Origin of the sequence: Vibrio sp. Vb2960 (assembly GCF_033337665.1) — a bacterium.
Taxonomy (GTDB): Bacteria; Pseudomonadota; Gammaproteobacteria; order Enterobacterales; family Vibrionaceae; genus Vibrio; species Vibrio alginolyticus.
In genome coordinates, this window is record NZ_JAWORD010000011.1 from 1 (window position 1) to 115,343 (window position 115,343).

Sequence of the window (115,343 nt, forward strand, 5' to 3'; positions counted from 1 at the left end):
TTAGCATGAGTAGTTTTACAGGCAAAGCCGAAACGGATGATAACCACCTACTGAAGTAGGTGGTTTAGGGCTGAAAACAAAAAACCCAGCACTAAGGCTGGGTTTTGGTGTTCTAGTGGTTAATGAATTAACCGATGTGCGTTGCGCCTGCCATGTACTTCTGAAGTACTGTAGGGATTGCAATGCGGCCGTCTGCTTCTTGGTTGTTTTCTAGGATAGCAACCATTGTACGACCTACAGCAAGACCAGAACCGTTTAGCGTGTGTACAAGCTCAGGTTTCTTCTCGCCTTTACGACGGAAACGCGCTTGCATACGACGAGCTTGGAAATCCCACATGTTAGAACATGAGGAGATTTCACGGTAAGTTTCTTGGGCAGGAACCCACACTTCTAGGTCGTAAGTCTTACGAGCGCCGAAGCCCATGTCACCTGTACATAGAACCACTTTACGGTAAGGAAGCTCTAGAAGTTGTAGAACTTTCTCAGCGTGACCTGTTAGCTCTTCTAGTGCGTTCATTGAATCTTCTGGCTTAGTGATTTGTACTAGTTCAACTTTGTCGAACTGGTGCATACGAATCAGACCACGAGTATCACGACCGTAAGAACCTGCTTCTGAACGGAAACATGGCGTGTGAGCTGTCATCTTAATTGGTAGATCCGCTTCGTCAGAAATCGTGTCACGAACTAGGTTCGTTACAGGTACTTCTGCAGTAGGGATTAGAGACAATTTACGTGGCTCTTCGTCGTTTACTTTTTCCGCTAGAGGCTCTGTGTGGAAAAGGTCTTTACCGAACTTAGGAAGCTGACCAGTACCGAATAGGCTGTCAGAGTTTACTAGGTAAGGTACGTACATTTCTGTGTAGCCGTGCTCTTCAGTGTGAAGATCTAGCATAAACTGAGCGATTGCACGGTGTAGACGAGCGAATTGGCCTTTCATCACGATGAAACGTGCGCCAGTGATCTTAACTGCACTTGCGAAGTCTAGACCGTCGCCCATTTCGCCTAGGTCAACGTGATCTTTCAGTTCGAAGTCGTAAGACTTTGGCTCACCCCAACGAGAGATTTCAACGTTGTCGTTTTCATCTTTGCCATCTGGCACTTCGTCTGCTGGGATGTTTGGTACAGAAAGCGTGAATTCGTCTAGTTGAGCCATTACTTGCTCAAGTTCAACTTTCTTCGCATCAAGATCGCTACCTAGCGTACCGATTTGTTTCTTGATCTCTTCTGCGCCTTCTTTGTCGCCAGCCGCCATTTTTTGGCCGATTTGCTTGGAGATGGAGTTACGCGTGGATTGTAAATTTTCTACTTCTACTTGAATGGACTTACGTTGTTCTTCAAGTTTACGAATAGTATCTACGTCTAGCTTAAAGCCACGACGCGCCAGTTTAGCAGCTGTTTCATCCAGCTCTGTACGAAGTAATTTAGAATCCAGCATTGTTAATCCTATGCTTTTTGTTGTGAAATCACGCGCACTTTCCAAGCGTACGCGTTAAAAAAATTTACTGCACAAATGTATCCAAAAACGCCTACTTTTCATAGCGCTTTTGTGGGCTATTTGCGTCTAAAGTAGCCAAGTAATCTAACTTTTCGCCGATTTTGGTCTCTAGACCACGATTTGTAGGCTGATAGTACCTACGATCGCCCATTTCAGGTGGCAAATATTGCTCACCCGCAGCGTAAGCGCCAGGCTCATCGTGAGCATAACGATAATCTGCACCGTAACCCATGTCTTTCATCAAACTGGTTGGTGCATTTCGAAGGTGATGCGGCACTTCATATTCAGGTAAGTTATGAGCGTCCGTGAGCGCTTGTTTCCACGCCACGTATACCGCATTACTTTTTGGCGCACACGCTAAGTACACGATCGCCTGTGCAATCGCACGTTCACCTTCTGCTGGACCAACGCGCGTAAAACAGTCCCACGCGGAGAGTGCCACTTGCATGGCTCTAGGGTCCGCATTGCCGACATCTTCCGATGCTATCGCAAGTAATCGACGGGCAATGTAAAGAGGATCACATCCCGCTGCAATCATACGTGCAGCCCAGTAAAGCGCCGCATCCGGGTTTGAACCACGAATGGATTTGTGGACCGCAGAGATTAAGTCGTACCAGATATCACCTTTGTTATCAAAGCGAGAGACTTTCTCCCCTGCTACTTCCGCAAGCAACTTAAGCGTGATCTCTTTTTCACCTTGCGCATTGTCTTCTGCCATGTCGTAGAGCAGCTCAAGATAATTGAGAGACATGCGAGCATCACCGTTTACCAGTTCTGCTAGGCGGTCTAATACGTTATCAGCGAAGTGTGCGGGTGTATTGCCCAAGCCACGCTCTTTGTCACTGATCGCTTGATTCAGCGCCAGTGAGATTTCATCTTTATCGAGAGACGTTAGCTTGTAGACACGTGCACGTGACAGCAATGCGTTGTTTAACTCAAACGATGGGTTTTCTGTCGTCGCACCAATAAAGGTAACCGTGCCATCTTCGATATGCGGCAAAAAAGCGTCTTGTTGAGATTTGTTGAAGCGATGCACCTCATCCACAAATAAGATGGTGCGGCGGCCCGCCATTTTGTTCTCACGTGCTTTCTCGATTGCAGCACGGATTTCTTTCACACCAGACGTTACGGCAGACACACGCTCTACTTCAGCATTGGCGTAGTTTGCAGCCACTTCCGCTAATGTCGTTTTGCCTGTGCCTGGTGGTCCCCAAAGGATCATAGAGTGAATGTGACCCGCCTCTAGCGCACGGCGCAGTGGCTTACCAGGGCCTAAAATGTGCTGCTGTCCAATATATTGCTCGATCGTTTCCGGTCTCATACGAGCAGCAAGGGGACGAAAATCTTCGTCCCCCGAGAAATCTAATGTGTAATTACTCACTACCAATTAATTCCTTTGGTCATCCACTTCCACACCTTTTGGAATTGTGAATGTGAATCTGTCTGCTTTTGGTTTACCCAGCTTCACGTTGTTAAAGGTGAACAAACCTTTTTGACCGTCTTGCTCAACCACGTTGAAGCCTTTCACGACACCTTTGGCATCAATATTAATCTGGAATTGACCTTGTGTGGAGTCTACTGCGGTAGGAATGAGAGTGAACTGGTCACCTTTTTGAGATATTTTGTAGTTATTCCAATCACTTGCTCGGTTACGCGTTAGCAAAACAAATGGCGTTTGCTCTGTTGCTTGCTCTTGCCAGTAGATACTCACTTGCTCGATGAATGGACTGTAGTACCACAATGTCTTACCGTCAGAGACCAGTAGGTTCTCATCAGGAAATGTTGTACTCCAACGGAACAGGCTTGGGCGGGCAATTTCAACCGTACCTTCTCCTTCCATAACCGTTTCGCCTTCAGGGCTGATAACCTGCTGAGAGAAATCTGCACTAAAGCCATCATTCATAGAAAGGCGTTTGTTTAATTCATCTTTAGGAGATGCTGCGTGTGCAGTAGAGAAGAGGGAAAAGCTTAAAACAAGCGCGGAGAAAAGTTTCGCTGAAAATAGTTTTTTCATTCAGATACCTATTATTAGAACCACTCACCTCAGTTGGACTGAGGTGAGTAACACAAGTTCATTAATCTTTTGGTGGCGCAGGTGCCAGTACTTCACGGTTACCGTTATGACCCGGAGCACTTACGATGCCCTGCGCTTCAAGCTGCTCTACAATACGGGCGGCACGGTTGTAACCTATCTTAAATCGGCGCTGAACACCGGAAACCGAACCTCGACGTGATTGAACCACGTGCTCAACAACTTGATCGAAGAGCGGGTCTACATCTTCATCCGCTTCCATTTGCTCACCTGGCAATAGACTTTCTGGAGTTTGATCTCCACTGATGATCTCTTCAATGTAGTTCGGTTTACCACGCGCTTTCCAGTTGTTTACAACAGCATGAACATCATCATCTGATGCAAATGCACCGTGAACACGAGTTGTATGACTTGATCCCGGCGGTAGATACAACATATCACCCATACCAAGTAGTGATTCTGCGCCGCCTTGATCTAGGATTGTACGAGAGTCCGTTTTAGTCGATACCGTAAACGCAACACGAGTTGGAATGTTCGCTTTAATTAGACCGGTAATAACGTCAACCGATGGACGCTGAGTCGCAAGAATTAAGTGAATACCTGCCGCACGCGCTTTTTGCGCCAAGCGAGCAATCAGTTCTTCAACTTTCTTACCTACCACCATCATCAGGTCAGCAAATTCGTCAACAACAACGACGATGTAAGGCAGCTTTTCTAGCAATGGCGGTTCAGTATCCATGCTGTCGCCTTCCTGCCAGAACGGGTCATGGATTGGGTGGCCCGCTTCTGCTGCCATCTTCAATTTTTCGTTGAAGCCCTTCACATTACGTACACCTAATGCCGACATCAATTTGTAACGACGTTCCATCTCGCCCACACACCAACGTAGAGCGTTTGATGCGTCTTTCATATCAGTCACAACTTCAGAAAGAAGATGAGGGATACCTTCATAAATAGAAAGCTCTAGCATTTTCGGGTCAATCATGATGAAGCGTACATCTTCTGGACCTGCTTTATACAGCATGCTCAAAATCATCACGTTCACACCCACCGACTTACCAGAACCTGTTGTACCTGCTACTAACACGTGAGGCATCTTCGCAAGATCTGCCACCACAGCTTCGCCCGCAATGTCTTGACCTAACACAACCGTTGTTGGTGACGTTGCTTGCTCAAACTGAGGGCTACTGATGACATCAGATAAATAGACCGTCTGACGACTCATATTTGGCAGTTCCAAACCGATGTAAGGCTTGCCAGGGATTACTTCCACAACACGTACCGCCATCGCAGACAATGCACGCGCTAAGTCAGTTGAAAGACCAGAAATACGACTTACTTTCACCCCCGGCGCCAAATCAAGCTCAAAACGAGTGATCACTGGACCAGGATAAATACCAACCACATCGGCTTTGATTTTGTAGTCAGCGAGTTTGCTCTCTACCAATCGAGCGACCTGCTCTAGCGCATCACGGTCGATAAAGTTTTCACGTTTTTCTGGATGATAAAGCAACTCGAGCGTTGGGAGTGGCTCTTCCGGAACTGGCAAGTTTTCTTCTTTCTGTACCAAAAATGGGTTCTGTGTTGCAGCGACTTTGGCTTGTGCATTGGAAACCATATCTTGGAATGCGGTAACGTCTTGGTCGTTGTCTTGGACCTCTTCTACTTCCACTTTTTGAGGAGCAGGTTCAAATGTTGTTGAAGGTGTTGCTGCTTGCTGATGAGGCGTTGTTGGCTGTACTTGCTGCGCAGGCTGAGACTCCACTTCATCTTCATCACCTAACACATCAAAGTCAGAGATCGTAGGCTCAATATGTTGGCTCGACTCTGTTTGCGCCGTGATGCTATCTAATACAGCAGAATCAATTGCAGGCTCTTCATGTACAGGATGCTCAATACTTGGCTGCTGTACTTGCTCTGCTTCAAATTGTTCGTACTGCGCATAATCTGGTTCAACACTGATCGGTTCTTCTGTAGCTGTATGTTGCTCTACATAGGAAGAGTAAGTGTCTGCAAATGATGGGGCTGCCTGCTCTTCAGTTCCCCAGTCATCTGCTTGTTGCGCCGCTGCTTCAAGCTCTTCTATCGTAACATTCAGTTGCTTGGTGCGTTCCAAGAGCGGATCAACGTTATCAGTGTTAACCGTATGGATAGGTTGTATTTGAGGCTCAGGTTCAGAATAAACTGGCGCAGCATTAACCGTAGCCTTGCGTTGTGGTGGCGTCGGTTCTACCATCGCCTGTTCCGCAGGCTTATCAGGTTTCGCTTGCGGCATATAAATAGGATACTCATGCGCTGGCGCCGGCTCTTTCGGTTCATCGACATCGTACGCCGTTAAATGAGGAAGCGGCTCATCATCAATTTCATGGTCTACATTGTGTTTAGGCGTAGAGACTTTGTCTTCTACAAACTCATCAAGCTGAGGTTCTAAAACTTCCTGCTCTGAACCTCTTGCCTTATTTGCAAGCGCGGCAATTAGTGCTAACGCACGATCACCAAGCCATTCCACGATGTTAAGCCATGAGATGCCAGTGAAGAGCGTAAAGCCCGCTCCCCACAAGAACAGCAATACCAATGTGGTACCGAGTACATTCAATGTAGGTAAAGCGAGACTAGACAACACATCCCCGACCACACCTCCGGATGAAAAATACCAAATGTCATCAAAATTAATATCGGCAAGACCGCAACTGGTCATAATAAGGACGACCAGACCGAGCAGCCTTGTACCCCATAGCATGAAATCAATGGGCTCATCTTCTCCTCGTTTACGGCAAATCACCCATGCAGCCGCCGCTAGCAAGAAAGGGATTGGGTAAGCGAGAGAGCCAAATGTGAAGAATAGAGTATCGGCTAGCCAAGCGCCGAAAAGGCCACCAGCATTATCGATATCCCCTCCCCATGCGGTTTGGGACCAAGAAGGATCGGCCGGACTGAAGGTAAATAGTGCAACCGCAAGCAATACCGAGCTAAGAACGCCAACGATAAAGCAGCACTCTTTTAAGCGTTGGAAGCCATTTAAGCGTGAAGACTGGGGCTCTTCACTGGTTTTGATAATGGTTTCGACTTTCTTTGCGTTCTCTTTGAACATAAATCAACTTGAATATGGAAATGAAATAGGAAATTGCAAAACATTCCGAGCGGCATCAAGCCGCTCGGTAAATTGATTTAACCATATCAAGGAGAAAAACCCAATTACTCTCTGGCGAAAGCGGAAGCATATACCGCTTTCTTTGCAAGAAATTAACGAGTTTTGATCACAAGCTGGTTAGATTGTTTCACTTCTTCCATAACAACGTATGTGCGAGTGTCATTTACGCCAGGTAGACGTAGTAACGTATCGCCCAATAGTCGGCGGTAAGCACCCATATCTGATACACGGGTTTTAAGAAGATAGTCAAAGTCACCTGAAACAAGATGACACTCTTGTATGTCGTCTAGCTTTTGAACAGCTGAGTTAAACTGCTCAAACACATCCGGCGCACCACGGTTTAGCGTAATCTCAACGAATACTAATAGTGATGCATCCAGGAACTGCGGATTCAATAATGCAGTATACCCTGTGATATAACCCTGACGCTCTAAGCGACGTACACGCTCCAAACATGGCGTTGGAGAAAGTCCCACACGTTTTGAAAGCTCAACGTTTGAAATACGACCGTCTTTCTGCAGCTCATTAAGAATGTTGCGGTCGATACGGTCTAGTTCCTTGGACGGCTTTTTATAGTTGTCTGCCATTTTTTATTCCACCTTATTACTTCCTTGCAAAAAAATATACTACAACTTTTTAATATTTGGTGCCAAATTTTACAAATCTATAACTATACTAGTTATTAATTCGACAATAACACCCTACTAACAGTTAATACAACCATTATAGAAAGAGGATACAGGATGATCATTGGCGTACCTAAGGAAATCAAGAATCACGAATATCGTGTTGGTATGATCCCAGCTAGCGTGAGAGAACTCATCTCACATGGTCACCAAGTTTTAGTTGAGACCAATGCAGGTGCCGGCATTGGTTTTTCAGACGATGATTACATCGCTGTCGGCGCATCCATTCTCCCTCATGCTGCTGACGTATTTGCGCAAGCAGACATGATTGTAAAAGTAAAAGAACCCCAAGCTGTAGAGAGAGCAATGCTCCGCGAAGGGCAAATTTTATTTACTTATTTACACCTAGCACCAGATTTTCCACAAACTGATGAGCTAATCAAGAGCAAAGCTGTCTGTATAGCCTATGAGACTGTAACAGATAATATGGGTCGTTTGCCACTGTTAGCACCAATGTCAGAAGTGGCAGGTCGGATGTCTATCCAAGCTGGTGCGCAAACGTTGGAAAAATCGCACGGCGGTCGTGGCCTGCTCCTAGGCGGCGTACCTGGTGTTGAACCTGCAAAAGTCGTTATCGTTGGTGGTGGCGTTGTTGGTGCAAACGCTGCGCGTATGGCGGTTGGCCTTCGCGCTGACGTCACTATTCTAGACCGTAACGTAGACACACTTCGTAAGCTTGACGAAGAATTCCAAGGTCGCGCAAAAGTGGTTTATTCTACTGAAGACGCTATCGAGAAGCATGTTCTAGAAGCGGACCTTGTTATCGGTGCCGTTCTAATTCCTGGCGCAGCAGCACCTAAACTGGTCACTAAAGAGCACATTGCTAAGATGAAGCCTGGTGCAGCAGTGGTTGACGTGGCAATTGACCAAGGCGGTTGTTTCGAAACTTCACACGCGACAACTCACGCAGATCCAACTTACATCGTTGATGAAGTGGTTCACTACTGTGTAGCAAATATGCCTGGCGCAGTTGCTCGCACTTCAACATTTGCACTCAACAACGCTACGCTTCCATACATCGTGAAGTTAGCAAATAAAGGCTACCGTGAAGCACTTCTAGAAGACAAAGGCTTCCTTGAAGGTCTAAACGTTATTCACGGAAAAGTAACGTGTAAAGAAGTAGCAGAAAGCTTTGACTTGGAATATGTTGAACCAACTCAAGCTATCGCTATGTTTAATTAATGACAAAATAAAACATAACTTGTCACGTTTTGTTTACAAAAGCCCACGCATAAGTGGGCTTTTTCATATAGAGCGTTTGGCTATAAAGAATAACTAAATCTTATATGCACAAATTAAAATATTTCTAGGCGTGACCGATTTAGGGCAAAACTCTGACAATCTAACACGGTAACCACGTTCTTCAAGATAAAGCACTTTATCTAATGCGAGCCAGATCTCCAACGGACGTTGAAAAACAAGTTGCACTAAGCTCATTCTCTCCATTTGCCAGAAGCGTTGTTCGCTTAACTTTTCAAAATGAGAGAAATCGATTTCTTGAGGAAGAACAATGCCTTTTTGCTCCGCTGCCCAGCGACAGAACGATTCAAAACCATCACTTAATTGCGACTTACGGATACTCGGCACAGGCTGATACTCTGCCATTCCCAAAGCTTGTCGCGTGATCAAATCAAACCCAAGACGAAACATCATTTCCTGCTGACGATGACGACGCACGCGCTCTCCTCCCGTCACCGTTTGTTGTAATGGGATACGCAGTTCTTGCTTAGACAATGAGAGAGAAGAAGCCCTGCCCGATTCCGACATCGGCTGGTATTGTTCCGACTGAATCAAGTGGTAACAACAAGGTGATATAGTCATCGCAGCAATCCCATTTTCACTGCCGTACTGCATTAGACGAACGTGAAGGTCACCGCATGCATGCAGTGCTACTGCGTGTTGCGTTGGCTTAAACACGGCTTTCGCTTTGCTATCAAACGCGTCGCCTTGAATAAACGTCATCTTCCAATGATGTTCATTGGCTGCTTGTTGTCCCGAATCGCACAGTGCTTGTTGGTATTCAAAGCTGGTTACAGGCTGATCGGTTTGCGCGGTCAGGATTCGCCCCAAGTAACCTTTACCTGAGCACCATTCTAGCCATTCTTCGCCACAGTGTTGTTGAATTGCAGCTTCACCCATCGAGCTAATTTGCTCCAACTTACGTCCCGGAATACCGTTATCTAAACCACGAGCGAGTTCCAAGCCGTTTAACGACAAAAGCTCTAAATGAGTCAGTTCTGCGAGTTCTTCAAGCTCAGGCAAAAACGGACTAAGTGCTTTTAACGCGAGTTCTGGTGCTGCTTTGTATTCTTCAATTTGAGAGGGAGTAAGAGACGCTAGCCATTGGCACAGTCGAGGATGTTGCTCCTGCCAAGGTAATGATGTGTGAATGCTGCTTTTAAAAGGCTCGAATCGCCACAAAGATTGGTTTTCGATTAAGCAGTCATTAATAAATTGAAATTGCGTTTTCATAGCTCCCCCTACAACGAGCGCATTGTAGAGGGAATCGAAACATCAATGAAGTGTTATCTCACCGGAAGCTCGATGTCTTTAAACATCTCTTCGATTTCTGCATTAGACTTCAACGAAATCGCCTGCTCAACCACTGGACGCGTTAAGTGCGGTGCAAAACGTTCCATAAAATCGAACATGTAAGAGCGTAAGAATGTACCACGGCGGAAGCCGATGCTCGTGGTGCTCGCGCCAAACAAATGGCTCGCATCTATTGCAACCAAGTCACCGTCCTGCTCTTCATCCACAGCCATGCTTGCAATCACACCCACACCAATACCCATACGAACGTAAGTTTTAATGACATCTGCATCAGTTGCAGTGAACACCACTCGCGGGGTTAAACCTTCGCGGTTGAATGCTGTATCCAGCTCTGAACGGCCAGTAAAACCGAACACGTAAGTGACTAATGGGTAAGCGGCAAGATCACTGATCGTTACTTTGTCTTTCTTCGCTAGTGGGTGGTCTTTAGGCACAACTATTGAACGATTCCAGTGATAACAAGGCAGCATGATGGCATCTTGATATAAGTGAAGCGCTTCTGTCGCAATCGCAAAATTCGCTGTGCCTTTAGCTATCGCCTCAGACATTTGTGACGGTGTACCTTGGTGCATGTGTAACGACACTTTTGGATAACGAGAAGTAAAACCTTTGATGACATCTGGCAGTGCATAACGAGCCTGCGTATGTGTCGTAGTGATATTCAGCGTCCCCATTTCTGGATGGGTGTGCTCTCCAGCCACCGCTTTGATACTTTCTACACGAGCGAGAATTTCTTGAGAGATACGTACAATTTCTTCTCCAGCTGGCGTCACTTGCGTTAAGTGCTTACCGCTACGTTCAAAAATCTGAATGCCTAACTCGTCTTCCAGCAACCGAACCTGTTTACTGATACCTGGCTGAGAGGTATATAAGCTTTCCGCCGTTGCAGATACATTCAGATTATGGTTTACAACCTCAACAATATACTTCAGCTGCTGCAGTTTCATCGTAACCCCTTACTTATTCATGAGAGAGTTTATTGGCCACTCAAGCGAGCGATATAATAATTAGTTATAACGCGTTCAAATCGAAATGAACAGCAATTTCTAACTTATACCTCAATCACATACTAATAATCTTCAAGCAAGAAACAATATGCACAAAGTTGAGCCAATAAATGACCGAAGTTCTATGATGTGACTTCTATCAGTAACTAAAACGTGGGAGAGACAAAATAATCAAACAAATAAGGTGCCGAGTAAGATAAGATTCATGTATTCTTTAACGCTAGCCGCAGAAAAGTAAAGCAGACGCAAAGATATGAATATTGGTTTAATAATCGCTTTGGTAGCCATCCTACTGGTGTTAATCCTAGGCTATAACATTATGTTGCAATATAAGGTTAAAGTTGAAACCGCAAAAAGGCAGGAATCAGCGCGATATGTAGCCTTGATAGATGGTACTGAAGAGTTGATTGGTCATGCGCACCATATCCCTTTTAGTAAAGAGCTGTTGCTGTGTCTAAACAATCGTATTCTTGACGCGCTAGAGAGCATGCATGAGCTAGACCCGAAGAACAAGCAACTTGCTCAACGTATCGAAAATATGAAGCAGCAGATTACGCAGCTAAAAGAGAATGGTCCTACTGGCGAGAGTACCACTTTCAAGATGCCGAGTAGTGATAAACAAGCTATCGTCATGCTTAAGCTGGTTAAACGACTTCGCGACACTATCCGTAACGAGCACAACAAAGGCCGATTGGATACCCAGACTTACGTCACCGAAAATGCGCGCTTGGAAACGATGCAAATTCGCATCAACATTGAAAATGTCATCAAAAGAGCAAACGACTCTATCGCTCGTGGCCAACCAGGCACCGCGCTTCAACTGCTGCGTAAAGGTATCGATGCTTTGAGCACTAAGAGCGATCCTTATTCTATTCAAGCGAAACAAAAGCTTGAAGAGATGTTGGGTGACTTAGATAAAAAGCGCCAAGATAAAAGCGATGCCGAAATGCAGCAGATTGCTGACAAAGAGCGTGACAATGACATGGAAGCACTCTTCGGCGAGAAGAAAAAGTGGTAACATTCACTTCAGGTCAAGAAAGGCTGCAATTGCAGCCTTTTTTCTATCCGCAAGACAACGGATATGCCCAATAAAAATGTGAAGTACTAAAACTAAAATGATGAATCTAGACGCCTATCAAGATCTTCTTGCTCCCATTAACCAATTTCTGCAATGCAGTACACCTGATGAATGGGTAGAGGAAGCAAAGAAACCAGAGAACCTTCAAACCATTTTGTTAGACCACCTACTGTGCGAACTAAAAGCTGGCCAATCTGCCATGTTTTTAATTCGTAAGTATGCCGTTGACCAATCCAGTTCACATGCTCTACTTGACTGGTTTAAGCCCTACGAAGATTTTGCTTACCGTAACGTAGGCTCATTGGAAACTTTAAAAGGCAAGAGCAATATTTCTAAGTCAATCATGGCTAAGTCCGACTCACCATACAGCCAAGATTTGATCGATAAGATGGTGCTTTTGATAAAAGAGGAGTTACACCACTTTTATCAAGTTTTAGAGATCATGGAAAGTCGTGGAATTGAGTATAAAAATATTCCAGCAAGTCGCTATGCTAAAGGACTGATTTCGCATATGAAGACTCATGAGCCGGAAACGCTGATCGATAAACTCATCATTGGTGCGTACATCGAAGCCCGATCTTGTGAGCGTTTTGCCAAACTAGCACCACATATGGATGACGATATCGCAAAGTTCTACATTTCTTTATTACGTTCAGAAGCACGCCATTACCAGGATTATCTTGTATTAGCGGAGCAAATCGCAGGCAAAGATATCAGCGAGCGCATCGCCTACTTTGGACGTATAGAGGCAGATTTAATTTCTACGCCAGATACAGATTTTAAGTTTCACAGTGGTATTCCAGCCTAGCGAGCATATTCTCCCAAGGTTGAGCATACTCTGAACTTATATAGACAGAGAATAAATAAGCCGGACATTTCGTCCGGCTTATTTATTGTAGCAATGAGGTTAGGAATAAAGCTGAAACACAACAACTAGAGCTGGAATGAACCCATTCGAGTTTTCAAGTTGTGCGCTAGGCTACTAATCTGCTGACAAGCCACAGCCGTTTGTGAAGCTCCCTCAGCCATCTCTGTTGAAGCACTATTAATATGCTCCACACTGCGATTCAGCTCTTCGGATACAGAATTCTGCTCACTGCACGCCGTTGCGATTTGTGTGCTCATTTGCGCTATGTTATCGACAGAATGTTCAATTTCTTTTATCTGGCTATCAGCATCATTAACTTGCTCAACACACTGAGAAATACCCTCCTGACAATCACGGCTTGAATGCCCTATTTTACTGCTGCTCTCTTGTAGCTGATTAACAATTTCCACAATTTGTGAAGTGGAGTCTTGAGTGCGTTGCGCCAGAGAACGAACCTCATCTGCCACAACAGCAAACCCACGTCCTTGTTCACCAGCCCGAGCGGCTTCAATTGCGGCGTTCAGTGCTAACAAGTTTGTTTGCTCGGCAATCCCGCGGATCACATCGACGACCACATTGATATTGTTTGAGCTCGATTCAAGCTCACGTGCCAGTTCATCTGATTCTTGGATCGTATGTGATACACGCTCAATTACTGCGATAGTTTGTTGTAACGTCGCCGTTCCTTGCTTTGCCACTTCCGCAGCCGAATAAGCAGAGGTTGCGCCAACTTCGGTATTTTGTGCCACTTCACTTACAGCAGCTTGCATTTCTGTCATCGCAGAAGCCACCGAGCTAAGTTCAATTTGTTGATTTTGCATACCAGAGGCGGTCTGAGAAGAAATAGCACTCACTTCCTCTACTGCTGCCGTTAGCTGAATCGTTGAGTCATTAATCTCAGAAACCAACGAATGTAAGTTTGTTTGCATACCGACAAGCTCTTTGAGCAGCGTTCCTAACTCGTCTTTGCTCAATTCGCTTTCGTCGATTTGATTATTCAATTGACCCTTGGCGATTTTGGAAGCGAATTCCAATGCTCGATCAACAGGCCCGCAGATGACTCGAGAAAGCAGCATGGCAGACATTACCATGACCAATGCGACGACAAGCGCACCAACAGCAGCGCTGTATTGTGTAAATGCCGCTTCACTTTGTACTTCTTCACCAATCAAACTCACCAACTCATCGTTCAACGCGAGGGTATCATCCAAGCTGCTCAACGCTTTTGAGTAGGTATCGAAACTTGATAAAATTACATCATTTGCACTTTCAGCATCGCCTTGGCTTAGCAATACGTTGTAAGTCTTCGTTTCTTTGATGTATTGATTCCAAGTTTCTTTAAAAACGCTAAAGGACTGCGTTTCACGCTTATTAAGGTCGAGCTTTTCGTATTCTGCAATACCAGCCTGCACATCAGAACGCCATTGGTCGAGGCCTTTTAACCACTCACCAATTTTGGGGTGATTTGCGTTTGGCAATAAAGAGAACTCATCTTTACGCACTTTAGTAATATCAACTTGGATACCTTTCAAAATCGCAACAGAAGGTAAACTTTTATCTGTTAACACTGAAATGTCTTTATTCAGTGTTAACAAACCTTGCACCAACATTACTGACACTAAACCAAACACGGCAAAAACGGTTAAATAACTAACCGATATTTTCTTTACGACACTTAAGTCTTTAATACGCATGCACTTTCTCCCCGCAGCCTTTCCAAACCTCTCACTTAAGTGAAAGCTTAACCTCTAAAACACACTGTTTTTTGCGCTCGATATCATTGAACGCTCTTATATACATCGGCTTGAGAGATCAAATCTTGACCAGTAATTGATAGTTTTATCACATGCTATTTTAGAGATAGGCTCGCATGCTCCGTATTGTGTCTACATCTTTTCATGAGCGCTTCTCGGCGCAGATCCAAGATCTCATCGATGAGCTTTTCTTTCGCATTTATCCCAAAATGCTGGGCATAATTTTTTACTTTTGCTATCTCATTAGGTTGCAAGCGGTACACCTCTTTCTTTAAACGCGCTTCTGCTTCACTTCTAATCAAACCTTGCTCTTGTAACAATTTAATGATGGTTTCATCGGTTGGATTTACTGCTCTAGCCATGGTGCTCCATCTATCAATTTGAGTTCTAGCCATATGGCTAGATGAATGACGCCGCACAACTTATAGAGCAAAGATGACAGCTTGATTGCAGTGAATGCAATTCGTTGACTGTTGGTATTATTTTCCACCGCTTCAACGGCCACACACTCAATACCTCCACCCTCACCATTGAATAAAGATCACATTCTGATAACAATTTTCAGCACTGGCTTAGATGTCATCCATATTTAACGTGCAAGTAACATTTATAAACAAGAATGATTGCTCTAGTTCAAATGATGGAAAAATAAGATGAAATTTTCGCAGTGGAGCCTTTTATTAAGTAGCTTGATAGCGTTACCCAGCATTGCAGATACCGACGTTTACCTAACGAATAACTCTGATCAACCGTTAACTATTCAAGTAAAACATGAAGGTAGTGATTTGCTTCAATACGGAGAAGAGTGGCAACAACATGTGCAGGTACTTGGTCCGTGGGAAACTAAATCTGTATTAAGCTTCAACCGCTGGGAGGGCGTGAAATCAAATCAAACTTACCGTTTTGAAACGGTGGTTTCTAGCCCCGAAGGTGAAAGCATAACACTCAATCAAATAATGGAAGGCCATTGGTACAATTCGACCATTGAATACGGCTTATCCGCAGCCGATGTCGAGTTATCTCTCAAAGATGATCGTAACATTCATCGTGCCAACACTAACGCTTTTGGTACGAGAGAAACCGAACTGGCATTTAAGTCAGACAGTACCGCTCGATATGATGATCTTTACTACACCATCACGCCAAGCAAGGTAGCGGAGTCTGTCGACAGCGAAGAACAAAACCTTAAGTTGATGACTTATAACATCTGGGCGTTGACGGCTATTGCATCGCACATTGGAGATCGTTACGAACTGATTCCTCAACATGTAAAAGGTTACGATGTTTTGGCGCTGCAAGAGGTGTTTGCCAGCGGCCGTGAAGCATTCTTACGTGAGTTAGCCAAGGAATATCCTTACCAAACAAAGATGTTAGATAAAGAAGGCGTTAATATTCATGATGGTGGCGTAATCATAGTTAGTCGCTACCCTATCGTGAATGAAGCGCAATATGTCTTTCCCGATTGCTCTGGTACAGACTGCTTTGCCGATAAAGGCGTAAATTATGCGGAAATAATTAAAGGAGGTCAGGCTTACCATGTGTTTGCTACCCATACCGCATCTTTCGATACAGACACCGCCCGTGAGTATCGTCAGCGCCAGTTCAAACAAATCCGCGCACTCGCCCAATCTCTTGACATTCCTTCGAGCGAAACTGTGGTATACAGCGGCGACTTTAACGTAAACAAAAGAAAGTTCCCTGGTGACTACCAACAAATGATCGCTAACTTAAGCGCCATAGAGCCTCAGTACTCTGGTTACACGGAGTCAACCTTTGATCCCCGTATCAATAACTTCGCAGGTGAAGCGTTATCAGGTGGCGAAAACGTGGAATACCTTGACTATGTTATGGTGAGTAGTGAATACGGGGTGAAATCATTCAATGACAACCGTGTAGACGTGCCGCGCACAACCGCAGAGAGTTTATGGAAACACTACAACCTTTCTGACCATTTCCCAGTAAGCGCAACAATCAAGCCATGAAGAAAATCGCTTTGATAATCATGTCCGCCATTATGGCGGGCATGATATTTTTAACTTTCAGTCACGATGTTCAAAAAGAAGAGCTCGCTTCCTCTCCTTCCCCTAAGACAAAAAATCAGAGTGTCTCCAGTACATCACCACAAACAAGCAGCATCGTGCCCGATACGGATACTTCACCACAAACAGCTAAGCTCCCTTCCACAGTTCAAATAACGACTGAGCGATTAACTCAACTCAAAGGCAGGAAACTTGTCGCCGAACTTGAGACGTTTTGGCAAGAGTGTATGTTGAACCGTAGTTGTGAAGAGCAGGTCGCCTTGTTTGAGGCGCATTTATCTTCAGCTCGATTCCAGCTTTTGGCGAACTACCCTCAGCTCAGCAGCCAATGGCAAGAGAGTGTAGGAAATTTGTTATTTGATAAGCAACAATCACTGGCGTCGCGTATTGCACAGCTGAAGAGCGAAGCAAGAAGCATCTGGGGAGAATTGGCTGATGTTGTTTTCGCGGATGAGTTCGCGCTGTACGATTTCAACTTAGAAGCCCAAAAGCTGGACACTCAAAGCCCAGATAACTTTTTGCGAACTTTCGAACAACTCACCATTGACTGGCAAGAACATGCAGATGCTATCGGGCTAACAAGCGACCAGGAAAAATATGAGCGTGCGGTCACCCTGATTCCTAATAGTATGAGCCTACCAGATCGCTTGGCGATCATCGCAGAGCTTGAACGAACTTACTTAACGAAAGAAGAAAGTAAAAACATTCATGCTCGTCAGCAGCAAATTACAGAGCAAAAAAAACAAGTCAAAGATTACCAACAAGCATTACAACAACTTGAGTCCAAGCTAAGAACGCAAAGAGCTTCTAGCCATTCAAATTTGTCAGAACCGGAATGGCAAAGCTATTACCAACAAGAAGTCGCGGATTTTCGTCGTGAATTTTTTTCTTCTTAACAATGCGCTTTGACTGACTGGGAACTTAAAAAGGCACGTTGCTAACCAGCCGTCGTGCCTTATGTTCAACTCTCTACTTTTAATTCAGAACAAATTTAAACCAAATACATCTTTCACATCAAATAGCACTTTTTCGGTTTTCTCGCGAGAACGCTCACTACCTTGTTTTAAAATATCAATCAGCTGTGCTTTATCATTCAAATACATAGCGCGCTTCTCTCGAATAGGGCGAAGCATCTCTTGTAAGTATTCTTCTAACACTTTCTTGGTCAAACCATCACCTAACCCACCTCGTCGATAATGGTCTTTTAGCTGTTCGACATAATTTTTATCAGGATGAAAAGCATCGAGGTAGATGAATACAATATTCCCTTCGACTTGGCCAGGGTCCTCAATTTTCAGATGATTGGGATCGGTATACATAGATTTCACTGCCGCGGAAATCTCCTTTTCGGAGGCCCCTAAGTTGATTGCGTTCCCCATGCTTTTAGACATCTTATTTTTACCGTCAGTACTCGGCAAACGAGGTGCATCGCTAAGTAATGGACGGCATTCTCTAAGAACCTCTTTTCCACCTAGATGGTTTATTTTTCTTACGATTTCATTAGTTTGCTCCAACATCGGCAGCTGGTCATCACCCACTGGTACTAGCGTCGCATGAAACCCCGTAATATCAGCAGCTTGAGAAATTGGATACGTTAAAAAGCCTGCGGGAATAGAGCGTTCAAAGCCTTTACTTTGAATCTCATTTTTAACCGTGGGGTTTCGCTCTAATCGTGCGATAGAAACAAGATTACTGTAATACATTGTCAACTCGGCTAACGCTGGAATTTGAGACTGCAACGTGATCGTAGTTTGAGTGGGGTTGATACCAACAGCCAAATAATCTGCAACGACATTGAGAATATTAGAGGATACCTTTGATGGGTTATGCGCGTTATCCGTCAGCCCTTGCATGTCCGCAACCAAGATCGTTTGCTCGTGCTCCGTTTGCAATTTGACTCGTTGTTGCAATGAACCAATATAGTGCCCTAGGTGTAATGGACCTGTTGCTCGATCTCCGGTAAGTATAATTTCACGCTGAGATGTATTTTTATGGCTATTCATATTTGTCTCCAAGTATTTAATAGATCGCTACTGGAGATAAAAAGATCAAACACTCTTAGCTACCATCCAGCAGCTTAAGAATGTAAGTATTCCGCGCCGCTCTATTTAGAGCGCCACCAAGAGAAGGTTGTTAATGAAGGGCGAACGTGTATTTTCATGTTTTTTAAACTAACAGCACACACCGCAGAACTCAATCTGTTTTGTACTGAATTAGAGTGAGTGTTCCAACAGCCAATTAAGAGGATTACATTGGTAAAGACATCGCAATGACCAAAACCGCACCAAATACCGAACCAGAGACAAACGCACACAGTACAGTTTTGTTGTGTTTCCTTTTCATTGATGAACTCCTATCCATAACTACGATGACCAGCCCTCACATCTAATACGCATGTGGATGCATCACGACAACGAGTTAACCAACATATCGCACGTAGGACCAGTACCGCTTTGTTAAATTGGGACCTCGTCCATAACTTGGAGTGTAAATGACTCCGGAACCTACAACAGAAGAAATTTTCATCGCGTTACTGTCCTACCCTCCGGGTTTGTGGCTTAATAGGCAACAGGAACACTTTTTTCTTTTGCTGCGGATACTTACATGGAAGCTGTTTTACATCAGTTGCAATTCTCTTTGTCGATAACCGGACCTATCTGTTTGATGTTGGTACTTGGCGTTCTTTTTAAGCGCTTTGGTCTAATCAACGATAATTTTATCGAAGTAGGCTCTAAACTGGTGTTTCAAGTTACCTTGCCTGCAATGTTATTTGTCAGCATTGTGGCTTCAGAACACGACTTTTCCGCGGCAAGTGGATTCGTCAATTTCGGCGTCATCGCTAGTATTTCGTTTTTCATTTTCACCTACCTTTCCGTCAAACTTCTGTTCAAAGCATCGCCTGACCAAGGCGTTCTCATCCAAGGTGGGTTCCGAGCAAATACAGGTATTATTGGTATCGCTTACGTTGCCAATGCGTATGGTTCTCAAGGTGTGGCGCTAGCAGCGCTCTATGTCGCGGTCACCACATTTATTTATAACGTCCAAGCGGTAATTTGCTTATCGCCCAAGGGGGCAACGTCTGCCTCGCAAGCAGCAAAGATGATGGGCCGAACACTGACTAGGAATCCGCTCATAATCTCCATTGTTCTAGGAATGGCTTTTTATTTACTCGCTATTCCAGTACCGAATGTGGTTATTGACGCAGGAGACTACTTGTCCAAAATGACATTGCCTTTGGCGCTGTTGTGTACGGGTGGCTCACTTGACTTTAGCTTGATGAGAAAAGAGAAAGGTCCATCTTGGTTTGCGAGCAGTTACAAGCTCATCGTAGCGCCAGTCATCATAACCATGGGAGCTTACTTAGTAGGATTTCGAGGAATTGAGCTAGGTATTCTTTTCTTTATGAACGCCTCTCCAGTCGCTGCTGCCAGCTATGTCATGGCGCGTTCCATGGGGGGCAATGCCACATTAGCCGCAAATATCATCGCACTCACTACGGTGCTTTCTACCGTGACCTGTACGTTGGGCATCCTATTTCTTAAGTTCTACAACTTAATATAATTGGTCTGCGATAAAATAAAGACGCTAAACGGCATTGATGTCAGTTACTGGTCGTGATTCGCAAAAGTGAGCTTTCTTACCAGACGAAAAAATTCACTCGCTTCAGATTCCGACAAACAAGAAAAAAACTCTTTCTGTAAATTCGTCATGATTTGATGAACTTGCTTTAAAGCATTTGCTCCCTCTTTTGTCATGCTTAGCATTTTAAGGCGCTGATTCGATTTACTTTTAGAAACTTGAACAAACCCTCTCTTTTCCAGATTGTCCACCATCCGCTTTGCTACACTTCGCTCAGTTCGAACCGCATCAGCTAACGCTTGCTGGCTCATAGGCTGAAATTCTTCTAAAGCGGCCAGTGCACTTGCCATTTCTAGTGTCATCAAATTTTGCCGAGAGAGCTCAGCTTGGGCACGATTGCGGTACATGCGCTGCATCACACCACAAACAAACATAGGACTTTGATCCAAAACGGAAATTGGGGAAATTTTCTGATCTTTCATCGTCGTTTTTCTTCTTTAGGCTTTCATTCGGCCGAAAAGGCTGTGCTGATACTGCACACAACACGCCGTCTTTCAGGCTCGCGTCATAGACGGTAACCACCAAGTGAAAACATAAAATAAAGAGCGCCGAAGCGCCCTTTAATCGTGTTTATTATCACTAGTATAACTCAGTTAAAACAACCAAGTCCTACTCGCTTTGCTGAGTGGGTTTAGTGCTGATCTCAGACAACTCTGCCTCCGACTCTTTTCTCGCACGTCGATCAAACAATCGCTCAACCACTACAAAGAAGATTGGGACGAAGAATATACCCAATATCGTGGCACTGATCATGCCACCAAGTACGCCGGTACCCACTGCGTTTTGACCTGCCGATCCCACACCTGAACTGATAGCAAGTGGTACCACACCCAAACCAAAAGCAAGCGATGTCATGATAATTGGGCGCAGACGAACGCGAACAGCATGTAAGGTTGCTTCGATAAGCCCAGCGCCTTTCTCATAGTAGTCCTTTGCAAACTCAACAATCAGAATGGCGTTTTTGGTTGCCAAGCCGACCGTAGTTAATAAGCTCACCTGGAAGAACACATCGTTATCCATACTGCGCGTCATTACCGCAAGCACAGCACCAAGCACACCAAGAGGAACAACTAACACCACGGCGAAAGGTACTGACCAACTTTCATACAAAGCGGCAAGAACTAAGAATACGACGAGGATAGATAGCGCATATAGCATCGGCGCTTGGTTTCCGGAAAGGCGCTCTTCATACGAAATACCATTCCAGTTCGCCGTGAAGCCTTCCGGTAGCTTTTCTACCATTGCTTCAATTTCTTCCATGGCTTCACCAGTACTTACACCAGGAGCTGCACCGCCTTGAATATTCATTGCTGGCAAACCATCAAAGCGCTGCAAAAGAGGAGAACCATAGGTCCACTCGCCACTCGCAAAAGCAGAGAAAGGCACCATCTCTCCTTTAGCGTTGCGTACGTACCATGAATCGAAGTCTTTTGGCTGCATGCGGTATTCCGCATCACTTTGCACCATCACTTTCTTCACACGACCGCGGTCAATATAATCGTTAATGTAAGCCCCGCCCCATGCAGCTGACAGGATTTGGTTTACGTCATTGATACTGACATCCAAAGCACGAAGTTTGACGTGGTCAATGTTCACTTTGTACATTGGCGCATCTGCCTGACCGTTTGGACGAACACCGACAAGTTTCGGGTTTTGTGCTGCCATGCCCAGAAGTTGCCCTTGAGCCGCAACTAATGCATCGTGCCCTTTATTCAACGAGTCTTGGAGATAGAAATCGAAACCTGTCGAGTTACCTAGCTCTTGAATCGCTGGAGGGGCGAACGCAAACACCAAAGCTTCTTTAATGGTAGAGAAGTACCCCATCGCTCGGCCCGTAATGGAAGCCGCATCAGCGCCAGGCGCTTCACGCTCAGACCAATCTTTCAGGCCGATAAATGCCATCCCCATGTTTTGGCCTTGACCTGCGAAACTAAATCCAGCAACGGAGAAGACAGATTTTACATTGTCTTTTTCGTCTACTAGGTAAAAGTCACGCATTTTCTCAAGTGTTTTTTCCGTCTGTTCTTGTGTTGAGTTAGGCGGCAAAATAGCCATTGAGAATACTGTGCCTTGGTCTTCATCTGGCAAAAATGACGTTGGAAGGTTCATAAATAACCAGCCAGCACCTGCACTCATTGCCAAAAATACAACCAACATGAGACCTGTGCGTTTTAGAAGTTTGGCAACGCCGGTTTCATAGCCTGCTGTCATCGCATCAAACTTGCGGTTAAACCAGCCAAAGAAGCCTTTCTTCTCTAGAAGCTCAGCATCGCCTTTTTTCAGCAACGTAGCACACAATGCTGGAGTCAGAATTATCGCAACCAAAACGGAAAGCGTCATAGCCGCCACAATAGTTATCGAGAACTGACGGTAAATAACCCCGGTAGAACCAGACATAAACGCCATAGGGACGAATACCGCTGAAAGCGTCAACCCCACACCAATCAGGGCACCAGTGATCTGCCCCATCGATTTTTTGGTCGCTTCTTTGGGCTCTAAACCATCTTCATGCATCACACGCTCGACGTTTTCCACCACAACGATGGCATCATCCACCAGCAAACCGATAGCCAGAACCATCGCGAACATGGTTAACGTGTTTACGCTAAATCCAGTCGCGTACAAAATAGCGAAGGTTCCGAGCAATACGACAGGCACTGCGATCGTTGGAATGATCGTCGCACGGAAGTTCTGCAAGAACAGGTACATGATTAAGAATACAAGAAGAATGGCTTCTAATAGCGTTTTAACCACTTCTTGAATCGAGGCTTTGACGAATGGCGTTGTTTCAAATGGGTAAGCAATCTGCAACCCTTCTGGGAACGTTGCACTCAGTTGTTCTAAGCGCTCTTTTACCGCATTGGCTGTCTCAAGCGCGTTTGCGCCAGTCCCTAATGAAATACCTAACCCCGATGCTGGGAAGCCATTATATTGACCTCGAATATCATAACTTTCTGCACCACGTTCAACGCGAGCTACATCTTTCAAATAAACATTCGAACCACTAGCGTCAGACTTAAGAATAATGTCTTGGAACTCTTCTACACTGCTCAAACGACTTGCAGAAGAAATCGTAGCATTCAACAACTGACCCTCCTGCGCAGGTGCCGCACCAAGTTGACCTGAAGAAACTTGCGCGTTCTGTTCACTGATTGCATTTGCTACGTCGATCGCGGTCAAGTTGAACTGCGTAAGCTTAAAAGGATCCAGCCAAACTCGCATCGCATACTGCGCACCAAACGCCTGCACTTGTCCTACGCCAGTTACACGACTTATCGGGTCTTGAATATTCGTTACAACAAAGTCGCCGATATCGTTTTCTGTAAAGTCTGGATCTTCAGAATAAACTGCGACAACCATGAGAAATGCCGTATTGGATTTATTTACGACAATACCTTGGTTTTGTACCTCCATCGGTAATGAAGTCAATGCCAATTGCAGTTTGTTCTGCACCTGTACTTGCGCGATATCAGGGTCAGCTTCGCTATCAAACGTCAGGGTAATTGTCGCATTACCAAATGCATCACTGCTCGATGATAGGTAGCGAAGGTAATCTAATCCTGTCATGTTTTGCTCGATAACCTGCGTTACCGAGTCTTCAACGGTTTTTGCTGATGCACCTGGATAGCGAGCACTGATGGTGATCGTCGTCGGTGAAATCGTTGGGTATTGCGAGACGGGTAAATTGAATAATGACATTACCCCCGCCAACATCGTTAGAATCGCGAGAACCCAAGCAAATACCGGACGATCGATAAAAAATCGTGCCATGATTACTCCTGTTCACCGTTTTGGATAGTTACCGAACTGCCTGGCCCTACCTTTTGTAAACCGGCGGTAATGACTTTATCACCCGCGTTCAAACCATCAATAATGCGCCATTGGCTATTGATCGCTTCGGCAGTCTTCACTGGTTTCGCTTCCACTTTGTTCTCGCCATTAACCGTCATCACTGTCGCTTTACCTGTCGCATCACGAGATACCGTATTTTGTGGTATTAGAATCGCATCAGGGTCGACACCAGTAATGACCGTCGCACGAACAAACATTCCAGGTAGCAACAAACCGTCTGGGTTTGGGAATTCGGCACGAAGCGTCACGCTGCCCGTACTTTCGTTCACATTGACCTCAGTAAATTTCATTGTGCCTTTGTGTTCGTAAGTGCTGCCATCTTCAAGCATCAATGTAACTTGCGCAGAGTCATCTTCTTGCATATGGCCTTGGGAGAGTGATGCTTTCAAACGCAGCAGTTGCGCGGATGATTGCACAATATCAACATTGATAGGGTCAAGCTGCTGAATGGTCGCTAATTTGGCAGCTTGGTTAGCCGTAACCAACGCACCCGCTGTCACACTCGATTTACCGATCACCCCGCTAATCGGAGCTTTGACTTGCGTATAATCTAAGTTGATTTTTGCTGTGTTGATCTTGGCTTTTGCGACTAGGACCTGCGCTTTCGCTTCTTTGTATGCCGCTTCTGCTTCATCCAAGTCTTGTTGGCTGATGGATTTTTTGGTGATCAAGGTTCTGTAACGCTTCACCGTGGCATAGGTCGACTCTGCCGCAGCTTGCGCACGGATTAATTCCGCTTCAGCGCTCAGCAAATCCGCCTGAAATGACGAATCATCAATTTGATATAGCGACTGTCCTTGTTCAACAAATCCACCTTCAACAAAATTTCGTTCCGAAATAATGCCAGTAACTTGCGGACGAACTTCTGCTTCTTTGAATGCTCGGCTACGACCCGGCAGCTCTACTGTCAATGCTTGGCGCGTTGGCTGCACTGTTAACACTTCTACTTCGGTTGCGGGCGCAGGCCCCCCACCTTGGCTCGATCCTTCTTCGCTAGGTTGACATCCAACCACAAAAAGGCTCGACGCAATCAGCAGAGATAGCGTGGTTTTACGTCTCATGAATTTTTCTCTCTTATCTACCGACAAGCCTTCAAGATTCCTTATTAAAAGCTTCTAGAATGACTTAATAATGACTAACGGATGTATATCCAGAACAAATTAATTAGGATGATAAATACCCAGTGTTGTACATACAACAAAATTTACAGTTCTATACGCTTACGAAAAACGTTTATGGTAAAGGTGTTATGAAGTTCTCAAATTTGAAGATTTTGGGTTGGAAATCACATTTTCCTGTGAGCAATTACAATGGTTAAAAAGCAGCAAAAGTGATGATAAAAGCATCATCACGCTGTACAGAGTTTGTTACTGCTGTCTAGGGTTTTTGGCCACTCTGGTATACGAACTAAAGTGAGAAAGGATTGTAAATATAGTCGATATTTCACAAGTCAGGTTCGCCACTTATCTAAAAAATAACCCGCTAAGAAGCGGGTTATTTCATCAGTGAGACTGCTGTTCTCAAGCTTATACTTTGAACTGACTGACCTGATGATCTAAACGTTGAGTTTGCTCTGACAACATGGCTAAAGAAGCTTGCGCTTGGTTTACGATTTCCACAATTGAAGTGCTACTGTCTGCAATGCCTTGTACGTTGCTATTTACTTCGTCACTTACTGTACTTTGCTGGCTCGCAGCCGTTGCAATGTGTGTATTCATCTCGTTCATACGTGAAATCGCGTTCAAGATTTCAGAAAGGGATTCACTCGCTCGGCCAGCGGACTTGATCGTTTCATCACTGCTATTTTGGCTACCGCGCATCACTTCTACAGCTTGTCCTGCACCAGATTGTAGCTTTTCAATCATGGTTTGGATTTCTCCCGTACTCTGCTGCGTACGACTGGCTAAAGAACGAACCTCGTCCGCTACCACAGCAAAGCCTCGCCCTTGCTCTCCAGCGCGAGCCGCTTCAATGGCTGCGTTAAGCGCTAATAAGTTTGTTTGCTCGGCAATACCACGAATTACATCCAGTACGGACGCAATGTTACTCACATCATGATCCAATGTGTTAATGACGTGGCTTGCGCTTTCGATTTCACTTGCGAGGCTACGAATTGAGCTAACCGTTTGATCCAAAATAACATTGGTATTGGTAAGTTCATCATTAGCTGTTTGGCTCGCAACCGCAGCTTCGTTAGCGCTATCGCTTACATTTCTGCTGGTGACTTGCATTTCATGCACTGCCGCCGCTACCGCCTCGCTATCTTTTTGCTGAGAAACGGTCGAGTTCGCGATGGTCGTGGTCAAAGAGCTAAGATTTGCCATTTCGTTACGTAAGGTATTTGAGCTTTCAATTACCTGAGCGACTGTCACTTGAATTTTGGACACAAACTGGTTAAATGCGTCTGCTAAATTGCCAATTTCGTCTTGTGTTTTTACATCGATTCGCTGACTTAGATCACCTTCACCGGACGCAATTTCTGTCATCGCATTTTTAATATCATTGATAGGCTTCACAACCGTTTGTAACAACAAAAAAGCCATCGCGATAGCAGCAAAAATAACAATCACAATGCCAGCCTCAAGAATGAGTTCTGCTCTTGTTGCAGCCGCTGATATTTCGCCCTTCAACTGGCTTTGCTTTTCTTCTATTGCATCTTTTACAACGTTAAGCTGCGCTCTAACCTCGATAAATTGGTCTTCAAAGGTATGTTTGTGCTCGTTGTAGTAACCACGCCATTGAGATTGAGGTAAACGTAGCATCGCTTCATAACTTGCTAACCATTTTTCACCCAAAGAGACAAGCGTTCGAACTTCATTACCATGTGTAGAAGGCATCACACCGGCTTGTGATAGCTCAATCATTTGTTCCATACGCGGCAGCGCTTTGTATGCGTTGTCTTTGTATTCACCGATGTGGTGATCAATATCGGTTTGAGTATCAGAAAGAGCAACACCTTGGATTGCAGATGTAGCTTGGTAAAGATCGCGGTAAGCATCCTCAATCGTTAATAAGTTCGGCACGATCTGTTCGTTGAGTGTCTCACTCAATTCAGATTGCTTCCAACTTGTCATAACGTTTAATACAGAGCTCACAATAAACAATCCAATAATCAATGACAGCGGAATCACTATCTTCTGCTTGATCGTTAAGTTCTGGAACATGAATAGACTCTCTTTATTTATGGTATACAAACTGCCGAAAATTATATCAAACAAATAGAGTATACTATTAGGTAAAATAGACTATTCAACATGAAATCTAATGACTTTTTGACAAGGGTTCTAATTTCAACAATTAGTTGATTTTATAGAAAATTTAACAAATAGATCTTTTCAAAATATGCAAATTAAAATGCTCTTTCAAAACGAAAAATATGTAACAGAAAGTGAATTAAAAGGGACCACATTTTGAAGAATAGATCGAATCAATGATTTACTGAGAACACATACAAAACACAGTTCTTGGATTGAGCACCACCGCGGAATATGCAAAGGTCCGAACATTTCTTCTAAAGCTCAAAAAAACCATTGTTTATCTGACGTATTTAAGGGTACTCCTTGATGATGTTAGTCGTGATGTTGGCAGACAGGATGCTTACAAGTTTTCGAAGTTAACCAGTAGCACAGTGAACGATTCAGATTTTCTTGAGCGCCAAGGCAATAAAAAAGTTTGCTATTTTCCTCTCAAGAGACGCATTAAAGAAAATAATGCAACCTAGTCACAAAGTCTTGCTACATCTTCAGAAAAGAATGATGTTGCTAAACAAATCTGGTGCAGCATACACATTGAAGCTAAACTCGTTTAAGGAACTTTTTCATATCAATATGAGAAAACATAGATTTCTCAAAGTTACACCGACCATTCAACGATTAAACTAATGTTAGCGTACCGGTACGTCCAAAAACTCCATGCATGAACCATTTGAAAGAGCCAAAATGTTCCAACCCAACTTCGCCTCAGTGGAGTGGCGAGTCGTTTCGCTCGCTCTCCTACTCTCTCTTCCTAACACAGCTCAATCGGATCCACTAGATAAGGAAATTAGCAACCTTCTCCAACAACGTTTTTCTATCGCGGTTTTGCTGTCCGACACTGACGCAATTGCGTTTGGTATTGGCGACTTTGATCCGAATGCATTATTTGATACCGCCAACCCAGAGTTCGGGACTGACGAGTCAATCAATGAACGTCGAAGCAAATCCGTATATGTTCTCCCTTACACGACTAACTTTGACATAGAGGGCAGCGAGGACTTACATGAGCTGTCGTTTAAGGCATTTACGATACAAACAGAGAATGATCTCAAACTATTCGGCACAAGTAAGGATCTTCTCAAGGAAAGGACATACGGTGCATCGATTGGTTATGGGTATCTATACAAAGCAAGTGAAAACGTCACCCTTAGCACCAGAACGACGACTCACCTTATGCGTTATGAAAACTCATTCTCTACCGATAATAAACTTTCCTCCATCATTGGAAGAATCCTAGACGGCCGTGCCGTTAACGTTTCAGCATGGGCGGCAATAGTTCAACCATCCATTAAAGCCAAATACACGTCTCCCACAAGTTGGGGGAAATGGCATGCCAGTTCGACATTGAATTCATTCATTGGGCACAGCTGGGGAAGCGCAAATAACAGCAATATAGGCAACCCTAAAGGTTGGTACCTATCTAATGAAATCACCGGTTACTACAATATTTATCACGGTGAGCAGGCTTTATTTACCGGGATTAAAAGAGTCGACCTTTCGCATGATTTAAGCGATGAACTGGGAAGCCCGCATTACTACGAAGCTTCTATAGGATGGCTATTTTATGCACCAAAGCCCTTTGATTGGTTGGACAATTTCGGCATAGGCGTTAACTTCAACTACGGCTCGACTCTCAGAGGTGGCAGCATTCAACTTTACTACAACAAACAATAACGCTGTCAGTACAGGAACCAGTTGGTAGCATATATAACAAGAAGAACTAGAAGACACAAAAGGAATGGCAGAGTTAGCGTCTTCGCAAACTTTTTCATGAGACTTGGGTTATCAAACACCACACCTTCCGCTTCTCTTACCCTTCGCTCTTCGTCAAAATGCCATTTAATGGCTAAGTAGGCTCCTATCCCTAATACAATAAGCTTAAAAGCTCCAGCAAAGTAAGGAAAGAAATTAGCCCAACTGTCGTTCATTATCCATCTCCATCAAATTCAATATCAGCTTTGCGGTAGCAGAATCCAAGATTCATGTAGAATGCCCCCCCCAAAGTCAGACTCTCTGGCTAGCGCCAGTCTACTGCTCGAGATAGCTGTCCACAACTCTCTTTACCATATAGGCATTTATTAATTATTTAATAAATAACAAGAAAGACACTAGTACACTTGCTGAAAAGTAAGTGTCAGTTTGGATTGAAACTCATCAGGAATCGAAAATGGTCCGCAGTCGACTTGTTGATCTAGTGAAAGCCGAATTACCTAGAGCCAAATCGTTCGCTAGTATAAAAATGTAGCCTATCGCACTTCTGGTCGAGTGCTAACGAACTTATGATGCACATGTCATTAGCAGTGCAATTTTAAGTTTATCAATTAGCTAAAGTTTCCCACCTTAACTGCCAGTAAGTTTGCTGTGTTTGAGACGATCTCGACATGACTAGTGTATAAATAGTGTGGAGGTTCAAAGTGAAGGCAAGGCAATTTTCCTTACTAAAAATATTGTTTTTGTAATTTTATTTCAGGATTATCGAAACCATCATAAGGATAATTCGAACTAATCTTAATCCATGCTCCTTCAGTTACATTTGCTTTCTTTTACTCACTTCTCGCGACTATTAGTGGCATTTTGAGACAATTTCCTACACTCCTTTCTTTCCCTTAGTTGATATAAATCATGGTTAGAAGAAAACAGAATCACCTGTATTTCTCGATACATGAATCCAAACTGCCCGACTTTTCGTAACTAAATTACAGATAGACACGATTTTTAGTATGGCACGTTTTTGAGGAACCAAGATGTTAGATACCCTCATGCTGTCGCGGATCCAGTTCGCGGCCAATATCAGCTTTCACATTCTCTTCCCGACCATCACCATTGCGTTGGCATGGATGTTGGTGTTTTTCAAGTGGCGATATAACCGCACCCAAGCCCCCGTATGGCTCGATGTTTATTACTTCTGGGTCAAGATATTCGCTCTTACTTTCGCCTTAGGTGTGGTATCCGGCATTACGATGAGTTTCCAGTTTGGTACCAACTGGCCAGGCTTTATGGAACGAGTCGGTAACGTAGCAGGACCATTGCTCGGATACGAAGTGATGACCGCCTTCTTTATGGAAGCCACCTTCCTTGGCGTGATGCTTTTTGGACGAGGACGAGTGCCGGAATGGGTTCATACTCTCGCCACCGTTCTGGTTGCTGTTGGGACAAGTATGTCCGCGTTTTGGATTCTAGTGCTTAACAGCTGGATGCACACACCAAGTGGCTATGAAGTGATTGACGGCATTGTTCATGTAACCAGTTGGAAGGAAGTTATTTTCAATCCTTCTTTACCTTACCGTCTTCTGCACACGCTATTAGCATCGGCGCTGACTGCCAGCTTCTTGATTGCGGGTATCTCAGCTTATCAAATAATGAAAAAGCCAGATCACCGCTCAGCCAAACTTGGCCTAAAAGTCGCGCTGTTCGCGGCGGCTGGGTTCATCCCGGTACAAATCTTTGTCGGTGACCTTCACGGGTTAAACACGCTTGAACATCAACCTGCAAAAATTGCAGCGATGGAAGGTGTGTGGGAGACCGAGCAAGGCGCGCCTCTTCTACTGTTTGCGATGCCAAATAAAGAAACTCGTAGCAATGATTTTGAAGTGGGCATCCCGAAGTTAGCGAGTTTGATTCTTACTCATGACTTAGACGGAGAAATCCAAGGCCTCAACGAGTTTGCGCCTGACCACCCGCCAGTCAAGCCCTTGTTCTTTGGCTTCCGCGTGATGGTTGGTGTAGGTGTCCTTATGTTGCTTGTTAGCTGGTATGGCGCGGTGAAGCTAGCACGTAAAAAAGCGCTACCTAAACCTTACCTGTACACGGTATTAGCCATGACGTTCTCTGGTTGGATAGCCACACTGGCGGGTTGGTATGTTACTGAGATTGGTCGACAACCTTGGTTGGTCAGCGGTGTATTGCGAACATCCGAAGCCGTCACCACGGTTACGAGCAGTAGCGTGATGACTTCGCTCATTATGTACTTAGCCATTTATGCTGCATTGCTGGTTGCGTACATCCATACCCTATTCTATTTGGCGCGCAAAGACGTTGCTGCCCATGAAGTCCCACTGACACAACAAGAGGCCTAATCATGCTCGACTATCTACCAGAAATTTATCTTCTGCTGCTTGGATTCTCAGTCTTTATGTATGCCGTGCTCGACGGCTACGACCTTGGTGTCGGTATCCTATTGCCAAGTGATAATGAAGCTCAGCGTGATCGAATGATAGCGTCTATCGGCCCTTTCTGGGATGCGAATGAAACGTGGTTGGTGTTGGCCGTCGGTATTTTGTTGATTGCCTTTCCTACTGCTCATAGCTTGATCTTGACGGAGCTTTATATGCCTACTGCCATAATGCTTATCGCACTGATCATGCGTGGCGTAGCGTTCGACTTCCGAGCCAAAGCCAACTCGGATCATAAACCTCATTGGGATTGGTGCTTCCGAATTGGCTCGCTAATCACCGCACTAACTCAGGGTTACATGGTGGGTCGTTACATCATGGGATTTGAACAATCAACCGAAGCATTTGGCTTTGCTTGGTTAAGCGCACTTTGTGTAGCGGCGGCGTACGTTTACATCGGTGGCGCATGGTTAGTACTAAAAACGGAAGGTGATTTGCAAATACGCTCGGCGCGTTGGTCTCGCCGTGCTGGTTGGTTAGCGGCTCTGGGTATCTTGGTAGTGAGTGTTGTAAACCCAATTGTAAATCAACAAGTTGCCTTGCGTTGGTTCAGCTTCCCAGAAATCTTGTTGCTTGCCCCAGTTCCGTTAATTGTATTGGCAACCATCTTCCTAGTTGATCGCTATTTGCGTCAGGTTCCAATGGTGAATGATCTGGGTGTGCGCTGGCCTTTCTTTGGTGTCACCGTCATTTTCGCGTTGAGCTTTCTAGGTCTTGCGTACAGCTTCTTCCCAGAAGTTGTGCCGGGGTTGATGACCGCACAACAAGCGGCCTCCTCACCTGCGACATTAATAATCGTGGGCTACGGTGTGATGATTGTTATGCCGGTGATATTGCTTTACACCTTTGTGGTATACCGGATCTTCAAAGGCAAAGCGACAGAACTTAGCTACAAGTAGGAAAGGTAATTCCTCAACAAAGCGCCGCTGCTCATGCGGCGTTTTTTTGCAGTACTCACGACTAAAGTATCTACCCAAGGCGACTGAGTGGGAACGCTGAGAGAATGTAGCGGCAGCCAGTAGTTTGTTCCTAACTAGAACGAGATAACCGTTTCTCAACTATAGCGATACAGGCACAAAAACAGAAAGAATATTTGATGTTACAAAAGGTAGACCACCACTTTAAAACGTTTTGAGTATTTTTTTGCGCTCAATGAGGTTCAAGTATACTTATGCTTTTTATGACTTGTGAACACTCAATTGCATGTTATGTTGCTGTTGAAATAGTACATGAAATAAGGACAAGAACATGAAGATAAGATGCAAAACGACGCAAAGCATTGAAAAATTTAACCCTGATGACCTCAATCCAAACACAGATCTCTTTGGTATGATTGCTGTTGTATTCGTGTTCATGGCTGTTTTGCTTAGCATCTAGTAGTACTACGTTCATTCTTGTGGCCGTATTCATACCTCATGTGATATGGGTGCTAAATTCTAGATTAAAGTGGATAGGCTAACCCGCACCAATCAGATTATGGCTGCCTCTGTATAGCTTCTTCAATTTTGGCGTTGTATAGAGGTGAGATGTGAATAGTTGGCTTGTAGATAGAATGGCGCTTACACCTTGAGCACTCTTGTGTACTTTCAATGACGCATTACTTTGGTGTAGATACGAAAAAAGGCCTGACAAATCAGACCTTTTAGAATGTGGCGGTGAGTGAGAGATTCGAACTCTCGATTGCTAGCTACCAAGTTTAAAACATTTAAAATCAACCACTTAAATATATACAACTTCCATTGTTTGTACCAGTTTTTTGTACCTTTTCCTAGACACTCTCAATCGTGATTCCAAACAGGAATACACTTGGTAAATCGACTCCTACAGTAAACATGATGTGAGTGGGCAGCTACCAACCACTACAATGATACTCAGACATACGTAACGCTGGTTATTGAATTTACAATTTAGAATTTTTTTTCATAGAGTTACAAAACTACAGAGAAATAAACAGGACAGTAAATTGCTCAGATAAGAAGTGGAATAATAATGCGTACCGGAAAGGCTATTCTGATAGAAGACTTCATCCTTACAGGAGTTTGGCGAAGCGGTATTAAGAACTATAAGAGCACACTCTGCTCTATGGTTGTGAAGTGGTTGAATCAATATGGGACGCGGAGAGAATCACCACGAGGGATTGGTTAAGCTAAGGTTCATTTACAAAAATATTGGGGAGTACTCAACACACTCCCCATGATATCGCAGCTAATTAACTACTCCAGTTCTCACAACCAGATTTAGACTTGTCGATCACTAAGTCTCCCTCAACCTTGTATGAGATGAAACCCACAAGGAATGAAAAGAACTCTGAATCAGCGGTAACGTCTGTTAGACCTACTGCACATGTATCATTTTCAATCGCTTTATCAGCAGCCTCTTTAACGCTAGGAACACCTAAAGGAACAATGATAATAGGCTTTGCATCCTCACCAGTTACACGAGGGCCTTTGACAAATTCACCGCCATTTAGGTCGACATTTTTGGTCGATGCCAGTGTGAAATCCGCAACACGCTGAGCACAACCCGTAGACAGCAGTGAACCGGCGATAGCAATAGACAATAGTACTTTTTTCATTTCCAGCCTCTGTTGTTATTAATTTTTTTGGGGGGCGGATTATTACATATCATTTGAATTATGTAAGTAACCCACTGAACTGATTGAGTAATATCTAGACGCCTTGTGTGTATATTGCTCAACATACCCATTAGGTATACCCAAACGACTACGGTCAAACCTTGATCAAACAGTACCCAATAGGGTTGAATTTGAATTGTGACCACAATAAAATTTCTAACATCTTAGAGTTAAACGGGTACACCTAATGGCACACATAGCTTATCTACGTGTTTCGACCACAAACCAAAATACAGACCGTCAACTTACAGATTCTGGTATCACCTTTGATAAGAGCTTTACAGATAAATGCAGTGGTGGCTCAACTAAACGACCAGCATTAGAAGCTCTTAAAGACTACGTTCGAGAAGGAGATACAATCCACGTTCATAGCATCGACCGCCTAGCGCGTAATTTGGTTGATTTAAAGCAGCTAATAAACGACTGGACTAACCAAGGTGTTAGCGTGAGATTCCACAAGGAAAACCTAAGCTTTAATGCTGGTGGAAGCGATCATATGTCTGAGCTCATGCTGAACATGCTAGGAGCTGTAGCTCAATTCGAGTTAGCAATGATTCAGGAAAGACGTCAGGAAGGCATTGAGAAAGCTAAAGCAGCAGGGAAATATAAAGGTAGACCAACTAACACAACTAACCACCAGCGTATCGCTGAGCTACGTTCACAAGGAATGTCTTTAAGGAAAATAGCAGCTCAAGTAGGAGTCTCTCTTTCAACAGTACAAAGAGCTCTATCAACAAACCTCAAGTAAGTAAAAATCAAAAAACCAAGCGCACATATTGTGTAAAAATAGCTGGGCAGTGCAATCGTGATGGATTCGCATTACCCCGAACCCTCCCCCCCTCCTAGGGTTCCAATCAAACCAAAAAGAGAAACATTAATAATCAGTCATAGACCTACAGGTACATAACACACTATGAATCAATTCATGGCAGATAGCAGATTTGCGTATTTAGACCCTCGAACTCTCATACTCGATCCCGCGATGCAAGCCCGTGACGTTGAACTCATAAAAGACAAACGAGTACGTTCAGCGCAAGAGATTAAGCAAGAGAGTCAAAGCAAGGAGATTCTTGAAGATCTTCGTAATGGACAGCCTATACAGCCTATAAGGCAGCCTATCACTGTTTTTGTGGTTGATGATAAGTATTACGTAGTGGATGGTTTCCACCGCACTGGAGCTTGTTTGAAGTACCTTGAAGAAAACCCCGATGCTGAATTGATGATTAACTCGTTGATCATAGAAAACCGTACTTACGCTGAGGCATTCTCAGCAGCCCAAGATGTCAATCAAGCGCATGGGGTTGGAGTTACTAAAGATGAAGTAATGCAAGCTCAGTTTCGCAAGCTAATTGTTAACCGAGAGTTTGACCTAAGCGTCTCTCAAGTATGTGAGCTTGTTGGATGTAGTCGTGGTCAGGCTGCACACATTGCTAACGGCTTAAAAGCTTGTAAAGAAGCATTAGGGACTGACATCGAGATGAACGACTTAGAGAGCTTTGTTGAAGGCCTCCAGTTTGGCTTGGAGTCACGTTATTACCTACCCCAAAGCTGCTGGGACTCTAAGGGGTTTCCGAAGATTAGACGCCTCTCAGATGCTTTTAAGGGCAAAGATAATATATCTGACAAAGATGATGAGCAGTGGGAGCAAAAGCAAATTAAAGACGTCTCAAATAGCATCAGCCGCCTCATTGAGTTCTTTGGAGAGGATATCTTCAGGGAAGGTTTAAGAAAGGTCACTAGGAGATCTCAATTAGGTATCTCGATATCTCAACGGAGTAAGTGGCTGGAACAAGCTGGGACTATCGAAGGGAGTATTCAAGATAAAAATAGTGGAAATAAAGCCCCTAACGTAACCGAAAACTACGACTTTTAGAAATAACATTGCGAGCTCGTAAGCCTTATACCACAAGGCCTACGGGCTATTTAAGACCAAAGTGTACACGTGTGAACAGTGGGGAGACTTTAGGTGTACACAACAGTGTAAATACATTAACTAAAAGCTACCAAAGACGTGGGACAGCCAACCTAGGCAAACAGTCTATTGCTTTCTTCTTAGCCTTCATATCAACCGTACCGTATGCTGCACCGATATTAGCCGGAGCGTGACCAGTGATAGCATCACTAACAGAATCAACCACTCCTAGACCACGCAAAACTGTTCTCAAAGAGTGCCTAAACGAGTGTGATGGCTGCTTGGTTATGCCTACCGTCTTGACCTGTTTACTCCACCACTTACCAATAGCACCAGACCTTTTACCGTGTTTGTTTGGCTTGTGCTCAGGGAATAGAAACTCTCCACAGGACGCCACATAATCCAAAAAGCCTAAATCAATGAGGTGCTCATGAATCGGTACTTGTCGAACAGACTTAACGTTTTTTACGTTCTGCTCTTCACCCTCACGAACATAAATAAAGTGAATATCTTCGTCTGATCGTTGTATATCTGAACTTCTGAGTTGAACCATTTCTTCAATCCGAGAACCCGTATACCTGCATAGAAGAGGCACCCAATAACAAGCCATGCCATAAGGCTTACTAGCAGTGACATCAGTGAATATATCTAGCTTAAATAACTGATTGATCTCACTAGGAGTAAAACCTTTAGCTTCCGCTACCGCAGACTTATTCTGTACTTTAGGAAGTGTTACGCCTTTGTACGGGTTGACGTCTATCAGACCAAGCTCAACAGCATAGCCAAATACAGGAGAAGTCTTTCTGAGAATAGTCTTAACGGTTGAAGGAGATATTGTCTCAAGCCCTTTTGTTTTAACAAGCTCAAGCTGCTCAGGTACTGATTTGTTTCTAATCTCTTTAGCTTTAGACTTAGGCAATTGTAACAGGGTATCTTTGTATTTTGAGATATGACCTCTCGTTACATCAGCAACATCTAGATCCCCTATTATCTCTATAAGACGCTCTATCTGAGACTCAACCTCTGCCAAGGATTGAGAAGCTTTGCCATTAATAGATGCAGACTCAAGGTAACGCTTCAATAGGCTCGAAATGGAGTTCTGAGATGGTTTCAAAGCCCTAGACGGTATCTTATCAGGCTTAGACACTGAAAGGGACTCACTAGCGATTGGAGTGGTCACTGGCTCATACCCAAAGTCTCGCTTGTGACGAGCCAAACAGAGAGACTCAACTCGACGGGCGTAATCGTAAAAAGCGTAAACCAAACGTCTATATGAAGCGCTTGTCTCACATACAACTAAACCTTCTATGTTTAGCTGTTCTTCAATGAAATCTTTCAAGCCTTCCAAAAGCTCTTGATATTCCTCTTCAGTAGCTTTTGACGCATCTAGACCACTAAACTCAAATGTGTCAGATAAGCCGAATACGTGGAGACGCTTATCGCCCTCAACGCCATACCATTCATATCGAAGATAGCAATCATAGTTACCATTACCATCAACCTCATCTTTGACACGCAGATACCAACGCTCGGCAATGATCGCGCAATCACGGACATTAAGCTCAATATCAGATGAATTAGATAGCTTTAAATTAGCGAAGTCGATTTGCTTGAGCGCATCATCAAGATGCTGAGGAAATCGCTGCTTTGCTTCAGAAAGGTTTTTCGTTTGAAGAGATTTCTTGAAGACTGTCTTACCGATTATAGGAACCAGCTTTTTTGGGACAGCCATTCTAAAGTAGTAAACACCAGTCTGAGGATGCTTATAAGGACTTGCCATGATGTTCGACATTGTACCTACTCTTTGTACCAGTAGGCAGCTTACATTAAAACACCAAACCCCTGTATTATAAGAAGTTCTTACACTACAAGGGCTTATAGAATGTGGCGGTGAGTGAGAGATTCGAACTCTCGATACGTTGCCGTATACACACTTTCCAGGCGTGCTCCTTCAGCCACTCGGACAACTCACCGAATCAAATTTTGGTTAGCATCATTGGCTAACGAGGCGCTAATTTAATGATTATGTGCCTGATGGTCAAGGCTAAACATAAAAAAAAGCGCCCTTTTCGAATCGATTGCTCACTAAGTAACTAAATTGAGCAAAACTGGGGCATTTACATGCTTTGAGAATAACCGGGAACACGGAACCAACGGCGGCACATGTCCAAGAAGTACCCATACAACACACCCATGCCACAAGAAATAACAGCGTTACTTGCCACTGCGGTCACAATTTGATCTGTAGACGCGCCAACTGCGAATAAAATACCCGCATAAACTGGAGATTGAAATAGTACATAAGCGACCAGATCAGAGATGTTCTTCATAAAGGAAGACGGCGACACCTTACTACCTTGATGCAGCACCCAATCACGAAAAACCCCATACGGCCAAGCAATGGCGATATTCACTGGAATCGATAGCGTACGCGATGCTAGAGATTGCTCAAATGTCATCCCTGAAATCAAAATCTCGACAATCATCCCTGTGATAAAGCAAAAAACAACCATAGCAAAGGTATCCGCTGCGGCGTGACGAATACAAAATGGTCCACGAGACTTCATTTACAAAACCCTTAAAATCAAACACTGCAATTAATAAAAACAATAAAACTATTAACCACTAAAAAGACACCAAGCCAGTTAATGATGCAATTAGAGCACACAAAAACCAGCTTATGGTTCTGTATTTAAAATTAAGTTGTAAATTTATAACCAACTTTTAAAGTAAAAGTAGTTTTTTTCACCAATGGCGAGTAAAAACGCCTAAAATCACGTAAAAATGGTACAAAAACACGGATTTCACTTACATAAAAAGGGGTTACGATAATTATTTCGACGTAAAGTTAGAACAAAACTCGGACCGAAAACAGTCACTCCTATAGCTTATGCTACCAAGTTGCGAAAATTCAGAGTATTACCGATATAATCACAGTAGAAGGTCTTGCTGTTTTACTCGTAAAAGTAAAACTGCAAGCCTGTTCATTGCGGGTTAGAAGAGTTTGTCACGAAGCTGGATGACGTATGAATAGTAAGAACAATTCACAGTTGCGCCATATTGATTAAATTATGGTGAGGCCAGCAAAATCGTTAATGTATCGATATCATCTTGGTCTGGGGATTGCTGACGCTTTAAGTTACTTCTTATCCGTTCGGCGACTGAAGAAACGTCGCCACTGAGTTCAAGGGGAGCCTCCGCAATGATCGCTGAAATAGCCTCAAGTGCTTCATTAAGATGTCCATTATCTAGAGCGACATAGAAGTTGAGTAACCACTTTTCAGCATTAAAGCTATCTGCTGCATTTCCATCAAAGTCCGATTGGTACTGATATAACTGTGTCGCATGAAGATACAGTGCATCATTTAATTCAGACTCCACTATTGGTTTCGCTATTATGTGATCTGCTCCTACATTAATCATACGCTCTTGTGTTTCTTTGAACACATCCGCTGTACAGCCAAAAATCAGTACCGACTTAGCAGGTGAACTCATTGCTCGAATGGCTGATATGGCCCCAACGCCATCTAGAACAGGCATATGATTATCCATCAGTATCAAATCAAATGGTTTGATCGCAACCTCATCGACTGCAAGCTGACCATTTTCGACACTTGTGCACTCAAAGCCCTTGGCTCGGAGGAAAGTTTCCATAATGATCGCATTTGTTCGGTTGTCTTCAACAATGAGTGCTTTCAACCCTTTACAGTTCAATTTATGTGTATTGATTGACTCTACTTTACCCGGCTTGCAAGGTGTAAGGGCAATTTCGACAGTAAAAGTCGTTCCAGCGTCCTCCTGACTCTCTACAACCACTTGCCCACCCATATGTTCCGCGATTTCTTTGACTATTGCTAAACCAAGCCCTGTACCACCAAACCGTCTAGTCGTTGATGACTCCGCTTGCTCAAAAGGACGAAAAATGCGTTTTTGTGCCTCTTTTGAAATACCAATTCCTGTATCTTTTACCTTTAGTATCAGCTTGGTGCCTGCCTTACTCGATTTCTCGGCTAGCTCTACCTCTACGATGCCACGATCGGTGAACTTAACAGCGTTATTGAGTAGATTGAACAATACTTGACGCAAACGGGCTTTGTCATTGTTGTACCAACGACCCGTTGGTAAATGCGAGACTACTCTAAAGCGAAGACCTTTTTCTGCACATAGCGTTTGATAAACACTCTTGATACTGCCGATAATCGACTCAATTGGGAAAGGCTTATTTTCAAACTCAACATGCCCTTGTTCAATTTTTGAGTAATCTAAAATCTCATTGAGTAATGTCATCATGTGATCACCTGAATCATAAAGTGTTCTCAGGTGCTTACGCTGCTCATCGGTAAGTGGTGTTTTTAACAGTATCTGGGCAGTTCCTAGTACACCGTTCATTGGTGTGCGAATCTCGTGGGACAATGTGGCTAAGAATGCCGTCTTAGCGTTTGTCGAAGCCTGAGCTTTTATTCTCTCCTGCTCTAAATAGATCGTCTTTTCATTGAACTTCTCGATAAGCTGTCCGATTTCGTCATCGCTATCGTAGTCAATATCTATGATCCCACCAGTTTTCGAGTCATCAATCTTAGCGGCAATGCGAACAATTGGTTCAACAATATAGCGATTCAGTAAGTAGTAACCGACCAAGACACACAAGAGCAAAAATGGAATGATCCTCCCCTCAACGCTCATCACTTGTTCAAACACTTGATCAGCGACTTTAGCTTTTGCGTTGACAACTTCCATGCGCCAATCGAACTCTCCGAAATCAAGCTCGCTGACATAAATTTCGTCCGTCAGTTGAAAGTTGTGTTCAATAATCACGTTTGAGTCAGCATCGCGAACCACTACCCCCAAAGAATGCTGGTTCGTGTGCTCTCGAATAAACTGAAAAAGTGCATCAAGTGATAGGTCTACCGTTACAACTCCAGCGAATCGACCGTTTTGGTAGTACGGAGAAGACGCGGTAATCATCTGGACCTGAGTAAAGGTATCGATGTAAACCGTAGACCAACTAACAGAACCTACCGGAGCATCGGCGGCAGCGACATACCAGGGTTCATTATCATAACCGCCAGATTCGGGGTTATTGTAGGAGTGAATTTGGTCAATACCACTATCACTGTTTTTATTGAAGAATAGACTTTTATATCTCCATTGTTCTGCTTTGAGTTCGGGTTTAGGCCATACACCACCACTAACAAGCATCTTGTCACTCAATTGAAGAATATGTGGAATTATTGTGTTGAGAGATTGAATATTTTCAGTCCCTTGGGCTAGCCCTACTAAGCTGCTCAATACACCTGTAGAACTGAGGAGGGGCTCTTTTATCTCAAGAGCCAGGAGTTGGGTACGTAACTCTAGGTTTTGCTCTAGCTTTTGTCTAACTGGTGGCTCAACAACCAAATAGGCGACAGAACCGATAGTGGCGATAAAGAAGCACAGGTAAAGTGTTAGGGCGAGAATGCTTTTTTTTCTAAGTGATGAGCGAATTTCCATAGATGTGTGAATCATTCCCTAATATCGATTTATCACTAATTGATTGGTAAGATGAGCGCAATCAACCAGCCCATTAACAAATGGTATTCTATTTTGAAACTACAAGACATCCTTTCTCTCCCAGAACTTGACGGTAAACTACTAAACCTAGCAAAAACTCAAGGCTTTGTAACAGCGATGGCTGCAGCGCCAAACGTATTAATGCCTCAAGAGTGGTTGCCATTCTTATGGGGTGGAGAAGAAACAGCGCCATTTACTGACGGTGAACAACTAGAGCAGTACATTGACGAGATTGTACAAATGTGGAACCAAACTCGTCCCGCTCTCCTAGAAGGCACTTGGCAGTGGCCTGCAGGGTGCGCGCTAGATGAGCAAGACATTGTAACAAGTCAGGCTCGCGATTTCTGTGAAGGTGTATTACAAGGCTGGCAACTTGCGCGTGATGACTGGGAAACGTTGATGCCTGAGGATAGCGAAGATAATGCCCTACTCGGTGGTGTTTTACTTTCTCTTACTATGCTTTACGACTCAGAAACAACCATTGAAACATTGGCCGAACAAGGTATGGAAGGCTTAGAGCAGTTTGAAGAGATCTTCAATGCAATGCCAGTGATGTTATGTGGTCTTACCCAGCGCGGTGTTGCATTAGCTGAAGAACAATAGACGCAACGCTGTCGACCATCAAGATTGAACGGCTGAATAGACAAAAAGCTCTCCAAATGGAGAGCTTTTTTGATCATGTTAAAATTACATGTGGAATATACCGCGCCATATCTTGAGTCACTAAGCTACTGTCTTCCCTAATCGAAATACCGGCAGCTCTATCATTGACCAACCAACTGCCAATTAACGTATGGTTTTGCCCAAACTTAGGTAGTGGATGGTATTGTTGGACGATATTAAATTTAGATTCATAAGGCCCTGACGTTTTAACAAAACGTTTTCCATCGATGACGATCTCGATGTTCGCGCCCTCTCGAGAAAATAGTGGCTTGATGACATAATCTCTCATAGTGTTCGCTTTTGAATCGTTAGCAAAATAAGCGGGCAAAAGGTTCGGGTGGTTAGGAAAGCGCTCCCACAATAACGGTAAAAGTGCTTTATTGGATAGAATCGACTTCCACATCGGTTCTAACCAGTTTACGTTCGCAGTCGCTAAGTACTTCGCATATTCCTCTTCAAACATAAACTCCCAAGGGTAAAGCTTAAACATCCAACGAATCGCTCTGTCGTCAGCATCCACAAACAGACCATCTTCCGTCACTCCAATATCTTCGACATGCACGAATGCCGTTGCTAACCCTGCCTCTCGCGCGCAATCCTCTAAATACTGGACAGTCCCTTTATCTTCTTCAGTGTACTTGCAGCAGCTAAAGTGAAGTGTTTGTCCTGGTTGGTATTTTGCTATTTCGGCAAAGCGCTCGATCAAAAAGTCTTGAAGAATATTGAATTGATCCGCGCTCTGGTGAACTCGACCTTTATTTACAACATCTTCTAGCCACACCCACTGCCAAAAGCCAGTTTCAAACAAGCTGGTTGGCGTATCCGCATTGTTTTCCAGTAATTTTGCTGGCGAGGTCCCGTTGTACGCGAAATCCAGCCGCGAATAAAGCGAAGGTTCGCTTCGTCTCCATGAAGAAGCGACCTGCTCCCACATAGATTCAGGGATCGCACATTGCGTCAGCAACCGCTCACTCCGAACGACTTCATCCACAATAGCCAGGCACATCTGATGCAGCTCTTCAGTGGGCGCTTCTATATCGCGCTCAATTTGCTCCAGCGTGAATTGATAGTAAGCACTCTCATCCCAATACGGTTGGTCATACATGGTATGGAAACCAAAACCAAACTGGCGTGCTAATTCACGCCAGTTTTCGCGCTCTTGTATTTCTCGTCGAAACATAGTGCTTTTTAACCGCCTCGACTGACCGACACCGCTTTACCAAACCCGCCTCGAGACATCGCCCTGCCAATGGTGCCGCCACCACGTTTATTAAGGCTATTAGTCGCAACTTTGGTCGGCTGGTTTCGGTAGGAGCCAAAGAATTGTCCTGCTCCATTATAGAATTTGGATTTATAACGGTACATCGGCTCTGAGTAATAGCTCTTGTTATAACCTTTCAACCCGCTTAATGAGCGACTGTAAAAAAAACCGCCAAAGTTAGGTACATAAGCTCGGGAACTGGAACTGTAGTAACAAGCATCCTCGTAGAAATCATTCTCGCATTCGAACTCGCTGCGGTAGCGAGGGGCATTTTGTTCGGCACGAGCTAAAGCTTCTTGGTATGCAGTGTCACACTGTTCACTAAACTCAGGCGAGTTAGATTTACACTCATCAGCATCAGAAAAAATGTACCCTTCTGTTTTTGACTCGTACGTAGCAAAGAAGAAAATACCACCAAAGGCAGCAAAGGGAAGAATTTTCCCAAGCTTTAAGCTTTTGTCCATGGAAGAACGTTTAACGTTAGAACTCCGCTTCATCGTTCCTCCTAGTAAGTCATGCAAGCGGCATTCAATACGCCGACCGAAACAGAAACTGCGGCTAATACAATACCGGCTGGCAGTTCATCTTTTTCGATACGCTCTGCCACTTTCGGAAGTAAAATAAAGCGTACAATTGCAAATGCGATAATTTGAGCAAGCATTGCAACAACGCCCCACACCATAAAATCGACGATATTGACCGAGTTTTTTGCCGCCCCCGAAATCGCGAGACAGTAACCAAGGAAAGCCCCACTTAGCGCAATCGCTGCTGCTGTATTTTGTTTTTCTTTAATCAGATGCCACTCATCGTATGGCGTCAACTTGACGTAGATGAACTTAAACGCCAATACAAAAATAATAGAAACAGAGAAATAGAGTAAAAAGTTTGGGAAGCCTGTTAACAGGCCGGCAATCATGTGCATTATTGTTCCTTGTTCATTTCTTTCCAGGCAAAATCTTCAATACGTTCATCTGCAATGTAAAACAGCTTGGTACTCGCGGGTACTTCAGCATCTAAATCTGGGTTGAGTTGAATACCATCGCCAATATCAAAAGCAATCAGCGTGGCATGATGGCGTCTTTTGAGAAAAACGAAGAGATTCTCAATAGTGGTGGCAGACTGACCCTCGGGATAAATAACTGAGTATTGCGTCATACCTCGTGTTGAAGCCAAAAGCTCCTGATGAAGCGCACTTGAGCCCGGGTCAACCGCCGCTTTTGCCAACATTTCTGCGCCAACAGCCGGTATGCATTCCGCTTTCGGGCAATGCTGACTTAGAAGTCGGCCTAGCGCTTCATCTTTAAAGTAAGCGACCAAATGAGCGGAAGGGTTTACAGATGCGCAGTACAGAGCGGCTGACAAGGTAATGTCGTCCGAGAGATTATCCACAATAATGCAAGCGGCTTCGGCAATATTGGCGTTTTTCATCTCTTGCGAATCGGTATAACTGGTCACTTTGATAAAACTGATTTCGCCAGGTAACGGGTTCTCTATTTCTGAACGGCTGCATAAAACAATCGGGCGCTTTCCCTCTTCTTCATGTTGTAACATGCGAATAAGGTGCATCGTTCTCGATCCATTCCAGCCCAACAATACAATATGGTTTTCCACTCTTACTCTCCGTTTTCCTAAAATACCCGCTCGCCAATAGTCCATCGCTGCTCCAGCGACACGCCCCAATAATGCGGCGAATAAGCTCAAACCGCCGGGGATTACGAATAGTACGACAACCCATTTACCCAAATCTGTTACTGGAGAATGGTCGCCATAACCCACCGTACTCGCCGTAACCATGAGGTAATAGATAAAGTTAGCGAAACTGTCTGTTAATGCGGTTTCACCAGCGAGAACCAGCAGCCACCATGAAAGGCTCACATATAAGCCACTAAAGATGAGAAGGCTTCGGTTGCTCAATTTAAAAAGGTGGGAACTAAGCCACTTTTTAACTACTAACCACACCGCCATAAATTTATGACCTCGATATTCATTGACTGCATCAATAGTAACTCATTGATAGTAAGACACAAAAAAACCAGCCATATTCGGCTGGTTTTTGAGATTTACTTTCAGTTACGCCTACTTTTTAAGCATTACCTTTCACTTGCATATTTAGCTGCTCAGCAAACTCTAGCATGCGGTTAAGCGGTATAAGGGATTTAACACGCAGTTCTTCGTTAACAAAAATCTCGTGCTCTTCACCACCTTCACTAAGCGCTTTCTCAATTGCTTTCAAACCGTTCATTGCCATCCAAGGACAGTGTGCACAGCTGCGACATGTTGCGCCTGCACCTGCGGTTGGCGCTTCGATAAGTTCTTTCTCTGGCACAAGTTGCTGCATTTTAAAGAAAATGCCTTTGTCTGTCGCAACGATCATTTGTTTGTGAGGAAGCGCTTTCGCTGCTTTGATCAGCTGACTCGTTGATCCAACGGCATCGGCAAGTTCTACGACGCTTGCTGGTGACTCAGGGTGAACCAAAATAGCCGCATCTGGATACACGCTCTTCATTTTTCGTAGCGCATCAGCAGAGAACTCATCATGAACCACACACTCACCCTGCCAAAGCAGCATATCTGCGCCAGTTTTGTTAGCGATGTACGATCCTAGGTGACGGTCTGGTCCCCAAATAATTGGCTTATCTTCAGCGTCTAAGTGTTCCACGATTTCAAGCGCAATACTCGATGTAACGACCCAGTCGGCACGGGCTTTAACCGCTGCTGAGGTGTTTGCGTAAACTACAACCGTATGATCAGGGTGAGCATCACAAAACTCGCTGAACTTATCCGCAGGACAGCCAAGGTCGAGCGAACATTCCGCTTCCAACGTTGGCATTAGAATGCGCTTTTCTGGTGTCAGAATTTTGGCCGACTCGCCCATAAAGCGAACACCACCAATAATCAATGTACTTGCAGGGTGACGATTACCAAACTTCGCCATTTCCAACGAGTCACCAACAAACCCGCCAGTGTCTTCAGCTAGGGCTTGAATCTCAGGGTCGGTATAGTAGTGCGCGATAAGTACCGCATCTTTTTCTTTGAGTAACTTTTTAATACGCTCAATGTAAGATGCTTTTTCTTCTTCGCTTAATGGAACTGGTTTCGGTGGGAATGGGTAAACAGTGTCGATTTTATCTAATATATGGCTCATTGCTCTTGCTCTACGCAACTTCCTTTAATCCGAGTATTGTAACCTCGTTAATTTTCAAAAACCAACTTGTCGCGGGGATTTCTAGCGGTCTAGCCGTATATCTTTGTTACAGGTAGCATTTCCGAGTAGCGAAATTCGGTGCAACATAAGGTCAGAGGATCTGCATCATTGCTATCGACTTAGCCGTTCTGCACCAACAGAAAATGGAAAAGAAAAAGGAAGCCGAAGCTTCCTTTTTAAAACATAACGTCTTACAGCTTAGAGCTGGCAAGTTTTGCAGATGCACTACCTGGGTATTCATCAACCACTTGTTGGTAGTACTTTTTCGCTTGAGCTGCATTGCTATTACGCTCAGCGATTTCGCCTAACTTAAGCAACGCATCGGCTCGCTTATTGGAGTCTTTATAAGACACCACAGCGGCAAAACTTTTCACTGCATCCTCATCCTGCTTTTTAGCGAAGTACAACTGACCTAACCAGTAGTGAGAATTAGCTGAATATGTAGAATCAGGATAATCTTTCTGAAACTGCTGGAACGCTGCAATTGCGCCAGTGTAGTCACGTTTCTTGAGGATGAGGTCGACTGCATTTTGGTATGCCGTTTGCTCATCAACATTTGGTGTGTACTGACCACCTGTTTTAGCCGGTTTCGCTTCTTGCGCAGGCGCGGATTTTATCTCTCCACGAACACGATCCAGCTCGACAAACAACTCCCGTTGACGTTGCAACATTTGCTTCATTTCGTAGCTATTTCGCTCTAATTGACCACGTAATTCACTGATCTCTTGTGACATTTGGTCAATTTGCTGTTGCATTTGGAGCTGAACGCGATTGCGGTTTTGTAGCAAGCGCTCTAGACGCTCTACTTCCGTTTCAGATGAACGGCTCTTAGAGACGGATGATGTGCTGTTGAGATCGGATACTGGAGCTGGTGCAGCGAACGCAAAGTTCGCTGCACTTGCCAGTAACGTAAGCGCAACAGCGCGCTTAGTGTTACTGAACATGAGGATTACCTCGAATTAGTATACTAGAACCGCGCGACGGTTCTTAGCGTAAACTTCATCTGATTGACCTAGAAGAAGTGGCTTCTCTTCACCGTAGCTAACGATTGAGATTTGGTCAGCTTGAACACCTAGTGCTTGTAGGTAGTTCGCTACTGCTTGTGCACGACGCTCACCTAGAGCGATGTTGTACTCAGGAGTACCACGCTCATCAGCGTGACCTTCGATAGTTACGTTAAGTGCTGGGTTCTTGCTTAGGTAAGAAGCGTGAGCCGCTAGCATCTCTTCGTAATCTGCTGCAATTGTTGAGTTGTCAAAAGCAAAGTAGATTGTTTGAGTTTCACGTAGCGCTTGCTCTTTTAGCTCTTGCTCTGTCAACTGACCGCTTTGATCAATTGGCGTAGCTACTGTTGTTTCCACTGCGCCATTGTTGTTTGTTGCTGCACCAGTGTTAGAAGCAGCGTCGTCGCTTGAACTACACGCTGTAACAGCCATTACAGGAAGCGCGATTAGTAGCCCTTTTAGAACCTTGTTCAGTTGCATCTTATTTTCCTTTATTAATCAAACTTATTACTACAAAAACGGTGACCATGCAGGCGCTCGAACACGCCCATTTGTTGCCGGTAATCTAGCTTTGAATCGACCATCAATTGACACCATCGATAGTACGTTTTTCTTGTTGTAAATCGAGCTATACACAACCATGCCACCGTTTGGGGCAATACTAGGAGACTCATCAAGCAAGGTCTTAGTTAAGACTTGAAGAGCACCAGTTTCCAAATCTTGTTTCGCCAAATTAAATCCTGCGTTGCTGCGGTTCACCATAACTAGGAATCGCCCATCAGGAGTAATCTGACCACCCAAATTTTGGCTGCCTTGCCAAGTCAAACGGTCAATAGAACCGCTGCCCAAATTTACTTGATAAATCTGTGGTTTACCACCCCTATCCGATGTGAAAATCAACGATTTTCCATCCGGATGCCAGAACGGTTCCGTATTATTTGATCTGCCACGCGTAATTTGCGTCAGCTTACGAGTGTTAAGGTCAAACGTATAAACATGAAGCGAGCCTGTTTTAGAAAGAACAATCGCTAAATTATTGCCATCTGGCGAAAATCTTGGCGCACCATTGTGACGTGGGTATGAAGTAATTTTCTCACGTTCACCGGTGTAGATGTTCATGATGAAGATTTCTGCTTGGCCATTTTGGAAGCTAACATATGCAAGCTTTTTACCATCGGGTGACCACGCTGGTGACATTAATGGTTGCTTAGAGCGTAAAACCAGACGCTCATTGTAGCCATCGTAATCAGCGACTCGAAGTTGGTAAGGGAAACGGTCTTTATCGTTCACTACCACATATGCGATACGAGTCATGAAAGCGCCACGGTCGCCAGTTAACTGCTCATACACCAAATCAGAGATACGGTGAGCGTACTCACGCATACGAGGCCCTTGAACAGTGGCTACTTTATTGAACAGCACATGATCTTTTGACAGGACTAATTCACCGTCACTACCAAGCGCCTTACTCTTCCCACCTGTTAACTGACCACGCACAATATCAACAAGTTGATAGTTGATAACGTAGTCACCTTGGTCGTTTTGCTTGATTGAACCAGTCAATAGCGCATCCACACCTAAATTGGTCCAAGCATCAAAATTAACTTCTGATTCACTGAACGGTGTTTGTGGCATTTTGCTCGTTGGAACTGGGCTGAATTTACCACTACGTTGTAAATCCGAGGCGATAACAGCAGAAACATCCGTTGGAAGCGCTTGTGTGCCCTCCCACTTAAACGGAACAACAGCAATTGGTCGTGCTGAATCAATACCATCGGTAATGACCAACTCTAATGCGGCATTCGCCACATTTGTCATACTGCTAAACAGTACAAACATTCCTAGTAAAAGGCGTCTAATCACGTCTTATTCCTTTTAGTCCAAAGCAACAGTTATGTTGATGTCTTTTAGTCTTTCATTGACCGCTGATTCTGAAGATTTAGGGAACGTCCCTACCTGAGCTATTGCTCGCTTCGCCGCAGCACATACTCGAGTATCGCCACTCAAAACGGTAACACCAGAGACCATCATATCAGTTCCTGTCGGAATCAATTTGATGTTTACCCTACACTCCTTTCCCAGCAAGTAGTCATCCTTAATCAGCTTTTGCTGAATATTTTGAGTATAGATGGATGACATACGAGAAAGTTCGTCGTCAATAAATTGATTGCGCGCAGCACTGTTTTTACTGACCTCATCCTCGAGACCCGCAAAAATATCATCTAACGCGGCTTCTTGAGCTTTACGCTCACGCTCGGCACGCTCAGCTGCTTCTCTCGCTTTACGCTCTCGCTCCGCTGCCTCTTTTGCCGCTTTCTCTTTTGCAATGCGCTCTTGTTCAGCTTTTTCAGCAGCTTCACGCTCACTACGTGCTTTTTCTTCCGCTTCTTTTGCTGCTTTTTCACGAGCCAAACGTTCTTGCTCAGCTTTTGCTATAGCCGCTTCTTTTGCTAAACGCTCCTGCTCAGCTTTACGCACGGCTTCTTCTTTTTCCTTGCGCTCTTTTTCTAGCTTAGCAGCTCGCTCTTTTTCTTTGCGAACACGTTCTTCTTCCTGCTTGCGCTCTTGCTCTTTTTTCTTACGTGCAGCTTCTGCTTCTCGCGCCGCTTGAGCATCTTTCGCTTGCTGCTCTTTCAACTTGCGAATTTGCTCTTCTTCAGCTTTGCGGTTTTTTTCTAGCTGCTCTGCTTCGCGTCTCAGTTTATCAAGACGCTCTTGTTCTTTTTTCGCTGCCTTTTCGCGTTGCTGGCGAATTTCTTTCGCTTGTTGCTGCACAAGTTTTGGATCGATGACAACAGCTTGAACCATTTGCCCTGTAGGCTCTGGTTTAGACATGTTGAAGTCCGTCCCCCAAAGCAGGGCTGCAACTAGAATTGCATGCAAACCAACCGATATTGCTATCGGTTTGGCGTATTGGTTGGGTTTCTTCTTGTGATCTTTCATAGATAATTGATGTCTATTCCCTGATATCGGTCATTAGACCTACCTTAGGGATACCAGCTCGACTTAGTTCATCAAGCAATAGAACAACATCGGCATATGGTGTTGCCGCGTCGCCACCTACCGCAACTGGTGAGTCCGGCTTAACCTCTCGCTCCGCTTTCACTCGCACAATAACATCTTGCAACGACAAACCTCGCTGAACTTCTTCATCATTTACGCTTAGGCCTAAATTACCCTCGCTATCAATTTCGATGATAATAAAGCTACTGTCAGTCTCGCCAGCAAGGTCTTGCATAGATTCTGCGGTCGATGTTTTCGGAAGATCAACGTCGACGCCTTGAGTCACAAATGGAGCGGTCGCCATAAAAATGATCAACAGTACGAGCATTACGTCGATATACGGAACAACGTTGATCTCCGCTGTCATTTTTCGCTTTTTAGGTTGATAACCCGCCATGCTTTATTCCTTATCCGCGCTGTCTCGGCCAGCCATCGCTTGACGATGAAGGATGCTGTGGAATTCTTCAGAAAATGTTGCGTAAGTGTGCTCTAGTTTACTCACTTTATTGCTTAGGCGGTTGTACGCCATTACTGCCGGAATAGCCGCAAATAGCCCCATCGCTGTCGCGATAAGTGCCTCGGCGATACCCGGTGCAACCATAGACAACGTAGCTTGCTTTACTTCACCCAGCGCAATAAAGGCGTGCATGATGCCCCAAACGGTACCAAATAGGCCGATATAAGGGCTTATAGAACCGACTGTTGCCAAAAACGGTAAGCTTGTTTCTAGCTCATCTACTTCACGAGAAACAGCAACGCGCATTGCGCGGCCAGTGCCTTCCATGATGTAAGCTGGTGAATTTGCGTTGCTCTTACGTAGGCGAGCAAACTCTGTAAAACCTGCGTAGAAGATTTCTTCTGTGCCTTCAATTTCGTCTTTACGCGCTTTTACTTTTTGGTAAAGCTGAGAAAGATCAGTACCCGACCAAAATTTGTCTTCAAACTGCTCTGCATTTTTTGATGCTTGAGAAAGCACTTTGCTGCGCTTGATGATCATTGCCCATGACACAATTGACATGCCAAGCAACGTCAGCATCACAAGCTTTACCAACAGACTGGCCTGAAGAAAGAGATCTAAAATGGAAATATCAGCAGTCACTATTTGTTAGCTCCGAATTTATAAAGGTTGGAATAGCTATTGGTTTCATTTTCTTATTATCGATACATGCTACCTTAACCGAGGCCTTGCACAATATCTTGCCTTGATCATTGACCAACTCTTGACAGAATTGCAGAGAAGCACGTTTTATTTCTGACACTCGGGTTACGACTGTCAGATGCTCGTCCAGCCTAGCCCCTTGGTTGAAATCGATATCCATGTGTCGGACAACAAAGCCGATATTTTGTTCCAGTAACACATGTTGAGAAATGCCTTTAGCACGTAACATCTCTGTCCGTGCGCGCTCAAAGAATTTTAGATAATTAGAATGATATACAACACCGCCCGCATCAGTGTCTTCATAGTACACGGTGATCGGCCAGTGAAAGAGATTTGATGTGCCTTGCAAGGGAGTACCAATATATTCAATTCTTTAAAGTAATTACTATAACTGAAGCGACAGCAATTGGTACCGAGCTAAGGAAATATTTTTGAAATTTGTAGAAAAAATAAAAGCTAGGCGAGATACCTAGCTTTTATTCGATGATTTAGTAACCGACTTTATTACAGCATATTTCAGCCTAAATGAAATAAAGTGCCGTTAGATAAATTAAGATAGCTAACGAGAAATAAGGACTAAACAAAACTTGCCAGTACCAGTTTCTTGGCTTGAAGCCCACCCCATACACCATGCTTGAACATACAGACCAAATCAGTGCTGGTGCGATGATTGAGTTAAAACCACCAATTGCTTGATGGTAAGCTTCAGGGTCCCACATCACCAATCCTACGTGCATAAAGCCAAGGATGAGAGATAAGACTCGTAGCAGAGTCTTATCCATTGGTGCGTGAAGTTTCGCTACCTTATCAGCGAGGTTACTCACTGTCTTTATCCATCATTTCTGAGTGCTCTAGCCAAAGAGCGTTGATGATACCGAATGCACAAGCAAGTAGTACACCTAGAATCCATGCGAAATACCACATAGTAAATGCTCCTTAGTAAAGTGAGTTTTTGTTGTCTTCAATGTACTGGTCATCAAGGCGACCAAACATCTTGTAGTAAGTCCAAGATGTGTAGCCAAGGATGATTGGCACCATAACAAACGCAACGCCTGTCATTAGGTTCAGAGTCAGCTCAGATGACGTTGCATCCCACATTGTTAAGCTGTGGCTTGGCATTAAGTCTGAAGGCATGATGAATGGGAACATCGCAAAACCTGCAGTAAAGATAACACCAGCAACACCCAAGCTTGAAGTAATGAACGAAATCGCACATTTTTCAAGACGAGATGCCAATACAGCGAGAAGCGGCATTGCAACACCTAGTACAGGAGCAGCCCATAGTAATGGGTAGTTTTCAAAATTCTTCATCCACGCACCAGCTTCACGGATAACCTCTTTGTTTAGAGGGTTAGAAGCTGCGTTAGTGTCGATACCGCCAACAATGACGTAGCCATCGATATTTTGGATCCAGAAACCAGCCGCTACAAACGCAGCAACCGTCAGTAAACCAGCCAACTGAGCAACGTTGCGCGCACGCACATGCACTTCGCCTGTTGTTTTCATTTGTAGCCAAGTAGAACCTTGCATCAAAATCATGAACAAGCTTACTAGACCACACAACAGTGCAAATGGGTTTAGTAGACCAAAGAATGAGCCATGGTATGTTGGCATCAAGAACTCACTCAATTGGAATGGTACACCTTGTAGAAGGTTGCCAAACGCTACACCAAAGATGATTGGCGGAACAAAACCACTGATTGAGATACAGATATCCCAGCTATTGCGCCATTTTGGATCTTCGATTTTAGAGCGGTAGTCTAGGCCAAGAGGACGAAGCCATAGCGCTGCTAGTGTCAAAATCATCGCTAAGTAGAAGCCTGAAAATGACGTTGCGTAAACCAAAGGCCAAGCTGCGAACAGTGCACCACCAGCAGTGATAAGCCAAACTTGGTTACCATCCCAGTGAGGAGCAATTGAGTTAATCATGACACGGCGTTGCGTGTCGTTTTTACCGATGATAGGTACAAGCGCGCCTACACCCATATCGAAGCCGTCTGTTACTGCAAAACCAACTAGTAGAACACCGATTAGTACCCACCAGATGAGTCGCAAGATTTCGTAATCAAACATCTTGTTATCTCCTTACCTTACGCTTCTACTTGGCGACTAACTTTGTCTTCAACAGAGTCAGCATTTTGCTCGAAGTGGTAGCGACCCGTTTTCAGGCTACTTGGGCCTTTACGAGCGAATTTCAACATTAGGTAGACTTCTGCAATCAGGAATACCGTGTATAGCGCCAGAATTGCGAAGAGTGAAGTCCAGATTTCACCTGCAGTTAGCGCAGAAGCTGCAACATGCACTGGTAGAATTTCACCTACAGCCCAAGGCTGACGGCCGTACTCAGCGACGAACCAACCCGCTTCAATTGCAATCCAAGGTAGTGGAATGCTAAATAGTGCAGCTTTTAGAATCCATTGTTTCTGTTCAATCTTCTGACGACACGTTTGGATAAACGCCGCACCAAAGACAAACAACATGATGAAGCCACAAGCAACCATGATACGGAATGACCAGAATAGCGGCCATACTGTTGGGATTGAGTCGTCCGCAGCAGCTTGGATTTGCTCTTCTGTTGCATCAACAACATTGTCTGTGTAGCGCTTTAGAAGTAGACCGTAACCTAGGTCACCTTTCACTTCATCAAACGCAGTCATGTTTTCTTCTGACTTGTCGCCCGCACGAAGCTTCTCTAGAAGTTCATAAGCGTACATGCCGTCACGAATACGATCGACGTGTTCATCACGTAAATCATGAAGACCTGTTACTTGCTCATCAAAAGAGCGTGTCGCGATAATACCCATTACGTAAGGGATCTTAATTGCGTAATCGGTATGCATCGTTTCCTGGTTAGGAACACCAAATAACGTAAATGCGGCAGGTGCAGGTTCAGTGTGCCACTCTGCTTCAATTGCAGCGAGTTTCACTTTTTGAACTTCACCAAGCTCGTAGCCAGATTCGTCACCAAGAACGATGGTAGATAAGATAGCTGCAATACCGAAAGAAGCAGCAATAGCAAACGAACGACGAGCAAACGCAATGTCACGACCTTTTAATAGGTAGTATGAACTGATGCCTAGAATAAACATTGCGCCACAAGTGTAACCAGAAGCAACCGTATGCACGAACTTAACCTGAGCAACTGGGTTTAGTACAACCTCAGAGAAGCTCACCATTTCCATTCGCATGGTTTCGAAGTTGAAATCTGCGCCTACTGGGTTTTGCATCCAGCCGTTTGCGATAAGAATCCAAAGAGCAGAGAAGTTAGAGCCTAGTGCAACAAGCCAGGTAACCGCTAAGTGTTGGCGTTTAGATAGACGATCCCACCCGAAGAAGAATAGACCAACAAAAGTTGACTCCAGGAAGAATGCGACAAGTGCTTCGATCGCTAGCGGTGCACCGAAGATATCACCTACATAGTGGGAGTAGTAAGACCAGTTCGTACCAAACTGGAACTCCATGGTAAGGCCTGTCGCCACACCAAGTGCAAAGTTAATACCGAATAGCTTACCCCAGAACTTGGTCATGTCCTTATAGATTTGCTTGTTCGTCATTACGTACATCGATTCCATAATGGCCAGAAGGAAGGCCATACCAAGGGTCAATGGTACGAATAGGAAGTGATACATCGCTGTCAGTGCAAACTGCAACCGCGATAGATCAACTACGTCAATCATGGTAACTCCTATGTGTCGGCTGAATGACACTCTCTACATATTGCAATCCATATTCAGGTGTTATTTACACTTGAAAAATGTTGAATTATCACAACTCATTGTTGCAAAAATGTGCTTCATTGGTTAGTTAATTGTTAAGCATCAGCTAATATAGCTGGGGCTAATATTACTTGTAAAAACAGATTGTTTCAAAAGGTTTATAGCCGTAACGCGCTTTGATATACATCAATGTTTATGCGCGGAATTTGCACAAAAATCCATCACATTGATCTAGATCAACCAGTATTGGATACGGATGTTAAGAGAGAGTAATCAGGAGAGAAATTAACCAGTTGCAAGCAAACATCGAGTTAACAATCAATGCTTTTTACTTACTAAACCAGTATGAGAAAAAATTCAAAAAATGTGAGTTTGGTCAACTTTAATGAAGCGCTGGGCAACAAAGGCCCAGCGAGGGAATCTTATTTTTCAATTCCGAAATGCAAATACGCACGATCTGTCGCGATTCTTCCACGCGGAGTGCGTTGTAAATAACCTTGCTGAATAAGATAAGGCTCAAGAACGTCTTCAATAGTGTCCTTTTCTTCACCTATCGCCGCTGCCATGTTGTCGAGCCCGACCGGACCACCACCAAATTTTTCCATAATCGCGAGTAGTAGCTTACGGTCCATGTAATCGAAGCCTTCGGCGTCCACATCAAGCATATTCAACGCCTTATCAGCAACATCGGCACAAATGTGACCATTGCCTTTTACTTCCGCATAATCACGAACACGGCGTAGCAAACGGTTAGCAATACGTGGTGTGCCACGCGCACGTCTTGCCACTTCCAATGCACCTTCAGGTTCCATTGATAAACCTAAACAATCCGCGCTTCGCTGCACGATATCTTGGAGGTCTTTTATCTTATAAAACTCAAGGCGCTGAGTAATACCAAAGCGGTCGCGCAATGGTGACGTCAAAGAGCCCGCTCGGGTCGTCGCACCAATTAACGTAAACGGTGGTAAATCGATCTTAATAGAACGAGCGGCCGGACCTTCACCGATCATAATATCCAGTTGATAATCTTCCATCGCCGGATACAGCACCTCTTCAACCATCGGGCTCAAGCGGTGAATCTCATCGATGAACAACACATCGTTTTCTTCGAGGTTGGTTAACAGCGCGGCCAAATCGCCTGCTTTCTCAAGTACAGGGCCTGAAGTAGTGCGAATGTTCACTTCCATTTCATTGGCAACGATGTTCGCAAGTGTGGTTTTACCCAAACCTGGGGGACCAAAAATCAAAAGGTGATCAAGTGCTTCGCTACGTAACTGAGCAGCTTTAATGAAGATCTCCATTTGGTCACGGACATGGTCCTGACCTTGGTAATCCGCTAATTTTTTTGGCCGAATAGCACGATCAATGACATCTTCATCACGAAAGGCAGGGTTTTCTGGCGCGATTAAACGATCGGCTTCAATCATCTTTTTACCTTGAAAAATGGTTACCTGAGAGAATAATGCCGCTCGTTTAACAGCAAGTGGCATATTTCTATATCTCGTCATCCTGTACAGCGACGAAGGAGCGTGATACAGGATCTTCTATCCGAGCGATTTATGGTCAAATTGTTTCATTAACCGCTCAGCGTGCTGCTATTAGATTCCCAGTCTCGCCAGGCTCGCTGGAATGACACAAAAAAACATCGTTAAGCGATTGGCATTAACCTTAGAGAATGAGTTATCTTGAACAAATGTTCACTGCGCAACCAGCGTTACACCATTGATTTTAGAGCTTCACGGATCATTTGCTCACTGCTCATGTCCGGTTTAGCGATCTGAGATACCACTTTCGACGCTTGAGTCGGCTTGTAACCTAGAGCTAGAAGCGCACTGATTGCTTCTTCTTCCGCGTTGTTGGATGTCGCACTAGAATCCGCAGGAGCAGCATCCGTAAATGGTGTAAATAGATCGCCAGCGCCCCACCCTTTCAAGCGGTCTTTCATTTCAACAACCAATCGCTCTGCGGTTTTCTTGCCAACGCCTGGAAGCTTAACCAGCGTAGAAACGTCTTCATGTTCCACACAAGTAACGAATTGCGTTGCTGTCATACCAGAGAGAATACCAAGACCGAGTTTAGGACCAACGCCATTGGCTTTGATCACTTCACGGAAAAGTGCTCGTTCTTTTACCGTGTTGAAACCGTATAGCAATTGCGCATCTTCACGGACAACAAAGTGAGTATAAATAATGGCTTCTTCGCCAACATTTGGCAGTTCGTAAAAACAGCTCATTGGCATCTGGACTTCATAGCCAATGCCATTAACTTCAATTAATACTTCAGGTGGTTGCTTTTCAATCAGTATGCCACGAAGACGTCCAATCACTATAAATACTCTTTGGAAATGAATTTGCGACAGGATAATAAAGAACTGGATAGACATCCAGTTAATTTTATCGATAGCGCCCTTTTCTGGCACTGGTTGCTTTGCCCGCTAAGGCAACGAGAGTCTTGTTAGTATTGGCATGACAAATCGCCACACCTAAAGCATCGGCCGCATCCGCTTGAGGCTTGGCGGGCAATTTAAGCATCTGCTGAACCATATGCTGAACTTGCGCTTTGTCCGCGCCACCAGTGCCTACGACAGCTTGCTTAATAAGACGAGCCGCATATTCAAATACCGGCAACTCCGCATTCACCGCAGCAACAATTGCACTGCCACGAGCTTGGCCAAGTTTTAGCGCTGAATCCGCGTTTTTGGCCATAAACACTTGCTCGATCGCGAAAACATCCGGTTGAAACTGGGTAATGATTTCCGTGACGCCTGCATAAATCTGTTTAAGCCGACCCGGAAGTTCTTTTTCTGAAGTACGAATGCAGCCACTACCAAGGTATTGCAAGTGGCGTCCATTTTGACGAATGACCCCATAGCCGGTAATGCGCGAACCTGGGTCAATGCCCAAAATAATTGACATGAATGTTCCTAAAAATGAGGCCTAATTCGGCCTCAGTCTTTTTATTATTACTTGCTAACTTCGGAGCAAATACCGCTCCCGACACCTTGAGTTTAATCTAGCGTAGCCGCAACGTCGTCAGAGATATCACCATTGTGATAAACCTCTTGAACGTCGTCCAGATCTTCCAAAGCGTCAATCAAACGAAGTAGTTTTGGCGCAGTATCCGCGTCCAAATCTGCTTTCGTAGATGGGATCAGCGACACCTCCGCGTTCTCTGCCTCAAAACCTGCGGCATCAAGGGCATCTTTTACGAATCCAAAGTCACCTGGGGCCGTGTAGACATCAATCGAGCCATCTTCTGCCGTTTCAATGTCATCAGCACCACTTTCTAATGCTACTTCCATTACCGCATCCTCATCTAAACCTGGGCCATATGAAATCACGCCTTTCTTGTCGAAAAGATAGTTGACGCTACCATCCGTCCCCAGATTACCGCCTGACTTTGAGAATGCATGGCGTACGCCAGATACCGTACGATTTCGGTTATCCGTCATACATTCGACCATGACCGCCGTACCACCTGGACCATAACCTTCATAGATCACGGTTTCCATGTTGTCGTCGCCTTCACCACCAGCACCTCGGCTGACCGCGCGGTTGACAGTGTCACGTGTCATGTTGTTAGACAGTGCTTTATCAATTGCTGCTCGCAAACGTGGGTTATTTTCTGGCTCACCGCCCCCCTCTTTTGCCGCAACAACGATTTCACGGATTAATTTAGTAAAGATTTTGCCGCGCTTCGCATCTTGCGCTGCTTTACGGTGACGAATATTCGCCCATTTACTATGACCAGCCATAATTCACCTTTTAATGTATTTTGACGCTTAATAACAAAACATGTTCTAAAAGCGTTGCTTGGGAAATTGCTTTGGAAGTTTCTTGGGTTTATTTAAACAAAAACTCCCGCAGTTGCGGGAGTTTTCTTCAAATGTTGTGCGCTTATTCTGCGTCTTTTTCTTTCGCTGCAGTTACTGCGATTGCTAGCTCTTCTAGCGCTGCTGGATTCGCAATACTTGGTGCGTCTGTTAGTAGACACGCCGCTGCTGTTGTTTTAGGGAACGCGATAACATCACGGATGTTCTCTGTGCCACATAGCAGCATTACTAGACGGTCTAGACCAAATGCAAGACCAGCATGTGGAGGCGTACCGAATTTCAGCGCATCAAGCAGGAAGCCGAACTTAAGCTGTTGCTCTTCAGGTGTGATGCCTAGAATATCAAATACGGCTTCTTGCATATCTGCGTTGTGGATACGAACAGAGCCGCCGCCCACTTCGTAGCCATTTAGAACCATATCGTAAGCGTTAGAATTTGCCGCAGCAGGGTTTGCTTTTAGCTCTTCTGCAGTCACACCTAGAGGCGATGTGAATGGGTGGTGCATCGCGTGTAGGTTGCCTTCGTCATCTTCTTCGAACATTGGGAAGTCAACAACCCATAGTGGAGCCCATGCAGACTCATCCGTTAACTCTAGGTCTTTACCTAGTTTCAGACGTAGCGCACCCATTGCTTCTGCAACGATACCCGCTTTATCAGCGCCAAATAGGATAATGTCACCAGATTCCGCTTGAGTACGATCTAGAATGCCGTTGATCACGTCTTCATTTAGGAATTTAGCGACTGGAGATTGGATACCTTCCATGCCCGCTGCACGGTCATTAACCTTCATCCAAGCTAGACCTTTCGCACCGTAGATGCCAACGAATTCACCGTAGCCATCAATTTGCTTACGAGTCAAAGATGCACCACCTGGAACGCGAATAACGGCAACACGGCCTTTTTCGTCGTTTGCTGGGCCAGAGAATACTTTGAACTCAACATCTTTCACTAGGTCAGCAACGTCTACTAGTTCCAGTGGGTTACGTAGGTCTGGCTTGTCCGAACCGAAACGACGAATCGCTTCGCTGAACGGCATTACTGGGAATTCACCTAGGTCAACGTTTAGTAGCTCTTGCCACATTTCACGAACCATTTTCTCAGTCGTTGCACGAACTTGGTCAGCCGTCATGAATGACGTTTCGATATCGATCTGAGTGAATTCTGGTTGACGGTCAGCACGCAAGTCTTCATCACGGAAACACTTAACGATTTGGTAGTAACGGTCAAAACCAGACATCATTAGAAGCTGTTTGAATAGCTGTGGAGACTGAGGAAGCGCGTAGAAGCTGCCTTTGTGAACACGGCTAGGTACTAGGTAGTCACGAGCGCCTTCTGGAGTCGCTTTTGTTAGGACTGGTGTTTCGATGTCTAGGAAACCGTTGTCATCTAGGAAGCGACGAACAAAGCTAGACGCTTTAGCACGTAGCTTGATGCGGTCGCTCATTTCAGGACGACGTAGATCTAGGTAACGGTACTTCAGGCGTTGCTCTTCAGAGTTCTTTTGGTTGAAATCTAGAGGCAGAACATCAGAACGGTTGATGATTTCAAGACCTTTCGCAAGGATCTCGACTTCACCTGTTGCCATGTCTTTGTTTGCTTGGCTCTCTGGGCGAACGCGCACTTCACCCGTTAGTTTGATACAGAATTCATTACGAAGTGTGTTCGCCACTTCATACGCATCCGCCATATCTGGATCAACAACTACCTGAACGATACCTTCGCGATCTCGCATATCAATAAAAATAAGACCGCCTAAATCACGACGACGGTTAACCCAGCCGCAAAGTTCTACAGTTTGTCCTGCAAGGGACTTGTTCAGGTGACCACAGTAATGGGTACGCATAATGAAATTCCCAATCTCTCAAATGTTGTTAACTACGCTCTGTCAGCCTCATTGCTAAGCAGAGTAAAGATTCTGTTATACGCTGAATGTCCACGAAAATCGACTACTCAACATACAATTACGTGTGTTTTATCATTCACTGGTGCTTTTTAGTACAACAAATGTTCAAAAGCGCACCAAAGCGAAAAAATTGGGGAGGATTATAGCGTGAAATTACCTATTTCAGCAAAACTCTCGTAAAGTATTCACACGAGTAGCAAGCAGTAAAGAATAATGGATAACTTACCTCTTCGACTTGGATTGACAATGTGGTCGCACAATCAATGGCAACAAAGTTTTTACGGCAGCGGGACAAAGCCCGCTGAACGTTTAGAAAGGTATGCGCAAGTGTTTCATACCGTGGAAGGCAACACGACATTTTATGCCACACCGACGCTCAATACAGTGCAAAACTGGAGAGCCGCAACCCACGATGATTTTCGCTTTACTTTCAAACTTCCTAAAGCCATTACTCATGAGCAAATGCTAAGAGGTTGCAGCGAACAACTGAGAGACTTCATGAAAGTCATGGAGCCTTTGCATGACCGTGTGGGCCAATGGACAATTCAATTACCAGCCGCATTTGGTCCTGAGCACCTTGATCGACTGAAAAAGTTCTGTGCGAGCTTTCCACCTAACTTCCCTCTCGGTGTTGAGGTTCGCCATATGGCATTTTTCTCCAAAGGCGAAGAAGAGCGAGCACTTAACCAATGGTTAGTAGAGAATAATATTGACCGCATTATTATGGATAGCCGCCCAGTCTTTGCCGCTAAGCCCGACAATGAGGCGATTATTGATGCACAAATGAAAAAACCACGAGTCCCTGTTCACGCCATTGCTACCGCTTCACACCCTTTGATTCGCTTTATTGGTCATCCAGAAGAACAGCAAAATTACGAGTTTTTTAAACCATGGCTCAACAAGTTGCCACAATGGATTGCCGAAGGTAAACAGCCATATGTCATGATCCATACCGCAGACAATATAATTGCGCCAGAGTTGGCTGCAAACCTGTATAAAGACATACAAAAACGTATCACGCTCCCTGAGTTAGCGCCTTTCCCAGCTGACGATGGCAACTCGCAGTTACAGATGTTCTAACGCAACACATGACAGAGGCGCGAAATTCCCATAAAATACGCGCCTTTTTTGGTGCCTGACATTTTCAGGCGGCTTGTATGCAGAGACTTAGTTATGAACCCTAAGAGCAATCCAGATACTATTTTTTCGGCTCCAATCGATAAAATTGGGGATTTCACGTTCGATGAACGCGTAGCGGAAGTATTTCCTGACATGATTCAACGATCGGTACCGGGTTACAGCAATATCATTTCTGCAATCGGTATGCTGGCAGAGCGTTTTGTAAAACCTCACTCAAACATCTATGACCTTGGCTGTTCTTTGGGTGCTGCAACATTGTCTATGCGTCGCCATATCAAACAAGAAGGTTGCCAAATCATCGCAGTGGACAACTCTCCTGCGATGGTTGAGCGTTGTAAACTTCACGTCAACGCTTACCGCAGTGACACTCCTGTGGATGTAGTAGAAGCAGACATTCGCAATATCGAAATTGAAAACGCGTCAGTGGTGGTGTTGAACTTCACTTTGCAATTCCTCTCTCCAGAAGATCGTTACTCCTTGCTCGAGAAAATTTACGCAGGCCTGCGTCCAGGCGGCATTTTGATTCTATCGGAGAAGTTCGTCTTCGAAGATGAAGTGTCGAACGAACTGTTAATTGACCTTCACCACGACTTTAAACGTGCGAATGGTTATAGCGAACTAGAAATCAGCCAAAAGCGTAGCGCGATAGAAAACGTAATGCGCCCAGATTCAAAGAAAGAACATAAAGAGCGTTTCGCTAAAATTGGCTTTTCTAGCTACGACGTTTGGTTCCAATGCTTTAACTTCGGCTCCATGTTCGCGATTAAATAGACCATGCATACCAAGCCTGAACCATACCGATTTCGGCTTTTGTTAATAATTTATACCCATCAACTCAGCGATTGACTAACTATGTTTAACTTTGCAAATTTCTACCAATTGATTGCCCAAGACACTCGTCTTCAACCTTGGCTTAATGTGCTTCCGCAACAGCTAACGGATTGGCAAAATGCAGAGCACGGTGACTTTGGTCGCTGGTTGAAAGCCCTGAACAAAATCCCAGCGGGTAGACCGGACAACATCGACATTGTTGATTCTGTCACGATTTCAAACAATGAGCCGATGCCTCAAGGGGAACTTAAAAAGCTAGAAAGCTTACTTCGTACATTCCATCCTTGGCGCAAAGGCCCATACCACGTACACGGCATCCATATTGATACTGAGTGGCGCAGTGATTGGAAATGGGACCGCGTGCTTCCGCATATTTCACCATTAAAGAATCGCAGCGTACTCGATGTAGGTTGTGGTAACGGCTACCACATGTGGCGCATGCTAGGCGAAGGTGCACGCTTAACTGTCGGTATCGATCCATCTCACCTGTTCCTGATTCAGTTCGAAGCAATTCGTAAACTAATGGGCGATGACCAACGTGCACACCTACTGCCATTGGGCATTGAACAACTACCTAAGTTAGAAGCGTTCGATACGGTATTCAGCATGGGCGTGCTTTACCATCGCCGCTCGCCTCTCGATCATTTAGTGCAACTAAAAGATCAATTGGTATCTGGAGGTGAACTCGTATTGGAAACACTCGTGATTGAAGGTGATGAGAATGCAGTACTGGTCCCGACTTCTCGTTACGCGCAAATGCGTAATGTCTATTTCTTCCCTTCAGCAAAAGCCCTAAAAGTGTGGCTAGAATTGGTCGGTTTTGAAGATGTTCGTATCGTTGATGAAAACATCACATCCGTAGATGAACAACGTACCACAGATTGGATGACGCATAACTCTCTACCTGACTACTTAGATCCGAACGACCCAAGCAAAACTGTAGAAGGCTATCCTGCCCCTCGCCGCGCGGTTCTTGTCGCTCGCAAATCATAATTCGCTGAGATTCCTGACATTGTCTTAACTCATTTTACGAGTTAAGACATTACCCTCTTTCCTCGTAATGAGCGAGTTTGTTTTTTGAATCCATTTTTCACGTCAAAATATAAGCACGCTCTAAATAAGGATGCGCTTTTATGTCCTTGATTTTTGGCTTTTCATCACTATTCCTCAAACAATAAGTAATAGAGAAACATTCTTACTTGTGAGGCTTTATCGATATAAGCTAAACTCCTAAAAAATAAACAACTTAATCCAATCCCAAGGTTTTCAATGTTATTACGATTGACCCCGATTGTTGCCATCGCCTTACTATCTGGATGCTCACTAACCAAAGGCGAACAGTACCACCAAGAAACGTTAGCGGCGATTCAAAATTCAGAAGCGAATGTCAATAATCGCATTACCAACCTAGAGCTACAGCTCAGCAACCAATCGGACTATATCGACAGCCTTGAAGAACAAGTCGATAAACTACAGGTTGAACTTCTTACATTTCGCGATGAAGCAATGGCAGAAGTAAAAAAACCGAAAGAGCCGATTATTGTCCAATCTCCCGCTCCTGTGGAACCAACCCCAACTCACGATATTGTCCTTGGCTCTATCGAAAAGGTCACTGTAGAGTCGATTAAGCAAACTTTTGATGCACGTATCGACACTGGTGCCGCGACGTCGTCTTTAAATGCCGTTGATATTGAAGAGTTCGAAAGAAATGGCAAAAAATGGGTCCGATTCCACTTAGCAGACACCAGTAAATCCGAAGAAGAGAAAAGTACTTGGATCGAAGCTCCTGTCATTCGCTACGTCAAAATCCGCCAGGTTACCAGTGAAGAGTTAGAACGCCGCGCTGTGGTAGAACTTTGGGTGCGCGTTGGAAAAATTCATGAAAAAGCGCAATTTACGTTGGCAGATCGCTCACATATGAACCATCCTATTTTACTGGGTAGAGAATTTATGCGCGACATAGCACTTGTCGATGTAAGTCGTACCTATATCCAAACGGACGAAGATAAAAAATAATAAGGTAGATTATGACGTCAAAAATACCGTTTTACCTTTCTATCATCTTATTGGTGATTGCGGGCATTGCTCTGAGTGTTTTCAGACATGAAAACTACGGCGTGCCTTGGACGCCAGGCGAAACTCGCCAGGTATGGGATGTAGAAGCTCGTATTGAGTTCAATGCTAACGGCAACGAAGTAAAAGCGTCACTTGCAGCACCTCATACACAAAGTGGTTACACACTTATCGGTGAATCTGCTTCCTCATCAGGTTATGGCGTTTCCTACATCAATGACGATTCAGGCCGTCGTGCAGAATGGTCAATTCGCCAAGCTCAAGGGCCACAAACCATATACTACAAAGCCCAGTTCTTAGTAGACCCTCAGGCTAAAGTCACTCCTTTACCGCCAACGGAAGACATTACGCCACCAACGCTATCAGCACCACAAGCAGCAGCGGCAAATGCCCTTATCGAACGTGCGATGAGTCGCTCAGCCGATAATGTGACGTTTACTCGTGAGCTTATCAAAGCGCTTAATGACCCAGATAGCCAAAACTCGTCGCTACTACTGAACGATTTCAGCCGTACTGATGCACTGCATAATATTTTGCTTACCGCAGGTATACAGAGCAAAACCGTCGGTGTTATCGAACTAGAAGATGGTCGTCGACGCCAAACAATTCAACCAATGGTTCAGGTTTGGTCAGGTAAAGATTGGGTACTGTTTTCGCCAAAATCCGAACAAAAAGCAGTGAAACCCAACTTGTTAGTGTGGGATGAATCAAACGTATCCTTACTTGACCTTGTTGGTGGTAAAAATAGCCAAGTGCATTTCTCGATGATTAAGCAAGAAATGACACCACAACAAGCTACAAACAACAAAATAGAAGCAGATGGATTACTGAATATTTCAATTCATAGCCTACCTTTGGAAGAGCAAGCGATGTTCAAAACCATCATGCTCATCCCTATTGGTGCTCTGATCGTTGTGTTCTTGCGTGTGATTATCGGCCTGAAAACATCCGGTACCTTCATGCCTGTGTTGATTGCCGTTGCTTTTGTTCAAACTCAACTATTAACGGGTATTGTCGGTTTCTTGCTAATTGTAGGTACAGGCCTGATTATTCGAAGCTATTTGTCTAGGTTGAACTTATTGCTGGTAGCAAGGATATCTGCGGTCATTATTACCGTTATTATGATCATCTCGGTGTTCACCGTTGTTGCGTTTAAAATGGGCTTAACAGAAGGCCTAACAATTACCTTCTTCCCTATGATCATCTTGTCTTGGACGATTGAACGTATGTCAATCCTATGGGAAGAAGAAGGTGCGAAGGAAGTTGCTCTGCAAGGTGGTGGTTCATTGCTGACAGCAGTATTAGTTTACCTTGCAATGACGAACTCATACATTCAACACTTAACCTTTAACTTCATTGGTCTACAGTTGATTGTTCTGGCCGGTATTCTATTACTAGGTACTTACACAGGTTACCGCCTCACTGAGCTACGACGCTTCAAACCACTAGCGGAGGACTAAACGATGTTCGAAAGTTTTACTTCGCCGTCTAAGCTTCGCCATAAAGGCATTATGGGGATGAACAAGCGTAACCACAGCTATATTGGCCGTTACAATGATCGTTCTAAATACCCACTTGTCGATGACAAGCTAAAGACCAAAATTATTGCACAGGCAGCAGGAGCAACAGTTCCTGCCCTGATCGGTGTCATTCATAACCAAGCTGAAGTTAAGACTATCCACAAAATGGTTGAGAACTGGCCTGGTTTTGTAATCAAACCTGCACAAGGTAGTGGCGGTAAAGGCATTCTGGTTGTTACGTCTCACAAAAACGGGGTATATACCAAACCCTCCGGCTCTACAATTGGTAGGGATGAGGTCGAGCGTCACATTAGTAATGCGCTTGCTGGCCTTTTCTCTCTTGGTGGTAAAAATGACGTTGCTGTGGTTGAAAACTTAATCAAGTTTGATGACTGTTTTGATGGCTTCAGTTATGAAGGCGTACCAGATGTTCGGATCATCGTATTTAAAGGTTATCCAGTTATGGCGATGATGCGCTGTTCTACAGCGGCTTCCGACGGCAAAGCAAACCTTCACCAAGGTGCCGTAGGAGTAGGCATTGACATCGCGACAGGTAAAGCCGTCAGAGCGGTGCAGTTCGATCATCCAGTGACTCATCACCCTGATACAGGTAAAGACCTTTCGACCCTTCAAGTACCGCATTGGGAGCGCTTGCTGGAGCTTGCGTCAAGTGCCTGGGAAATGACAGGTTTGGGATACATGGGTACGGATATGGTGCTGGATAAAGATGAAGGACCTATGGTTTTAGAGCTTAACGCTCGCCCTGGTCTGGCAATCCAAATCGCTAATGGTGCAGGCTTGCTTCCTCGTTTGAAACACATAGAGAGCCTTGGCACACCTGCTGAGTATCCAAAACCGATTGAACGCGTCGCTTACGCAGCAGAGCAGTTCGGTGTGAAGCCGTTGTTCTAACCCTCCGACCTAATGTTCGTTATTACTCGCCAGTAATTGTCATGATTACTGGCGTTTTTGTTCCCGCATCCAAAAACCTTGCACTTGCTCTCCTTATTAAACACATCCTTCTCATATATAAGTTGAATCAATGATCGAGCTAACAAAATCAACATAGATCGTTTCTTTTCTACTTTGCCTTTTGAGTATGATGAGAGCTCCCCTTACTCAACTTGAGAGGTTGGGAAATGCTAATAAAAGAAACAAATAATGATGAACCAGAGCTTGAAGAACAAGAGAGCTTAGACCAACACCTACAACGCTTGTCTGAGCTTTCTGTCCAAGCACTTGAAGAGCTTGCTGAAATGATCGAAGTCAGGGACGATATTCCAGAGGAATAAACGTCGCTTCCTCATTAAGTTCCGTTAATAAGCCGAGACTGCCGTCCTACAGTCTCGGCTTATCTTATGTATTTCGAAGCCTGCCTCGTAAACAGATACAAAAACGCCCGCGTTCATTGCGGGCGTTTTGTTAGATTCGCAGTTTACGATTCAAACTCTTCAATCATCTCTTGTGCTTCAGTCTTAGGCTTATCCGTTTGACCAAAACCACGCAAGCCAACCACGTGTACGTGTTCGTGATCTTTAAACACCTTACGCACCAGTTTGTAGGTCGTACCTTTCTCTGGGCTGATGTTTTCAGGCGCCGCGATAAGAAGCTGCATATCCAGACGGTCACACAATTCGAACAATGTCGCGATCGATTTCGCATCCAGACGCGCGGCTTCATCCAAGAAGAGCAGACGACAAGGCACAATGTCTTTGCTGCGTAGACGACGAGACTCTTCTTCCCAGCTTTGAACAACCATAAGAAGGATTGACTGACCGGTACCGATCGCTTCACCTGTTGATAGCGCGCCAGACTCAGCCTGTAGCCAACCATCTGTACCACGGTTCACTTCTACACTTAGCTCTAGGTAGTTACGGTAATCCAGTAGCTCTTCACCCAGAACTTGAGGTGAACGTTGACCCATATCGATGTGTGGGTTCACGCGTTGGAACAGTTTCGCCATTGCTTCAGAGAAGGTAAAGCGAGTCGATTCAAACAGGTCTTTATGCTGCTCTTGTTGTGTCGCTAGGCCGTTCAGTAGCACTTCGTGACTTTCGCGGATCTTCACGTTTAGACGTACGCCCTTCACCTGACCAAACGAGATGTTCGACAGGCCTTGGTTCAGCATACGAATACGGTTTTGCTCACGTTGAATCGTCTTCTTGATAATGCTCGCTACTGACTCAGAGCTGATCGCTAGACGGTTTTCACGTTGGGTTAGCTCTTCCGTTAGACGCGCCAGCTCGACTTCCATCTCTTCGATTGCTTCAACTGGGTCATCAGTACGGATGATATCCTGACGAATACGCTCACGAAGGTGTTGGTATACAGCAATATAGAACAGAACTTTACGCTCTGGACGTGCGTTATCTTCTGATAGACGCAGCGCATCACGCAGGTCGTCATTGTTCGCAACCGCTAGACGCAGCGCACCCAGTGATTTATCCGACATCGAACGCAGTTCATCCGCTGACATGTAAGCCAGTTCACGCTTGTGTAGACGACGCTCAACATCATTCTCACGCGCCAGACGAAGTACTGAACACCAGCCAGCTTTCGCAGCAACCACGTACGTACGCAGCTCAACGTATTCTTTCTGAACTTTCTTCAGACGTTTTGCCAAGCCTTTCATCTCTAGTTCAGTAGAGGTTATCGTGCGCTCGTATTCGCTCTTACGGCTGCGAGACGTGTGTAGACGCTCGTGCAATTCGTCACGACGACGCATTGCGCGCTCTTCTGCACCTTCGTCAGCGTTCACGCCAAACTCTTGAAGCTCTTGTTTGAACTCTTGAACCGTTTCCAGTTTCGCTTGGTGTGAACTCTTCAATGATGCCAATACTTGGTTGTATTGGTTCATTTGACCTTGCGATTGCTTCAACTCTTCACGAGAGCGAGTACGCATTTTTTCAGCTTGAACCAGTTTAGCTTTTAGCTGCTCACTCAGTTCGCTACTCTTGTTCAGTAGGTCTACTGAATCAGAGTAAGCGAAGTAGTGACGACGTTCAACGAGATCCGAGAGTGCAAAGATTTGCTTCTTAAGATCTTGTAGCCGCTCGTCTGCCGCTTTGTATTCTGCTTCTAGTGCATCGAATTGCTCTGGGTCAGCATCAAGTGCAGACACAATATTCTCTAATTGCGCGACGGCTTTTGCATGGTTGCTTAAGAAGTTCTTCGCCTCTGCAAGCTGAGCGATTTTCTCTTCTAGCTCATCAAAACGCGCTTGCAATGACTCATCTTCAACAAGCACCATGTGTGACGCTAGCTTGTCCAGAGAAGACAACGCTTGCTTGCTGGTTTGAAGCTGAGAACGTTGTTGTTGCTCTTTCGCATCTAGATCCGCCAGCACGCGAGCAATTTGGTTACGCTTATCACGAATAGTTGCCAGTGCTTGTTCTGGATCGGCGTCAAAAGCAACCTGAATGTGGTTAGACACAAATAGGTTAAACGCTTGGTACAAGCGCTGCATTTTCTGAGAATCAAACGCCGCTTTCGCGTGTTTCTCTACCACTTCTTCTCGTTCGTTACGCAGCAACTCTAGACGCTGCTCACGTGCCGCACGGCCAAACAATGGGATCTCAGGCAAGCGAGAGTAACGCATTTGGCGATCGTTCATACGAACGCAAACCGCGCCCTCTAACTCTTCTGCATCGAACGAGCTGTCATCAAAGGCATCGATGTCACCTTCAATGATGTACAAGTCTTCTGGACAGTCGTCTAGCTCTACCAGTTTCTCTTCGATGCCTGACAAGTCAGAAACAACGATAGCGTGACGAGCCGGACCGTACATCGCACTGAAGTAAGGCGCGTCATCAATCGTGATGTCATCGTAGATCTCAGACAGCAATACGCCGCCCAGTGTATCTGCCAAACCTTTCAGGCGAGGGTCATTTGAACCACCAGGAGAAGCAAGACGCTCAATCTCAGAGTCTAGCTGGCTACGGCGCTCAGCAAGCTTATCTTTAGCTAAAGACAGCTCCCTTTCTTGTTCAAGGACAACTTGCATGTGGTTCATTACCGCATGGCGATCCTCAAGCTCTTCACCGCTCTGCTCTCTCAGTTTCTCTAGCGCATCGTTCGCCGCAATCCAAGCTGGTGCTATTGCTTCAAGCTTACTGATTTCTGCCACCGCGTTTTGCTCTAGACGGCGCTGTTCACCACGCTGATCACGAACTTCTTCTTGAGCTATCTCTACTGATTCGATTTGCGTCGCATGACGTTCACGTTCTTGTTCAAACGTAACCTCATCGGTTAGTTCAACGTGATATTGCTTTTTGTATTCAGCAACCAGTTCACGTGCTTGACGCTGCTGGTTAAGGCTGCGTTCGAGATCACGGTGTTGTGCTCGCCATTGCTGTTCGTTTTGTGCGATTTGTTGTGACTCACGCGCTTTCGCAATTGCGGTTTTCGCATGTTCAGACGCGTCTTTGCGCTCAACTTGACCAACAATGCTTTGTACCAGTTTAAGCGCGGTTTCAAACTGCTCTGCCGCTGCAGAAGACATGTCCAGTTTGTGCTTAACCGATAGCAACGCATTGGTGCTTTCTGACTCTTTGTTCTTAAGCTCAGAGACAAGCGCTTGAGCCGATTCCGCCGTTAGGCTGTCATCGCCAAGTAGTTGCTTCGCTTTCTCCAGCGCTTGAACTGCTTGTTGATATTGAAGGGCGCGAGTTTGCTGAACGTCAAGAGCTTGCTGGTAATCAGCAAGTTGCGTCTTAAGGCTATCCACCTCTTCTTCTGCAACGGTAGCTTGCTCTTCAGCCATCATCACGCGTTCTTGCGCTTCTTCGACTACCATCATTTGTTCTTCAAGACGCTCGCTCAGCCCTTCAAGATCTTCTTGGTAGCGTTCGATCTTCTCTTGCTGACGCAGCGCGTTTTGCACCAGTTGCAAGTGATCAGAAGCCGCTTGGTAGTCTTGCTCTAAAGAAGATTCTGACTCGATCAGCAGTTCCAGCTCTTCTTGAACGCGGTTAAGCAGATTGTTTTGCTCAATCAAGGTCTCGCGAGAACCAAATAACTCTGAACGCAAAGACAATGTCTGTTCTAGTTTTTTACGGCGCTCGTTGGCATGGCGCATATAGTCCGCGGCCACGTAGTTGGTCGACTCTGTAATCAAGTGTTTGAACAAGTCACGATCTGCTTGCGTGGTTTTGATCGCTTCTAGCGTCATGCGGTTTTCACGCAGCGCCGATTCCATATCTTGGAACGCTTTCTTCACGCCGCCGTTTTGTGGCAGAAGGTAGTCACGTAGCGAGCGTGTAATCGCACTTGAGATACCACCGTAAAGCGATGCTTCAATCAGGCGGTAGAATTTAGAACGGTCACCAGAGTTACGCAGTTTCTTCGGAATCACACCGAATTCAAACATTTGCGCGTGGTAATCCACGATCGAAGAGAAGGCTTTAAATTGAACACCTTCAAATTCTGCGATCGATTCTTTTACTTCGTTGATTTGACGTACACGAGCTTGAGTCGCTGATACGCTTTCAATCAAGATATCCGTTGGTTTCACATGGCTTGGAAGACCTTGGATAACAAACGGTTTGATGTCTACTTTCTTATCACGACCCGCAACTTGCTGCAATTTTACTGCGAACAATAGGCGTTGGTTACGTGAGTTCACCACATCTAGCGCCGCATAACATGCGCCCGGCTGTAGCTTACCGTACAAACCTTTGTCGCGAGACGATTGGCTGCTGCCTGCTTCTGTGGTGTTACGGAAGTGCAGTAGCGTTTGGTCAGGAATCAATGCGGTGATGAACGCCGCCATTGTGGTTGATTTACCTGCACCGTTACCACCTGATAGCGTGGTGACCAGACCATCGATGTCAAACGTACGGGCAAAGAAGCCGTTCCAGTTGACCATGGTCAGCGATTGGTATTTACCGCGTTCAATCATGCTCATGCTTCACCCTCTTCTGTCGTTTCTTCTTGGGCTTGGTCGTCTTGATCTTCTTCAGACAATAGGCTGCCTTGGCTTGGCTCTTTGGTGTGCACTACTGCTTCACCATCACGGATCAGACGCAGTTGCGCTTCACGCATGTCATCGCCAATACGTACATCGGCACCAAAGCGGAATACCGCTTCACTGATGCTGAACTTACCGGTTTCACCGATGTTGATGATCATGCCTAGGCGACGCAGACGACGAAGTGACGTACGTACTTTTTCAAACAGCTTTTCTTTATCAAGGTCAGAACCGGTAGCACGGTTCGTCACTAGCTTCATCAGCTTATTTTCATCTGCTAGAGCAAGCAGTTCGTCGTACAGCTCTTGGTTAGTGAAGATGCCTTCGTGCGCAAGACGCTCTGGGCTTAGATAAAGGAAACACAGTACCTTACCCACCAGCATATCCAGTTCAGAAAGAACACTACGGCCAATCAGAGACGTTGAACGAGGACGAAGATAGAAGAAACCTTCTGGCGCTTTCACCAATTCGGTGTTGTAGCGTTGGTAGAAAGAAGAAAGCTCAAGTTCGAAATCCGACAGCAACGCGTGGTTGTCTAGATCTTCACTTGAGATATGACGCCCTGCTCGAAGCATGCTGTCTAGCGCTGGGAACAGAGGGTTAGAAATTGCTTTTGCCAGATTCTCTGACATGTATTCATTAGTATCGGTCGATGACATTCGCTTGTACCTTTGCCCCAAATTCGTTGATTGCTTTCCAGTCTGGTTGAATCGCTTGGTAATCCGATTCTGAATACCCTAGACGTACAGCTTGATCGACGATAATGCGAGCTAAATCAAAATGATGAGTATAAGGGTGCTGTGCAAGGTAATCTCGCAGTACCACACTCAAATCGATTGGTGTGCCTTGATCTTTATGCGCTTTTAGCATGTCACCAATTCGTTCAGACAACTCATCATTGACTTGTTGAAACTCTTCGTATTCTACTTCCATCGGAACTTGACCCGTGACCTCGTCATCACGCAGTACTAGGGCCTCATCACGAAGGTCAGAAAGCCTCTCCGCATCTGCATAAGTCAGATACCAAGGCGCATCGAAGTATTCTTTGACGGATTGACGCAGACGCGAGCTAAACGCACGGTTCTTATCCATATCGATTGCAGTACGAATAAACTTGTGCACGTGTCGGTCATAACCAATCCAAAGGTCGATAGCTTGCTGGCCCCAGCTTGTGATTCGGTCTAGTTTCATTTGCAGACCAAACAAGGCTTCTTCGATAAACTCCAGCTCAGGGTCACCGTAAACAATTTCTTGAATATCGAGGATCTGAGTTTGCAGTTCATCACTGGCGGCTTGCAGCGTATCTTGAAGTTCACGCAACGTGCTTGATGTTTCTGACAGAAGTGCTTCACAGTTGTTGATCGCTTCGCGCCAGTCCTTGTTAAGCAGGTCAGCAATCTGTTGTTTCACTGACTGTTGCTGCTCATCCATAACACGTTGGTTGAGGTCAATTTGATCGAAAATTTCGCCTACAGAATATTTTAAAACACCGTATACGTTTTTCTTCCAGTGACCCGGTGTGCCACCTTTTTGTGCTGCCTCAATCGCTTTCGCCATTTCATCCGCTACCATGGATAGCTGGATAGATAGACGCAGTTTTGAGAACTCACGATGACGCACGTAGTAGTCGGTTATTCCTATCGCTAATGGCGACAAGCGGTAAATGCTCGCTCCGTCAGTAATTTCACTGACAAAACGGCTCATAAGACGCTGCTTAACCATCTCGTTGATCGCATTGTTCGCACGAAAAGCGGAGGCTTCGCCGGTCTCATCAAATAGTCGAGTGACGATGGCAAATGCATCATGCAGTTCACCTTCACCCAGTTCTTCATCGAACCTTTCATTACTCAGTACGGCAATGGCTATCAAAAATGCCAATCGCTCTGTGGTCAGGTTCAACGAGAAATCGTGCTGCTTAACCCAGCCAACCAGCTCATCGATTGGTTGCTCTGCAGCATTGAGAGTCATCTCACTCATTGTTATTCCTGTTTATCGTTCTTTTTAGCCCACACATGAATGTAGCGGCCTAATGAGAGGTATGGCTCTTGTCGACAAAGTTGTTTTTCTAGCGCCAACACATCTTCAAACTCGTAATCACCCATGTATTCCATATTGCCTATGTAATCACTAAATGAGCGAATACCAGATTTGCCACAAATATTAAAACCTGAATTTTCTATCCACTGGTAGACTTCTTCAGGTTTTAAGCCTTTTTGCGGCTGTAGTTTAAATCTTTTTCGGTGAGGCATGCCGTCTAATATATGAGGAATGTTGCCACAAACTACGTTTTTATAGACTAAACCGTGGTGGTTGTAGAACATGACTGATGCGATGCCTCCCGGTTTTACTTGTTCTAGAACTGTTTCAAGTGCGGCCTTAGGATCAACCAGCCACTCCATCACAGCGTGGAACATAACCAGATCGACCTGTACATCCATATGTTCACCGATGGATTGGACAGGCGAATGAATCAGGCGATACTGCTCAAGCAAACCGTTTTTTTCAATATCCTGCTTAGCCAACTGCAGCATTTCCGAAGATAGATCACATAAAGCGATTCGATGTCCGAGCTTAGCAAGCTTTTGCGACATTTGTGCCAAACCACCACCAGCGTCCAACACTTCTAGGGGTTGCTGGTCAGCATCTAATTCACTTAGAATCTGTAGAAAATCTTCCCACACAATGATTTGGCGGATCTCCCCTTTATCGGAGCCGTAAATATTTTTTGCAAATTTGTGGGCGATATCGTCGAAATTGCGGTCTTCTGTCACTTCTGCTGAGTTATCATAACGGATTGTGCCGCTATTCTGGCACAAGGAAAGCAGGAATAAAGAGGGATACCCTCATTTTTATTATCAATTGATGTTTTTTCGGACTATTTATGTATGTTTGAGCTGAAAAAAGTAGTGTCAGCCATGCTTATGCCCCTTCCGGCATTGCTGCTGATAGGCTTGTTGGGTCTTGCTCTCATTAGTTTTACTACAAAACGTAAAACTGGCTGCTTCGTTGTTCTATTCTCTTTTGTCGGCATTTTTCTTGTTGCCTTCCAACCTGTTTCAACCAAGCTTCTTATGCCGTTAGAGCGAGAGCATAAAGCCTTTTTGCCAGTTTCTGGCACCATCGACTACGTGATGGTTTTAGGGAATGGTCATGTTATCGATGACGAAATTCCACCCACCTCGCAGTTAAGCCGTGCAGCATTAATGCGCTTAACTGAGGGCATTCGTATTTTAAGAATGTATCCAGGCGCGAAATTAATCTTATCCGGCTATGCTGGCGGATATGAAATTAGCCACGCGCGAATGATGGCGAACGTTGCCCTTGCGTTGGGAGTCGCGAAATCCGATATCATTTTATTAGAAGATGCGAAAGATACGTGGGAAGAGGCGCGTCAAGCGGCTGCATTCGTTCAACAAAGGGAGATTGTGTTAGTCACTTCTGCGAGTCACATGAGCCGTGCATTGTATGAGTTCAACGCAGCAGGCATTAAACCAATCCCAGCCCCGACCAACTTCTTAGCTATTAGCGAGATAAGTCAACCTTGGGATAAATACTCACCTAAAGCGCGTTACTTAGAACAAACAGAGCTTTATTGGCATGAGTACTTGGGCAGTATTTGGCAAAGGTTGCGTGATACTGTCGGCCAAACACCAATGGTTGAAGCAAACTAGTATTATCTTGAAGCCACAAAAAAGGAGAGCCGAAGCTCTCCTTTTTCTTTTTACGATTGAGTTATGTTCCAACTAGTCACCAGCAAACATATAGCCTTCGCCGTGTACCGTTACAAAAATCTGTGGGTTCTTAGGATCGAACTCCATTTTTGCGCGCATACGTCGAATAAGAACATCAATGGTGCGGTCATTCGGCGCATCCACTCGATGGCTGATCATGTTCAAAATACGCTCACGACTTAACACCTGGTTAGGATAAGACGATAATGCCACCAAAAGTTCATACTCTGCTTTAGTTAGTTTTACTGGCTCACCGTTGCGGCTAAGTGCGCGACGTTGAATGTCGAATGTCCACTCCCCAAAGCGCACAATGTGCTCTTCACTGGTTTCATTCGCTTTCGAGCTGCCACTGCGCGCCGCTGAAATACGCCACAGCAAGTTTTTAACGCGAACTAACAGCTCTCTCAGTTCAAAAGGTTTTGTCACATAATCGTCAGCACCCATTTCTAGGCCTACGATTTTATCAATGCTATCCGTGCGTCCTGTTACTAATATGATACCAATATCCGATTGGCTACGTAACTCACGAGTAAGCATCAGGCCGTCTTCACCAGGCAGGTTAATATCCAGCATGATCAGGTCTACATCGCCCGCTTGCAAAACTTCACGCATTTCTGCGCCACTCTCTGCTTCGCTGACTTGGTAGCCCTCATTTTGGAAATATCCCGCAAGCTTACTACGAGTTACAACATCATCTTCTACGACTAATACGTGATAGCTCATTTACACCACTTTTCTGTCTTCTTATTATCCAAGACGTATTCTATTCATAACTAGTAACATTTCTAGTCATAGATACATTAAAACGCAAGATTTAGCGTTTTTATTGATTCAAAACAAGCTTGCCCATTGCTATTAATAAACGGTCATTTTTGACCATAAAACATAACAATTATAGTTACTGCTATTCATTTTAATTGATTACACTTAGGGGATATCCCTAATTGACTTTGTGATGCATGACTTGAAGCATCATTCAGGAGCCCAAAATGCAAGAAGTGAAAGCTTTTAATGAAAAACGCGCTGAAATTTACTGGTGGTTTTCGAGCTTGTTCGCAAAAGAACTAACAGAGAAAGAATTGGAAGCCTATCACAGTGTTGAAATTCGCAGTTTTCTCGCAGGTTTAGGTGAAAATGAGTCGCTGAAACCAGCTGTTGATAGCCTAGTTGATGCATTGAATCGGTTACAAGATCGTGAAGATGCACAACTAGAGCTTGCAGCTGACTTTTGTGAACTGTTTTTGAAGACAGAAAAATACGGCGCTCTTCCTTACGCATCCATGTACATTGGTGAATCAGGTTTACTGAATGACAAGCCAGCTGAGGAAATGGAAAAGTTGATGGCTGAATTTGGCGTTCAAGTAGACGAAAACCTAAAGGAACCTGCGGATCACTTAGCCGTTGAGCTCGACTTTCTCGGGAACATGATTATCCGCTCAAACGAGCTTGAACAAGAAAAACACATGGAAGAAGCCTTCGTTAAACAAAACGACTTTATCCAGCAACAATTGATGTCTTGGTTACCTCAGTTTTCAGACAAATGTAAAAAATTCGACGAATTTGGATTTTACTCGAGTGTCGCGAAACTATTAGTTGCATTTTGTAAACTAGACAGCGCCTACCTTCTTGGTGAATAATTGCCGCCTATTTTTAGGGAGCCTGCCTATCGGGCTTCCTGTATGCCTGAAAGTGACCAATTGTAAGTAACTTGGGTATAATATTCGTTTGCCTTAACTTAGCGCAAAGACGCTTGGTTATTTAGCAGTCAAAATGTGACTTCAAATACACAAATCTCTTGCTGAAAACATTGCTAGTCAGTCCACATAGGGCTAAAATGTGAGCGCAAACGATTAAATATGATTTATATGTAAACCGCTGAAATATAGCGGTTTTTGTGTTTTCTTAACAGGTTGATGGCAATTTCTCATCAGATAGAAAAAAGATAAAATTCATCGACCGATGCTGCTACGCACCCTTTTGTCGCACTTGGATCAACCGCTGCCGAGACACTTAGCGCCAATTTTAGATTGCTAGGTGTGAAACCACTAGAGCATCAGGTACATCCAATACGACATATTTCAGTAGCTCGATACAGGACACCATTTATGGCCACGATAAAAGACGTTGCTCGCTTAGCCGGCGTTTCCACTACGACAGTTTCGCACGTTATCAATAAAACGCGTTTCGTTGCAGAAGCAACGCAAGAAAAAGTAATGAAAGCCGTTGACGAGCTGAATTACGCGCCAAGTGCCGTTGCACGCAGCCTAAAATGCAACTCAACTCGTACGATTGGCATGTTAGTAACTCAATCAACTAACCTATTTTTCTCAGAAGTGATTGATGGCGTTGAGAGCTACTGTTACCGCCAAGGCTATACTCTGATTTTATGTAACACAGGCGGGATTTACGAAAAACAACGCGATTACATTCGTATGCTGGCTGAAAAGCGCGTTGATGGCATCCTTGTGATGTGTTCTGACTTAACCGAAGAACTAAAAGAGATGCTTGACCGTCATGCGGACATTCCTAAAGTGGTCATGGATTGGGGCCCAGAGAGCTCACAAGCAGACAAGATCATGGATAACTCAGAAGAAGGTGGCTACATTGCAACCAAACATCTGATTGACAATGGTCATACGGATATCGCTTGTCTAAGCGGTCATTTTGAAAAGCTTGCTTGCCAAGAGCGCATTGCAGGTTTCCGTCGCGCAATGAGCGAAGCGAACCTAGCTGTAAATGAAGACTGGATCCTTGAAGGTAACTTTGAATGTGATACGGCCGTATTAGTTGCAGATAAAATTACCGCAATGGACAAGCGCCCGACGGCGGTATTCTGTTTTAACGACACAATGGCTCTAGGCCTAATGAGCCGCTTGCAACAAAACGGGATCAAAATTCCTGAAGATATTTCAGTGATCGGCTACGACAACATCGAGCTTGCGGAATACTTCTCTCCACCGCTAACGACTATCCACCAACCTAAACGTCGTGTTGGTAAAAATGCATTCGAAATTCTACTTGAGCGTATCAAAGATAAAGAACACGAAAAACGAATTTTCGAGATGCAACCTGAGCTTGTAATTCGAAATACTGTGAAAAAAATGAACTAAAATTCACTGTATTTAACCGTGTTAAATAAGCGCTCTACAGGGGCGCTTATTTTTTTGGAAAAATTAAGCATTCTCTAATACTTCACACCACTCTAATAACAATTGACTAACGTTAACTCCCTGTTTTATATAAATGTAATATATATTAAGAACTCCTTTTCAAAGGCCAATTTGCACCTTTCCATATGCAAAATAGAGCATTCAATCTATCATTTTTATTGAACCGAAATCACACTTTTAACGCTAAACCGTGATGTTAATTCAATATAAGAAGTATGCTCATTGTGTCACGCACAGGGCAAACCATTCGAAAGAGTGGGACGCAAAGCCTCCGGCCTGAACCATATTACGATATGGAAGGTAGCGGGGTTACCGATGGCAAGTGTGTAAGCAATGACTTTACTCTGTAATGACATTGTTTTTACGCATGTTTGCTACTCTCTCGGACCTGACTTTTGGTGGCGTAATATTAATTACACCGAGATAACAAAACATGGATAAACCGATACTCAAAGACTCTATGAAGCTATTTGAGGCACTTGGTAATATCAAGTCGCGCTCAATGTTTGGTGGCTTCGGACTATTCGCTGATGAAACAATGTTTGCACTAGTGGTAAACAATCAGCTTCATATCAGAGCAGACCAAAAAACTTCATCTGACTTCGAGAAACAAGGGCTAAAGCCTTACGTTTATAAAAAACGTGGCTTCCCAGTCGTTACAAAGTACTACGCTATTTCCAGCGATTTATGGGAATCAAGCGAACGCTTAATCGAAGTAGCGAATCAATCATTGAAAAAGGCAAAGCTTGAGAAAGAACAGCAAGCAAGTACAAAGCCTAACCGTTTGAAAGATTTGCCTAACTTACGACTGGCTACCGAGCGCATGCTAAAAAAAGCCGGCATCGAATCCGTAGAGAAGCTTGAAGAGGAAGGTGCGCTTAACGCCTATAAAGCGATAAGAGATACGCACTCTGCCACCGTCAACATTGAGTTGCTATGGGCACTAGAAGGTGCTATCAACGGCACTCATTGGAGTGTGGTACCTCAAGCTCGCCGAGATGAGTTGATGAACGGCCTCCAATAAAAGTCGGCCTAAAAACTATCTTGTAAAACCGCAGTCTAATCTGCGGTTTTTTTGTGAAATTTTTTCGGTTTTCCTACTGTCTTATTACATATATCCCAAATTGGAATCAAAATTATGAATAAGAAACTGATTTTAGGTCTCATCCTACTAGCGGCTATCGTCTTTTTAGGTATTAACTTTGGCCAGTATTTAACCTTAGAGAATGCAAAAGCCCAACAAGAAGCACTAACTACATACATCGATCAGAATTTTGTATTCTCGGCTGCGATTTACTTTTTTACCTACATTGCAATTACCGCTTTTTCTATCCCAGGAGCGGCAGTAGTCACCTTACTTGGTGCAGCCTTATTTGGTTTTTGGACAAGCTTGCTACTGGTTTCTTTCGCTAGCACTATGGGGGCAACACTGGCCTTCTTGAGCAGCCGATACTTATTGCGTGACTGGGTACAAAACAAATTCGGAAATAAACTCAACGCAATTAATCAAGGTGTCGAAAAAGACGGAGCTTTTTATCTATTTTCCTTGCGTCTAATCCCTGTATTCCCTTTCTTTCTAATCAACTTACTGATGGGCTTAACGCCGATGTCTGTAGGTCGATTTTATCTCACTAGCCAAATAGGTATGCTGCCAGGCACAGCCGTATATCTGAATGCAGGTACTCAATTAGCAACAATTGAAAGCCTATCGGGCATTGTTTCACCCGCAGTATTAGCGTCTTTTGCGCTATTGGGACTATTTCCAATCATCACTAAATGGGTTATGAATAAAGTAAGGCCGACACCAAGTCAGCAAAATTCGTAATTGGTGAAGTGGGTATTTTGATGAAAATATTTATCGCTAAAAACCCAGCAGAAGCACACATTGTATGTGAGCTGCTTAAAGTGGAACAAATTTACTGTGAAGTTCGCGGAGAAGGTATTTTCGGCTTAAAAGGAGAACTGCCGTTTGGTGATGATACCGATCCTTATGTGTGGCTTTTTGACACGGCACAAAAGATGAAAGCTGAAGAAATAGTAAAAGCATATCGAAAACAATCCGATAGGCATGAGTATCAAGATTGGCAATGCCCAAAATGTCATGAAATAAACGAAGGGCAATTTGGTGCATGTTGGCAATGTGGATATCAACTAGGAGAGCTATAGCGGCTCTCCTATTCAGTGGATGCACTCAGTTTTAAGCACATACAGCTTGCTGTTTAATAAACTCGATGGAGTGTTGATTGAAGTCTTCTGGACGCTCTACATTGCATACATGACCACAATTCGGGATTTCTCGTAGAATGCTGAGCTTATGTGCTGCAACCATTTCTTTGACAGGTTTAATAAACATGTAATCCCTGTCGCCCATTAAGTAAAGAGTCGGAATGGGTAACTCTCGATCTTTAAAATATTTCATTAACGGATTTACATCAGCGGCAAGAATAAACCAACGTTTAAATTCTTTTTGGCAAAGCTTCTTGGCTTCGCGAATAAAAAGGTGGCGAGATTCTCGTTGGCTTCTTTGAGGCATAACAATATAAGCGAACAGTTTGTAGAGCCACATGTACGGTAGGATATGCTTACAAAAATTACCTAATTTCACCAATATCTGAGAACGAGTGTTAAGCCTTGTGACAGCACCGCCGAGCACCATCGAACGTACGCGCTCTGATGACAATTCAGCAAGGTTTCGAACAATAATAGTACCAAGCGACATACCGACAAAATGAGCGGATTGGATCTTTAAATGGTCCAATACTTTCAAAATATCTTGGGTAACTTCCGTAAAGGTATAACGGCTAGCAATGAGCTCTTTAAGTAACTGATTTGACTTTCCATGGCCTCTTAAATCGATCAGCAATAAGTTAAAGTGTTGCTTGTAAGCTTTAATTTGCTTGAACCAGATAGAAGAGCTACCACCAGCACCGTGCACAAATACAACCCACTCATTACTAGTAGGGTGCAAATAGGTTTTATGAAAAAGTAGCGGCTGGGTCATATTGAGTATCAAAAAGATCGTGCTATTGAGTAAAAAGCCATCCTACCACACTCCCCTTACTCAAGATAATAAAGGCACCTCATTCGGTGCCTTTCGTTACAATTTTAAGTCAAACTAACGCTGAGTGGTAAAGCTGCAAATAAGATTCTGCGGCCTTTTGCCAACAAAAGTCTTGTTGCATCGCGTGCAACTGTACTTTATTCACTTCAGGCTCGTTTTGAGCGTAGAGCAACAGTGCCCTTAGCATCGTTAACAACAATGCCTGCGGTGTCGGTTCGAAAAAAACAAACCCCGTTGCTTCAGATGGGTTTACATCATAATCGCTAACGCTGTCCTTTAAGCCACCAACACCGCGTACTATCGGTAATGTCCCATAAGCCATACTATAGATTTGGTTTAAGCCACATGGTTCAAACTCAGAAGGCATCAAGAAGAAATCAGAACCAGCTTCAACGATATGCGCAAGTTCATTGTCATACGCTTCTACAAAGGCAAATTTGCTAGAAAACTGCGCGGCAACCTCTCGTAACTGAGCGGCAAGAACAGGGTCTCCGGTCCCAACGACAACTAGCTGAACATCGTGCTTCAAAAAGTCGGCCAAAGCAGGCAACAAGTAATGAACGCCTTTCTGCTGGGTCAACCGACAAACCATACCGAACATAGCTACATTTTTTTCGGGCAAATTTAGTCGTTGTTGTAATGCTTTTTTACAAGCTTTCTTCCCTTGCGACATACTTTGCTGGTCGGCGCAGTAATTAACCGGCAAGTAGGTATCAGTTTCCGGATTCCAAGCGCTGTAATCACAACCATTCAAGATGCCGACTAAGTCCTGCGCACGTTGCTGAAACTCCCAAGCCATGCCGTGACTGCCAAGCTCTGTTTTTAGTTCCTCTGCGTACGTAGGGCTAACCGCGTTTATCTTATCTGCATTCATTACACCAGCTTTAAGCATCGTAATATGCGTTGCACTCACCGCAGCATCGGGAACGTTTCTACAATGAAACTCTGGCAAACACTGCACATCTTCATAACTAAATACGCCTTTAAAGACCGCATTGTGAATTGAAATGACGCTTTTAGTATGAGCAAAAAACGGATCATTGCCATACCTGTGCTTGAGCAAAAATGGAACAAGACCTGTGTGCCAATCGTTCGCGTGTATGATATTAGGTTGAAAGGCGAGCTTGGGTAACATATCGAGACATGCTGCACTAAAAAACGCAAAGCGCTCGCCGTTATCAGTATACGCTTGGTTGTTCTCCGCATACATTGATGGTCGATTGAAATACGGCGGACAATCAATCAGGTAAACAGGATTTTGACCTAACATGAGCCGCAAAACTCGATACTCCGTATGCGGCCATGATGTTAATTCTGTTTCTAATACAACTTCTGCGTCTGCGAGTTTATCAATACTGCTGTACGCAGGGATGGTAATTCTTACGTCTTGCTGTAGGTTTTGAAGGGCTTCCGGTAGTGCCTTGGCAACATCTGCCAAGCCACCACTTTTAATGAGGCCTTCAACCTCAGAAGCTACAAACAGAATAGATAAGTTGTTAGTAGCCAACTCGAGCTCCTTTCGGAATAACAACAATGCCCTCCTCAGACACGTGGAAGTGTTTTTTATCTTCTTGAAGATTCACACCAATCTGAGTACCAGGAGCAATATCGGCATCCTTGTCGACAATCACACGACGTAAAACACATCCTTCGCCAATTTTTACGTCACCAAGAAGTATACATTCGCTGATATCGCAAGCAGAAGCAATATTACTGCGAAAACCAAGCACCGACTTTTCGATTCTTGAGCCTCTAACATAGCTGCCATTACACACTAAACTATCGATTATCTGCACACGACCATTATCAGAGTCGGTAAATGTCGCAGGTGGCAATGGTGGGTAGTAGGTATGCAATGGCCATTTACGGTTGTACAGCGAAAATGGTGCATCTTTTTCTAGCAGATCCATATGCGCTTGCCAGTACGCATCAATAGTTCCGACATCACGCCAGTACACCTCTTCTTTTTCGCCACTGATTTTGTTGGTACTGAAGTCATACACGAACACATCACCTCTAGGGAACATCTTTGGAATGATGTCCTTTCCAAAATCATGTGATGAAGCTTCATTATCCGCATCTTCGACCAACTCTGAGAACAGTACCTGAGCTTCAAAAACATAGTTACCCATTGAAACTAAAGCGTAATCAGGGTCACCAGGAATCGACTTCGGATTTGCTGGTTTTTCTTCAAAGCCAATCATACGGCCTTCGCTATCCACTTCGATAACCCCAAATTGCGACGCCTCTTTTAGTGGCATGCGCAATGCAGATACCGTCAGAGAAGCCTGCTTTTCTGAGTGGAAGTTCAGCATTTGTTTGATATCCATCTTATAGATATGGTCAGAGCCAAAAATACAAACTTGCTCTGGTTCCTCTAACTCCATAAAACGCAGGTTTTGATAGATCGCGTCCGCCGTCCCTTCGTACCAACGTTTACCAGTACGCATTTGAGCGGGAATAGGATCGATAAAGCGGTCTGTAATGCCGTTGATGTTCCACCCCTTTTTTAAGTGATGGAATAAAGATTGAGATTTAAATTGGGTTAGGACGTAAATGCGCATCAGATCCGCATTAACAAAATTGTTTAGAGCAAAATCGATCAATCGATAACTACCACCAAACGGTACCGAAGGTTTACTGCGAGATTCCGTTAAAGGTCTCAAACGAGAGCCTTCACCGCCAGCAAGAATCATTCCCAAAACACCAGCCATTTGTTGTTCTCCATATCGTTATAGCTTGGATTTGGTACTCGCTTGAATGAGTCATACTCGGGGAGTCAAGCGAATACATTTAGCAACCGTCTCTGAGTTTCTGTGAACTCTTACAACACGGATAAAAAAGCTACGGCACTTCCAGTATGCAACGTCCACTCTTTCCTTATTTTTTGACGCAAACAATGCACACAGTTGCACTAATTTTTGTAATAAATTATCTAAGCGGGTTCTAAATTACAATTTTTAATACGCCATTCTGTGTACCATACAGCTCTTGCGTACTCAAGACGATATCTAGATCACACATGGAAAAGCAAACGATTACATTGTGAAAACAATTTACGAACGGATTCACTACACCGCCGATTTTTTAGCCCAATGTATAACAAATATGTGAATGCAAAATGAAAGTTACAACGAATATTTTTTACATAAAAAATACATCAGTGACTACGAAATATTGATACTGGGATCTTCTCGCGTCAGCAAAACTCAGTCAAAGCAGCAAAGATCTATACGAACAACACAGTGGCCTTTACGCAAAAACAAAACGCAAAAAAGGCAGCGATATCGCTGCCTTTTTACATTACTTAGATCGTACGTTTTTATGCTTTCGCTTTTTTACGCTTATCAGTGACTTCCCACTTACCGTCAACAAAGAGCGCTGTCCAACCAGATGGTTTGCCATTCTCTTCCGAACGAACGTAGTTCTCTTTTGTTTTGCGACTAAAGCGTACAACTGCAGGACGACCATCAGGATCTTCTTGCGGTGCGGTCGCTAGGTATTTGAACTTCTCAGGTAAACGCTCTTCAAAACGTGCCAGTTCAGCAACCAAAGGAGCACGTGTCTCGCGCGATTTCGGGAAGTTGCTTGCCGCCATAAATAGACCTGAAGCACCATCACGAAGTACGAAATACGCATCTGAGTTTTCACATGGCAACTCGGGGAAATGAACAGGATCTTCTTTCGGGGGCGCGACTTCGCCATTCTTCAAGATCTTACGAGTGTTCTTGCACGTTTCGCTCGTACAATCCATGTATTTACCAAAGCGACCGTTCTTAAGCACCATATCAGAGCCACATTTGTCACATTCAACAACTGGACCATCGTAGCCTTTTACTTTGAACTCGCCGTATTCAACAAGGTAGCCTTCACAGTTCGGGTTATTACCACAAACATGCATCTTACGCTTGTCATCAATCAGGTATGCGTCCATCGCTGTTTCACAGATCGGACAACGCTTTTTAGCACGAAGAGCTGCGGTTTCAACGTCTTCTTCTAGAACGTTAATAATACCTTCTTCGTCACCCAAGTTGATGGTTGTCTTACAACGCTCTTTTGGTGGTAACGCGTAACCTGAACAGCCTAAGAACACACCTGTCGAAGCAGTACGGATGCCCATTGGACGGCTACACGTCGGACACTCGATATCCGTCATGACGATGTGGTTTAACTTCATACCGCCTTCTGACTCATCCAGCTCCGCTTTTTCAAGATCGCCAGTAAAATCAGCAAAGAAGTTGTCTAACACAGCTTTCCAGTTCACTTCACCTTCAGCGATTTGGTCCAATTTCTGTTCCATACGCGCAGTAAAGTCGTAGTTCATCAAATCGTTAAAGCTGTCATCAAGGCGGTCAGTAACAATTTCACCCATTTTTTCAGCGTAGAAACGGCGCTGATCAACTTTCACGTAGCCACGATCTTGAATCGTAGAAATGATCGATGCGTAAGTCGACGGACGACCAATACCTCGTTTCTCCAGCTCTTTAACCAGTGCTGCTTCAGTGTAGCGCGCAGGTGGCTTTGTAAAGTGCTGTTTAGGGTCAAGTGACTCTAAGCTTAGCTTATCGCCAAGTTGTACCGCAGGAAGGATTGTATCCTCGTTTTTGCCCATTGGACGCTGTACACGAGTCCAGCCGTCAAATTTAAGGATACGGCCTTTCGCTTTAAGCGTGTATTCTGCCGCTTTTACACTGATGGTTGTTGAATCGTATTCTGCTGGCGTCATTTGACACGCTACAAACTGATTCCAAATCAAAGCGTAAAGTTTGTGCGCATCAGCATCGACACCTTGCAGGTCTTCCGCCTTAACACCCACATTTGAAGGACGGATCGCTTCGTGCGCTTCCTGTGCCCCTTCTTTGCTACCGTACGTCAATGGTTTCGCTGGCAGGTACTTATCACCAAACTCAGAACCAATAAAGTCACGTACAGCGTCCACAGCCTCGGCACTTAGGTTAGTCGAGTCAGTACGCATGTAAGTGATGTAACCGGCCTCATAGAGGCGCTGAGCTAGCATCATGGTCTTTTTCACACCGTAGCCCAGACGTGTACTCGCTGCCTGTTGAAGCGTAGAGGTGATGTAAGGTGCAGAAGGCTTGCTCTTTGTAGGACGGTCTTCACGCTTACATACTTCGTAACTTGCATTCTCAAGTACAGACATCGCTGCTTTGGTTTCTGCCTCATTAACTGGCTTAAACGCAGAACCGTCTTTCTGCGCAACAAGCAGTTTAAAGTCCGCTTTGTCTTTCGTTTTCGTATTCGCATGAATGTCCCAGAATTCTTCTGGTACAAACGCGTTAATCTCACGCTCACGCTCAACTAACAATTTCACCGCAACAGACTGCACTCGACCAGCAGATAAGCCACGAGCCACTTTTTTCCAAAGTAAAGGTGAAACCATAAAACCAACGACACGGTCCATGAAGCGACGTGCTTGTTGGGCATTTACACCATCCATGTTCAGCTCGCCAGGTGTCTGGAAAGCTTGTTGGATCGCGTTTTTCGTAATTTCGTTAAAAACTACACGTTTGTATCGCTCTTCATCGCCACCGATGATCTCACGAAGGTGCCATGCGATTGCTTCCCCTTCGCGGTCCAAATCGGTTGCGAGATAAACGCAATCTGCGTCTTTGGCGAGTTTTTGTAGTTCGTTGACAACTTTTTCTTTGCCTGGAAGGATTTGGTAATTCGCTTCCCAGTCATGATATGGGTTAATCCCCATTTTTTTGATCAACGCTTTGCGGTCTTTCTCTTTTTTAACGCGCGCTTTCTCTTCCGGACTCATCCCTTTAGTTGAGATGGCTGCGGCTTTTTTCTCACCAGTGCTTTGACCGGCCGTAGGCAGATCACGCACATGACCAACACTAGACTTAACAATAAAGTCTTTACCAAGGTACTTATTTATCGTCTTTGCCTTGGCTGGTGACTCCACTATAACGAGTGATTTACCCATAACTGACTCTAACGTCCTTCATAATAATGCGGGTAGAAACCTTGTTTAAAGGCCACCCGCATAATGTTCTATTTCATTGCTTCTTTTTTTACTATTGTGCGAGATGAAAAGAAGATCAACTGCTTTTTTGAAATTCAGATCCGATTGGTTGACAATTCATCGTCTTTATACTTCAAAGAGACAGGGTTCTGAAAGGTATTGAGCGGCATATCTAAACAGGCAAACTTAGCATCCGCTAATCCAATGCAATAAATTTTGTTACCCATCACAAAATAGTTTGGTTCAATGCTCTGCCATCTTCCTCCGCATCATGCTTATACTCTAAAAATTGATCTGTTTAGTCTTACTGAACGATTGACTGAATTAATCATGCAAACCCATTTTAGTTGTAGGTATACTCAGCATTCTTAACTAAATAGAATGGTAGAAAGAATATGTCTGATAGAACGTTTATCGAAGAGTTCGACCTTCTTTTGATCGCTAACCAAATCATCCAAGAGCACGATGATTACATCGAGGGAATGCGAGCAACAAGTGTAGAAGAAAAAGAAGGTGTTTTAGTTTTTAAAGGTGAATACTTCCTTGATGACAAAGGTTTACCAACTTCAAATACGACTGCAGTATTCAATATGTTCAAATACTTAGCGCATCACCTTTCTAAGGAATTTACGCTGGTTAAATAGTATTGGGAAACAAAAAAGCCAGAGTGTTATTCACTCTGGCTTTTTTGTTTTAGGTCAGAATATTTAGCAGCTTAAAGCCTTAAGTTTGTCGAAGTAGTCAGGGAACGTTTTCGACGTACACTTTGGATCGTTAATCGTCACAGGCGTATCACTAAGTGCCACCAGCGAAAAACACATCGCCATTCGATGATCATCGTAAGTATCAATCGCAGCATGCTTTAACTGAGAGACAGGTTTGACGATGATGTAGTCTTCCCCTTCTTCCACTTCCGCACCGACTTTACGTAACTCAGTCGCCATAGCTGACAAACGGTCTGTTTCTTTTACACGCCAGTTATAAACGTTACGAATAGCGGTAGTGCCTTCGGCAAATAGCGCTGTTGTCGCGATGGTCATTGCAGCATCAGGGATATGGTTGTAATCCATATCGATGCCTTTCAATTGACCAACACGTGAAATTACGTAGTCATCACCCCATTCAATTTCTGCACCCATTTTTTCAAGCGCATCAGCAAATTGAATATCACCTTGAATGCTGTTTTTACCGATACCCGTGACTTTAACTTCTCCACCTTTGATGGCTGCCGCCGCCAAGAAGTAAGAAGCAGAAGACGCGTCACCTTCAACCAAGAAATCACCTGGAGCAATGTATTGCTGACCGGCTGGGATCACAAACTCTTGATAGTCGTTGTTGATCACATCGACTCCAAACTGCTTCATGATATGCAGGGTGATATCGATATAAGGCTTAGAAACCAAATCGCCTTCGATGTTGATGCGAATTTCACCTTCAGCCAATGGCGCAGACATTAAGAAAGCGGTCAAGAACTGACTTGAAATGGACCCATCGATAGAAACTGTACCTGCTTTTAGGCCAGTACCAATTATTTTGAGAGGCGGAAAGTTCTCGTTTTCCATGTACTCAACGTTCGCACCAGCATCTTTCAGTGCCGTGACAAGGTGACCAATTGGACGCTCTTTCATACGAGGTTCGCCCGTCAGTACATACTCCCCTTCTCCAAGACAAAGAGCCGCAGCTAATGGTCGCATCGCAGTGCCAGCATTGCCGAGAAATAACTCTACCGGCTCTGAGACAGAAAACGGACGCCCAAGGCCTTCAACGAGACATTCTGTTTTATCTTCGGAAAGTTGGTATTGAACGCCTAGTTTAGTCAGCGCATTCAGCATATGACGAATATCATCACTGTCGAGGAGATTAGTAAGGCGAGTTCTGCCTTTAGCAAGAGCAGCAAGTAAAAGAGCTCGATTAGAAACGCTTTTAGAGCCAGGAAGGTTCACTTCCCCTTGAATTTTATTGATAGGTTGTAACGTTAGGCTTTCCATTAAAAGTTGATAATCCTTTGTGCCCTCAACATACGATTTTTATGAGGGCTAAACAATTCTTCGTGAATTCAGACTACCCAAAAAAACACGACAAAACCAGAGTAAATCGGCGCTAATTTATGAATATCCTCAAGCAGCCTAAAGATACAGAATTAAAGGCATTGCCAGCGATGTAAATCAGAGCGAAAGAAGCACGGCGAAACAGCAAACTATTTCGACTTTATTTGACTATAAGCCAGCCCGACTGTACATGCCTGATTAGGCTTCGTTAGACTAAAACAACCTAGGGTTAATAAGTGATATCAACCCTGACTCCATCATCAAAATATAAAATACGAACTTCATCCCCTCGACTAAATAACATATTTTTATCAACATCTTGGATGACATTAATTAGCTTATCACCCTTCACTTTGATGAGTAGCTCAACTAACTTATATTCAACCGTGTATTGGTAATTACTTTGGTTTTGAGCAACTGCGGCACCAGCAAGCGCACCCACTGCCGTCGCGACTTCTCTTCCCGTACCGCCACCAAATTGATTACCGACTAAACCACCGATAGTGGCACCAAGTAGTGTCTTCCAACCGTTACTTTTCGATTGAACAACCTCTTGTTGAGTAATATAACGGACAGAGTCAATCTTCCCGTAAACTACTTCATTAACTGGCTTGGCAACATTTCTTTCATAGGCTGCGTTGGCGACAAGTGGTAAAAACAGTATGATCCCAAGCCATACTTTTACGATATTTCTTAACCAGGTCATCATAAACTCCTCTGACTCCAATGTTGGTAACGACTTCTTATGGCTATTTATTTAACTGAACTCGATGAAACGTTCAACTTTCCCTCACCCTATAAAGCACTCAGCGACCCCAATGGTTTGCTGGCTTTTGGTGGTGACTTAAACCCCATGAGAATCCTCAATGGTTACTATCAAGGCATTTTCCCTTGGTATGGTCCTGGTGAACCTATTTTATGGTGGAGCCCTTCTCCGCGCGCCGTGTTTGACCCATTACAGTTTAAGCCATCTAAAAGTCTCAAAAAATTTCAGCGTAAACATAACTATAAAGTAACACTCAATTTCGCGACAGAAGAAGTGATTAGACTATGTTCTTCAACACGCCCTGCAGAGGAAACATGGCTCAACGAGGAAATGCAAGCTTCCTACATTGAGTTAGCCAAACTTGGTCACTGTCACTCTGTAGAAGTATGGCATGACAACAACCTGATTGGCGGACTATATGGCATTTGCGTGGGCCAACTTTTTTGCGGAGAGTCGATGTTTAGTCTAAAAGATAACGCATCCAAAATTGCATTGTGGTACTTATGCAACCATTTGGCGTCAAAGCAAGGTCAATTAATCGATTGCCAAGTTATGAATTCTCACTTGGCATCACTTGGCGCATTTGAACTTGAGCGTGACGAATTTATGCAAAAACTACTATCTTTAAGAGAAAAGCAAACACTATTTGATGCCTATCAGCCCCAAGTTTTGCAGGATTCAGTATGAGTACGGATATACAACATATTCGAATAGGGTTGACGAATAATCACCCTTGTAGTTATTTGCCTGAACGGCAAGAGCGGGTTGCGGTGGCGCTTGATGAAAGGCTGCATACTGAAGAAAATTACCAGTTGCTCATGGCTAACGGTTTTCGTCGTAGCGGAGATACCATATATAAACCGCATTGCGAGCATTGCACCGCTTGCCAGCCAATTCGAGTCTCGATTCCAGACGTTAGACTATCAAAAAGTCAGAAGAGGCTGCTTAATAAAGCACAGTCTTTACGCTGGGAAATGAAACCTGAAATGGATGAGGAATGGTTTGAGCTTTACAGTCGGTACATCTGCAAACGGCATAAAAACGGCACTATGTACCCACCAAAGCGTGATGAGTTTGCTCGATTTGCTCAAACCAGCTGGCTGACAACGTCGTTTTTACACATTTACGATGAATCAGATCAATTGCTCGCCATTGCAGTGACAGATTTGATGCCACAATGCTCGAGTGCTTTTTATACTTTCTTTGACCCTGACTACGAGTTATCTCTTGGGACATTAGCGGTGCTTTATCAAATTAAATACTGCCAAGAAAACAAACAACAGTGGCTATATTTGGGATATCAGATTGATGAGTGCCCAGCAATGAGCTACAAAACACGCTTTCAACGCCACCAAAGGCTAGTAAATCAGCGTTGGCGAGGGTAGAATACGCCTCAACTTTACATAATTACTATTTAGCGGCAGAATATAGCCCGCTAATATTGCCTAATTTCTAAAGAGGATTAAATGGCTAAAGAAGACGTAATCGAGATGCAAGGCACAGTCCTTGACACTCTACCAAACACTATGTTCCGTGTTGAACTTGAAAACGGTCACGTTGTGACTGCTCACATCTCTGGCAAGATGCGTAAGAACTACATCCGTATCCTAACGGGTGACAAAGTAACTGTAGAGATGACTCCATACGACCTGTCAAAAGGCCGCATCGTCTTCCGCGCTCGTTAATCTCTGATTTTCGGATGCAATAAAAAACGGAGCAAGCTGCTCCGTTTTTTATTGCACAATTTTTTCCGATTTAGTTCAGATAAAAAAGCGCACGATCTTCTCGTGCGCTTTTGCGTTTGTTACCGACTAACGATTAATGCATCGCTGTCTCTTTCTCACTTAAGTATTCAAACTCAAGCGTATCGTTGACCAGCGTTACTTTCACTGTACCGCCGTCAACTAAAGATCCAAACAACAGTTCGTTAGCCAAAGGCTTCTTAAGCTGTTCTTGGATAACACGCCCCATTGGGCGAGCCCCCATAGCTTTGTCATAACCTTTATGTGCTAACCAATGGCGAGCGTCTTGCGATACTTCCATTGAAACGCCTCTCGCATCAAGTTGCACTTGCAGTTCAACAATGAACTTATCAACCACTTGATGGATAACGCTTTCATCAAGGCTGTTAAACCAGATGATGTTATCAAGACGGTTACGGAACTCAGGAGTAAACACCTTCTTAATTTCCGCCATTGCATCGTGACTGTTGTCTTGTTGAATCAAACCAATTGATTTCTTCTCGGTTTCCGCCACTCCTGCGTTAGTTGTCATAACAAGAATGACATTACGGAAGTCTGCTTTGCGACCATTGTTGTCCGTTAGCGTACCGTTATCCATGACTTGCAACAGCAGGTTAAAGATATCAGGGTGCGCTTTTTCAATCTCATCAAGTAATACGACTGAATGTGGGTGCTTAATAACAGCATCAGTTAGCAAACCACCTTGGTCATAACCGACATAACCAGGAGGCGCACCAATTAAGCGACTTACGGAGTGACGCTCACCATACTCAGACATATCAAAACGAAGTAGCTCGATACCTAGAAGCTTAGATAACTGCACCGTCACCTCTGTTTTACCAACCCCTGTTGGGCCTGCAAACAAAAATGAACCAACAGGTTTGTTGTCTACACCTAAACCTGCACGTGTCAGCTTGATCGCCTCGGATAATGCATCAATCGCATTATCTTGACCAAATACCAACATCTTCATTTTGCTATCTAAGTTTTTCAAAATGTCTTTATCTGAAGAAGAAACCGACTTCTCTGGAATTCGCGCCATTTTGGCAACCATTGATTCGATATCAGCCACTCCGACCGTTTTTTTACGACGGCTTGCAGGAGCAAGACGACTACGAGCACCAGCTTCATCAATGACATCAATGGCCTTATCTGGTAGATGGCGTTCATTAATGTATTTAGCCGACAGTTCTACCGCGGCACGCAGTGCTTTATTGGTATAACGTACTTCATGGTGAGCTTCGTACTTCGGCTTCAAGCCCATCAAGATTTTAGTTGTGTCATCTAATGAAGGTTCTACAACGTCTATCTTTTGGAAACGGCGAGACAACGCACGCTCTTTCTCGAAAATGTTGCTGTATTCTTGGTATGTCGTCGAACCAATACAACGCAACTTACCACTACTTAAAAGAGGCTTAATAAGATTTGCTGCATCGACTTGACCACCAGATGCCGCGCCTGCACCGATGATGGTATGTATTTCATCGATGAACAAAATGGCATCTTCTTCTTTTTCAAGTTGTTTCAAAATCGCCTTGAAGCGCTTTTCAAAATCACCGCGATATTTGGTACCAGCGAGCAAAGAGCCAATATCTAGTGAATAAATCACGCTGTTTTGAATAACCTCAGGGACCTGCCCTTCGACAATTCTCCATGCAAGACCTTCCGCTATGGCTGTTTTACCAACCCCTGCCTCACCCACTAGTAGTGGATTATTCTTGCGGCGTCGACAAAGTACCTGAATAGTGCGCTCTAACTCTTTATCACGTCCAATGAGTGGGTCGATGTTTCCATCTTTAGCGACTTGATTAAGATTCGTCGCAAAGCTTTCTAAGCGTTCTTCAGAATTAGGCTCTTCAACACTTTCTGAGCTAAACGAGTCTGATGATGAATCCTCACCTGCACCTGATGCTTTAGTAATACCGTGGGAGATGAAGTTAACAATATCTAATCGGGAGATGTCATTTTTCTTCAGTAGGTAAGCGGCATGCGACTCTTGCTCACTGAAGATAGCAACAAGCACGTTGGCGCCTGTTACTTCATTACGACCAGACGACTGTACATGAAAGACGGCGCGTTGTAGTACACGTTGAAAACTCAAAGTCGGCTGCGTTTCACGCGTCTCATCACTATCTGGGATAAGAGGCGTAGTTTGATCGATGAAAATATCGAGTTCGTTGCGTAAAGCGTCAAGATCCGCCTTACAAGCTAGAAGGGCTTCCTTAGCTGCATCATTTTCCAACAATGCAAGTAGGAGGTGTTCGACAGTCATAAACTCGTGGCGTTTATCTCGCGCCCGAGCAAATGCACCGTTAAGGCTTGACTCTAGTTCTTTATTTAGCATAAGTACCTCCCGAAAAAACAACTGGGGTTGTTCGAGCAAGTCTTCTTTGTTTACGCTTGCTCCATAGTGCAAAGTAGCGGATGTTCATTTTCCCTTGCGTACATCGTAACTTGCGCTACTTTTGTCTCGGCAATTTCTGCGCTGTATGTGCCGCAGATTGCCTTTCCTTCATAGTGGACCTGAAGCATGATTTGAGTTGCTTTATCAATATCATGTGAGAAAAATCGCTCAAGCACCTCTATGACGAAATCCATAGGTGTATAGTCATCATTATTGAGTACGACATTGTACAGCTTAGGTGGCTGGACTTTCGTACTTTCTCGCTCCAGAAGATCAGAGTCCGGAGTGACCCATTCAAAATTTTTACTCATGGCAATCTAAAGATATCGTATCAAAGGGTTGATGTTTTCGACCTATAAAAACAATCTACCACAAGCATGCAGCGCGGTGTAGTGAGTTATGGCACCGAATTCGATCTTTGATCGATAAAAGTTACTACCTAATATAGAGACTAATGCACGTCTTGATACGGCGCAAATAAAAGATGCTTGTCGATAAGTTACACATTTTTTCTTATAAAAGAACTTTCTATTTATTGCTCTCGGATTATTGCAAACCACCCCATCATCTTCTATCTGGATCACACTTCCTCATTGAGAATACGGTAATTATCACGAAAACTTCATTTTTTATTCAGTCAGAGGATTCTTCTCCCATAAGCAACACGGACAGTATGGCTTTTTCAGTATGAGCCACTTCATAGGCAAATTGACTAAACTTCTGCGTATATACGAAAAACTGTTTGCAAATTTGTTAATCTCAAAAGTGATTTGTTTTCAATTATGTTTCTGTTTGTTGCTCACTGCTATTGACTGTCGAAATTCATTGACTACAGTGGAAAGTATCGATGCATAAATCATCATTTTGAAACCTCTCTTCTTTAAGTGGTTTGATGAATGTGACTTATCATTGATTTGACGTTTGTTGGCATTCGCTGACAATGGTAGTACCAAGTTAAAGGTATAACTTGGTTGCAGTAACAACATCAGTAAAAAATGCATGAGGGATGTAAAGCATGGCTACAGGTACAGTAAAGTGGTTTAACAATGCCAAAGGATTTGGGTTTATTTGTTCAGATGAAGAAGAGGGAGATATCTTTGCCCACTACTCAACTATCCAGATGGACGGTTATCGTACACTGAAAGCAGGCCAACAAGTCTCTTACGAGATTGAAAAAGGTCCCAAAGGCTGTCACGCGAGTAGCGTCGTGCCTCTTGAAGGCCAAGCCAAATAATTAGAGCGCTGTCGAAATATAAAAATATTGCTCTCGAAACGCCAAGTTGATGTTTTGAAGAGAAAAATAAACCCGCCAAGATAGCGGGTTTCTTACTATTTAGAGCACGTGTTACAAAAGGAACACTTACAACGCACTTACAGGATAGGAAACACGCCGAAAACGACGTGTTTTTTAACACTAACTTACTTGTTAATGATTGCGTTAAAGGTTTCGCTTGGACGCATCAATTTAGAAACCAATGCATCGTCTAGTAAGTAGTAACCTCCTAGCTCACCTTTCACGCCTTGCGCATTATTTAGCTCAGCAACGATCGTTTCTTCCTGCTCTGACAGCGCTTTTGCAATTGGTGCAAATTCAGCAGCAAGATCCGCATCATCCGTTTGCTCTGAAAGCGCTTTCGCCCAGTAAAGTGCAAGATAGAAGTGACTTCCACGGTTATCTAGCTCACCCACTTTGCGTGACGGAGATTTGTTGGTGTCTAAAAACTCACCGGTCGCTTTATCTAGTGTATCTGCTAGAACCTGAGCCTTAGGATTGTTTGTCGCTACACTTAAATGCTCTAACGAAGCTGCAAGCGCTAGGAACTCGCCCAAAGAATCCCAACGAAGGTGATTCTCTTTTTCTACTTGTTGAACGTGCTTAGGAGCAGAACCACCAGCGCCTGTTTCAAATAGACCACCACCATTCATCAATGGAACAATAGATAGCATCTTAGCAGACGTACCTAACTCTAGAATTGGGAACAAGTCTGTTAGGTAGTCACGAAGAACATTACCTGTAACAGAGATAGTATCTAGGCCCGCTTTCATACGCTCTAGTGAGTACTTACAAGCTTCAACAGGAGATAGGATCTTAATCTCTAGACCGTCAGTATCGTGATCTGGTAGGTAGGCGTTTACTTTCTTGATGAGCTCAGCATCGTGCGCGCGGTTTTCATCTAGCCAGAATACAGCTGGAACACCTGTTGCACGTGCGCGAGTCACTGCTAGTTTAACCCAATCTTGGATTGGTGCGTCTTTAACCTGACACATACGGAAGATATCACCTTCTTCAACCGCTTGCTCTAACAGTACGTTACCTGAAGCATCAACAACGCGAACAGTACCCGCAGCGTCTAGAATGAATGTCTTGTCGTGAGAACCATACTCTTCAGCTTTCTGAGCCATTAGACCAACGTTAGGTACGCTACCCATAGTGGTTGGATCAAATGCGCCGTGCTCTTTACAGAAATCAATAACCGCTTGGTAAATACCTGCGTAGCTACGATCTGGAATCATCGCTTTGGTGTCTTTTTGTTTACCATCTGGTCCCCACATTTGACCCGAAGAGCGAAGCATTGCTGGCATAGAAGCATCTACAATAATGTCACTTGGTACATGTAAGTTTGTGATACCACGATCAGAGTCAACCATCGCAAGTTCTGGTTGAGTTTGGTAAACCGCTTGAATGGCCGCTTCAATTTCTGCTTTTTGCGCTTCAGGTAGAGACTCAATTTTTGAGTAAACATCACCGATGCCATTGTTTACATCAACGCCTAGCTCTTCAAACAGCTTACCGTACTTATCGAAAACGTCTTTGTAGTAAACTTTTACGGCATGGCCGAAAATGACAGGGTCAGAAACTTTCATCATCGTCGCTTTCATATGAAGAGACAGCAGCACGTCTTGTGCTTTCGCTTCAGCAATCTCTTTCTCGAAAAATTCAACCAACGCCTTCTTCTTCATTACTGAAGTATCAATGACTTCTTTATCTAGTAATGGGAACGCAGACTTAAGCTCTTTAACTGTACCATCATTACCGACAAACTCGATTTTGACATCTGTTGCACCAGAGATAGTTGTAGACTTTTCGCTACCAAAGAAGTCATTGTCTGACATGCTCGCAACATGAGACTTAGATTCTGCTGACCATGCACCCATTGAGTGTGGGTTTTTCTTCGCGTAGTTCTTAACCGAAGTCGGAGCACGACGGTCTGAGTTACCTTCACGAAGTACTGGGTTAACCGCACTACCTTTGATTTTGTCGTAAGCCGCTTTAATCGCTTTCTCTTCGTACGTGCTCGGCTCTTCTGGGTAGTTTGGTAAATCGTAACCTTTCGCCTGAAGCTCTTTAATCGCCGCTTTAAGCTGAGGAACTGAAGCTGAAATGTTAGGTAGCTTGATGATATTTGCTTCTGGAGTTTGAGCTAGTTCACCAAGCTCAGTCAACGCATCGCCAATGCGCTGTTCTTCTTTTAGATGCTCTGGGAAGTTAGCGATAATTCGACCTGCTAGTGAAATATCACGAGTATCTACATTGATGCCAGACGATGCTGTGAATGATTGAATGATTGGTAGTAATGAATAAGTTGCTAGCGCCGGCGCTTCATCAGTGATGGTGTAGATAATTGTAGGTTTTTCTGTAGGCATGAAATTTCCCTATTTTTTAATCAACTTGTTGGCTGATCAACTCAGCGTCTGAGTTGGTTTAATTGACGCATTGCTGCACGTTAGCAGTACATGTCTCCTCACTAACGCCACATGCGGTTCGCACTCTTTGTTGTAGTTTGAAGCTCTAAGCTCTGAATCCATGAGTGCACTGATATAATTAAACAAATAACACGAATTAGTCTATCATTCTGTGCGCGTTTGTTAGTTTTAGGCGCGCAAATCATATCCGATCATGAGAAAACTTAAAACTTTCAAACACAGTTCATTTACATTTTTGCAGGGTAGTTAACATGTCATCTCGTACAGGTCAGGAAAAAGGTCGCAGTCGTAACCAGTCTAAAACGGGCCATTTTAAACACTCAGGAGCTCGCAATGGCTCGAAGACTCGTACTCAGCAAGACCGCCGCCCTAATCGCCCAACAAAAAGCCAAAAGCCAAAAGTGGCCCCTAAAGATCGTAAAGTCATTATTTTCAATAAGCCTTACGATACGCTCAGTCAATTTACCGATGGCGATGGTCGCAAAACGTTAGCGGACTATATCCCAATCAAAAATGTCTATGCGGCTGGCCGATTGGACCGAGACAGCGAAGGTTTGATGGTACTCACTAACGATGGCATCTTGCAGGCGAAGCTAACGCAGCCAAAGTCAAAATCGCCGAAGACTTATTGGGTTCAAGTTGATGGCGCTCCTCAGGAGCAAGATCTTGAAAAATTGAGAAAGGGAGTAGAGCTAAAAGATGGTATGACTCTACCAGCCGAAGTTGAAGTTATTCCAGAACCACAAGTCTGGGACAGAACGCCTCCGGTCCGTTTTCGCGCAAATATCCCTACCACTTGGTTAGCCATTACCATTATTGAAGGAAGAAATCGTCAGGTGCGTCGCATGACTGCGCACATTGGCTTCCCTACTTTGCGCCTCATTCGTCATTCGATGGGTGATATCGTCCTTAACGACCTAATGCCTGGTGAATGGAGAGAAATCTCTCTCTAATAAGCAGAAAAGATAAAAGCAGGCTTAAAGCCTGCTTTTTAGATTCGTACTTTTTCAGTTAAGCCCTACCTAATGAACTAAGGGATTACTGCTCAGCAAGCCAGTTTTTAAAGGCCTCTTTTTCCGCCGGAGACGCTTTCTGGTACATCGTCTTTAATACATCAACCATTGGGCTGTCGTTTGATGCGGCTGTTGAACGGGTATCACTACTCTCAACTCGAGGCTCGATATCACTTACTGATTGTTGATGCTGATTCACAGTTACATAACTAACGGCAACACTCGCGATACCGCCAGCAATGTTGTAGTTACGAGATTCTTGAGGGTAATTACGACCAATTTGAACACCATCTGACTCTAATACATCTTCGACCAAAGCAATAGGTTGGCCTTTGGTATCCAGTAATTGCCAATCTAGAGGCGAGATGTTGTTTTGCGCTTGGCGAAGAGTTTTAAACTCTGGCAGCTCAAACGTTAGCTTTTCGTTTTCAGCATCAAATTTAGCAACGATTACATCACTGTAAACCGTCTTAAGGTTTTCGTTTGTTTCAAAAGCAGGTTGATATTTGAAGACAATTTGGTTAGTTCCGTCAGGGATCTCAATTGTCTTCTCACTAGAGAAAAGTCCCCCCTCAAGTTTTGGCTTCTCCATGTTGACGGCCAATAACTTCACGTCTTCTGGAACCACTAAAGTCGTTGCAGCATAAAGGTTTGTACTGGCAAGAATAGACAACGCCATTGCCACTTTTAATGATAACTGCATAGAATTTTTCATCCTTATCTTCATAGTAAAAGACCCAGCATATAGCTGGGTCTTACAATATCAAACTGGGTATTGATTACCAGTAGAAACGTGCACCAACACCGAAGTCAGTTTTAGAATCAGTTGCTGCAGTTGTTTTACCAGCTTCTAGCTTATCACCATCAAAATTGTAACCCGCTTCTGCGAATACACGTGCCCATTTAGAGAACTTGTATTCAACGCCAGCGTAAAATTTAGATTGGTCGCCATCTTTCTTGCCAGATTGGTCAGAAGACGACATTACTAGCTCGTAACCAGAGTAAAGTGTTGTTTTAGGAGCTACAACGAACATGCCTGCTAGAGAGATACCGTGAGAATCGATAGTCTCGTTAGCTGCTTTGTCTTCATTTTCGTTGTAGTAGTACGTAGCACCTAGAGTGTGCTCATCTAGAGCGTATTCAGCAGTTACTTCGAAAGATAGGTTTTCAGTGTTGTTACCTTTAGAAGCAATCTTGTTCTCAGAAGAAAGAACGCCAGCGTGTACAGATAGGTCATTGAAAGACTTACCTACGAATACTTCGCGGATTTCTTCGTTTTGATCTTTCTCACCTAGCGCGTAACCAGCTTTTAGCCAGAATGCGTCATTTTCGTAAGCGTATTTAATTTGAGAAGAGTTGTTCCACGCGTGTCCGTAAAGAAGTGCAGAACCACCGAAGAAGTATGAGTAATCAGCTCCGTAGATGTCATCAGCCCAAGTACCTTCTTTACCAAAACGAAGTGTACCCATATCGCCCATGTCGAAGCCAAAGATGTGACGGCGTACGTATACTGAGTCATCAGTACGCTCGCTTGAATCAGCACCTGCACCGTAGTTGTCACCTAGAGCAACACCGATTTCAACTTCACCCAGAACTTTTAGGTTGTCGTTTACAACGTAAACACCGTTTACACCCATACGAGAAGAGCTAGTGTTTAGCTCTGCAGTGTGGTCTGTGCTGTCTAGGAATAGAAGAGTTGGACGTAGCTGACCGTAGAAATCTACAGAACCTTCTTCAGATTTGAATACTTCAGCTGCGTTCACTGAAGTTGCAGACGCAACTACAGCTAGTGCTAATAGAGTTTTTTTCATAATTAATCCACTGCCTTTTCTTAGTTCGGGATATCCTTGTCCGGTTCCCTTTTTTTATATGTTTGAGATAGAGCGTTAACAAAAGGTTATACAACGCCTCCTCAAAATCTGGAGCTAAGAGTGCAAAAGATTATTCTGACTGTCAAATTTTCTAAATGCCAATGTAAAAAAACAAAAATAACATTAAAAAACAATAACTTGCAATGCTTATCTTTATTTACTCGACGAACATCTAATCAATCCTCTTGATTTTTCATAATTTATAAAACCGTTAACAATGAGATTTTAAACCCAAAACAGACTCTATGAAATACATAAAATGGAATAAAAAACCACAAAAACATCATATTTAGAGTTTTATATTTTTCATATAATGAAATTAATTTCATTAAGATTAGGTTCAATATTTTTTTGTGAAGGAGATCTACATTCCTTATAAAAGCATTCCGTTTTGTGAACTACTGTACAACTAGTGATGTGTGCTACTATTCGCCTCCAACGCATTTGAGGCCCGTATGCTGACCAGTAACATTCAAAAATCGATTCGTAATAGCTATCAAAACCTTCAAGATCAACTTGATAACTTTGTGCCTAGAAGAGCACAAAACTACCTTGTTGCAGAGATTGCAAAAACGCTGTGCGGTCAGTATCACAAATCTAACCGAATACTCGTTGCAGAAGCAGGGACTGGAATTGGTAAATCGCTCTCCTATCTAATGGCGACCATTCCCGTGGCTGTACATAACAATAGAAAAGTGGTTATCTCAACGGCGACCGTCGCTCTGCAAGAGCAGCTCATAAATAAAGACCTCCCTCTTTTTCGTCGGATTACCGACCGAGAGTTTTCTTTTATTTTGGCAAAAGGCCGTCAGCGCTATTGTTGTGCAGAAAAGCTCGCGACTGCTAGCGGTGCTGATGGTGGCCAGTTAGCGATGTTTGAAACCAAACCTAAGCAAAAAGATATAGAGCTGTTAGAAACAATGCATCGCTCTCTTGCGCAAGGTAAATGGGACGGTGACCGTGATTCTTGGCCTAAACCCATCGACGATAAGCTTTGGCAACTGATTGTCAGTGATAAACACAGTTGCAATAACAGTTTACCAGGCCACCGCGACTGCCCATTCCAAAAAGCGCGCTCAGAGTTGGATAAAAACGATGTCATCATTGCTAACCACTCTCTCGTCATGGCAGACGCAGATTTAGGTGGCGGCGTGATTTTACCTGAGCCAGAAAATACAATATACGTCTTCGACGAGGCACATCACTTACCTCACGTCGCTCGTGACCATGCTTCAGCATCTGCGAGTTTAAAAGGCGCGGCAGCATGGCTTGAGAAGTTAAATCAGTCGATTAGTAAGTTTTCATCACTCGCAGACGAGAAACGCGTAGCTCGATTTCGCAACGACCTTCAAGACGCGGTTCAGAACTTGATACCGGCACTGACTCAATTGCCCAAACAGTTCGACCCAGCTCAATTTGAAGAGGGTATCTACCGCTTCGAACACGGTGAACTACCTGAGTGGCTAGAGAACCAATCCAAAGAACTAAAACAGTTCAGTAAAAAAGCAAATCAGAGTGTGGCAAAAATTGCCGACCTTATTGCGGAAAGAGTAAAAGACGGGGAGCTTGCGACAAGGTTGGCTGAACCAGCGCTTGCAGAGCTCGGTTTCTACATTCAAAGGTTAGAAAACCTAGCGCAAGTATGGCATTTAATGGCTGAACCAACTCGTGAAAAAGGTGCGCCTTTAGCTCGCTGGTTAGAAACCCACCCCGATCGCGAGGGTGATTTCATTGTGAGTGTTTCGCCACTTGAAATTGGATGGCAACTCGACCAACAGATTTGGAGCAGATGTATTGGCGCCATTTTGGTTTCCGCAACGATGCGTGCATTAAACTCTTTCCATTACTTTTGCCATCAGGTTGGTATTGATGGAAAACCAGAATCAGGCACTCAGTTTTTAGCGCTTGCGTCACCATTCGATTACCAAAACCAGGCAGAATTGCTCATCCCTGCGATGAAATATGAACCACCAGCGCCTCAATTTACTGAATATCTTATTGAGATCTTGCCTAAGTACTTGGAAGACAAGAAAGCCAACTTAGTATTATTCTCATCCTATTGGCAGATGAACCAAGTCGCGAAGGCACTCTCTTCGGAGTTCATAAAAAAAGGCTGGGCGTTGCAAGTTCAAGGTGAAAGCTCACGTCAAGAAATTCTAAAAAAACATAAAAAGCTAATAGAATCAAATAAAACCAGCGTCTTATTTGGTACTGGCAGTTTCTCTGAGGGGCTAGACTTACCTGGCGAATTACTTGAAAACTTGGTGATTACAAAAATTCCATTTGGCGTTCCAACCTCCCCTGTTGAGCAGGCTCATTCCGAATACATTGAGAAAAAAGGAGGAAACCCGTTTATGCAAATAACTGTACCAGACGCAAGCAAAAAGCTGATCCAGAGCGTAGGTCGCTTACTGCGTAAAGAGAGAGATTCTGGTAGAGTAACGATTCTTGATCGACGCCTAGTCACTAAGCGATACGGACAAGCCTTAATCGACTCACTACCTCCATTTAAACGTAAAATAGAATATTAGAAGAATCACCATTTATGGAAATGATTGAGCCAACCATGCTGTTGGTGTTGGCGCTTGTCGCTTTTGTCGCTGGATTTATTGATGCAGTTGCCGGTGGTGGTGGCATGCTTACCGTACCTGCTTTACTGTCGCTAGGCTTGCCGCCTCATATTGCACTAGGCACCAATAAACTTGCCGCTACCTTTGCTTCTTCTACTGCGGCATTTACGTACTACAAAAAACGTCTATTCAAGCCGCAATGCTGGAGGCGAGCATTCGTGGCGACACTCGTCGGAGCGACATTAGGTACGCTATTTGTAGATGCGATTAGTACGGATTGGCTGGAAAAAGGATTGCCGCTTGTTATTTTGGCGGCAGCGTTGTATACCGTTTTTCATAAAACGCCCCACTCTGCTCATCAAAGTCCAATACCCGAGCCTTGCCCAAAACTTCATAAAAAACAGTACATACAAGGCTTATCAATCGGATTCTACGACGGACTAGCAGGGCCTGGAACTGGGGCTTTTTGGACAGTAAGTTCAATGGCGCTGTACCGGCTGAATATCTTGCTCGCCTCTGGCTTAGCAAAAGCAATGAACTTTACCAGTAACTTTACCTCTTTGATCACTTTTGCATTCCTCGGACATATCAACTGGGTGCTAGGCTTAACAATGGGAGTATGTTTAATGGCTGGTGCTTTTGTTGGCGCGCACTCCGCTATTAGATTTGGTTCTAAATTCATTCGTCCTGTATTTGTTACTGTCGTCAGCATACTAGCCATTAAATTGGCTTATGACGCATGGTTTGTAGGTTTGTCATGAACATTTCTCAACTCCAGGAAAATCTAGAACAAATGGCGAAGCAAGCCGCTGTTCTTGACCGTCAAAGAGGCGAACATCATGTTCCGCTTTTTGATGAGCGTTTATTTGGTTGCCGCTCTCGCTTACTTACTCCTTGCGTAAAAGAAGCAAAAGCCACGCTGGATGCGATTGTGCGTGAGCAAAATGAAGGTAAGCTCACCGCTTTGCGTGCTGAGTACCTCACTGAACGGTTAGTGGCGCAAATCGGTGCGATTCAACGCGAGATTTCTACCACTAAAATTCGTAAGAATGAAATCAAACATAGCAGCTATTTCCGCAAGCCTATCAACGTGCTTTATCAGGAACTCGCTCAACACCAAGAGTGGGCAAGACGCTTGCGCGAGATGGTGTTAGAAAAAGAACGTGCTGTCGAAAGCGCTCCGAGTTTTATGCGTGCCGACGCTCAAAAAGTATTACTAGCAACCGAGCAACGTTTAGCGCGTTGTGAAGCAGCACTTCTTAAGCTAGAGAACCAAATTACACATAGGGAAAAACATCAATAATGGCTGACCAACCAACCTCGCCTTTAGATGACGCACCTGAAGAGATCAAACTGGCTGTCGATTTAATCTATTTGCTTGAGAGCAATGAGATAGATCCAGAAGTTGCGCTTAACGCTTTAAAGATCGTGCAAAACGACTTAGAAAACAAATTAAAAGCAAAGTAGCTCAGAGCGTTTCACTCCTTTCACCGAGACTCATTTTCAGTGCTCTTACACAATGATACTATTCATAAAAAGTACGCCCCAAAAGGATAAATAATGAAAGTAATCAGCTTTAACATCAATGGACTACGTGCGCGACTGCACCAACTCCAAGCGCTAATCGACAAACACCAACCTGATGTAATTGGTCTTCAGGAAATTAAAGTTCACGATGAAGCATTCCCGATTGAAGCTGTCGAAGCCATGGGCTACAAAGTGTATTTTCATGGTCAAAAAGCACATTACGGCGTAGCAATGCTTTGTAAGCAAGAGCCTCTACACGTACAAAAAGGGTTCCCGACGGATAACGAAGAACATCAAAAGCGCATGATCATGGCAACGTTTTTAAATGAAAACGGCGAAAAGGTCACTGTGCTAAACGGCTACTTCCCTCAAGGGGATAACATCAGCCACGAAACCAAATTCCCATACAAGCGCCAATTCTATAAAGATCTGATGACCTACCTAAACGATCATCACAATAACGACGAGCAATTGATTGTTATGGGTGACATCAACATCAGCCCTATTGATGCAGATATCGGTATCGGCGAGCCAAACCGTAAACGTTGGCTAAAAACAGGTAAATGTTCATTCCAACCTGAAGAGCGCGAATGGTTGAAAACCTTACTAGACTGGGGCTTTGTGGACACCTTCCGTAAGCTATACCCAGAGGTGAACGATCAATTTTCGTGGTTTGACTACCGTTCTCGCGGTTTTGATGATAACCGTGGCCTACGAATTGATGTCATTTTGGCAACCCCTTCTCTAGCGGAAAAGTGTATTGAATCTGGTATCGACTATGAGCTTCGTGGTATCGAGAAGCCTTCAGATCACGCACCAATCTGGTCGACATTTAAGTAATTTATTGCAAAGCTATAAGCGAGACTCAACGCTAAGCTTAGTCCAATAAAAAGGGAGACTCAGTCTCCCTTTTTCATACAAATTACTATTTAATCACTGATTCAGCGGCCAAACCGTTTGACCATCAATAGTTATCGGTGTTTGAGCAAATTCGTTCAGACAGTAGCCTGTATTACTACTTGCAAAGTAAGTGAGCGGCATCGGCGGTAGATTCAGCGCCACAACCTGCTGTTTCGCTTTTTCTGTGAACGAGAACCCCCACATATCGAGATAGTTAGTCATATCTCGCTGAGAGATGTAGCTCAGAGCAATAAGCAACCAGTCGTTGTTCGAGATGCTATTTGCTTCTTCCCGAGAGTAGTTGGCGAAACCAATGCTCAATCGTCTCTCATCCCAAAGCGCATCGTCCGATTTTAAGCGGTTAAACTCACGTTCAATCAGGTGCAAGCGCGCCAATAAATGCCAACCATTTTTAAGCACACCTTCATGCTGCGCCGCCATCATCATTTGAATGTAAACACGAGCGCCCCAACTCCAACTGGTTTGATTTTGCGCAGCCATGTATGCGTTTGGATCCGCTTGAGTTCGGCTAGCTTGCAATAATTCAAACTGGCCTTTGAAATCCAAGCTTTGGCAAGTTGAAACTTTCCCCGTATTCTGGAAGAAACGAGACTTACTGTAATACGAGTAGTAATTGGTCGTTGAATGCCCTTCCCAGCCTAAAAATCGGAATCGACCTTTTTCTAAACCATGACCAAGCTCATGTAAATCACCGTGACCGAGTGGGCTGAATGACCAGTAAGCATCGTAAGGGTTACCCGAACAACCATAACCACACGTCGCTTGGTCAGCGTTCATGTGCTTCACTATATCAATATTGGCGATTTCCCAACCTTGGTTTTGGGCGTATTGAATAATTTCAGGCACTTCATCTATGCCCGGCCCTTGGAAACCTGCCAGCACATGCGGGTAGTTGTGAACATATTCTTCTGTTGCAAGCGCCATTTCCGAAGGGGTAGACCACATTTCATCGTTGACCGACTCCAACATTTTGTCGCGCTTTGAGTGTACTTCAAACCCAGGAGTGATCAGCTCAGCCCAATCGAATAAATTGGCTTCTAACTGTTGAATAAAAGCGTCGTTGTCCTTCTCACTTCTCCAAACTGGATGCTGTGCCACATGATTAAATTTCAGTTCAACCGGAACATCATTTTTGTCAAAGTGAACCTGTACTGGACCACCATAAGGAGAAGTCAGCGTGATGGTTTCATCCGGCTTCACTTCATAGCCGAATGAAGTCAGCAGTTTTGGTCGCGTGTATCCATCTTTGCTGAACTCATGAGTTGCACCACTTCTTAAAGTGTTGATGACAATCTTAGTCGCCACATCATTGCTGTCATTACGTTTAACCGTAAAGGTTTCCCCAGGAAGCGCATACACACCAGCCGAACGGAAGTTACGCTTTGATTCCATATTAATCGTTGCACTGATTCTCTTTATTTCAGGGCTAAACTCACTACGGCTGAAGTTCCCCATATTTGGTTGTTTTGGGTTCACGCTTCGGCTGTTGTATTGCACGTAATCGGCAAAGTACGACTTTAGGAATTCGGTCGTTTGGGTTGACTGTTTGTCCATCGGGAAGACAACCGTTTGACGATAATGATCAGCCAGCAATACCATGAGTTTTTCGTATTGGTAGCCGTTTTGATTAAACAAATCTACTTTTTGTTCATCAAGCTTTTGCAACCAATGGCGAATGCTGTTTGCCCCTGCATAAAATTGACTGTCCATATTCGCAGTGTCAGGGCAGGTTTTGTCATCACACTGTGACAAGTCAACGTTGAAATTTTGAGATTCAAAACGAGACAACAGCGCTTGTTGTGTGATGACAGAGTCCGGCACAACGTTCATCAACGATGAAGGTTCCCAGTAGACCAAGCCTAACTTACGCCAATAGTTATCTCCCACATAATCAACATGGAATTTTTCCAAAATGTCTTGGCCAAGATCAGTTAGTCCTCCATCCCAATGCAGGTATAGAACAGGAATTTGGGCTTGCTCAGCGTATTCCAAAGCTTCGAGTACTGGTTTGTTGGTATCTCCAGATTGCAGATGCTGTGACAAGATCAATAAGTTTGGAGTATTGGTTTGCAAGCAGCTAAGTAGCTTCGAACCATCGCATAGGTTGGCCTCGTTAAACGCCAGCTCTTGTGAAACATTGTCTTTCAGCCAATTCCGAGTCGCTTGCTCATCCGGAAAGTAATAAGACTGATCCATTTGCGCGATGACGACGTTTGAAGTAACTCCGCCCGACAACCAAGTGACCAGGTTACTTAACCATTTCGTCATCGCTGCGTTGGAAGAGTCGGGAAAACGTTGTGCCGTTCTAAATGGGTTACTACCTAATAGTGCGTAACGTTGACCATTAGACTTTTCCCCGGCAACGCCAATTGACAGAGCTTGATCTTTGTAACCGCTTGCCATGGCCTTATTGGTCATCAAGATGGTGTCGTTGAAGCCATACTGAGGTGCCAAGATCGCGGCATCATGGGTTGGATCCCAATAAAGACCTGAAAGGTTTTTCGCAATTGCAGATTTGATCGTATTCGACTGCATCTTGTGAGCTTCTACAACCTGACGACTTTTACGAATGAATTCGCTCGGGTCAGAAACGAGCAGTGCATTACCAGTTTCAAGAGCTTGTTGAACTGGAGCTGGCGTTGGTTTTACTTGAGCATTAGGTTGTGATTCTCCCTCTCCCCCACCACATCCTGTGGCTAAGGCGGCAATGCCCAACGATAGAATTGTTTTTTTCATTTTTACTTACTAAACAATGAGTTTATCGAATGTTAATGTAAGTTAATGAATAATAAGAAAGAGTCTTTTACATCGACTGGAAAAATAGGAATGAAGATAACAAAATTATCAAAAGCAATAGCACCCACTCCGGTGCTATTGCCTCTATTGATAATTAGCTTAAAGGACGCAAATAAGCTAAGAAACGCTTCTCTGCCACTTTGAAACACCACAAGATCAAAAACGTCAGTGCCATGTAGAACAGCCCCGCCGTCAGGAAAGACTCAAATGGTGCATAGTAGCGCGAGTTAACTAGACGCGCAGCACCAGTTAAATCCATGATGGTAACGATGCCCGCGACTGCACTTCCGTGCAGCATAAATATGACCTCGTTGGAATAAGCTGGTAATGCTCGACGCAATGCACTCGGCAAGATAATACGTCTGTATGTCATAAACTTACTCATGCCATAGGCTTTCGCAGCTTCCACCTCACCTTTCGGCAAACCATTAATCGCACCACGAATAATTTCTGCGGTGTAAGCCGATGTATTCAGAATAAAAGCGACCAAAGCACAGAACCAAGCGTTCTCCCACAAGGTATCTTTCACAGGGAAAAACTGATCCATGCCGTAGTAAATCAAATACAGCTGAACCAATAGCGGCGTTCCACGGAAAAAGTAAATGAATCCCCAAGAAGGTAAGCTTAGAGCGTAATTGGTACTATTGCGTGCCACGGCTAATGGGATAGAGACACACAAGCCAATAACCAACGCTAATCCCACTAACCAAACTGTTGTCCAAAGTCCCTGAAGATAAGTTGGAAAGCTTTCAATAATCAAAGAAAAGTCCATAACTTACCTCGCATGAATACTGAACTTACGCTCAACAAGCTTGAGTAGCCCGGTCGAAACGCTGGTAAAAAATAGAAAGATGAGCGCGACAGCCATGTAAAAGGTGAACGGCATTTTCGTTGTACCTGCTGCCAATGAGCTCATTCTCACCATGTCATCCAGACCAATAATGGAAACTAAGGCTGTGGTCTTAAGTAACACTAACCAGTTATTACCAAATCCAGGTAATGCATGACGAATCATCTGAGGAAGTAAGATTCTTCTAAACGATAAAGCAGAACTCATCCCATAAGCTTTCGCCGCTTCTAATTCACCCTTGTCCACCGCCATGATCGCTCCACGAAAAGTCTCCGCCATGTAGGCGCCAAAGATAAAACCAATCGTGAGTACACCAGCTATAAATGGGCTGACATCAATATAATCAGGTAAGTAAGACGTCCATTCATGGTTTGGATCACTCGAGGCAAACCACTCGTTGAGCGTTTCGTTGATGGAGTAAAGGCTGTTATTTAAAAGTATTTGTCCACCAAAGAAAATTAGCATCATCAGAACCAAATCTGGAATGCCGCGAATGACTGTGGTGTAAAGAGTGGCAATCGCCCTTGCCCATTTGTAAGGTGCTAACTTAGCTAATGCGCCAAGCATGCCTAAGACCATGGCGAGAATGAGTGAAAGCACTGCAACTTCTATTGTTACTAAAGCTCCTTTCAAAATCGAAGCTTCGTATCCTTGTAAATCTAGCATAGGTGAGTTCCTAATCCCTAAACTCAAAAAATCGACCGTTGACTACTTCTAGGAACAAGCCAACGGTCGCTTAATTACGGTTTATTCACCGTACACATCGTAGTTAAAGTATTTACCAGCAATTTCTTGGTAAACACCTTTCTCACGTAGTGAAATAATTGCTGCGTCGAGTTTCTTCGTCAGATCTTTGTCTTGTTTACGAACAGCGATACCCATACCTTCGCCAAACCATTTTGGATCGGTTAACGATGGTCCAACAAACTCATAAGCTTCGCCACCTGCTTTGTTGATCACACCCTCTTCTAGAGCAGACGCATCACCTAAAACGGCAGCAATTCGACCATTTTCTAGATCAAGATACGCTTCATCAAAAGAGCCATAACGCACAATTTCAACATCATCGCCGTAGTTGTCAGTTAAGTACTTGTCATGTGTCGTCGCACGTTGCACGCCAATTTTGACATCTTTAAGATTATCAAAATCTAGACCAGCACCTTTCTTAGCGATAAATTTATTTGGAATTTGTGCGTACTTGCCAGTGAAATCGACTTTTTTCTTGCGCTCTTCAGTGATAGACATTGCTGCGATGATGGCATCGTACTTACGTGCAAGCAGAGAAGGAATAATACCATCCCAATCTTGAGCGACGATTTTGCACTTCACTTGCATCTCTTCACAGAGTGCATTTGCCATGTCTACGTCAAAGCCTTTTATTGAGCCATCAGTTTCTGTCCAGCTAAACGGAGGGTAAGCACCTTCGATACCAAAGCGAACTGTTTTCCATTCTTTCGCTTGGGCAACACCTGATACTGCCGTTGCAGCAATCGTTGCTGCTAATAACCACTTTTTCATTTCCATACTCCTGTGATTGCTATTTTATTTCGTTTTGTTTGTTGTGTTGGCTTAGGAGGCAATAGTCTGCCGCCTAACAAATATTAGTAAATGGATGAGATAAACTGCTGTAATCGTTCTGAATCCGGGTTTGTAAATAGCTTAGCTGGATTTCCCTGTTCTTCCACTAAGCCTTGATGTAAAAACATCACATGGTTTGATACGTCACGTGCAAACGCCATTTCGTGCGTGACCACCAGCATAGTTCGCCCTTCATCTGCCAAATCTCTCATTACCCCCAGAACTTCTCCTACAAGTTCTGGGTCAAGCGCAGAAGTTGGCTCGTCAAACAACATCACCTCTGGGTCAACTGCTAGCGCACGGGCAATAGCTGCACGTTGCTGCTGGCCGCCAGATAAGTGCCCAGGGTAATAATCTTTACGCTCATACAAGCCTACCTTCTTAAGCAAGACTTCTGCGTTTTCAATCGCTTGAGCTTTTGGCACGCCTAAGACATGAACAGGCGCCTCAATCACGTTTTCTAGTACGGTTAGGTGAGACCAGAGGTTGAAACCTTGGAAAACCATTGCCAGGCGTGAGCGAATACGTTGGACTTGCTTTTCATTAGCAGGAACAGATTCACCTGCTCTGTTGTTCTTCATTTGGATTAATTCACCATTTACCCAAATTTCGCCCGCGGTAGGCGTTTCTAGCAAGTTGATACATCTGAGAAAGGTACTCTTACCTGAGCCGGAAGAGCCAATGATGGAGATAACATCTCCTTTGTGCGCGGCAAGTGAAATGCCTTTTAAAACTTCATTTTGTCCAAATGTTTTGTGCAGGTCTTTTATATCTAGCGCTGGTACATCATTCATGCGCCCTACTCCCTGTGTTTTTGTCACTGCAATTAAGGGACTCCGCCCTCTCTAATTCGGAACAAATTAGCACCGCCCCTTGAAACTTGCAACAAATTATTAACCTAAATAATTCGAATAGAAAGATACGATAGACAAATTAATATGCAATATATAGCAACATATTCTTCAAAAGTTGAATATTAAATATAAAAAAGCCCCTTTCAAAGGGGCTTAATAAATTTACAAAAGTGTTAATTGAAACCTATTCGAGGTCGCAATGAATTAATTAAAACGAGTGACTACCAACGAGTTTGAAGTACGTAATGTCACTTCATTTTCTAAGCCTTCTTTTTCAGAAGTAATGATGCCATCTAGGTCTTCATCTAGTTCAGGCTCTGACGCTTCACCATTGGAGAAGAAGCTCATGAAAACTTTAGAATCAATATTACTATCTTCATTCACTACTAAAGCAGTGCGATTAAAATCGTCCGAAGCTGAAACCTTCAAACCGTTAACGGCCGATGTTGGGAAGTTGTAGTAATGCAATTCAGGAACAACAACAGAATCACTATCACTTGTTGTGAAAATGCGATGTGTGACTCTGTAGTCGCCTGAAGTTGCAAAGTAAGCGACACGAGTAAAGCCTTCAGTAGACGATGTTAAGCCCATGTCCAGATCAATCACGGACTCTGCACTTCCTTGCGTTGATACACTTGGTTTTGTGTTCGGCAGGTTATCAATATTTAAGTAAGCACTCGGATCAACGTCAATATCCCATCCGTCAGAGATCGTTTCGTTAAGTAGAGACTCCCAACCATTAACTTGATTCTCTGAGAACGCCATGTATACCCAAGTTTCTTTATTCGTTGCACTAGGGCGATTATATTCAACGGCCGTTTTATCCAGCTTCAACGCGTCATATGCAAAGCCGTTAGTAACAAAGCCAATGTTAAGCGAGTCGTAAGTATAGTCAGAAGACGAATAAATGTTTGACGTATTATCCGCTCTAACTAAGGCTATCTCACCAGTTCCCCACGAACCAATACCATATTGGTAAAGCGCTTTGTCGCTTGAACCTGATTCATACTGAAACAATGCCGTTGGTTCACCTTTAAGCCCCATCAGTTCATCAGTAGGCAACATATCAGGGTTCGGAGACGTGAAAATATCGGTTTGCGAGACAAAGTTGTAATCTCCGCCACCTGATTCAGCATTTCGGTAATCTAAGTTAGTAAACTTATTGCTTGCTAAGTTACCGCCAGTAAAGCATTTGTTCAAAGAGTCTCGGTTTAGTGCAAAAGTAGCATTACGTAGTTTCTTATCTTCCAAGAACTCTTTTGAAAACGTGTTTACGCGAGCTTCTTTGCCGTTAAATTCTATTGCTTGAAACGTTATAAAGCCGCCGTCAGGGATATCTTCAAGATAAAACTTAAAGTTATCAGTGGTAGGTTTGATAATGTCTCCGGATCTTTTGCCATCTGCATCAGAGTAGTAACCGATAACATAGTTGGTCACTTGCTCTTTTGACGCTGCACTGTAGGTTAAAACCGTTTTATCGCCGTTCAGCTCAGTTTTGTGGTCATATACAGTACAACCTTTCGTAGTTGCTTCACTTTCAGTCATTGTTGCTGGTATAGCAAAATCAAAAGTAAACGCAGTTTTCGGCGCTGCACCACCGCCACCGCCGCCACCGCCGCCGCAACCGACCATTAACCCTGAGATGATTGCCACTAGTGGCAGTACTTTAAGCTGTTTCATGTCTTTTTCCTAAACTGAGCGGCAATGATTAGCCAAAAAATTGTCTTTGCTCTGTCCAAAGCAAGAATAAAGCCAGCTTTATATAATCATCGTGAATATTGACATTTAA

99 protein-coding genes, 2 tRNA genes and 1 riboswitch are annotated in these 115,343 nt (G+C 44.2%); of the genes, 37 read left to right on the plus strand and 64 right to left on the minus strand.

Going from position 1 to position 115,343, the window contains the following annotated elements; translation table 11 throughout:
* Positions 1–127: 127 nt before the first annotated feature.
* From serS to lrp, 5 genes are all read right to left on the minus strand, one after another.
* Positions 128–1,435, minus strand: a complete 1,308-nt coding sequence (serS, locus tag R7O03_RS11060) for a serine--tRNA ligase (protein WP_005378225.1) — start codon at positions 1,433–1,435, stop codon at positions 128–130.
* Between the two features lie 91 nt (positions 1,436–1,526).
* Positions 1,527–2,882: a replication-associated recombination protein A gene (locus R7O03_RS11065; RefSeq protein ID WP_242531367.1), complete on the minus strand. Its 1,356-nt coding sequence runs from the start codon at positions 2,880–2,882 to the stop codon at positions 1,527–1,529.
* Complete coding sequence (gene lolA / locus R7O03_RS11070) at positions 2,883–3,509, minus strand: outer membrane lipoprotein chaperone LolA (protein ID WP_005388103.1); 627 nt, start codon at positions 3,507–3,509, stop codon at positions 2,883–2,885.
* Positions 3,510–3,570: 61 nt separating this feature from the next.
* Positions 3,571–6,618: a DNA translocase FtsK 4TM domain-containing protein gene (locus R7O03_RS11075; RefSeq protein WP_213970494.1), complete on the minus strand. Its 3,048-nt coding sequence runs from the start codon at positions 6,616–6,618 to the stop codon at positions 3,571–3,573.
* Between the two features lie 152 nt (positions 6,619–6,770).
* On the minus strand, positions 6,771–7,265 hold the full coding sequence (gene lrp / locus R7O03_RS11080; protein ID WP_005378234.1) for a leucine-responsive transcriptional regulator Lrp: 495 nt from the start codon (positions 7,263–7,265) through the stop codon (positions 6,771–6,773).
* Between the two features lie 156 nt (positions 7,266–7,421).
* Here lrp and ald point away from each other — a divergent pair, with 156 nt between their 5' ends.
* On the plus strand, positions 7,422–8,546 hold the full coding sequence (gene ald / locus R7O03_RS11085; RefSeq protein ID WP_005378241.1) for an alanine dehydrogenase: 1,125 nt from the start codon (positions 7,422–7,424) through the stop codon (positions 8,544–8,546).
* Between the two features lie 93 nt (positions 8,547–8,639).
* Here the strand turns inward: ald and R7O03_RS11090 are convergent, their stop codons facing one another.
* Together R7O03_RS11090 and cysB are read right to left on the minus strand one after the other, a co-directional pair.
* Positions 8,640–9,836: a methyltransferase gene (locus tag R7O03_RS11090; RefSeq protein ID WP_318131708.1), complete on the minus strand. Its 1,197-nt coding sequence runs from the start codon at positions 9,834–9,836 to the stop codon at positions 8,640–8,642.
* A gap of 53 nt (positions 9,837–9,889) precedes the next feature.
* On the minus strand, positions 9,890–10,864 hold the full coding sequence (cysB, locus tag R7O03_RS11095) for an HTH-type transcriptional regulator CysB (RefSeq protein ID WP_005388967.1): 975 nt from the start codon (positions 10,862–10,864) through the stop codon (positions 9,890–9,892).
* A 313-nt stretch (positions 10,865–11,177) separates the two neighbouring features.
* On the opposite strand from cysB, the gene R7O03_RS11100 reads away from it, so the two are divergent.
* A complete protein-coding gene (locus R7O03_RS11100) occupies positions 11,178–11,942 on the plus strand; it encodes a hypothetical protein (protein WP_005378247.1) in 765 nt (254 codons plus the stop codon).
* Positions 11,943–12,039: 97 nt separating this feature from the next.
* A complete protein-coding gene (gene miaE / locus R7O03_RS11105; protein ID WP_005388968.1) occupies positions 12,040–12,810 on the plus strand; it encodes a tRNA isopentenyl-2-thiomethyl-A-37 hydroxylase MiaE in 771 nt (256 codons plus the stop codon).
* A gap of 125 nt (positions 12,811–12,935) precedes the next feature.
* Here the strand turns inward: miaE and R7O03_RS11110 are convergent, their stop codons facing one another.
* Together R7O03_RS11110 and R7O03_RS11115 are read right to left on the minus strand one after the other, a co-directional pair.
* A complete protein-coding gene (locus R7O03_RS11110) occupies positions 12,936–14,564 on the minus strand; it encodes a methyl-accepting chemotaxis protein (protein ID WP_054575122.1) in 1,629 nt (542 codons plus the stop codon).
* Between the two features lie 155 nt (positions 14,565–14,719).
* Positions 14,720–14,986, minus strand: a complete 267-nt coding sequence (locus R7O03_RS11115) for a hypothetical protein (protein ID WP_017634954.1) — start codon at positions 14,984–14,986, stop codon at positions 14,720–14,722.
* Between the two features lie 291 nt (positions 14,987–15,277).
* Here R7O03_RS11115 and R7O03_RS11120 point away from each other — a divergent pair, with 291 nt between their 5' ends.
* Positions 15,278–16,606 (plus strand): sphingomyelin phosphodiesterase, encoded by a 1,329-nt coding sequence (locus R7O03_RS11120; RefSeq protein WP_151514658.1) that lies wholly within the window; start codon positions 15,278–15,280, stop codon positions 16,604–16,606.
* Positions 16,603–17,559, plus strand: coding sequence for an ATP-dependent dsDNA exonuclease (locus tag R7O03_RS11125; protein ID WP_167415115.1), 957 nt, complete (start codon positions 16,603–16,605; stop codon positions 17,557–17,559). The genes R7O03_RS11120 and R7O03_RS11125 overlap by 4 nt, the downstream gene beginning before the upstream one ends.
* Positions 17,560–17,643: 84 nt before the next feature.
* Here the strand turns inward: R7O03_RS11125 and trpS are convergent, their stop codons facing one another.
* Complete coding sequence (trpS, locus tag R7O03_RS11130) at positions 17,644–18,666, minus strand: tryptophan--tRNA ligase (RefSeq protein WP_318131709.1); 1,023 nt, start codon at positions 18,664–18,666, stop codon at positions 17,644–17,646.
* 601 nt (positions 18,667–19,267) lie between these two features.
* Between trpS and R7O03_RS11135 the strand changes: the two genes are divergently transcribed.
* Entirely contained in the window at positions 19,268–20,224 is a 957-nt protein-coding gene (locus R7O03_RS11135) for an AEC family transporter (protein WP_005388415.1), read from the plus strand.
* A gap of 44 nt (positions 20,225–20,268) precedes the next feature.
* On the opposite strand, the gene R7O03_RS11140 is transcribed toward R7O03_RS11135, so the two are convergent.
* From R7O03_RS11140 to R7O03_RS11155, 4 genes are all read right to left on the minus strand, one after another.
* Positions 20,269–20,724: a MarR family winged helix-turn-helix transcriptional regulator gene (locus R7O03_RS11140; RefSeq protein ID WP_017635039.1), complete on the minus strand. Its 456-nt coding sequence runs from the start codon at positions 20,722–20,724 to the stop codon at positions 20,269–20,271.
* A gap of 187 nt (positions 20,725–20,911) precedes the next feature.
* Positions 20,912–24,073: an efflux RND transporter permease subunit gene (locus R7O03_RS11145; protein ID WP_318131710.1), complete on the minus strand. Its 3,162-nt coding sequence runs from the start codon at positions 24,071–24,073 to the stop codon at positions 20,912–20,914.
* Between the two features lie 2 nt (positions 24,074–24,075).
* A complete protein-coding gene (locus R7O03_RS11150) occupies positions 24,076–25,215 on the minus strand; it encodes an efflux RND transporter periplasmic adaptor subunit (protein WP_053349487.1) in 1,140 nt (379 codons plus the stop codon).
* Positions 25,216–25,680: 465 nt separating this feature from the next.
* On the minus strand, positions 25,681–27,318 hold the full coding sequence (locus R7O03_RS11155; RefSeq protein WP_318131711.1) for a methyl-accepting chemotaxis protein: 1,638 nt from the start codon (positions 27,316–27,318) through the stop codon (positions 25,681–25,683).
* Between the two features lie 774 nt (positions 27,319–28,092).
* Between R7O03_RS11155 and R7O03_RS11160 the strand changes: the two genes are divergently transcribed.
* The gene (locus R7O03_RS11160; protein WP_318131712.1) at positions 28,093–29,082 is read left to right on the plus strand and encodes a Solitary outer membrane autotransporter beta-barrel domain; all 990 of its coding nucleotides are present in this window, start codon (positions 28,093–28,095) and stop codon (positions 29,080–29,082) included.
* Positions 29,083–29,087: 5 nt separating this feature from the next.
* On the opposite strand, the gene R7O03_RS11165 is transcribed toward R7O03_RS11160, so the two are convergent.
* Positions 29,088–29,336 carry a hypothetical protein gene (locus R7O03_RS11165; RefSeq protein WP_005378271.1) on the minus strand — a complete coding sequence of 83 codons (249 nt, stop codon included), beginning with the start codon at positions 29,334–29,336 and terminating at the stop codon, positions 29,088–29,090.
* A gap of 816 nt (positions 29,337–30,152) precedes the next feature.
* On the opposite strand from R7O03_RS11165, the gene R7O03_RS11170 reads away from it, so the two are divergent.
* From R7O03_RS11170 to R7O03_RS11180, 3 genes are all read left to right on the plus strand, one after another.
* Positions 30,153–31,484, plus strand: coding sequence for a cytochrome ubiquinol oxidase subunit I (locus tag R7O03_RS11170; protein WP_262639266.1), 1,332 nt, complete (start codon positions 30,153–30,155; stop codon positions 31,482–31,484).
* Between the two features lie 2 nt (positions 31,485–31,486).
* Positions 31,487–32,479 carry a cytochrome d ubiquinol oxidase subunit II gene (locus tag R7O03_RS11175; RefSeq protein WP_005388401.1) on the plus strand — a complete coding sequence of 331 codons (993 nt, stop codon included), beginning with the start codon at positions 31,487–31,489 and terminating at the stop codon, positions 32,477–32,479.
* 349 nt (positions 32,480–32,828) lie between these two features.
* Positions 32,829–32,957 (plus strand): hypothetical protein, encoded by a 129-nt coding sequence (locus tag R7O03_RS11180; protein ID WP_017635045.1) that lies wholly within the window; start codon positions 32,829–32,831, stop codon positions 32,955–32,957.
* 273 nt (positions 32,958–33,230) lie between these two features.
* Here R7O03_RS11180 and R7O03_RS11185 read toward each other — a convergent pair.
* Both R7O03_RS11185 and R7O03_RS11190 read right to left on the minus strand, forming a co-directional pair.
* Positions 33,231–33,305 (minus strand) — tRNA-OTHER (locus tag R7O03_RS11185).
* Between the two features lie 484 nt (positions 33,306–33,789).
* Entirely contained in the window at positions 33,790–34,155 is a 366-nt protein-coding gene (locus R7O03_RS11190; protein WP_029848594.1) for a hypothetical protein, read from the minus strand.
* Positions 34,156–34,402: 247 nt separating this feature from the next.
* On the opposite strand from R7O03_RS11190, the gene R7O03_RS11195 reads away from it, so the two are divergent.
* On the plus strand, positions 34,403–34,963 hold the full coding sequence (locus R7O03_RS11195; protein WP_025789109.1) for a recombinase family protein: 561 nt from the start codon (positions 34,403–34,405) through the stop codon (positions 34,961–34,963).
* 177 nt (positions 34,964–35,140) lie between these two features.
* Positions 35,141–36,088, plus strand: a complete 948-nt coding sequence (locus R7O03_RS11200) for a hypothetical protein (RefSeq protein WP_318131713.1) — start codon at positions 35,141–35,143, stop codon at positions 36,086–36,088.
* Positions 36,089–36,215: 127 nt separating this feature from the next.
* Here the strand turns inward: R7O03_RS11200 and R7O03_RS11205 are convergent, their stop codons facing one another.
* The 4 genes from R7O03_RS11205 to R7O03_RS11220 all read right to left on the minus strand — a co-directional run bounded on the left by R7O03_RS11205 (position 36,216) and on the right by R7O03_RS11220 (position 41,617).
* A complete protein-coding gene (locus R7O03_RS11205) occupies positions 36,216–37,919 on the minus strand; it encodes a site-specific integrase (protein ID WP_025789108.1) in 1,704 nt (567 codons plus the stop codon).
* 93 nt (positions 37,920–38,012) lie between these two features.
* Positions 38,013–38,100, minus strand: a tRNA-Ser gene (locus R7O03_RS11210).
* 144 nt (positions 38,101–38,244) lie between these two features.
* The gene (locus R7O03_RS11215; protein WP_005378276.1) at positions 38,245–38,694 is read right to left on the minus strand and encodes an L-alanine exporter AlaE; all 450 of its coding nucleotides are present in this window, start codon (positions 38,692–38,694) and stop codon (positions 38,245–38,247) included.
* A 502-nt stretch (positions 38,695–39,196) separates the two neighbouring features.
* Positions 39,197–41,617 (minus strand): hybrid sensor histidine kinase/response regulator, encoded by a 2,421-nt coding sequence (locus tag R7O03_RS11220; protein ID WP_047100819.1) that lies wholly within the window; start codon positions 41,615–41,617, stop codon positions 39,197–39,199.
* Positions 41,618–41,668: 51 nt separating this feature from the next.
* Between R7O03_RS11220 and R7O03_RS11225 the strand changes: the two genes are divergently transcribed.
* Positions 41,669–42,280 (plus strand): YecA family protein, encoded by a 612-nt coding sequence (locus R7O03_RS11225; protein WP_213868332.1) that lies wholly within the window; start codon positions 41,669–41,671, stop codon positions 42,278–42,280.
* Positions 42,281–42,353: 73 nt separating this feature from the next.
* On the opposite strand, the gene R7O03_RS11230 is transcribed toward R7O03_RS11225, so the two are convergent.
* The 21 genes from R7O03_RS11230 to aspS form a co-directional block, all read right to left on the minus strand.
* Positions 42,354–43,520 carry a glutathionylspermidine synthase family protein gene (locus R7O03_RS11230; protein WP_005378279.1) on the minus strand — a complete coding sequence of 389 codons (1,167 nt, stop codon included), beginning with the start codon at positions 43,518–43,520 and terminating at the stop codon, positions 42,354–42,356.
* 8 nt (positions 43,521–43,528) lie between these two features.
* Positions 43,529–44,098, minus strand: a complete 570-nt coding sequence (locus R7O03_RS11235) for a DUF1190 domain-containing protein (RefSeq protein ID WP_318131714.1) — start codon at positions 44,096–44,098, stop codon at positions 43,529–43,531.
* A gap of 8 nt (positions 44,099–44,106) precedes the next feature.
* Positions 44,107–44,523: a DUF350 domain-containing protein gene (locus R7O03_RS11240; RefSeq protein ID WP_130546634.1), complete on the minus strand. Its 417-nt coding sequence runs from the start codon at positions 44,521–44,523 to the stop codon at positions 44,107–44,109.
* Positions 44,523–45,566: a potassium channel protein gene (locus tag R7O03_RS11245; protein WP_017635053.1), complete on the minus strand. Its 1,044-nt coding sequence runs from the start codon at positions 45,564–45,566 to the stop codon at positions 44,523–44,525. The genes R7O03_RS11240 and R7O03_RS11245 overlap by 1 nt, the downstream gene beginning before the upstream one ends.
* Positions 45,567–45,684: 118 nt before the next feature.
* Positions 45,685–46,746: a quinolinate synthase NadA gene (gene nadA, locus R7O03_RS11250; RefSeq protein ID WP_213868331.1), complete on the minus strand. Its 1,062-nt coding sequence runs from the start codon at positions 46,744–46,746 to the stop codon at positions 45,685–45,687.
* Between the two features lie 251 nt (positions 46,747–46,997).
* Positions 46,998–47,750 carry a tol-pal system protein YbgF gene (gene ybgF / locus R7O03_RS11255; RefSeq protein WP_213868330.1) on the minus strand — a complete coding sequence of 251 codons (753 nt, stop codon included), beginning with the start codon at positions 47,748–47,750 and terminating at the stop codon, positions 46,998–47,000.
* Positions 47,751–47,765: 15 nt separating this feature from the next.
* A complete protein-coding gene (gene pal, locus R7O03_RS11260) occupies positions 47,766–48,290 on the minus strand; it encodes a peptidoglycan-associated lipoprotein Pal (RefSeq protein ID WP_005378293.1) in 525 nt (174 codons plus the stop codon).
* A gap of 30 nt (positions 48,291–48,320) precedes the next feature.
* Positions 48,321–49,673 carry a Tol-Pal system beta propeller repeat protein TolB gene (tolB, locus tag R7O03_RS11265; RefSeq protein WP_213868329.1) on the minus strand — a complete coding sequence of 451 codons (1,353 nt, stop codon included), beginning with the start codon at positions 49,671–49,673 and terminating at the stop codon, positions 48,321–48,323.
* A gap of 12 nt (positions 49,674–49,685) precedes the next feature.
* Positions 49,686–50,753: a cell envelope integrity protein TolA gene (gene tolA, locus R7O03_RS11270; protein ID WP_213868328.1), complete on the minus strand. Its 1,068-nt coding sequence runs from the start codon at positions 50,751–50,753 to the stop codon at positions 49,686–49,688.
* A gap of 13 nt (positions 50,754–50,766) precedes the next feature.
* Complete coding sequence (locus R7O03_RS11275; RefSeq protein ID WP_005378298.1) at positions 50,767–51,210, minus strand: ExbD/TolR family protein; 444 nt, start codon at positions 51,208–51,210, stop codon at positions 50,767–50,769.
* A gap of 3 nt (positions 51,211–51,213) precedes the next feature.
* A complete protein-coding gene (tolQ, locus tag R7O03_RS11280; protein ID WP_005378301.1) occupies positions 51,214–51,912 on the minus strand; it encodes a protein TolQ in 699 nt (232 codons plus the stop codon).
* On the minus strand, positions 51,902–52,321 hold the full coding sequence (gene ybgC, locus R7O03_RS11285) for a tol-pal system-associated acyl-CoA thioesterase (protein ID WP_017820044.1): 420 nt from the start codon (positions 52,319–52,321) through the stop codon (positions 51,902–51,904). The genes tolQ and ybgC overlap by 11 nt, the downstream gene beginning before the upstream one ends.
* Before the next feature lie 172 nt (positions 52,322–52,493).
* Positions 52,494–52,796, minus strand: a complete 303-nt coding sequence (gene ybgE, locus R7O03_RS11290; RefSeq protein WP_005378304.1) for a cyd operon protein YbgE — start codon at positions 52,794–52,796, stop codon at positions 52,494–52,496.
* Positions 52,789–52,896, minus strand: coding sequence for a cytochrome bd-I oxidase subunit CydX (gene cydX / locus R7O03_RS11295; protein ID WP_000270284.1), 108 nt, complete (start codon positions 52,894–52,896; stop codon positions 52,789–52,791). The genes ybgE and cydX overlap by 8 nt, the downstream gene beginning before the upstream one ends.
* 12 nt (positions 52,897–52,908) lie before the next feature.
* A complete protein-coding gene (gene cydB, locus R7O03_RS11300) occupies positions 52,909–54,045 on the minus strand; it encodes a cytochrome d ubiquinol oxidase subunit II (RefSeq protein ID WP_005387923.1) in 1,137 nt (378 codons plus the stop codon).
* Positions 54,046–54,062: 17 nt separating this feature from the next.
* Positions 54,063–55,649 carry a cytochrome ubiquinol oxidase subunit I gene (cydA, locus tag R7O03_RS11305; protein WP_258483674.1) on the minus strand — a complete coding sequence of 529 codons (1,587 nt, stop codon included), beginning with the start codon at positions 55,647–55,649 and terminating at the stop codon, positions 54,063–54,065.
* Between the two features lie 461 nt (positions 55,650–56,110).
* Entirely contained in the window at positions 56,111–57,115 is a 1,005-nt protein-coding gene (ruvB, locus tag R7O03_RS11310) for a Holliday junction branch migration DNA helicase RuvB (protein ID WP_005378312.1), read from the minus strand.
* A 287-nt stretch (positions 57,116–57,402) separates the two neighbouring features.
* On the minus strand, positions 57,403–58,014 hold the full coding sequence (ruvA, locus tag R7O03_RS11315; RefSeq protein WP_017820041.1) for a Holliday junction branch migration protein RuvA: 612 nt from the start codon (positions 58,012–58,014) through the stop codon (positions 57,403–57,405).
* Between the two features lie 67 nt (positions 58,015–58,081).
* Positions 58,082–58,603: a crossover junction endodeoxyribonuclease RuvC gene (gene ruvC / locus R7O03_RS11320; protein WP_005387909.1), complete on the minus strand. Its 522-nt coding sequence runs from the start codon at positions 58,601–58,603 to the stop codon at positions 58,082–58,084.
* Positions 58,604–58,695: 92 nt separating this feature from the next.
* On the minus strand, positions 58,696–59,442 hold the full coding sequence (locus R7O03_RS11325) for a YebC/PmpR family DNA-binding transcriptional regulator (RefSeq protein ID WP_226082849.1): 747 nt from the start codon (positions 59,440–59,442) through the stop codon (positions 58,696–58,698).
* Positions 59,443–59,584: 142 nt separating this feature from the next.
* Positions 59,585–61,363 (minus strand): aspartate--tRNA ligase, encoded by a 1,779-nt coding sequence (aspS, locus tag R7O03_RS11330; RefSeq protein WP_005378401.1) that lies wholly within the window; start codon positions 61,361–61,363, stop codon positions 59,585–59,587.
* A 306-nt stretch (positions 61,364–61,669) separates the two neighbouring features.
* On the opposite strand from aspS, the gene R7O03_RS11335 reads away from it, so the two are divergent.
* The 7 genes from R7O03_RS11335 to R7O03_RS11365 all read left to right on the plus strand — a co-directional run bounded on the left by R7O03_RS11335 (position 61,670) and on the right by R7O03_RS11365 (position 68,279).
* Positions 61,670–62,503: a DUF72 domain-containing protein gene (locus tag R7O03_RS11335; RefSeq protein ID WP_224721216.1), complete on the plus strand. Its 834-nt coding sequence runs from the start codon at positions 61,670–61,672 to the stop codon at positions 62,501–62,503.
* A gap of 93 nt (positions 62,504–62,596) precedes the next feature.
* Positions 62,597–63,334, plus strand: a complete 738-nt coding sequence (gene cmoA / locus R7O03_RS11340; protein WP_017635063.1) for a carboxy-S-adenosyl-L-methionine synthase CmoA — start codon at positions 62,597–62,599, stop codon at positions 63,332–63,334.
* 81 nt (positions 63,335–63,415) lie between these two features.
* A complete protein-coding gene (gene cmoB / locus R7O03_RS11345; protein ID WP_005387902.1) occupies positions 63,416–64,387 on the plus strand; it encodes a tRNA 5-methoxyuridine(34)/uridine 5-oxyacetic acid(34) synthase CmoB in 972 nt (323 codons plus the stop codon).
* 276 nt (positions 64,388–64,663) lie between these two features.
* Positions 64,664–65,410 (plus strand): ATP-dependent zinc protease, encoded by a 747-nt coding sequence (locus tag R7O03_RS11350; RefSeq protein WP_005378391.1) that lies wholly within the window; start codon positions 64,664–64,666, stop codon positions 65,408–65,410.
* A gap of 11 nt (positions 65,411–65,421) precedes the next feature.
* Entirely contained in the window at positions 65,422–66,927 is a 1,506-nt protein-coding gene (locus R7O03_RS11355) for an inactive transglutaminase family protein (protein WP_005378389.1), read from the plus strand.
* Between the two features lie 3 nt (positions 66,928–66,930).
* A complete protein-coding gene (locus tag R7O03_RS11360) occupies positions 66,931–67,899 on the plus strand; it encodes an alpha-L-glutamate ligase-like protein (RefSeq protein ID WP_005378387.1) in 969 nt (322 codons plus the stop codon).
* 227 nt (positions 67,900–68,126) lie between these two features.
* Positions 68,127–68,279 carry a hypothetical protein gene (locus tag R7O03_RS11365; protein ID WP_005378381.1) on the plus strand — a complete coding sequence of 51 codons (153 nt, stop codon included), beginning with the start codon at positions 68,127–68,129 and terminating at the stop codon, positions 68,277–68,279.
* 143 nt (positions 68,280–68,422) lie between these two features.
* Here R7O03_RS11365 and mukB read toward each other — a convergent pair whose 3' ends face one another.
* Genes mukB through cmoM form a run of 4 tightly spaced genes read right to left on the minus strand, consistent with a single transcriptional unit; the run spans position 68,423 to position 75,726 of the window.
* Entirely contained in the window at positions 68,423–72,886 is a 4,464-nt protein-coding gene (gene mukB / locus R7O03_RS11370) for a chromosome partition protein MukB (RefSeq protein ID WP_318131722.1), read from the minus strand.
* 2 nt (positions 72,887–72,888) lie between these two features.
* Positions 72,889–73,614, minus strand: coding sequence for a chromosome partition protein MukE (mukE, locus tag R7O03_RS11375; protein ID WP_005378379.1), 726 nt, complete (start codon positions 73,612–73,614; stop codon positions 72,889–72,891).
* The gene (gene mukF / locus R7O03_RS11380; RefSeq protein WP_213966496.1) at positions 73,595–74,932 is read right to left on the minus strand and encodes a chromosome partition protein MukF; all 1,338 of its coding nucleotides are present in this window, start codon (positions 74,930–74,932) and stop codon (positions 73,595–73,597) included. Before mukF ends, mukE begins: the two co-directional genes overlap by 20 nt.
* A 2-nt stretch (positions 74,933–74,934) precedes the next feature.
* Positions 74,935–75,726, minus strand: coding sequence for a tRNA uridine 5-oxyacetic acid(34) methyltransferase CmoM (gene cmoM / locus R7O03_RS11385; protein ID WP_025998624.1), 792 nt, complete (start codon positions 75,724–75,726; stop codon positions 74,935–74,937).
* A 114-nt stretch (positions 75,727–75,840) separates the two neighbouring features.
* Here cmoM and elyC point away from each other — a divergent pair, with 114 nt between their 5' ends.
* A complete protein-coding gene (elyC, locus tag R7O03_RS11390; protein WP_318131715.1) occupies positions 75,841–76,626 on the plus strand; it encodes an envelope biogenesis factor ElyC in 786 nt (261 codons plus the stop codon).
* Positions 76,627–76,698: 72 nt separating this feature from the next.
* Here elyC and torR read toward each other — a convergent pair whose 3' ends face one another.
* Positions 76,699–77,409: a two-component system response regulator TorR gene (gene torR / locus R7O03_RS11395; RefSeq protein ID WP_005378370.1), complete on the minus strand. Its 711-nt coding sequence runs from the start codon at positions 77,407–77,409 to the stop codon at positions 76,699–76,701.
* A 266-nt stretch (positions 77,410–77,675) separates the two neighbouring features.
* Between torR and torD the strand changes: the two genes are divergently transcribed.
* The 5 genes from torD to R7O03_RS11420 all read left to right on the plus strand — a co-directional run bounded on the left by torD (position 77,676) and on the right by R7O03_RS11420 (position 82,022).
* A complete protein-coding gene (gene torD, locus R7O03_RS11400; protein WP_005378369.1) occupies positions 77,676–78,323 on the plus strand; it encodes a molecular chaperone TorD in 648 nt (215 codons plus the stop codon).
* Between the two features lie 468 nt (positions 78,324–78,791).
* Complete coding sequence (gene purR, locus R7O03_RS11405; RefSeq protein ID WP_005378368.1) at positions 78,792–79,796, plus strand: HTH-type transcriptional repressor PurR; 1,005 nt, start codon at positions 78,792–78,794, stop codon at positions 79,794–79,796.
* 287 nt (positions 79,797–80,083) lie between these two features.
* Positions 80,084–80,173, plus strand: a riboswitch (cyclic di-GMP riboswitch).
* A 116-nt stretch (positions 80,174–80,289) separates the two neighbouring features.
* On the plus strand, positions 80,290–80,880 hold the full coding sequence (locus tag R7O03_RS11410) for a TfoX/Sxy family DNA transformation protein (protein WP_005378367.1): 591 nt from the start codon (positions 80,290–80,292) through the stop codon (positions 80,878–80,880).
* A 114-nt stretch (positions 80,881–80,994) separates the two neighbouring features.
* A complete protein-coding gene (locus tag R7O03_RS11415; RefSeq protein ID WP_005378366.1) occupies positions 80,995–81,681 on the plus strand; it encodes a TVP38/TMEM64 family protein in 687 nt (228 codons plus the stop codon).
* 20 nt (positions 81,682–81,701) lie between these two features.
* On the plus strand, positions 81,702–82,022 hold the full coding sequence (locus R7O03_RS11420; RefSeq protein WP_017820033.1) for a DUF2007 domain-containing protein: 321 nt from the start codon (positions 81,702–81,704) through the stop codon (positions 82,020–82,022).
* 31 nt (positions 82,023–82,053) lie between these two features.
* On the opposite strand, the gene R7O03_RS11425 is transcribed toward R7O03_RS11420, so the two are convergent.
* The 4 genes from R7O03_RS11425 to topA form a co-directional block, all read right to left on the minus strand.
* Complete coding sequence (locus R7O03_RS11425; protein WP_017820032.1) at positions 82,054–82,857, minus strand: alpha/beta fold hydrolase; 804 nt, start codon at positions 82,855–82,857, stop codon at positions 82,054–82,056.
* Positions 82,858–82,966: 109 nt separating this feature from the next.
* Positions 82,967–84,424: a glycogen synthase GlgA gene (gene glgA / locus R7O03_RS11430; protein ID WP_017820031.1), complete on the minus strand. Its 1,458-nt coding sequence runs from the start codon at positions 84,422–84,424 to the stop codon at positions 82,967–82,969.
* Positions 84,414–85,631, minus strand: a complete 1,218-nt coding sequence (glgC, locus tag R7O03_RS11435; RefSeq protein WP_017634726.1) for a glucose-1-phosphate adenylyltransferase — start codon at positions 85,629–85,631, stop codon at positions 84,414–84,416. The genes glgA and glgC overlap by 11 nt, the downstream gene beginning before the upstream one ends.
* 608 nt (positions 85,632–86,239) lie before the next feature.
* Positions 86,240–88,870 carry a type I DNA topoisomerase gene (gene topA / locus R7O03_RS11440; RefSeq protein WP_005378351.1) on the minus strand — a complete coding sequence of 877 codons (2,631 nt, stop codon included), beginning with the start codon at positions 88,868–88,870 and terminating at the stop codon, positions 86,240–86,242.
* A 434-nt stretch (positions 88,871–89,304) separates the two neighbouring features.
* Between topA and R7O03_RS11445 the strand changes: the two genes are divergently transcribed.
* On the plus strand, positions 89,305–89,553 hold the full coding sequence (locus R7O03_RS11445; protein ID WP_005387884.1) for a YciN family protein: 249 nt from the start codon (positions 89,305–89,307) through the stop codon (positions 89,551–89,553).
* 63 nt (positions 89,554–89,616) lie between these two features.
* Here R7O03_RS11445 and aroA read toward each other — a convergent pair whose 3' ends face one another.
* Together aroA and R7O03_RS11455 are read right to left on the minus strand one after the other, a co-directional pair.
* The gene (aroA, locus tag R7O03_RS11450; protein WP_005387883.1) at positions 89,617–90,897 is read right to left on the minus strand and encodes a 3-phosphoshikimate 1-carboxyvinyltransferase; all 1,281 of its coding nucleotides are present in this window, start codon (positions 90,895–90,897) and stop codon (positions 89,617–89,619) included.
* A 289-nt stretch (positions 90,898–91,186) separates the two neighbouring features.
* Positions 91,187–91,663 carry a glycine zipper 2TM domain-containing protein gene (locus R7O03_RS11455; RefSeq protein ID WP_005378348.1) on the minus strand — a complete coding sequence of 159 codons (477 nt, stop codon included), beginning with the start codon at positions 91,661–91,663 and terminating at the stop codon, positions 91,187–91,189.
* A 39-nt stretch (positions 91,664–91,702) separates the two neighbouring features.
* On the opposite strand from R7O03_RS11455, the gene aat reads away from it, so the two are divergent.
* The 3 genes from aat to infA all read left to right on the plus strand — a co-directional run bounded on the left by aat (position 91,703) and on the right by infA (position 93,408).
* Positions 91,703–92,410 carry a leucyl/phenylalanyl-tRNA--protein transferase gene (gene aat, locus R7O03_RS11460; protein WP_005387881.1) on the plus strand — a complete coding sequence of 236 codons (708 nt, stop codon included), beginning with the start codon at positions 91,703–91,705 and terminating at the stop codon, positions 92,408–92,410.
* Entirely contained in the window at positions 92,407–93,108 is a 702-nt protein-coding gene (locus tag R7O03_RS11465; RefSeq protein ID WP_005378346.1) for an arginyltransferase, read from the plus strand. Before aat ends, R7O03_RS11465 begins: the two co-directional genes overlap by 4 nt.
* Before the next feature lie 81 nt (positions 93,109–93,189).
* Positions 93,190–93,408: a translation initiation factor IF-1 gene (gene infA, locus R7O03_RS11470; protein ID WP_001040192.1), complete on the plus strand. Its 219-nt coding sequence runs from the start codon at positions 93,190–93,192 to the stop codon at positions 93,406–93,408.
* Positions 93,409–93,541: 133 nt separating this feature from the next.
* Here the strand turns inward: infA and clpA are convergent, their stop codons facing one another.
* Together clpA and clpS are read right to left on the minus strand one after the other, a co-directional pair.
* Positions 93,542–95,809 (minus strand): ATP-dependent Clp protease ATP-binding subunit ClpA, encoded by a 2,268-nt coding sequence (gene clpA / locus R7O03_RS11475; RefSeq protein WP_005387879.1) that lies wholly within the window; start codon positions 95,807–95,809, stop codon positions 93,542–93,544.
* Between the two features lie 50 nt (positions 95,810–95,859).
* Positions 95,860–96,180 (minus strand): ATP-dependent Clp protease adapter ClpS, encoded by a 321-nt coding sequence (gene clpS, locus R7O03_RS11480; protein ID WP_005378419.1) that lies wholly within the window; start codon positions 96,178–96,180, stop codon positions 95,860–95,862.
* A 704-nt stretch (positions 96,181–96,884) separates the two neighbouring features.
* On the opposite strand from clpS, the gene cspD reads away from it, so the two are divergent.
* Positions 96,885–97,103, plus strand: a complete 219-nt coding sequence (cspD, locus tag R7O03_RS11485) for a cold shock domain-containing protein CspD (RefSeq protein ID WP_005378407.1) — start codon at positions 96,885–96,887, stop codon at positions 97,101–97,103.
* A 185-nt stretch (positions 97,104–97,288) separates the two neighbouring features.
* On the opposite strand, the gene R7O03_RS11490 is transcribed toward cspD, so the two are convergent.
* Complete coding sequence (locus tag R7O03_RS11490; RefSeq protein WP_005387876.1) at positions 97,289–99,514, minus strand: NADP-dependent isocitrate dehydrogenase; 2,226 nt, start codon at positions 99,512–99,514, stop codon at positions 97,289–97,291.
* A 311-nt stretch (positions 99,515–99,825) separates the two neighbouring features.
* On the opposite strand from R7O03_RS11490, the gene R7O03_RS11495 reads away from it, so the two are divergent.
* Positions 99,826–100,527 carry a pseudouridine synthase gene (locus tag R7O03_RS11495; protein WP_005387874.1) on the plus strand — a complete coding sequence of 234 codons (702 nt, stop codon included), beginning with the start codon at positions 99,826–99,828 and terminating at the stop codon, positions 100,525–100,527.
* 85 nt (positions 100,528–100,612) lie between these two features.
* Here the strand turns inward: R7O03_RS11495 and R7O03_RS11500 are convergent, their stop codons facing one another.
* Positions 100,613–101,290 carry a DUF2057 family protein gene (locus R7O03_RS11500; RefSeq protein WP_213893678.1) on the minus strand — a complete coding sequence of 226 codons (678 nt, stop codon included), beginning with the start codon at positions 101,288–101,290 and terminating at the stop codon, positions 100,613–100,615.
* A 76-nt stretch (positions 101,291–101,366) separates the two neighbouring features.
* Positions 101,367–102,398: a porin gene (locus R7O03_RS11505; RefSeq protein ID WP_182038222.1), complete on the minus strand. Its 1,032-nt coding sequence runs from the start codon at positions 102,396–102,398 to the stop codon at positions 101,367–101,369.
* A gap of 515 nt (positions 102,399–102,913) precedes the next feature.
* Here R7O03_RS11505 and dinG point away from each other — a divergent pair.
* From dinG to xthA, 5 genes are all read left to right on the plus strand, one after another.
* Positions 102,914–104,989 (plus strand): ATP-dependent DNA helicase DinG, encoded by a 2,076-nt coding sequence (gene dinG / locus R7O03_RS11510; protein ID WP_318131716.1) that lies wholly within the window; start codon positions 102,914–102,916, stop codon positions 104,987–104,989.
* Between the two features lie 14 nt (positions 104,990–105,003).
* Positions 105,004–105,789 (plus strand): sulfite exporter TauE/SafE family protein, encoded by a 786-nt coding sequence (locus tag R7O03_RS11515; RefSeq protein ID WP_138940022.1) that lies wholly within the window; start codon positions 105,004–105,006, stop codon positions 105,787–105,789.
* On the plus strand, positions 105,786–106,331 hold the full coding sequence (locus R7O03_RS11520) for a primosomal replication protein (protein WP_033905048.1): 546 nt from the start codon (positions 105,786–105,788) through the stop codon (positions 106,329–106,331). Before R7O03_RS11515 ends, R7O03_RS11520 begins: the two co-directional genes overlap by 4 nt.
* Entirely contained in the window at positions 106,331–106,495 is a 165-nt protein-coding gene (gene rsmS, locus R7O03_RS11525) for a pleiotropic regulatory protein RsmS (protein ID WP_005378432.1), read from the plus strand. The genes R7O03_RS11520 and rsmS overlap by 1 nt, the downstream gene beginning before the upstream one ends.
* 93 nt (positions 106,496–106,588) lie before the next feature.
* Positions 106,589–107,395 carry an exodeoxyribonuclease III gene (gene xthA, locus R7O03_RS11530; protein WP_005378433.1) on the plus strand — a complete coding sequence of 269 codons (807 nt, stop codon included), beginning with the start codon at positions 106,589–106,591 and terminating at the stop codon, positions 107,393–107,395.
* Positions 107,396–107,488: 93 nt separating this feature from the next.
* Here the strand turns inward: xthA and R7O03_RS11535 are convergent, their stop codons facing one another.
* From R7O03_RS11535 to R7O03_RS11560, 6 genes are all read right to left on the minus strand, one after another.
* On the minus strand, positions 107,489–110,212 hold the full coding sequence (locus R7O03_RS11535; RefSeq protein ID WP_318131717.1) for an ImpA family metalloprotease: 2,724 nt from the start codon (positions 110,210–110,212) through the stop codon (positions 107,489–107,491).
* A 154-nt stretch (positions 110,213–110,366) separates the two neighbouring features.
* Positions 110,367–111,044 carry an ABC transporter permease gene (locus tag R7O03_RS11540; RefSeq protein ID WP_017820024.1) on the minus strand — a complete coding sequence of 226 codons (678 nt, stop codon included), beginning with the start codon at positions 111,042–111,044 and terminating at the stop codon, positions 110,367–110,369.
* Positions 111,045–111,047: 3 nt separating this feature from the next.
* Entirely contained in the window at positions 111,048–111,788 is a 741-nt protein-coding gene (locus R7O03_RS11545) for an ABC transporter permease (protein WP_005378436.1), read from the minus strand.
* Between the two features lie 81 nt (positions 111,789–111,869).
* Positions 111,870–112,640 carry an ABC transporter substrate-binding protein gene (locus tag R7O03_RS11550; protein ID WP_005378437.1) on the minus strand — a complete coding sequence of 257 codons (771 nt, stop codon included), beginning with the start codon at positions 112,638–112,640 and terminating at the stop codon, positions 111,870–111,872.
* Positions 112,641–112,723: 83 nt separating this feature from the next.
* Positions 112,724–113,494, minus strand: a complete 771-nt coding sequence (locus R7O03_RS11555; protein ID WP_005378438.1) for an ABC transporter ATP-binding protein — start codon at positions 113,492–113,494, stop codon at positions 112,724–112,726.
* A 264-nt stretch (positions 113,495–113,758) separates the two neighbouring features.
* Positions 113,759–115,234 (minus strand): 54K polar flagellar sheath protein A, encoded by a 1,476-nt coding sequence (locus tag R7O03_RS11560; protein ID WP_213889536.1) that lies wholly within the window; start codon positions 115,232–115,234, stop codon positions 113,759–113,761.
* Positions 115,235–115,343 lie beyond the last annotated feature (109 nt).

Bases quoted from the DNA above. Each gene is read 5' to 3' on its own strand.
- serS (WP_005378225.1), bottom strand. From the start codon at position 1,435: ATGCTGGATTCTAAATTACTTCGTACAGAGCTGGATGAAACAGCTGCT.
- lolA (WP_005388103.1), bottom strand. From the start codon at position 3,509: ATGAAAAAACTATTTTCAGCGAAACTTTTCTCCGCGCTTGTTTTAAGC.
- R7O03_RS11075 (WP_213970494.1), bottom strand. From the start codon at position 6,618: ATGTTCAAAGAGAACGCAAAGAAAGTCGAAACCATTATCAAAACCAGT.
- lrp (WP_005378234.1), bottom strand. From the start codon at position 7,265: ATGGCAGACAACTATAAAAAGCCGTCCAAGGAACTAGACCGTATCGAC.
- ald (WP_005378241.1), top strand. From the start codon at position 7,422: ATGATCATTGGCGTACCTAAGGAAATCAAGAATCACGAATATCGTGTT.
- R7O03_RS11090 (WP_318131708.1), bottom strand. From the start codon at position 9,836: ATGAAAACGCAATTTCAATTTATTAATGACTGCTTAATCGAAAACCAA.
- cysB (WP_005388967.1), bottom strand. From the start codon at position 10,864: ATGAAACTGCAGCAGCTGAAGTATATTGTTGAGGTTGTAAACCATAAT.
- R7O03_RS11100 (WP_005378247.1), top strand. From the start codon at position 11,178: ATGAATATTGGTTTAATAATCGCTTTGGTAGCCATCCTACTGGTGTTA.
- miaE (WP_005388968.1), top strand. From the start codon at position 12,040: ATGATGAATCTAGACGCCTATCAAGATCTTCTTGCTCCCATTAACCAA.
- R7O03_RS11110 (WP_054575122.1), bottom strand. From the start codon at position 14,564: ATGCGTATTAAAGACTTAAGTGTCGTAAAGAAAATATCGGTTAGTTAT.
- R7O03_RS11115 (WP_017634954.1), bottom strand. From the start codon at position 14,986: ATGGCTAGAGCAGTAAATCCAACCGATGAAACCATCATTAAATTGTTA.
- R7O03_RS11120 (WP_151514658.1), top strand. From the start codon at position 15,278: ATGAAATTTTCGCAGTGGAGCCTTTTATTAAGTAGCTTGATAGCGTTA.
- R7O03_RS11125 (WP_167415115.1), top strand. From the start codon at position 16,603: ATGAAGAAAATCGCTTTGATAATCATGTCCGCCATTATGGCGGGCATG.
- trpS (WP_318131709.1), bottom strand. From the start codon at position 18,666: ATGAATAGCCATAAAAATACATCTCAGCGTGAAATTATACTTACCGGA.
- R7O03_RS11135 (WP_005388415.1), top strand. From the start codon at position 19,268: ATGGAAGCTGTTTTACATCAGTTGCAATTCTCTTTGTCGATAACCGGA.
- R7O03_RS11140 (WP_017635039.1), bottom strand. From the start codon at position 20,724: ATGAAAGATCAGAAAATTTCCCCAATTTCCGTTTTGGATCAAAGTCCT.
- R7O03_RS11145 (WP_318131710.1), bottom strand. From the start codon at position 24,073: ATGGCACGATTTTTTATCGATCGTCCGGTATTTGCTTGGGTTCTCGCG.
- R7O03_RS11150 (WP_053349487.1), bottom strand. From the start codon at position 25,215: ATGAGACGTAAAACCACGCTATCTCTGCTGATTGCGTCGAGCCTTTTT.
- R7O03_RS11155 (WP_318131711.1), bottom strand. From the start codon at position 27,318: ATGTTCCAGAACTTAACGATCAAGCAGAAGATAGTGATTCCGCTGTCA.
- R7O03_RS11160 (WP_318131712.1), top strand. From the start codon at position 28,093: ATGTTCCAACCCAACTTCGCCTCAGTGGAGTGGCGAGTCGTTTCGCTC.
- R7O03_RS11165 (WP_005378271.1), bottom strand. From the start codon at position 29,336: ATGAACGACAGTTGGGCTAATTTCTTTCCTTACTTTGCTGGAGCTTTT.
- R7O03_RS11170 (WP_262639266.1), top strand. From the start codon at position 30,153: ATGTTAGATACCCTCATGCTGTCGCGGATCCAGTTCGCGGCCAATATC.
- R7O03_RS11175 (WP_005388401.1), top strand. From the start codon at position 31,487: ATGCTCGACTATCTACCAGAAATTTATCTTCTGCTGCTTGGATTCTCA.
- R7O03_RS11180 (WP_017635045.1), top strand. From the start codon at position 32,829: ATGAAGATAAGATGCAAAACGACGCAAAGCATTGAAAAATTTAACCCT.
- R7O03_RS11190 (WP_029848594.1), bottom strand. From the start codon at position 34,155: ATGAAAAAAGTACTATTGTCTATTGCTATCGCCGGTTCACTGCTGTCT.
- R7O03_RS11195 (WP_025789109.1), top strand. From the start codon at position 34,403: ATGGCACACATAGCTTATCTACGTGTTTCGACCACAAACCAAAATACA.
- R7O03_RS11200 (WP_318131713.1), top strand. From the start codon at position 35,141: ATGGCAGATAGCAGATTTGCGTATTTAGACCCTCGAACTCTCATACTC.
- R7O03_RS11205 (WP_025789108.1), bottom strand. From the start codon at position 37,919: ATGTCGAACATCATGGCAAGTCCTTATAAGCATCCTCAGACTGGTGTT.
- R7O03_RS11215 (WP_005378276.1), bottom strand. From the start codon at position 38,694: ATGAAGTCTCGTGGACCATTTTGTATTCGTCACGCCGCAGCGGATACC.
- R7O03_RS11220 (WP_047100819.1), bottom strand. From the start codon at position 41,617: ATGGAAATTCGCTCATCACTTAGAAAAAAAAGCATTCTCGCCCTAACA.
- R7O03_RS11225 (WP_213868332.1), top strand. From the start codon at position 41,669: ATGAGCGCAATCAACCAGCCCATTAACAAATGGTATTCTATTTTGAAA.
- R7O03_RS11230 (WP_005378279.1), bottom strand. From the start codon at position 43,520: ATGTTTCGACGAGAAATACAAGAGCGCGAAAACTGGCGTGAATTAGCA.
- R7O03_RS11235 (WP_318131714.1), bottom strand. From the start codon at position 44,098: ATGAAGCGGAGTTCTAACGTTAAACGTTCTTCCATGGACAAAAGCTTA.
- R7O03_RS11240 (WP_130546634.1), bottom strand. From the start codon at position 44,523: ATGCACATGATTGCCGGCCTGTTAACAGGCTTCCCAAACTTTTTACTC.
- R7O03_RS11245 (WP_017635053.1), bottom strand. From the start codon at position 45,566: ATGGCGGTGTGGTTAGTAGTTAAAAAGTGGCTTAGTTCCCACCTTTTT.
- nadA (WP_213868331.1), bottom strand. From the start codon at position 46,746: ATGAGCCATATATTAGATAAAATCGACACTGTTTACCCATTCCCACCG.
- ybgF (WP_213868330.1), bottom strand. From the start codon at position 47,750: ATGTTCAGTAACACTAAGCGCGCTGTTGCGCTTACGTTACTGGCAAGT.
- pal (WP_005378293.1), bottom strand. From the start codon at position 48,290: ATGCAACTGAACAAGGTTCTAAAAGGGCTACTAATCGCGCTTCCTGTA.
- tolA (WP_213868328.1), bottom strand. From the start codon at position 50,753: ATGAAAGATCACAAGAAGAAACCCAACCAATACGCCAAACCGATAGCA.
- R7O03_RS11275 (WP_005378298.1), bottom strand. From the start codon at position 51,210: ATGGCGGGTTATCAACCTAAAAAGCGAAAAATGACAGCGGAGATCAAC.
- cydX (WP_000270284.1), bottom strand. From the start codon at position 52,896: ATGTGGTATTTCGCATGGATTCTAGGTGTACTACTTGCTTGTGCATTC.
- cydB (WP_005387923.1), bottom strand. From the start codon at position 54,045: ATGTTTGATTACGAAATCTTGCGACTCATCTGGTGGGTACTAATCGGT.
- cydA (WP_258483674.1), bottom strand. From the start codon at position 55,649: ATGATTGACGTAGTTGATCTATCGCGGTTGCAGTTTGCACTGACAGCG.
- ruvB (WP_005378312.1), bottom strand. From the start codon at position 57,115: ATGATTGAAGCCGATCGTTTAATCGCGCCAGAAAACCCTGCCTTTCGT.
- ruvC (WP_005387909.1), bottom strand. From the start codon at position 58,603: ATGTCAATTATTTTGGGCATTGACCCAGGTTCGCGCATTACCGGCTAT.
- R7O03_RS11325 (WP_226082849.1), bottom strand. From the start codon at position 59,442: ATGGCTGGTCATAGTAAATGGGCGAATATTCGTCACCGTAAAGCAGCG.
- aspS (WP_005378401.1), bottom strand. From the start codon at position 61,363: ATGCGTACCCATTACTGTGGTCACCTGAACAAGTCCCTTGCAGGACAA.
- R7O03_RS11335 (WP_224721216.1), top strand. From the start codon at position 61,670: ATGTGGTCGCACAATCAATGGCAACAAAGTTTTTACGGCAGCGGGACA.
- cmoA (WP_017635063.1), top strand. From the start codon at position 62,597: ATGAACCCTAAGAGCAATCCAGATACTATTTTTTCGGCTCCAATCGAT.
- cmoB (WP_005387902.1), top strand. From the start codon at position 63,416: ATGTTTAACTTTGCAAATTTCTACCAATTGATTGCCCAAGACACTCGT.
- R7O03_RS11350 (WP_005378391.1), top strand. From the start codon at position 64,664: ATGTTATTACGATTGACCCCGATTGTTGCCATCGCCTTACTATCTGGA.
- R7O03_RS11355 (WP_005378389.1), top strand. From the start codon at position 65,422: ATGACGTCAAAAATACCGTTTTACCTTTCTATCATCTTATTGGTGATT.
- R7O03_RS11360 (WP_005378387.1), top strand. From the start codon at position 66,931: ATGTTCGAAAGTTTTACTTCGCCGTCTAAGCTTCGCCATAAAGGCATT.
- R7O03_RS11365 (WP_005378381.1), top strand. From the start codon at position 68,127: ATGCTAATAAAAGAAACAAATAATGATGAACCAGAGCTTGAAGAACAA.
- mukB (WP_318131722.1), bottom strand. From the start codon at position 72,886: ATGATTGAACGCGGTAAATACCAATCGCTGACCATGGTCAACTGGAAC.
- mukE (WP_005378379.1), bottom strand. From the start codon at position 73,614: ATGTCATCGACCGATACTAATGAATACATGTCAGAGAATCTGGCAAAA.
- mukF (WP_213966496.1), bottom strand. From the start codon at position 74,932: ATGAGTGAGATGACTCTCAATGCTGCAGAGCAACCAATCGATGAGCTG.
- elyC (WP_318131715.1), top strand. From the start codon at position 75,841: ATGTTTGAGCTGAAAAAAGTAGTGTCAGCCATGCTTATGCCCCTTCCG.
- torR (WP_005378370.1), bottom strand. From the start codon at position 77,409: ATGAGCTATCACGTATTAGTCGTAGAAGATGATGTTGTAACTCGTAGT.
- torD (WP_005378369.1), top strand. From the start codon at position 77,676: ATGCAAGAAGTGAAAGCTTTTAATGAAAAACGCGCTGAAATTTACTGG.
- purR (WP_005378368.1), top strand. From the start codon at position 78,792: ATGGCCACGATAAAAGACGTTGCTCGCTTAGCCGGCGTTTCCACTACG.
- R7O03_RS11410 (WP_005378367.1), top strand. From the start codon at position 80,290: ATGGATAAACCGATACTCAAAGACTCTATGAAGCTATTTGAGGCACTT.
- R7O03_RS11415 (WP_005378366.1), top strand. From the start codon at position 80,995: ATGAATAAGAAACTGATTTTAGGTCTCATCCTACTAGCGGCTATCGTC.
- R7O03_RS11420 (WP_017820033.1), top strand. From the start codon at position 81,702: ATGAAAATATTTATCGCTAAAAACCCAGCAGAAGCACACATTGTATGT.
- R7O03_RS11425 (WP_017820032.1), bottom strand. From the start codon at position 82,857: ATGACCCAGCCGCTACTTTTTCATAAAACCTATTTGCACCCTACTAGT.
- glgC (WP_017634726.1), bottom strand. From the start codon at position 85,631: ATGGCTGGTGTTTTGGGAATGATTCTTGCTGGCGGTGAAGGCTCTCGT.
- topA (WP_005378351.1), bottom strand. From the start codon at position 88,870: ATGGGTAAATCACTCGTTATAGTGGAGTCACCAGCCAAGGCAAAGACG.
- R7O03_RS11445 (WP_005387884.1), top strand. From the start codon at position 89,305: ATGTCTGATAGAACGTTTATCGAAGAGTTCGACCTTCTTTTGATCGCT.
- aroA (WP_005387883.1), bottom strand. From the start codon at position 90,897: ATGGAAAGCCTAACGTTACAACCTATCAATAAAATTCAAGGGGAAGTG.
- R7O03_RS11455 (WP_005378348.1), bottom strand. From the start codon at position 91,663: ATGACCTGGTTAAGAAATATCGTAAAAGTATGGCTTGGGATCATACTG.
- aat (WP_005387881.1), top strand. From the start codon at position 91,703: ATGGCTATTTATTTAACTGAACTCGATGAAACGTTCAACTTTCCCTCA.
- R7O03_RS11465 (WP_005378346.1), top strand. From the start codon at position 92,407: ATGAGTACGGATATACAACATATTCGAATAGGGTTGACGAATAATCAC.
- infA (WP_001040192.1), top strand. From the start codon at position 93,190: ATGGCTAAAGAAGACGTAATCGAGATGCAAGGCACAGTCCTTGACACT.
- clpA (WP_005387879.1), bottom strand. From the start codon at position 95,809: ATGCTAAATAAAGAACTAGAGTCAAGCCTTAACGGTGCATTTGCTCGG.
- clpS (WP_005378419.1), bottom strand. From the start codon at position 96,180: ATGAGTAAAAATTTTGAATGGGTCACTCCGGACTCTGATCTTCTGGAG.
- cspD (WP_005378407.1), top strand. From the start codon at position 96,885: ATGGCTACAGGTACAGTAAAGTGGTTTAACAATGCCAAAGGATTTGGG.
- R7O03_RS11490 (WP_005387876.1), bottom strand. From the start codon at position 99,514: ATGCCTACAGAAAAACCTACAATTATCTACACCATCACTGATGAAGCG.
- R7O03_RS11495 (WP_005387874.1), top strand. From the start codon at position 99,826: ATGTCATCTCGTACAGGTCAGGAAAAAGGTCGCAGTCGTAACCAGTCT.
- R7O03_RS11500 (WP_213893678.1), bottom strand. From the start codon at position 101,290: ATGCAGTTATCATTAAAAGTGGCAATGGCGTTGTCTATTCTTGCCAGT.
- R7O03_RS11505 (WP_182038222.1), bottom strand. From the start codon at position 102,398: ATGAAAAAAACTCTATTAGCACTAGCTGTAGTTGCGTCTGCAACTTCA.
- dinG (WP_318131716.1), top strand. From the start codon at position 102,914: ATGCTGACCAGTAACATTCAAAAATCGATTCGTAATAGCTATCAAAAC.
- R7O03_RS11515 (WP_138940022.1), top strand. From the start codon at position 105,004: ATGGAAATGATTGAGCCAACCATGCTGTTGGTGTTGGCGCTTGTCGCT.
- R7O03_RS11520 (WP_033905048.1), top strand. From the start codon at position 105,786: ATGAACATTTCTCAACTCCAGGAAAATCTAGAACAAATGGCGAAGCAA.
- rsmS (WP_005378432.1), top strand. From the start codon at position 106,331: ATGGCTGACCAACCAACCTCGCCTTTAGATGACGCACCTGAAGAGATC.
- xthA (WP_005378433.1), top strand. From the start codon at position 106,589: ATGAAAGTAATCAGCTTTAACATCAATGGACTACGTGCGCGACTGCAC.
- R7O03_RS11535 (WP_318131717.1), bottom strand. From the start codon at position 110,212: ATGAAAAAAACAATTCTATCGTTGGGCATTGCCGCCTTAGCCACAGGA.
- R7O03_RS11540 (WP_017820024.1), bottom strand. From the start codon at position 111,044: ATGGACTTTTCTTTGATTATTGAAAGCTTTCCAACTTATCTTCAGGGA.
- R7O03_RS11545 (WP_005378436.1), bottom strand. From the start codon at position 111,788: ATGCTAGATTTACAAGGATACGAAGCTTCGATTTTGAAAGGAGCTTTA.
- R7O03_RS11550 (WP_005378437.1), bottom strand. From the start codon at position 112,640: ATGAAAAAGTGGTTATTAGCAGCAACGATTGCTGCAACGGCAGTATCA.
- R7O03_RS11555 (WP_005378438.1), bottom strand. From the start codon at position 113,494: ATGAATGATGTACCAGCGCTAGATATAAAAGACCTGCACAAAACATTT.
- R7O03_RS11560 (WP_213889536.1), bottom strand. From the start codon at position 115,234: ATGAAACAGCTTAAAGTACTGCCACTAGTGGCAATCATCTCAGGGTTA.